The organism is Vibrio gazogenes (assembly GCF_002196515.1).
Taxonomy (GTDB): Bacteria; Pseudomonadota; Gammaproteobacteria; order Enterobacterales; family Vibrionaceae; genus Vibrio; species Vibrio gazogenes_A.
In genome coordinates this window covers 173,014-288,356 of record NZ_CP018836.1, presented here as the reverse complement: position 1 = coordinate 288,356, position 115,343 = coordinate 173,014, and the positions used below count along the sequence as shown (strand labels likewise).

The window sequence follows — 115,343 nt, the reverse complement described above, 5'->3', positions numbered from 1 at the left end:
GCATTAGTATAGAGTTTTATCTGTATGCTTTGCTTTTTCTATCGATAGCTATCTTTCAATCAAATAGAGTCATATCTTGGTTTTGTATTTCATCAATAGCATTTTTCCTTATTATTTTTGGTTCTGATATATTGACACCTCAAGTATTAATGGGGGGGGCTTGTTTTTTCGGAGGTGCTTTCACTTATACTATATATAAAAAAATATCTCACTTAAATTTTTCTTTTAGCGCAGGAAGTGTTATTGAAATAGCCTTAATTATATCTGTCATATTGATTGTTCAATCTACGATAGAACATCAACAAATATTAGCGCCATTTATATTCTTTTTGACAGTTTTATTTTTTACCTTTGAATCGGGTTGTTGTTCAAAGATTCTTAAAACAAAACCCTTTCAATATATGGGCAAACTATCATATTCAATCTATATGACACATGCTGCAATACTGACCATTTTTTCGTCATCACTCATTTTAATTCAAAAAATAAGTGGTTATAAATTGGTATCAGTAATCAATGGTGATAGGTATTTAGATATCGGAGGAGGTGTATTGAATAATGTCATAATTCTATTTTTTATTGTTATAACTATATATATTTCAAGCTTAACTCATAAATATATAGAGCTTAAAGGACAAAAATTGAACAAGAATAAGGCTCATATAAGTTTAGAAGAAAACAGAACATAGAGTATGATTTCGTTCAAAGCTAACATGCTAGGAGAGACGGGTTCTACCCAGATTTTACGGACACATCTAAAAGTGCCTGTCCTTGTAAGTCTTATAACTAGATGAGTCTCAATGAATATAAAATTAAATTCATATAATATTGATATTCCAATGACTGACTTAAAAGGACCATCATGAGAAAAATCATACAGGTTGCTATATTCCTACTACTTAGCTTAGGCATACTGTCAAATACATACGCTGCACAAGTCGAAGTACATGACCCAGTGATGGCACGCGAAAACGGCATCTACTATGTATTCAGTACCGGCCCGGGTATCACCATGTACTCATCCAAAGATAAAATTCACTGGCAGTATGCTGATCGCGTTTTCAGCAGCGAGCCCACATGGGCAAGATCAGTCGCCCCGGAATTTAATGGTCATCTCTGGGCACCCGAGATCTACAAGAAAAATGGCAAATTCTATCTGTATTATTCGGTCTCAGCATTCGGTAAAAACACCTCCGCTATTGGTGTCACTGTCAACACCACACTCAATCCAGATTCACCAGATTATCACTGGCAAGATCAGGGTATCGTGATCCAATCGGTTCCGGATCGCGATAATTGGAATGCTATCGACCCGGCTATCGTCGAAGATGACAATGGCAATCCTTGGATGAGTTTCGGTTCATTCTGGAGTGGCCTGAAACTGGTCAAGCTGAATTCAGATATGAAAACTCTCGCGCAGCCGCAAGAATGGTTTGATATCGCAGCCCGTCCGGAAGTCACCGAGAACCCGGTTGAAGCCCCCTTTATTTTTAAAAAAGAGGGTTACTACTATTTATTTGTTTCATTTGATTTTTGTTGTCGCGGTGTGAACAGTACCTACAAGGTGATGGTCGGACGAAGCCAGAATGTCCAAGGCCCCTATTACGATAAGCATGGAATTTCAATGCGAAATGGTGGCGGCTCACTGGTCATCAAAGGCAATCAGGACTGGGCTGCGCTTGGTCACAACTCTATCTATACATTTAATCATCAAGATTACATGGTACTTCATGCTTATGAGACCGCAGATGATGGCGTACAAAAGCTGCGCATTCTGAAAGTTAACTGGGAGAACGGCTGGCCAGTCGTCAACCCTGACGAGCTCAATACCAATACAACAGAACTGATCAATTAATACAGCGTAGCCAAAACAAAATGGGGACAGACATTTTCGTCTGTCCCCATTTTATTGATGTCTCTAGGAACCCCGGCAATCTTTAATGGTTATTGCACATGAACAATAAACTGATTGAGGGACTCGTCATTCGGCGTGCCATGATAAATCGCAACAGACACTTTTGTCGGTACTGTTTTGGCATTGACCCGAACCATTAAAAAGTTATTTTCGCCCGTCAAACCAAATAATTTTTCACAACGTCCGTCATTATGCAGGTATAACGGGCCAGATTCAGCAATCAAATGATTAGATACACTCGGCGCCGGCTTTCTGGACACAGCACTGGAAGTCACATGAGTTAAGTTGGCTTCCGGGTACTGACCCAATCGAATTTTGTATGCACTACAGCTATGTACATCACCACTCAAGACGGTCACCGGCACTTGGGTTGCTGAAGAATACTCTCCCAGCAAATCAAGTAACCGATCTCGCTCTTTCACATTGCTTTTATGTCCCCACTCATCTCTGACATCATCACCACCACCAAATAAATCAACCACAAAAGACATATTTTCTAACGCATCATCGTTCCAATGAACAACAGGGACCGGAGAAATGACAAAAACAGCTTTGAGTGCCTGTGTTGTCGGCTCTTGTAACCATTGGCGGAAACGCTCCATCTGCGCCTGCCCAAGTAAACGCTCGCCCTCTGCATTTTCAATATCATGGTGACCTCGCATATCAAGGACATAGAAACCAACCTCCCCCTTGATAAACGAATAATCCCACTGACACTGCGTGAGATCTTGTTCGACCTGATCCGCATGATGGGTCGTCGGATTGTGACTATGCTGGTACTCCTGGTACACTTCGGCCGCAGCCTGAAAAGCAAGTCTGGCTATGGTTGCATTGATTTCATCTTCATCGTCCTGAAACAGGTGATTGAGTTTCTTAATCCGCTGCTCTTTCGTCAGTGACCCCCAACCATCCATGATTTCGTGATCATCCCAGATCATATATTGCGGATATTGTCGAAAAATCGCCAGCATTGCCGGTACATGCCAGTACGTCCGATAATAAGAGCGATAAAGCTTTTTCAGATATGTCACGACGCCTCGTTCATCAAGCGTCTGATGGTGCAGATATTCCTGATATAACGCATTTTTATATGTTTTAAGCCATTCCCATAAATCAGTAATATAGGGCTTGCCTTGTGGGTCACGAGGCTGTTTGGATTCACCATGGGTATCGCAATACACTTGATCGCCACCACCGATACAAAAACGCACGTCATTGTGTACCAGATGATCATTCATGATCGGCCATAATCCTTCAGAAAACGATTTGTGTCCAAACGGGTCATGACAGCTATAGAATCCAAAAGCCAAATCTTGTAAGTCATCTGCATCTGTCGTGAACTTATATTGATGATGACTCCCCAATTCAACTTTCCGCTCAATGTTATTTAACAGCTCGCCGTCAGCAATCAAGTAGTAATAATAGGTGGTATCAGCGTTGAGATTATCGAATTCAAACACCGCAGTTAAACCAGTTTCTGGCTGAATATCTGCACTGGAAACGTGGCAACCTTGATGAATCGACTGATTGACGGATGTTTGTGAAAACGGATCAAAATCAAGACGGGTCGAACTCAGAACCAGACGCCACTCACCCGAGCGGTAGACTCTGACCCATATTTTGGCCGATGTTGATGTAACGTGCCCGATCATTGCAGCAGTGGCTAATTTACTCTGACGAGATTCGAAGTTATCCGGGTTAGGTAAGGTTGGCATATGATTTCCTTTTCTGTACTGTCCTTTTCTATACAAGGCTGGTTGCATCCCACTTGTCATATCATCCAACAGGGATATACAGAATATTGTTATGTGATTTTATATTAATAGAAGAATCATCAATTATAGAAGATATGAACACGATTGTGTAATCAGAAAATCTAAAAGATTAGTGCAACTCACCTTATCCACCTCACCCGATAGAATGGCTATCTGGTCGTCAGTTCTGATCAATATATTATGGTGCTAATTGCATAATAAAACTCCGATACAGCAAGACGGGGACAATCTTTTACCCGTTCTAGATAAATTATCTATATATCAAGTCATTATCAGGAATCGCTCCTAAATCACGCACAACAATATAAAACCAAATACATATTAATCTTGATGTATTTATACGATCAATTACTCTTAACTAGCTAATGAGTAAATAATAAATTAAGTCTCAGAAGCCCAACATACTCTCAAGTAACTGATGCCTGAGCACCTCATATATATCCATTAATTTGCATATATTATATAAATCATGGTGATAATATGAATATCACAGCTAAACATTATCAAAAGATACTAAAAATAATTAATCAGATAAATGAACATGATAATGAGCAGGAGATGCGTGCCGATATCGCTGAACCATTGATTGATTTACTGGATGCAGACTACTTTGCATCATTTTGTTGGCAACCCGACAGACAAGACTATGGTAAGGGGGTTTATATGAATATGAGTGATCAAAATATCGAGCGCTACATTCATTACTATCAGTTTAAAGATCCTATCACTTCCCTTCTTGCTAAAAGAAAACAAGCAACTGCTGTCAGCGAAATCCTCCCCCATAATGATCTGACAAAAACCGAATTTTTTAACGATTTCCTCTTAGTCGACGGTCTGTTTCGTGGGATCAATCTCCACCTGTATAATTTTGACGAACACATTGGTGATTTTCGTATCTGGCGTAAAAAAGGAAAAGCAGATTTCGATTCAGCTTCCAGTATGATGCTCAATGTACTGATGCCTCATCTTAAACAGTCACTGTTAAATATGCGCCGTTATCAGACTCCGACAGACACCCCAATGGAAATCATACTCGATAAACAATGCCACCATCTGAAATATCACTACAAACTGACACCACGAGAAATTCAGGTGGCTCGGTTAGTTCTTGTCGGAGAAACAGATGACTATATATCATCCCAGTTAAATATTTCATCTACGACAGTACGTACTCATATTAAGCATATATTCCAGAAAACGGAGGTTTGTAACCGACATAAATTACAGCAACTCATCTATATCTCACCAGATACAAAGTAATTATCATTTTACCCAAAATATCATCAATTATAACGATACCAGTGTATCTCCCCCTCCACTACACTCAACGAGACATCAAAATGATGAAATCAATTGCACTACAACTCAGACTTTAAAGTTGTACAGACGCCATATTTCACTGTTTTGAATCAATAAATATCTCATTAGTAGAGTAGCAATGATCGCTAGGTTACCTTCAGGAAAAGGAGAAGTTACATATGGCAATCACACCAAATCAATGTACTGTTTTTGTCCAAGTCTGGGTTGATGTCAACGGCTTACAGCAGAACTCAACCCGGGGATGTTATGCAGTTTCCAACAGAAGTCAGGATTCCTCTGGGGAAGGGACCGCAGACCTTACCACAAAAGTGATTACCGGCAGTAATGTCTGCTGGTCTGTCGTACCGATTGACCCACAATATAGCGGTGATTTCACCATAGCAGGTGTCGGTGTTGAACATGGCTGGGCACAACCGCCTAAACCAGTTGCTGGCAAGCCCAATATATTCACCGGTCAATTGGAAGAAGGTACCGTCTCGGGCCATGTGAACTCTAACATCGTCTTTAGCTATAACAACGGTTCACAATCCAATACCGTGACATTACCAATCACTATTGTGCCGGTTACGGCTTAAGTCATCTGTCTGAACAACTCAGGAGAATTTTATTATGGCTAGAAAATTAAATCACCCCTTCCTCGTAACAGCAGTTATCCCAGCCCGAGTGATTAATGTGGCTGTCGATACGGTCTACATATACAGCCAGACCTCTGGGACCTATGCAGGAACGGGGGTATACATGATGGATAACAATGTTGTAGGCGGTAGTCGTGGTGAAGGCGGCTTAGAATTGACTTCTATTGTCACAGCCGGATTTGGTATCGCATTCAATGCATTTCCGATTGATCAGGAAGGTGGACAGGGAGACACTGTTGAAATAGAAGGCTTTGAGATTTCCAATGGAACTGACATCTTCGGTACTTGGGGCTTTCCGACCAAACAACCCGACACTTCATCGTACCAATGGATCGGTACCGCGATGATTCAGGGAGAATGTACCTATCAGATTAAATTAGGTATCTCCGTCGGTGGCGCACCGAAAAAATACTACTGGTGGGATCCCTTCCTCGTCTGTAATGCTTAATCGTCCAGCAGGCTCATATCTGGGCCTGCTGTTCTCCGACTAATTTAATAATCGTATAATGAATGGCTTAGGTTGTAATACTCGAACGCCTAAAGCGTCTATTTCCGTAAGACTTTAAGATTTATTGCAAATACAGATCCTGTATTTTAAACCATCCACCTTCACACCCATTAATTGTCACTGTAAGTTTTTGTCCTGATGTTTTTGCTGCCAAAATAACCGATTTAAATGCCCCATCGGCATTAGTCACTCCTGCCCAACCGTTGCTACCGGCACATTGGCCCGAACTCACAGCGTTGGGATATCCGTTATTTAATAACAAGGCAATCGAGCCAGAAGGACTGACATAAACTTTACTCACAGTGCCGGTATCTTGAGAGTAATTGGCGGCATTTATAGACAGACTCAAAAACAGAGAGGCAACCATTAGGATTTTCTTATACATATAACATGTGTCCTTATTATTAAATATAAAGTGTATGGATAATAAAACGATCACCAATGATATCAAAAATATTGCATAATAAGACATTTAAAATATCAAACAAAATGTCTGTCCCCATAAGAATACTTGCCCAAAAATAAGACGATAGTTTCTTCAATTTGCTCAGAATACTGACAACTGTCTCATTCTGCATACAGAATGAATTGACAAGCCAAAACTTCCTTTTAGCATGGGGGTTTTAACCCGATGAGTGCCTTTTATGTCTGATACGACACAATCCCCAGAACCTCAGGTTCAGCTTGACGAACTCTCTCCTGAACTGCGTCAGGTCATTTTATTTGATGATGTTCCTCAGGAAATGTTTACCATGATTGCTTCGATCCATGAAGTCTCGGAAGAAACTGTCAGAGAGGCATGGAATAGCCTGCCAGCGAGTGCGCAAAATATTTTAGATAATTTTGAACAATTTCATGCGCTGATATCGGTCAGTCAGGCTTTTGCCGGTATCGAAACGATGGAAGGAATTGCAGGGATGGATTTACCGGCTTCGATGGATGATCAAGCCAAAGAAGATTATCGGGCACAAATGCTGGATCAAGTGTTATTCAACTGTGTGAAAGATATGGTAAAACAACTGAAGAAAGCGCGTCGAGATCCGATTTTAAAACGTGAATTTATCGAAGTATTCCAATCGAATTAAACCATCGATTAAAGCGACTTCGGTCAAACGGCAGGTCATGGGACAATTTGCCCTGCCGTATTTCGGAGCAGTTTTTATTCACACACAAAAACCTGAGAATCAACTAACGGGAGCCGATTGATTTCGGGCTCAGCAAAATAAAAACCTTGCATAAATCGGACACCAGCACGCTTCAACCAAAGCATTTCTTCTTTCGATTCAATCCCTTCCGCGATGACATCAATGCTCAGCTCATTCATCATATTCAGCGAATGCTTCAAAATACACTGACGAACCGGATCTTGGTGGATATGCCGAATCAGAGACATATCTAACTTGACGATGTCTGTTTGCAGATCAGCAAGTAATCCGAGTCCTGAGTATCCAGAGCCAAAATCATCAATCGCCGTTTTAAAACCCAAATTCTGATATGTTCGGATAATTTCAAGCATCCCGGTAATATCTTCAATCGCCTCAACTTCGGTAAACTCAAAAATGATATTCTCGGTCGGAAATTTAAAGCGCTCTGCAACTTCCAGTGTTGCTTGTAGACATTGTTCAGGATGTAAGATTGCATTCGGTAGAAAATTAATACTCAAGAGCAGATCCAAGCCAAGCCGTGATGCATTTTCGATCGCCCTGACCCGGCACATCTGATCGAATGCGTAACGACTGTCTTTTTTTACTGAAGCAATGACAGTATCGGCATCTTCATCATTCTGACCCCGTACTAGTGCTTCATAACCAACTATTACATTTTCCTGACAATCCACAATCGGTTGAAATGCTGTTAAAAAGTGTCCCATACCTTGTTCTTCACGATGAGATGAACAGCAATGCAGCAGATGCTCTGAGGGCTTTGTTTTCATCAATTATCGCCTGCGTCAAAAAATATTCTCATTCTAACCCTAACCTGCTCTTATCGCTTACACAAGTCTCTTTGTTTATACCAACTCATTAACTATTTGATAATCATGACATATGCATATATTTTATGATCAATCAGTTTGCTTGTTTCATGAGAATGTGATTTGAATGTTGCCTAATCGTCAGTATATTGATGAAGCAATATATCATTAGTGATAAAATTAAAACCCATTCCTAGTCCTCAAATATAAAGGATGATTGATTCGGATGCGAACAGCTAATCTATATTTTTGATATTATTCAAAAAATAACGATTCCAAACCGCCTTCTATCCTGTTATCTTGCCATCTATATCATAATTTTCAAGAGCTTGTGTTGGGATGACATATGCATCCTAGATGCAATAAAATGATATTTATTTCACATTGAATACATAATTTTTTATTTATCAGCATACTTCCATTCATAACCTTCTATAATTATTTATATCAGTGCTCCTATTGAGTAACTGATTTATTTTTTTGATTGTTAATCCATGATTATTAAGGATTTTTCTCATGTTTATGAGCCGACAACTAAAATCTGATTTACAAAAAACACAACAACAATTAAATACATTACAAGGTACGACTGCATCCATTGAGAAACATGTTGCCGTCGTTGAATTCGACATTGATGGCAAACTGATAAATATCAATGACATTTTCCTGAATACCTTAGGCTATGAACGAGAAGAAGTCCTTGGCAAACATCATTCCATGCTCTGTTTCGATGACGATCTTCATAGCCAAGAATATGCGCAGTTCTGGAAAGAGCTGGCAGCCGGTCAGTCCCAACAAGGCACATTCAAACGAAAGAGTAAGAGTGGGCAGAATATCTGGCTCGAGGCAACTTACTTTCCGATCACCATTGACAATAAAGTGGTGCGGATTATGAAAATCGCCAACGATGTCACGGATAAGTATGAGAAAAATCAATCCAGAGAAAGTATTCTCGAGGCTTTAAACCGCTCACTGGCAATTATTGAGTTTGAGCCTGACGGACAGATTATTAGTGCGAATCAAAATTTTATGCAGACGATGGGCTATACCCAAGAACAACTGAAAGGTAAGCATCACCGGATATTCTGTGACGAAGCTTTTACCCGTAATAATCCGAACTTCTGGCAAGAATTGGGGAAAGGCCAGTTTAAATCGGGGAAGTTTCTTCGGATTTCACGTCATGGAGAGCAGATCTGGTTGGAAGCGACATACAATCCGATTATTGATGCGAATGGTAAAGTAACCAAAGTCATCAAGTTTGCATCTGATATTACTCAGCAAGAAAAACGTAATATTGCAATTGCCGAGTCTACCGAGTTAGCTTTCAGTACCGCTGTGGAAACATCCCAAATCGCAAAACAAGGTGCGGATCAACTGGATGAAGCTGTCGCAGTCTCTAAAAAGATCACGAGTCAGGTTCAGGAAACTTCAGAAAAAATTCAATCACTGAATGATAAATCCAAAAGTATCGAAGAAATTGTTGATACCATCCGAGGGATTGCGGAACAAACCAACCTTCTTGCATTGAATGCTGCAATCGAGGCAGCTCGTGCCGGTGAACAGGGGCGAGGATTTGCAGTGGTTGCTGATGAAGTACGTAAACTTGCGTCTCGGACCGCTCAATCCACGGAAGAAATCGCCAAAGTCGTCAGTGAGACTCATCAACTAATGCTTTCGGCAGCTTCTGCGATGTCTGAAGTCAATGAGATTGCCGATGAAGGTATGGATAAAATATCCCAAGTCGCAACCGTGATTGATGAAATCTATCTGGGTGCAGAAAATATTTCTCGCTCGGTCAGTGAGTTAAACGAAAACCTTTAAATCAGCCGAATCTCCCGACTACCGAGTCCACAGTCACCGCGTTCAACGCGGTGACTCTCTTCTGGCTATAACCCATTTATCTGGCATGCACCGTGCACCAATTCAATATTTTCGAATAGGTTAAGCGAATATTCCTACTTCTTTATCTTGGTTTGCATCACTAGAATATTTTCCTGTTTACACAATTCACATGTTTCCAACTAAACAAGGAATTTATTATGTCTCATGTTCTTGCTCTGAAATCTAGTATTCTTGGTGAATATTCTCAATCCAGTAAACTGCTTGATGCATATCTGGAAAAATTCAACGGTGCACAAGTAACGCTCCGTGATCTAGCGGCAAATCCGCTCCCTGTACTCGATTTCTCAGTTGCCACAGCATTGCGTGCCACTGAAGACCTGAGTGATGAACAACAAGCTGTTGTCAATCTTTCGGACCAATTGATTGCTGAAATTAAAGCAGCCGACAAGATTGTGATTGCAGCACCAATGTATAACTTCACCGTCCCGACTCAGTTGAAAAATTGGTTCGATCTGATTGCTCGTGCGGGTGTAACGTTCCAATATACAGAAACCGGTGTGCAAGGTTTGCTTGAGAACAAAAAAGTTGTAGTGATCACCACACGTGGTGGGATTCATCAGGGCAGTTCGACTGACAACGTCACACCATACCTCAAAACAATTCTGGGTTTCCTTGGTCTGACTGATGTTGAGTTTGCATATGCGGAAGCGCTGAATATGGGTGAAGAATCTGCAGAACAAGGGCTTGCCGCTGCAAAAGACCAATTGAAAGCAATCGCGGTTTAATTTTCCCAGCCGTTATTTGTTCCGTAAAAACAGCGCATTTGCGCTGTTTTTTATTCACATCTGAGATGAAAGGAAATTCCCGCTACAAAGGTTCCACCAGCATACTGAACCGTAACCATACAGACACATTACAAAGTAACTTGTCTTTCAATCCCTGATTCTCTGGCAAAATCATCATCATGACTAACCAGAATGAAACCACCACGATAATGTCGCAATGCCTTCGCCAGCATCATTTTAGCGTCGAGATCAAGGTGATTATCTGGCTCATCCAAGAGTAACACCGGTTGTTCAGGTTGATGGCTGACGATAAGCATCGCTAATTTCATTTTTTCGCCACCACTCAGTACTGAACCAAGACGAAATACACTATCACGACGAAAACCAATTCCGGCTAACAATGTTCTGGCATCGCTCTCTTTCATCCCTTCACACTGTTGTATCAAATTATTCAGCATCGACAACTCGGGCTCGATTGCACCAAAATGCTGGTCAAGATAATACAATGGCGTATTCAAATGCAATTCCCCTTGCTGTAGCGTCAACTTTCCTAATAGGGTTTTCAGCAAGGTTGATTTACCGCACCCGTTTTTACCCGTCAGATGAATCTTGTCATTCGCATATATTTGCAGTGTGATTGGCTGACAACAGCCAAAAGGTAATACCCCTTCCAGAATCGAAACCACTTGATGCAATCGGCTTATGTTGTCAGACAAATAGAGTTTTTGGCGTTTCACTTGTTCTTGTCTGCCTCTTAACGCCTGTTCTTTCTCATTTAAAAGTGCTTGGCGAAGTTGCTCATTTTTATGGAGGTTTGATGCACGTGCCGTCGCGATATCCTTCTTGTAATCAAGTAAGATTTTGGGCTGGCCACCGGCTTTACGCAACTGGTCTCCCTTAGCAGCTCTTTGAGCCGCCTTTTCTCGGTTCCGTTGCGCTTGCGCTGCCAACTTTTTCTTCTGCCTATCCACGCTGACAAGTTGTCGCTCGACGGCTTGTTGCTCACTACGCATGTGTTCAATGTAAGCATCGTAGTTCCCCCCAAACACGTGTAGCCCCAATCCTGAAAGTTGCCAAATTTCCTCCATTTCACGTAATAACAATCGATCATGGCTGATCAGTAAAATGGCACCTTTAAAGGTGCGTATTGATTCGATTAACCACTGCTTTGCATGAGCGTCAAGATGGTTGGACGGCTCATCGAGGATCAGTAATTCAACATTACTTTCAAACAACTGCCAAAGCTGCAAACGAGCCAGTTGTCCACCGCTCAGCTGAGTACAGGGAAAATCGGGGTCTGAGGGTAAGCCCAACACTTTGAGTTGCTGAGCGAGTCGTGAGGATAAATCCCATAGTTCCCCAATCACATCGAACCAATGCGCTGAACAGTCCCCGGATTCAACCTGCTTCAACGCATTCAGTACATCGTTTTTACCCAAAAACTGCGCGATGGAAAGCTCACCAGATAACCAATGCGCTGGTTGCTGGCGATATACCGCACATGACTGAGGAATGATGACCGTTCCGCTCGATGGCGGTTGCGCACCACTTAAAATTGCAGCGAGTATCGATTTACCAACACCATTACGACCAACCAACCCAACTCGATTTCGACTCATTGAGCATGATAATTGTTGAAACAGCACCTCACCGTTATCAAAGATTTGGCTAATGTTGTGAGCCTGTAATACTGGCATAATTTGCCTCCTGTGTGACAGGGACAACAGCCGTAGCTAGTTAGTATGAAAGATGAGATCCATGCAAATACACACTGATTCAAGTGTTCAAGTACCCAAATATAATTGCAGAGAAATATCGGAAAGTGAGCTACGCCTACTAACCCTGTAAATCCAAAAAATAAAATAAGAAATGGATGACAGGTTTAGTGATTCATATTGGCGTAATCTCCTTAAGAAGTGATGGACAAAGACTACTGTATTTTCGCTCACCCAGTCAAGACTCACCGATCTGATAAAACAAACCTTCAAATCACTTGGGGTGGGAAATACCCTCTGTTTTTGTTTGGCTCAGCCGCGATGTTGAGCAGGTATCAGTCCCCTGAGCGCAATATTTTGCTAGAAATATCACCGCTATAAAATGTTGATGATGCCATCAGGATAAAATGGCAGACTGCCGTTCAAAATATCATCCTCATCAAACCAGCGGACAATAAACCGCGCACCGTTTGTTTCAATCCCGGGAATTTGTTCCCGTTGATAAAACGAGCTATCTTTGAATTCTGCCTCGTAGACAAATACAATTTCATGTCCCGCTGCGCTACTGGATGTAAATATATTTTCACTGATCCCCAACAGCCTCAAATTATCGATTTCAGCCCCGATTTCTTCGAAGGTTTCTCTGCGGGCTGCATCTGTCGATTTCTCACCGAATTCAATGCCACCCCCGACTGGAATAACATACGTTTCATCTTTCACCGGATCATAGCCTTCGGCAAGTAAAATTCGACGCTGATGTCGGAACAGGCAAACGGCTTTAGCTCGGATATGTCGCATAAGAAAATCTCACTTCAAATCACGGGGAAATGTCTATCAAATCCTATTCAATTCATCCAATACAATCAATATTTGAACCATAAATCTCACAGGTATGAACTTTGCTGGAAACCAGAGCTGATGGGCGAACTAACCGTTTTCGTTCACCGCCTTATTCTTCCGGGACAACTTGTCGCGATACATGCTTTTATCAGCTTCCGATAATATATCATTGATAACCAAATCAACTGATTGACCTTGAAAATGATAATATCCGACACTTAAAGAGATCGGTATTTCATGACCACGCCAGTGCAAAGGGTTGGACACAAAGAACATATGTATCTTGTGGATAATTTGTTCAATATATTCGGGTTTTGTGGTGCGTTGGAGGATAACAACGAATTCATCGCCACCAATTCTAGAAATAAAATCAGATGACCTTAAACACTTGATTAATGACGATGCGGTATATTTCAATACTTCATCACCGGCCTCATGCCCTAATGAATCATTAATCTGTTTGAACCGGTTTAGATCAATATTCAAAACCGTCAATTCAATCATGGATCCGCTTTTTAATTTTATTCTTTCAAATTCATTGAACAAATAACGCCGATTAGGAAGCCTCGTCAGTTCATCATGTAACGAAAGCTCATGAACACGAAAATAATTGTTAATCAAAAATAAAATCAGAAAATAGCCGACAGAAAATGTCATCCCCCCTAACGTATAGAAAAGATTTTTAAACGTTCTCACGCTTTCAATTTCATGAAAATTTTTATATTTAGCAAACAAAATCCAAGTCATATTAGGCAGAGATATCGGATAGCTGATATCAAAATCTTTGAGAACCGCTTCATCACCTTCAATGAGCTTGCTGGTTGTGCCATTATCGTTATTGGCAACTAAGGCAACGTCAACATCCTTCAACTGATGCAAATTAGACAACGCAATCAGCTTGTCATAATTAATCACAACACTGAGGCCCCCCCAATAATGAGTGTTATACGGTACATCCGTAAAAATCGGATAACGGGCAATTAGCGCTGTCCCTCCCTGAACCAACTCCAAGGGCCCTGCAATAAAGACCTTTTGAGTCTCTCTGGCAGCCTGAACCGTCTTATACTGTTTAGGGACGGTACGAAAATCTAGCCCGACAGCTCTTTCATTCCCTTTTAAGGGATAAACATGGGAGATGATGTCATTGGGGGCGAGTCCAATGTTTCTCACCAAATCGGCTTTCGCTAAAAATTGCTCGGACACGAACTTCCAATTTTTCATGGCAAATTGAGGATTCAAAGCAACCACGGAAGCAAAACTGTCAGCAAGATAAGTATCACGAAATATGCTAGCTTCAATGCTATATCGGACTAACGCTAGCTCATGTTGTATGATCTCTTTAACCTCCCGGCTCTGTTTGTCAACAAAGCGCTCCGTTATCAAATTGATGGTCATCAAAGAGAATAAAACATAGCCTATCGTCAACAGACACAAGATCCATGGGTTGAATTTATACGTTTTGATAATCTCATCCTCCCATAGCAAGGCCAAATATTGACTGAAAACTACCTTTATAATCATATACTAGATATACAAGATCTGTTGACGTTTTAGTCGAATTCACCTTGGTCGTTCCAAATCAGGTATGACTCTCCTAGGGGCTGAAAAAAGGAAAAGGCACCGAAAGGTGCCTTGAAAATGTTTATGGCTGGATGCTAAACCGACAAATACAAGCTATGTCTTGATCTTAAATTTTCCGACCTGAGCAATCAGCTTCTCTGACATATCATTTAAGTGCTGCGCTTGTATAGCGTCTTCTTCAGACTCCTCACTTAGACTGTCAGAAATCACCTTGATGGACTCAGTATTGACGTTAATCTCTTTACTAACGACCGCTTGTTCTTCTGCTGCGGTGGCAATCTGTGCCGCCATATTATTGATAGCCTCTGTAGATTCTTTGATTTCTTTGAAGCTCTCAGCAGCGTTGCTGGTATCATCAACACTTTGGATAGCCAAGTTGTGACACTGATTCATCACATCAACAGCCTCAGAAGTCGTCCCTTGCAGCTTACTGATCATTTGGCTTATTTCTTCTGTTGACTTGCGCGTTCTTTCTGAGAGTGTGCGCACTTCATCAGCAACGACGGCAAAACCGCGACCTTGATCCCCAGCACGCGCGGCCTCTATGGCTGCGTTTAACGCTAGCAGGTTCGTCTGTTCAGCAATATCGTTAATCGACGAGACTATCGTCGTGATCTGTTCCCCTTGCTGACTAAGATCTGCAATGACGCCACTTGCACTCTTAACCTCTTCAGAAAGCTTATGAATGGATTCCTCACTTTTCTGTGAAAGCTGATTGCCTCTATTGCTGACTTCGACTGTATTTGTAGCGCTTTGAGCAGTCTCTTCGGCAATGTTAGCAATCTCACCTGTCGTGGTCGCCATTTCCGTCATAGCCGTTGCAACCATTGTGATTTCATTCTGTTGATTTGCGATATTCGCCTGTCTTTCACTTGAAGAACGCGCACTGATTTCTGACTGACTGAGTACTTCGTGTGATATCTGCTTCACTGTGGAGATAATGCTGTGCAGCTTTTCGACAAACTGATTAAAGCTTCTTGCCAGATCACCGACTTCGTCGTTGCTCTTCGCATCAATTCGTACCGTCAGGTCACCTTCACCCTTAGCAATATCGTTCAGTGCTGCAGATACCGAAAATAGGTTTGAAAGCATATAACGCAAAGCACCACCCAAGATCACGATTGACAGAACAAACATAATAACCGCGGTTATAATTTGGTATGTCAATTGCTTTTTCATCGGTTTAAAGAGCACGCCCTTTTGACTCATGAGCACCAAATACCAATTAGTTCCCTTCACGCTAGATACAGTCAATAGGTTCTGAACACCGTTTACTTTAATATCTAGCAAGTCAGTTTGGTCGGCATGGCGAATCAATTCATTTGCAGTGATATCGCGTGTCAGGTCAGTCAAGGGTTTATTCCCCAACTCTGGGTTTGGGTGTGCGATGATGGTTCCGGTTGAGGAAAGCAAAAAGGCTTTACCGTCGCCGGGAACCTTAATTGAGAGGATGTCATCCTTAATTTTCTCAAGAGGCAGAGTCACCATCACGACCCCCGTGACTTTGCCATCAATCACAACTTTCTTTGAAATGGTTGTGATAAGCACCCCACTTGATGCACCGACGTAAGGTTCACTGAGGTACACATCTGAACTATTGATAGCATCTTTATACCAAGGCCGAACTCTAGGGTCGTAACCAGCTTTAGTGTTCAACCCCTTTGCACGGTAGGTATCACCCGCAACGGTGCCATATAGCACTGAGCCGAAATCACCTGCCATATCAATTGTCTTAATCTCGCTGGTAATTTTCTCTGTGGTATCCGTTCGATTTAAAGCATCTGCAAATGCAGAGACCAGACTCCTCTTCTCATTAATCCATCCACTTATCGTTCGAGAACTACTTTCGCCATAAAGTGTATTCGAAGATGTGATGCTATTAAGTATTTGCGTCTGAATCGAATAGGCAGAAATGCTTGCCTGAACAAACGCAAGAACAGCAACGATTAAGCCGCTGATAATTAGTAGTTTCTTGGTAAGAGTCACGGGTTAACTCCTTACTAACCGGTTTGACACTCAAGTAAGTTTATACCACCACTGAGAATCCTGTATTCGCAACATTTCAGTTTAATGATCCCGATCCAATTAAGGTGATATATAACTATTAGAAAAGGAAGTTCTCTATCACAAAACAACGTCCTCATTTTCAACAGCATTTCAACTCGATACAGTCAGTTTTTCGAGCAAATTCACACTATTTCTGGAGCCTATCGGTCTCGATGAACCCGAAAAATGGCTTCTCTGTTGGGTGAAACCATTTAAATACGAATAAGTGGATATAAAAGACCGAAAACCAAAAAGCGCTCCAATCGGAGCGCTTTTTTTATTTGAATGGGTTATTCCCAATCAAGAATCACTTTCCCGGAAGCCCCGCTGCGCATGACGTCGAAGCCTTTTTGGAAATCATCAATTTTGTAATGATGGGTGATAATTGGCGTCAGATCGAGGCCGGATTGGATCAGGCTTGCCATCTTGTACCAAGTTTCGAACATTTCCCGACCGTAAATCCCTTTGATAACCAAACCTTTAAAAATGACCTGATTCCAGTCGATTGCCATATCCGATGGTGGGATCCCCAACAGAGCAATTCGTCCACCGTGATTCATGGCTTCTAACATCGTGTGAAATGCAGCCGGAACACCGGACATTTCTAAACCAACATCAAATCCTTCGGTCATTCCCAGTTCTGCCATGACATCATTGAGCCGCTCTTCTGCAATATTGACAGCACGAGTGACACCCATTTTCTCAGCCAATTGCAGGCGATACGGATTAACATCCGTGATCACCACATGGCGAGCACCAACATGTTTTGCAACGGCGGCAGCCATAATGCCAATTGGTCCGGCACCAGTGATCAACACATCCTCCCCAACCATATCGAACGACAGCGCCGTATGTACCGCATTGCCGAACGGATCAAAAATCGCAGCCAGATCATCGGAAATGCCATCTGGTATTTTGAACGCATTGTAAGCCGGAATAACCAGATACTCGGCAAATGCTCCCGTCCGGTTCACACCAACACCAATGGTATTGCGACATAAATGTGTTCTGCCACCACGACAATTGCGGCAGTGACCACAGGTAATATGACCTTCTCCGGAAACCCGATCACCAATAGAGAAACCGCGGACCTCCTGACCAATGCCCACCACTTCACCCACATATTCATGGCCGACCACCATCGGCACAGGAATCGTTTTTTGCGACCACTCATCCCAGTTATAAATGTGGACATCAGTACCACAAATCGCCGTTTTCTTAATTTTGATCAGCAGGTCATTATGCCCCATAACTGGCATATCGACCGAGGTCATCCAAATACCCTGCTCAGGTTTTAGCTTTGATAATGCTTTAATTTTCATATGACTATCTCTGTCACAATTATCGACTGTCGTGACTGTCTCTACGACCATTGTTCCGTTCATGCAAATAGAAAATCGTTCAAATGTTAGACTTGACTGAACAATTAACCAGCGATAATACCCATCTCACGACCAACCTGAATGAATACATCAATTGCTCTGTCCAGCTGCTCGGTTGAATGTGCCGCTGACATCTGAGTACGGATCCGCGCTTGTCCCTTCGGGACGACAGGATAAGAGAATCCAACCACATAGATGCCCTGAGCTAAAGCCCGCTCAGCAAACTCAGCCGCCATTTTGGCATCTCCCAACATAATCGGGATAATCGCATGGTCGGCTCCCGCCAGCGTAAAACCGGCATCACTCATACGCTGACGAAAATGTGCGGCGTTCTCCCACAGGTGTGTTCTCAATTCGCTGCTTTCTGCCAGTAAATCCAACACCCGAATCGATGCAGCAACAATGGCAGGGGCAACGGAGTTAGAAAACAGATAAGGCCGGGAACGTTGGCGCAACCAATCGATAACTTCCTTCTTACCAGCCGTGTAACCACCGGAAGCACCACCCATCGCTTTACCTAATGTACCGGTAATCAGATCCACTCGATCAATCACCTGATGATATTCATGAGTCCCGCGTCCGTTGTCACCCATGAAACCAACTGCATGAGAGTCATCAACCATCACCAATGCATCATACTGGTCTGCCAAATCACAGATAGCGGGAAGATTAGCCACCACTCCATCCATAGAGAAAACGCCATCCGTGACAATCATTTTATGCCGTGCACCGGCTTGATCAGCCGCAATCAGTTGCTGTTCCAGCTCTGCCATATTGTTATTGCTATAACGAAAGCGCATGGCTTTACACAATCGGACACCATCAATAATCGATGCATGATTAAGCGCATCGGAGATGATGGCATCTTCTTTGTCTAATAATGTTTCAAACAGCCCGGCATTGGCATCAAAACATGAGGTATACAAAATAGTATCTTCTTTGCCGAGGAAGGCTGATAGCTTCCGTTCTAGGGTTTTATGGATATCTTGCGTACCGCAGATAAATCGAACCGAAGCCATCCCGAATCCATGACTATCCATGCCTTCTTTTGCAGCTTGAATCAGTTCCGGATGGTCGGCCAACCCCAAATAATTATTGGCACAAAAATTCAGCACTTCATCACCGGTATTGATATGCACAGCGGCTTGCTGTGCAGAGGTGATGATGCGCTCCGACTTATACAGGCCTTCTTCTTTGGTTGATTCGATCTGATGTTGAATATGTTCGTAGAATGCAGAAGACATAATGATTCCCTTGCTATTTTTTAATTCACTGCCGTTGATGATACTGCAATATTTACAGTGTAAAGAGACGTTATTGATTAAGTGTAAACGATGTCATGGAAAGCGATTATCCCTCATGTGGGAAAATCATTATTGAATTTAATTCACAAATAGAGCGCATTCCAAACTGTTTGGTCTGTCCAAACTTTTATGCCATTCAATGGCCTATTTTTGTAATCAATATCACATAATGGGATGAGTGACACAGTTTCACTGTGATCTCATTGATCTTGATTTCATTCAGAATCTATCATTGGAACCGGTTTCAAAATTACAATTTTATCAACATTCTGGAGGAATGAGATGAACCCGAAATTTCCGGAAAATTTCCTGTGGGGAGGCGCTGTCGCCGCTCACCAGCTTGAAGGTGGCTGGGACAAAGACGGCAAAGGGATGAGTATTATCGATGTTGTGACGGCTGGTGCCTATGGCAAACAGCGCAAGATCACCGATGGCATTCAACCTGATGAATTTTACCCAAACCATGAAGCAGTCGATTTTCATGGGCGTTACAAAGAAGACATTAAACTCTTTGCTGAGATGGGGTTCAAATGCTTCAGAACCAGTATTGCCTGGACGCGTATTTTCCCGACCGGAGAAGAAACAACCCCATGTGAAGCAGGATTACAGTTCTACGATGATATGTTCGATGAACTATTGAAATACAATATTGAACCGGTCATCACCCTCAGCCATTTCGAAATGCCCTACCATCTTGCCCAAAAATATGATGGTTGGATGAGCCGGGAAGTCATTGATCTATTTGTAAAATATGCAATGACAGTCATTGAGCGTTATCAGCATAAAGTCAAATACTGGATGACATTCAATGAAATCAACAATCAGAAGAATGTTGCGCTTGATATCTTTGGCTGGACATGCTCAGGCGTCAAATTCACGCAAAAAGAAAAGCCTGAAGAAGCCATGTATCAGGCAGCTCATCACCAGTTTGTTGCCAGTGCCAAAGTCGTTGCCCAAGCCCATGCCCTTAATCCAGAACTGAAAATCGGTTGTATGGTAGCGATGGTGCCATTCTATCCATATTCCTCTCATCCGGACGATGTGATGCTGGCACAAGTCGCCATGCGGGATCGCTTTATCTTCGCGGATGTGATGGCCAAAGGCCACTACCCGACTTATGCCCGGAAAGAATGGGAAGAGAAAGGCTATACCATTGAAATTGCTGAAGGTGATGAAGCGATTCTAAAAGCCGGAGCCGTCGACTACATTGGGTTTAGTTATTACATGTCCAATACAGTCAATTCCCAAGCGACAGAGAGTAATCAGGAAGAATTGGTTGACGGGAGCCGTAAACATTCGGTTCGTAACCCGTTCTTGAAAGCCAGTGACTGGGGATGGCAGATTGATCCTGTTGGTCTGCGCTATAGTCTGACAGCCCTCTATGAACGTTACGAAAAACCGCTGTTCATTGTTGAGAATGGTCTGGGTGCCGTCGATAAAGTCGAAGCAAACGGTGAAATTCACGATGATTATCGGATCGACTATCTGCGCGCCCATATTCAGGAAATGGCGAAAGCTATCCATATTGATGGTGTCGAACTGATGGGTTATACCCCTTGGGGATGTATCGATCTGGTCTCCTTCACTACCGGAGAAATGAAAAAACGCTATGGCTTTATCTATGTTGATAAGCATGATGACAATACCGGTACGCTGCAACGCTCGCGGAAGCAGTCATTTCATTGGTATAAGAATGTGATTGCCTCTAACGGTTCAGAGCTCTAATCAGACAAGCAATGTCCTGTTATTGACTGTTCAATGCCCATCGTATCTTTGAGCACAAAGACATCCGACATACTTGAGCAATCAACCGACAACAGAACGGTACGTATAAAAAAGGGAAGCGCAAGCGCTTCCCTTTTTTCATTCAGTCTGACTGATTTATGCTTCAGTACTACGTCGAGCGTGACCACGTTCACCACGATGAGCACCGCGATGATCTCCACCACGATTACGATCAAAGCGACGTTCGCCCTCACGACGGCCTTCGCCACGGAAACCACGGCCTTCACCACGGCTGTCACGGTTTGGACGACCACCTTCACGACGACCGCGAGATTCACGGAAATCATCAAAGTCACACACAACCGCACCGACATCTTTCTGACGAATCCGAAGTTTGCGCAACTTACGAGTCACATCAGAAGACATGCTTTTCGGCAATTGAACGAATGTATGTCCTTGTGCCAGTTTAATGGCACCAATTGAGTTTTTACCAAGACCCAGTTCGTTTGCCAGTGCACCAACGATATCTTTAACCTGCACACCTTGTTCACGACCGACTTGTAATTGGTAAGTATCCCAATCCTGATTGCCCTGACCATAACTCCGACGACCATCATTACCACCGTCACGACGCTCACGACGACGTGATTTCTCACGCTCGATCTCAGCAATCATTGGATCTTCACCGACGTAGAATAATGGACGTTTGCCTTGTTGACGCTTCAGTAACATCGCTGCCAGTGTCGTGGTATCGATGTCTAAAGAATCTCTGAGGCTTTCAATCAGCTCGGAAAATTTTTCCAATGCTTTATGTTCTTTTTCAGTTTCAAGTTCTTGGCTCAGTTGAACCAAGCGTGCCTGAGCAACTTTGTCACGATGCGGCAACTGAATTTCTTCCATCGAAGAACGCGTCACTCGTTCAATCGTACGCAACATGCGGATTTGGTTAGTACGAACCAACAGGATCGCTTTTCCTTTTCGTCCGGCACGGCCAGTACGACCAATACGGTGAATATAAGATTCTACGTCAAATGGAATATCGTAGTTGAATACATGCGTAATTCGAGGCACATCCAGTCCACGAGCAACAACATCCGTTGCAACCAAAATGTCAGTCACACCTTTTTTGATGTGCTCAACTGTTCTTTCACGTAAAGACTGCGGGATATCGCCATGCAGTGCTGTGGCTTTAAATCCACGGGAAGAAAGCCAGTCAGCCAGACGCTCGGTGTCTTGACGGGTACGTACGAAGACAATTGATGCATCCGTTTCTTCCGTCTCAAGTATCCGAACCATGGCTTCGTCTTTTTCGACACCTTTCACAACCCAGAATTGCTGCTCTACTTTTGCAACAGTCTGGTTTGAACCTGCCACATCAACGCGGGCCGGATCACGCAGATAACGGTCCACAATGTTTTTGACCATTGGCGGCATTGTCGCTGAGAACAAAACACGCTGAGCACTTTCAGGCGATTGTTCCATAATCCAGGTCACATCATCGACAAAACCCATTTTCAGCATTTCATCAGCTTCATCGAGAATAAAGGTATGACATTCATCTAAATGGAGACGATCACGGGTGATTAAATCTTTAACCCGTCCTGGTGTACCCACAACGATATGAGCACCCGATTTTAGTGCACGCATCTGATCAACGATCGATGCACCACCATAAATTTCTAATACTTTCAGGCCCGCAATTTGTTGACCTAACGTTTTGATTTCTGCAGCAACCTGAATTGCCAGCTCACGCGTCGGCGCCATAACAATGGCCTGAGGCTTACGCTGATCCATAATCAGTTTATTGAGCAGAGGTAGAGAGAATGCTGCAGTTTTTCCGGTACCGGTTTGTGCTTTACCTAAAGCATCACGGCCTTCCAACAAAAATGGAATGGCAGCAGCCTGAATGGGTGTAGGAGAAACGAAGCCCATATTGTCCAGAGCGGCGAGGATTTCGTTTTTGAGCGCTAATTCTTTGAATTGAATCACATTTTCTTGCATGGGGTTCCCACTAATTTAGATGAATAACAAGGCCCCATGCGCTTTACCATTTCTAATCCAGTCAAGGATAGATTCCTTTCCGTACGGTATTAACTAAAGACCGCTTTAAAGCGACGAGGGACATAACAAAGGAGGCGGATTATTCCTTAAATGCATAAAAAAATCTAGAAAAAATTGAAATTCATCACATATTTTTCTCAATGTGAACAAAAACCTCCTTTTAATTCCGTCACATAACATATTGTTATTATTTTTTAAACCCCACCGCTACAGATTCGATGTTGCACAATAACAATAAAAATATGATAGCAATGAAAATCGAGCGTAGCGACATAACATCACCACCATCACATTATCAGATGACGGCTGAGTCCCTGCAAGATACAAGAATGTCGACTGATACGCATTCTACCCAAAGTCACTACCAGCACACGACATCAGTAGGTATGCTCATGAGGGAGTCATATACTTTCCCCCAATTACCGAGTACCATGTGGGGGTATTATAATATTTACGGATATTTCGCAGATATTCGACGCCATGTACTGGAGAATACTTCGCGAAATTGAGGAGAGCGCCCTCTCCTGAGCCAAAAGATGAAAGGTTAAAATAATATCTGATGTTTCAAGACAATCCATTACTTGCCCAGTTAAAACAACAGATTCAGGAGAATCTGCCGAAAAAAGAAGGGACCATTAAAGCAACTGATAAAGGTTTCGGCTTTTTGGAAATCGACAGTAAGAACAGTGTCTTTATCCCACCTCCCTACATGAAAAAATCAATGCATGGCGATAAAGTTATTGCAATCATCCGCACCGAAAACGAACGTGATGTTGCCGAACCACAAGAGTTACTCGAACCTGCTCTCTCTCGCTTTATCGGTCGTGTCAAACTGCACAAAGGCAAACTCAATGTTGCACCGGATCACCCACAACTGAAGAAACAGCCGCTGAAAGCGAAAGTCAGAAAAGGATTGGATCCAAACACGATTGCAGAAAACGACTGGGTCGTCGCACAACTCACGCGTCATCCACTCAAAGGTGACAATGGTTTTTTCGTTGAAATTACCCATAAAATTACCGATGCCGACGACAAAATTGCCCCTTGGTGGGTCACGCTGGCAGCAAACGATTTACCGAATCAAGAGCCGGAAGGGATTGAAAACTGGGAACAGAAAGATGACCCGGCACTTACCCGGGTTGATTTAACCGATATTCCATTTGTGACGATTGATGGTGCATCGACTCAAGATATGGACGATGCGTTGTACGCCAAACGCACGGAGTCTGGTGATTTTGAGTTAACCATCGCCATTGCAGATCCAACCGCTTACATCACGCCTGATGATCAGATGGACAAGGTTGCCCGTGAACGTGGCTTCACGATTTACCTGCCTGGACGCAATATTCCCATGCTCCCGAGAGAGCTTGCTGACAACTTATGTTCACTGCGGGAAGGTGAAATCCGCCCAGCCCTGTGCTGTACAGTCACTGTCGCTCAGGATGGCACTCTGCAAGACGATATCCGCTTTTTCTCAGCACACATTCAATCTCACGCTCGCTTGGTTTACGATCATGTTTCAGACTGGCTGGAACTTGGTGAGTCGAGTGATTGGACGCCTTCCGATGACATTGCTCAGGTCGTCCGAGATCTATATGCCTTTTCTCAGGCGCGTAGCTCATGGCGGGAGACGCACGCGGTGGTCTTCCCCGACAGACCGGATTATCGCTTTGAACTGAGTGAAGATAATGACGTAATTGCCATTCATGCCGATATGCGCCGCAGTGCCAATCGTCTGGTTGAAGAGGCGATGGTAACGGCAAACGTCTGTGCCGGTAAAGTGCTTCAGCAGCAATTCGGAACGGGTGTATTTAACGTCCACGACGGGTTTAAAACTGAACGGATTGCGGATGTGATTACGCTGATTACCGAGCACGGCATGAGTGATCATACCGATGAAACGGTCAAAACCCTCACAGGGTTTTCCGCACTACGTCGTTGGCTTGCTACCCAAGACACCAGCTATTTGGATAACCGTATTCGGAAATTCCAAAGCTATAGTGAAATCAGTAATCAACCGGCACCACATTTTGCCATGGGGCTGGATGTCTATGCGACATGGACATCCCCGATTCGTAAATATGGCGATATGATCAATCACCGCTTACTGAAGTCTTATATTATGGGCAAACCACCAGTGCAATTACCGGATGAACTGGTTGGTGAAGAGCTGGCAATTCATAGGAAGCATCATAAGATTGCAGAAAGAAGTGTCAGTGACTGGCTTTATGCCCGGACTTTGGCTGAAGAGCCACAGAAGCAAACTCGCTACCATGCTGAAATCTTTGATATTAATCGTGCCGGGATGCGGATCAGATTACTTGAAAATGGTGCCACTGCATTTGTCCCTGCCCCACTGATCATGGCGAACAAAGAACGTATCGAGTGTCATGCAGATCAAGGTTATATCTACATTGATAAAGCATTGGTGTATAAACTGGGTGATACACTTGAAGTCACACTCAATGAAGTGAATCAAGAAAACCGGAACATCATTGCCAAACCAACTGCCGTTTTTGCTGAACCACCTCAAAGTGACGTATCAGAAACAGCTTGATGCTATATCCAAACTTACGGCTACGGTTGAAGTAGCCGTGAGTGACGTCTAATCGTCGACATGATTTAACATCTGTTTGCATAAAAAAAGGTATTCGTACGAATACCTTTTTATTTGCGTCAATCCGAAATATGATGATGTGTTATCTTAGTAACCGATCATCTGAATCAGTTTCAATAGAACCACAGATATACAGACAATCAAGACCAGAACAAGGATTTTGGGTCTTTTTCAACTTCACGAATTAATGCGGTTAAATCTTCACTCCGCCCCAAGAAAGGGTACGGTAGCCAGGTGTTTCTATCATCCGGCACATAGAGTGCCCACACTCGCGCTTGCTGGTCCCACTGAATCTTTGCCACTGGCGTAGAATAATCGTAATGGCTGGAATCAAGCTTATAATGGTGTTTGAGAAATTTGACACCATCCACAATCGGCTCAAAGCATGATTTACCAATGCCAACCGGCAATCCCTGATTGCGATTTTGGCATAATAGCTCAGCTCGGTGTTCGATCTGACGTTGTAATAGGTTAACGACCGTCATCTATATCTCAATAAACCTCTGAATCAACTAAGATAAGCAACCATGACACATTTTCGGTTCTGATTGCATTGATCTCACGATGTACTGAGTATAAACCATTCCCCTCTTCAGGACGATATACAAAACTGAATTCTGCCTTGGTCATCTCAAGGAAAAATTCATCAAGCATGACTTGCCTAGGGGCTGTTGACCAATATTTTCACCACCGCGGTTTTCAGGTGACTGTCTATACCCAAGTTGGCGCAATAGGTCGAAATGTCATACTTCCCTCCGACTCACTGACCATCAGTCACAAAAATGTCATCAAAATCTCATAATATCGAGGCTTTATTAGATAACGTGGAGTGGATTATGTTGCGGGTTGTTATCGGCCTATTTCTCAGTGTATGGGTCATGTCATCGCAGGTTGTTGCCAAAGAAATCAATGTATCTGGGTCAACCTCAGTCGCGCGAATTATGGATGTTCTTGCTGAAGACTATAATAAATCGCATCCAGAAAGCTTTGTTGCTGTTCAAGGCGTGGGCTCAACTGCGGGAATTACCCTGCTGAAAAAAGGTGTTGCCGATATAGCAATGAGTTCCCGCTACCTGACTGAAGGCGAACTGGAAGAAAATTTAGAAATACGACTCATCGCATATGACGGTTTGGCAATTGTCGTGAATCTCGCCAATCCGATCAAGAATCTGACCCGGGACCAACTCTACAAAATTTATAAAGGTCAGATTACCAACTGGAAGACGCTGGGAGGAAATGATCAAAGAATTGCGGTCGTGACACGGGAAGCGTCATCCGGTTCCAGATTTAGTTTTGAGAGTCTGTTGGGATTAACTCGGGTGGTCAACAATCGTTTGGTCTCCGATATCAATCCAAGTAATCTTGTCGTCAACAGTAACAGCATGGTCAAAACATTAGTCAATCATAATCCACGAGCCATTGGCTTCATTTCGACCGGCTCTGTTGATCAGTCAATTAAGGCCGTTCCATTTGAAGGCGTAGTGGCTTCGACGAAAACCATCTCTGATGGGTCGTATCAGCTTTCAAGACCATTTCTAGTCGTTGATTATTCTGATAAAGCCAATCAGGAAACCCAAGATTTTATCAAATACCTTCAATCGGATCGGGCCCGGGAATTGATTCACAGCTATGGATACATTCCATCCATTCAATAAACGATTGATGATGAAGGTTAAATCTACATATCAATGATGTAAAAAGGACTGGCAGAGCCAGTCCTTTTCTTATTCCCGAGGACCATACCATGATTAAGCGATGGGAGTTTCCTGCGGTGGTAAATCCTGCTGACGCAGTTTCTCGTTTTTCAAAGTCCGATGGAGTAATTGACTGTATAGTGGCTCGCCACCAAGTAACTGAGCAAAAACAACCGCGCCCAATACAGTAATAATAAGCGGTAGAATCAAATAATAGTTATTGGTCATCTCAATCACCAATAGAATACCGGTAATCGGGGCCCGAACCGTTGCAGCAAATAATGCGCCCATCCCTGCAATCGCAAACATTCCCGGATCGAATGCCAGCTCAGGCAGAAAGTTATGGGAGATCAGACCAAATGCATAACCAAACAATGTCCCTAAAGCCAACATCGGGGCGAAAATACCACCGGGTGCACCAGAGCCAAAACAGAGCATCGTGGTTAAGATGCGTCCCAAGAATAGCAGTATTAACAGACTCGCAGTGTAACCACCATTGGTAATCACAGGAATAAGCGAGATACCACCACCGGTAAGATCAGGCAAATATAGCAACAGGATGCCAAAACATCCGCCAAGAAACGAACCAATCAGTAAATAACGCTTGCGATCATTGCGGTGGATCTTGACAAAAACATCCTGGAAAAATGTCACCAGACGATTGAAGAATACCCCGAAAATCCCAAATAGAATGCCCAGCAACAAAAAGAGCCACAATGCTTCAATTTCTGGTGCCTGATACTGAGGCATGGTAATCACGGCCGCCTGACCATTAATCATCCGAAATACAATATTGGCAAAAACCGAAGAAATGATCACCGCTTTAATCGAAATCAGCGTGTAACGAAACTGGGGACGCATTTCTTCAACCACGAACATAATACCAGCCAATGGTGCGTTAAATGCCGCAGATAACCCACCGGCAGCGCCTGCGGCCAATAACGAATGTCGGGCATCATCATTTTTAACCCGGAACAGACCTGAGATCATCCGCCCGATAGCGCCGCCCATTTGAACCGTCGGACCTTCACGCCCTAGCACCATGCCAGAGCCCAGCGCACCGAGCCCACCAAAGAATTTCACCGGCAGTACCCGCCACCAGCGAACTTGCCGCATTCCGTCCATCGCCCCTTCAATTTCAGGAATCCCGGAACCTGCCGCTTCCGGTGCAAAACGGTGAACCAGAAAGTAACCGATAAAAGCTAAACTCGCACTAATTAAAAATGCCGCCAGCCAAAGTGGCAATAGATTACCAATTTCACTGATGAGCCAGCTCGTCCGTGTTTCTGAAACAAAGTGAATGCCTAACTCAAAATAGGTTCCGGCCAAGCCAGATAAGATCCCGACAAGAATAGAAAGCAGCAGAACAGAGACCGGTGTCTTATCTTTTGAGAGAAACTGATTGATGGCGTCTTTAGGAACTTTGGCTAACAGGGAAGGTTTGAATCTCTCTTTAGATCTCATTGAGTTAAGGCCTCACAAATGAAAGTATCAGTATCAACGAGCGTGAATTATACGCATCCTTATCATCTTCTATAGTTGCAATAATGCAATGTTGTATTTCATATTTACACTCAAGTCACTTTCCAAATGCCACTTCATGGGCAAATTGAAAAAATGCCAGACTCTGATGATAACCACAGTTGCAGGTGAAAAACAAATTTGTGAACCACATAAAAAAACGGTACAACAAACGATCATCATACTTGAAATACCAGTATATCGGGCCATAATCAAAGTGTAAGGCAATTGAAATAATCTTAACCGGAGGAACGATTCAGTCTTACATACAATTTGGATCAAGGAATAGAACTCCTAAGACCATTCCCGCCATTAGCTGGTTCATATACAACCAGATCGCAAGCTCACGATATGAGTCGCGGGAAATAAGGCGCGCTTTGCTAAGTGCGCCTTTTACATTTTATCCCCTCGTAGAATCTTTGTATACTGGCCCCCCGAACGTTCTTCAATTTGGAGTTGAAGTCATGACTCAACGAATTCCCGCCAATGTCATTACCGGATTTCTGGGAACAGGCAAAACCACGGCAATTCTGAATCTACTTAAAAATAAACCAGCCGACCAAAACTGGGCGGTGTTAGTCAATGAATTTGGTGAAATCGGCATTGATGGCACGCTATTGTCTCAACAAAATGCTTTGGTAAAAGAAGTTCCCGGTGGTTGTATGTGTTGTACTGCCGGTGTGCCGATGTCTGTTGGAATTACAGCATTGCTGCGACAAAAACCGGATCGGCTGCTGATTGAACCCACAGGACTGGGACATCCCCGGGAAATTGTATCAACGCTGACCTCAGCACAATATCACCCCTATCTGGATTTAAAAGCAACGATTGCGCTGGTCGATCCGCGAAACCTCAGTAATCGCAAATATACCACTCACCAAAACTTTAACGACCAACTGGCCAGTGCAGATGTCGTCATCGGGAACAAAATCGATCAATGTCATACCAGTGATATTGACACGTTCAACAACTGGCTCACCAACCAACAACCCGCCAAAATTTTTCACAAATTAACCCGGTTCGGTGATATTCCATTGGAAGTGTTAGATCTCCCGCGACGGGAAGATCCACAACAGGTATCCCCCCAATCCCATCATGAGCACCAGCATGGCCACGCTGAGCCAGTCTTTCAGTTAGCCCCTGGTGAATCGTATCTGAGAAAAGAAAATCAGGGTGATGGTTATTACAGCTGCGGCTGGGTGTTCGGCGCCGAAATCCATTTTCCTTTTGATGCGTTGTTCTCATTATTCAGTGAGCTGACAGCAGAGCGGATCAAAGCGGTGATCAATACTGACCGTGGCTGCTATGCATTCAACGTCAATCATCACGTTGTTTCCGTGCATGAGATATCACTGGATGGATTCGAGTCAAAAATAGAAGTAATTGATTCCCAATTAATGCCTTGGGATGAACTGGAACAGATTCTGCTTAAACTCGGGCAGATGACTAAGAAATAACCAGCCTCATGGCGTGAGTGTCGTTCGTTGGTCGGATAGCAATGCGGACAAAACAATAATGACAGCGTGATGCTGTCATTATGTTGAATAAGTTGATGATGGATTAACGTTTGTTCCGTAAATAACGTTTACGCCGTTCCTCTTTATGCTTCGCTTTCTCGGCGGCTTTTCGGGTCGCTTCCAGTTCAGCGTCAATCAGTTCCTGATGGATCATTTCCGGCCGTTCCAGTGTGATTGCCCCGATTGTGCCAGCTCGTAGCTCATGCAACAGAATCTCTGACGCTTTGTGCAAATCAATCCGGCCACCAGCCCTTAAAGCACCGCGTTTACGGCCAATGGCTTCCATCCATTCGATATCCGATTGGGGATCGTCATCAATCTGATAACGCGCTTTCAATAAATCCGGATAAGCCTGAGCCAGATATTCAACCGTGTAAAACGCCACTTCATCATATTCCATCGCGGTATCTTTCACCGCGCCGGTTGCAGCAAGGCGAAAACCAGAATGGGGGTTCTCAACCTTGGGCCAGAGAATTCCCGGTGTATCGGATAACACAATCCCATTTTGCAGATTGATCCGTTGCTGACGGCGTGTAACGGCTGGCTGATTGCCGGTCTGCGCAATCGTCCGTCCGGCCAAGGCATTAATAATCGTTGATTTACCAACATTGGGGATACCCATAATCATCGTACGAATATTCTTGCCGATTTCTTCCCGATGAGGTGCCAGTTTACGACACAGTTCCATGATCTGATTGACCTCCTGAGTATTCTGAGTCGTAATCGCCAACGCTTTTACGCCTTGCTCTTGCTCAAGATGCTCAATCCAGCATGCCGTTGTGGCAGGATCGGCCAAATCGCGTTTATTCAACACTTTCACACAAGGCTTGTCACCACGCAGTTCGGTAATCATGGGATTTTCGCTACTAAATGGAATACGGGCATCCAGCACTTCAATAATGACATCAATCTGGGGAATGACTTCTTCGATTTCCTTGCGTGCTTTATGCATGTGTCCCGGAAACCATTGGATTGTATTATTAACCATTTGAAACGAACCTTTCACCGATATCCGTTTGTTCTGTTTTCCCTGAATCAATACAGTTTTATTGCTTTCAGGACATAGAAACGGACGGGTTTGATAAAATGCTGGCATTCTAACATGCTCTGTGCGAAATGGGAGATTGTTCTTTGACCCAGCCATTAGGTCGACCATCGGACAGGCCATTGCAGTCAACGGTTCTTAAGTCACTGTGATTGAGTATAACGCAGATAAAAAAGTGCCGCCTAAAGGAAGGGACGGCACAAGAGGTATAGCTATCGTTGAGATAGACTATTTTTTTGCAGATTGGAGATTTTCTGCCACATTTACAGATGAATCATGCGCTGCTGGCGAAACAGGCAAAACCTGACGAACATACTCTCCCGGAGCATCATCAAGGACCGGATAGTTATCACTGCCGATGGCAAATGGTTCAATTTTGTCCTTCGCACAGAAACCACACAGCCATTCATTCCAATGAGTCCACCATGAGCCTGCCTGACGTTGCGCATTTGCCAACCATTCATCAGCACTTTCTTCCTGCGCATCATTCAGCCAGAAACCATATTTCTTTTTATCAGGATGATTGATAATACCGGCAATGTGACCCGATTCACCCAACACAAACGTTTTATTACCACCGGTTTTCATCGCACCGTCATAGGTTCCTTGCCATAGCGCAATATGATCCTCTTTGGTTGAGATGAAATAGCTCGGAATCTTAATCTTATCCAGATCAATCCAAACACCACCGACTTTCACGCCTTTATTCTGAATCAGTTTGTTCTCCAGATAGAGCTCTCTGAGCAAGAAATTATGGCTCGCAGCTGTCACATTAGTGCTGTCACTATTCCAGTACAACAGGTCAAAATCGACCGGATTAGACCCTTTCAGATAGTTATCGACATAGTAGTTCCAATAGAGATTATTCTCCCGCAGTAAGCTGAATGTCACACTGAGTGAACGACCATCCATATAACCACGAGATAAGTTTTGCATCTCAATCGCACTAATCACCGGATCATTGATATAAGCACCGACTTCACCCGGCTGTGAGAAATCCAGTATCGTCGTAAAGAAAGATGCTGATTTAATCCGTTTTTTCATCCGTTTTGCAGCATAATAAGCGATTGCAGTTGCCAGTAAAGTTCCGCCAATACAATAACCTGCCGCATTAATCTGTTCCTGTCCGGTAATATCTTCGACGACAGAAACGGCTTTCACAACCCCATCAATAACATAACTTTCATATCCCAGCTCAGCCTGTTCTTTGCCCGGATTTCGCCAAGACATCATAAAGACACTATGGCCTTGTTCCAGCAGCCAACGTACCATTGAGTTACTTTCACGGAGGTCGAGAATGTAGTATTTGTTAACAAACGGCGGCACAATCAGCAACGGAGTGCTGTAAACTTGTTCAGTCAGCGGTGTGTACTGAATCAGTTCAAACAACTCGTTTCTGAAGACGACTTTACCCGGTGTTGTTGCAACATTCTGACCGACTCGGAAGGCATTGTTATTGGTCATCCGAATTTTCAAAATATCAGCGCTGGAGGCAACATCCTCTTTTAGTGCTTCCATACCATCAATCAAGTTCTTTCCGTTAGACTCCAGTGTCAACTTCAGTAATTCTGGGTTTGTTGCGATAAAGTTGCTAGGCGACATTGCATTAATCGTCTGGCGTGAGAAGAAACGTAAACGCTCTTTCACTTTGTCATCCAGACCTTCAATGGCATCAATGGTGTCAAGATATGTTTTGCCAAATAATAAATAGGATTGCATGATAAAGTTAGACATGGCGTCATCTTTCCATGACTCATCCGCAAAGCGCTTATCACCATGCTCCGCTTCAACCAGCAAATCTTTATTGCCAGCAAGGACAACATTTTGCCAAATTTCTAACTGTTTTTGCCACCACGCCATCTGAAGATCGAGCAGCGCAGCTGGTTGGTGGGCAGCCCTTTCAAAAAGTTTTGCAGAATCCTCAAAGCTCACTTCCTGCATCGCTTTATTCAAGGGCGAACGAAAGACTTCCTGCTGCGTTTCAAAATCAGTCCACCATTTATGATTGGTTTCCTGAATTTTCATCAGGTAGTCCGAGAAGAAGTGTTGAATCATAACCTACTCCCTAGTTCAGAAAAAAGGCCGCCCGCAAAGACGGCCAAAAGACACACGGAGTTACGCAGGAGTGACTGTTGAAATGTTTTCTGAAGTTAATTTCTCAACATCATCTTTAAACTCTTTGGCAATCGCCTGAAGTTTATTGCTGTCATCAACCATTTGTTGCGACAGTTTAGAAAGCGCACCCATTTGCTGAGTGTTGAATGCAGTTAAAGAAGCAACATCTTTCACATCACTCGCTGCTTTCATCTGAGCAAGACCAATATCACTGTAAGTTTTCATTGAGTTCAACTGAAGCTGAGTCAGTACTTCAACGTTTTTAGTCAGTAATTTATTGAATTTAAAATAAGGTTCTAATGTTTTTTCTGTTTGATCAGTAAATGATTTAAAGAAGTCCGTATACATATGTTTCATCTCCAATTGTGGGTCAAATCTTCATTGTTATTTAGCCAACGGCTTTCACTATGACAGCGGTTCCCATTCCTCCGCCGATACATAATGATGCCACCCCATACTGGTCACCTCTCCGCTTCAATTCGTGGATGAGAGTCACCAATATACGGTTTCCAGATGCACCAAGTGGATGACCGAGTGCGATCGCTCCACCGTTTACATTCGCTTTTTGAAGAATTGCTTCTTCAGAAACTGCATGTTCTCTTGATAAACCTTTGACAACGCCCAGTGCCTGAGCCGCAAACGCTTCATTCAATTCCAGCAGATCCATTTCATCTAATGTTTTTCCTGCCCGTTTCAGCGCTTTCGTGACCGCAGGTACCGGACCGAGTCCCATCACTTTCGGGTCAACACCCGCTTGTGCATAGCTGACAATCTCAACCAGTGGTGTTAAACCAAATTTTTTGACGGCGCTTTCAGAAGCGACGATCACGGCACTGGCACCATCATTTAAACCGGATGCATTCCCGGCGGTCACCGTACCCTCTTTCATAAAAGCGGGCCGCAGACGTGCTAAACGCTCGATTGACGAGTCTGCTTTAGGGTGCTCATCGGTATCGAACATGACGCTATCCCGCTTAATTTTCACTTCAATAGGTACGATCTCATCAACAAACTTTCCAGCCTTGATGGCGGCAACGGCTTTTTGTTGACTACTCAGTGCAAACTGATCTTGTGCTTCCCGGGAAATATCATATTCTCCGGCAATATTTTCTGCGGTACAGCCCATGTGATATTGATTAAATATGTCAGTCAATCCGTCACGAATTAACAAATCAACCAAGGTCATATCACCCATTTTATGACCGTCACGGATACTGCCCGGCAAGGCATAAGGAATTTGAGACATCACCTCCACACCCGCAGCAACGACGACTTGGGCATCACCACTGAGAATATGACTGACACCGTCCATCACCGATTTCATCCCACTCCCACAAACCATATTAATGTTATAGGCGGGGGTGGTTTCAGGAATACCAGCGAATAAGGATGCCTGACGACCGATGCTCATGCCCTGCCCGGCACCAATGACATTCCCGACAATCACTTCATCAACAGCGTCGGGCGAGAGTGAGGCGGCACTGAGTGCACCTTGAATGACGGCAGCGCCCAGATGTCCGGCATCCACATTTTTCAGGCTGCCGCCAAACGAGCCGACAGGCGTGCGCTTTGCCGCAACAATAAATATTTTTTCCATGATTTGGCTCCCGATTAGCTCATGTATAATCCGCCGTTGACAGACAATGTGGCACCTGTGATATAGGCAGCCCCATCACTCACTAAAAAGCTAACTGTCTGGGCGATTTCTTCGGGTTTGGCAAGACGTTTCATCGGTACTTGTCCGACGATAGATTCGAGGACTTCTGGCTTCATTTCTTCCACCATCGGCGTAGCTGTATATCCGGGTGCGATGACATTGACGGTCACACCAGAGCGAGCACCTTCAGCGGCTAAAGCTTTGCTAAAACCAATCATGCCGGCTTTCGCAGCAGAATAGTTTGTTTGACCAAACTGGCCTTTCAGGCCATTGACTGACGAAATATTAATCACGCGACCATAGCCTTTATCGCACATCGCACCAAATAAAGGTTGAGTCACATTAAACACACTGTTTAAATTTGTATCGATGACGTCCTTCCAATGTTGCTCGGTCATTTTTTTAAACACACCATCTCGAGTAATACCAGCATTGTTAATCACGACATCGACACTCCCTTCTTCCTTAAGGAGTAATGCCAAACGTTCTGCACATTGGGCTGTATCGGTTACATCTAACTCAAGCAAACGGACCTGATCTTCCGTAAATCCTTTTTCATTAAACCAATCGATCGCACATTGATATGCCCCAGTATAATATGTTGCAATAACACGGAATCCTTCCGCGACGAGCTGACTAGAAATAGCAGAACCAATACCGCCCTTTGAGCCGGTAATCAAAGCGATTCTTTTCATTCAAGACTCCATCCTAAAATAATCAATTCAGTATTTTTTTCTAATGAAAGGTGTCAATGAGGAATGGACACCAACCGACGAATGTTAAAATAATGTAACAACTTCAAAGCCTTTGAAATCAAATAAAATTATTTTCTTCACTATTTAACCTAATATAAGGCTCCAAGTTTTCAAATAAATATGAGAATAAATTTACTAACACTGATGGGCATCACAAAAAACAACGATATTATTTTATATAATTAACAATAAAATATAACTCATTGTTTTTAAATAATAATTTAAATGGTTTTTTTGAGGATTATCGGGGGATATACAGCGTAATCAATGGGTTAAACATGATAAAAAATAAACAGACGATGAAATTAAATTATCACCAATAGCAATTAATTTGTGACTTGTTATTCTATGTTTAATTAATCATATCGATATAAATAAAATACAATTCAACCTTTATTTAATATTTAATTTACTAATAAAATATTTCACCACTATCAGCATCAAAATAAATTTTATCGATAGATTTCAAACCACCACAATAAATAAAATAAACATGGCGTTCTTGGTAACGAACAGAACGAACCCAACCTTTTAGCTCGTCAAAATCTTCCGGCGAACACATTTTTTCATCAATTAATTGTCCAGTGATTTGTATAAATTTTTCTTTATAAATCGGTAAATCGTCTGATTTGTTAATATAACTCATCAGAATTTCTTCTTTTTCTTCTTTAGAAATGACTGGCACCTGCTCACTCAACTGATCCATCGCCACCCATTCTGCGATTTCCGGACCACCTTGCTGATAGACAAAATATCTGGAAATCCTGCCCCAGCCTTGCTTTTGCTCCAACACAGTAACGGGATCCCCTTTATACAGATATCGAACAGGGAATGACTCTGGATCGGGGGCATTTCTGATCGCTAATTTATGCTCATTCACGTAAAAATGTGTATTGACTTTTACTTCAGCCGTTTCATCCGTTTGCTCTGTCGAAGTATTCACCAAGACTGGTTTTTTCTTCTTTGCCGGCTTTTGCGCGGCTGCATCTTGTTCCGGCTTCATATAAAACAGATAGTACCCTGCACCAGCACCACCGATGCCCAGCAATAAGATCAAAATCATCAATACTTTTTTCATATAATCAGAGCCTCTTTGTATCTACATTGTTATCGGCAACGGCGTGATTCACTTAACATGAACCTGCATCAAATCATCTGCATCGATTGTAGCGTATAAAAACAGGTGTCAAAACCACATACCTTTACGTTGTGAGTTGCACCTAAATTGCTCATTCAGAACAATTCTATGCACCAACATGTATCATCAGAAAGCCTTGATGTGTCTGAATCACTGTGCATAGAAGCACTTACTTGTTGGCTTAAAACTTGTACGGCTCACTACAATTGAAGTGAATTGCACATATATAGGGAGATAATAAAGATGCAAGAAACACTTACAGTTGTGCTTGCTGGTGGAATCGGCTCACGTCTTTCCCCATTAACGGATCACCGGGCAAAACCGGCTGTTCCTTTTGGGGGGAAATACCGCATTATTGATTTTACCCTCACCAACTGCCTACATTCCGGCTTGAGACGGATTTTGGTATTAACCCAGTATAAATCTCACTCTCTGCAGAAACACCTCCGGGATGGATGGTCAATTTTCAACCCAGAGTTGGGGGAATATATTACCGCGGTTCCACCTCAAATGAGAAAAGGCGGTAAATGGTATGAAGGGACTGCTGACGCCATTTTTCATAACCTTTGGCTGCTTTCGAGAAGCGATGCAAAGTATGTCATTGTTCTATCCGGTGACCATATTTACAAGATGGACTATGCTGCGATGTTAGAAGAGCATATTGCCAATCAGGCAAAACTCACCATTGCCTGTATGGATGTCCCGCGAAATGAGGCGAGTGGCTTCGGAGTTGTCTGTACCGATGATTGCTCAAGAATTACAGGGTTCATTGAAAAACCACTCGATCCACCGGCAATGCTCACACAACCAGAACGTAGTCTCGTGTCGATGGGTGTCTATATTTTCAATATGGATGTTTTGCAAGAAGCATTAGTTGATGATTCTGAACGAGAGCATTCGAGTCATGACTTTGGAAAAGATGTCATTCCCGAGCTGATTCAGACCAATGCGGTATTCGCTTATAACTTCTATGGTGACAAAGGACGAGTTGCCAAAGACTGCTACTGGCGAGACGTCGGGACGATTGACTCCTATTACGAAGCCAACATGGATCTGCTGGAGCCACTCCCGCCGATGAATATTTACCAGAAAGATTGGGCCATCCGTACTTATGAGCCTCAATTGCCACCCGCACGGACCGTTTCATCAGCAACCGGAAATGAAGGTATCTTTATTAATTCCATGATCGCGAGCGGCGTCGTCAACTCAGGCGGGTCAGTCCAGCACTCGATTATTTCTTCCAATGTGCGGATCAATGATAGTACCACCATTGTCGATAGCATTCTTTTCGATGATGTCGAAGTCGGCGAAGGATGCCAGTTGGTCAGTTGCATCATTGATAAGCATGTTCATATTCCCCCTTACACGCAGATCGGGGTTGATTCCGTCCAGGACAAAAAACGCTTCCATGTGTCAGAAAAGGGCATTGTTGTCGTGCCGGAAAGCTATCACTTCACCAACTAAGCCCGCCTCCCTCCCAAACATAAAAAAACCGTATTTCTTACCGAAATACGGTTAAATGTACGCTCTTAAAAGGAATATCTCAGGGGTGACCTTGAAGAGGGTACGGAGCAATCTTTATAAGTATGGGGCATCTTGACTCAGGGAAAAACAGTAAAAACGCGGCGTGTTCTGTTCCCCTTTTGCAATATACTGGTTTCATTCAGTTTTCTTAAAAGAGCATAAATCAAACCTCAATTATCAATAAAAATAATTGATTTATATAGAATATTTCGTATATAAAATGATTTAACTTGACCAATTCAAGACAGACCTTCGACGAGAGTCATCCATGAGCATGGAGCAAAATTAATGCAAACGATTCAACGCAAATTATCGGAAAAGAAACATATTGCCCTTGTGGCGCACGATCACCGCAAAGCTGACCTACTCGCATGGACCAAGCAAAACCAAGCACAACTCGCCAATCATACACTTTACGCGACGGGTACAACGGGGCACCTTTTACATCAAGAAACAGGCCTTGACATCATTCAAATGATTAGTGGCCCAATGGGCGGAGATCAGCAAATTGGCGCTTTAATTTCTGAGTGTAAGATCGATGTTTTAGTGTTTTTCTGGGATCCACTCAACGCGGTACCGCATGATCCAGATGTAAAAGCACTTCTGCGAATTGCCAGTGTCTGGAATATTCCAATGGCTCTCAATCGTGCCACAGCCGATTTCATCTTTTCATCCGCATTGGTAGCACAGAGTACCGATATCGAAATCCCTGACTATCAGTCCTATATTGATGCCAGAAAAATACTATAAACGGCTGAATAATCATTTAGAAACCGCGTATGGCCCCTCAAGAAGCTCTTTGACGAAGGTGGAACCGCCTGCATTGTAGGCAACCCAGACTTTTTCTCTTGCCCGGGTCATCGCAACATAAAACAACCGACGTTCTTCTGCATGCGGAAAGGTCTCATTTGATAATGTTAATACATCATCTAAATGCAAGGTTTTCGCTTTGGTTGGAAACTGCCCTTCATCCACATTCACAATGATCACAAAATCGGCTTCTTTCCCCTTACTGGCATGACAGGTCATGAACTGAATATCAAGCTGTTGGTATTGCTTTTGCCATGCTGCCAGTAATTCCGGTTTGTGATAGTGATTTCGGCCAAGGATTAATAGTGACTTGACTTCATTTTTGGCTGTACTCTTGCGATTCAGTTGTTCAATAACCTTTTCAATCCGAGCTTGGGGCAACAGTGCCACCGCATTGCTCTTTTGTACTTTCAGGCTATTGAGTGACTTCGGTATCTGCTGAGGATTAGCCTGCACGAAAGTATTTGCCACCTCAGCCAACCGGTTATTAAACCGATAAGTGGTATCGAGATGCGTCACTGTCGATGCGGGAAACCGTTGCTTGAAACCCGTTGTTAAATCAACATCGGAACCGGCAAACTGGTAAATTGATTGCCAGTCATCACCGACGGCAAAGAGATTCCCGTTTGATTGATGTTGTTTACAAAGCGCCTCCAGTAACGCAAGACGCGGCGGTGAAATATCCTGATATTCATCGACCATAATAAACGCCCAACGGGATTGATACTTTTTCTTTCTGACATATGCAGTTGCTCGACTGATCATCAGATTAAAATCGAGTTGTCCCTGAGTCTTAAGCATTTCATTCCATGCCTGATAACATGGCCAGCATAATGCAAGCTCACTGTTCAGACGCGGATAATCTTCCCGCTCGACGATTTTTTGCTGAATCTCTTTTTTACTCGCCCCCAACAGCGACAGTTGTTCGACTTGCTGAGTCAACCAAGAGATCAACTTAGGATTTTCAACATGGCTTCCCAGCTCTTCATCCCCTTTGATATAAGCAATCGGCCATTGATTTAAGTGTTTTTGCCACCGTTTAAAGTTTGTTGGTGTCATCCAATGCTTTTTGAGCCAATCGGTCATCCAGGCTTCTTTGAGCTTCGCTTCGCCCACGATCGGGGAGAGTTGTACGTCTTGCCCTTCCACCTCATGAATAATCCGTAATCCAAGCTGATGAAATGTATTCACTGTGACATGCTGCGCTGCCGGCCCTACCCGATCTTTCAATCGCTGTTCCATCTCCAATGCGGCATCTTTACCGAATGAAAGCAATAGAATTTGATCGGCTTTTGCCAGCCCACTTTCAATCAGATAAGCAACCCGGGCAGAAAGCACGCTGGTTTTTCCCGAGCCGGCACCAGCGAGCACCAGATTGTAATCATCATTCAAAAGTACCGCGGACTGCTGCGATGGATTTAAGGGAGAGGATTCCAGTGTGTTAAATAACGTATCCCAGCGCTCACGCTCTGTCTCAATCCATGTTTCGTTACGCTGTGACAACATCACTGAAGGTTGATGGTACCATGCAACAATCTCTGAAATTAGCCCCGGAACCCGTTGTTCAATGTCATCGAGAGACATGCCCAATGTTGTCAAATCTCGGCTCACCTGACGATGCCATTCTCTGATCTTAGAATGAGCGAGAAAAGCAGGCTCATTCTGGCGCTGACTCAAAGCCTGCTGCCAAGCTGGTAAGTAAGTAGCCAACTGAGCGCACTGTGATTGGTGCCATTGACGATAGGCAGCCACAGCTTGGTCAGCAAACTTTCGGCACTGGGGCCAAGGTAATCCACGAATGAGCCAACTATAACGTTGGCCATCATGCTCATGGGCAAAAAACTCAAGTTCTCCCCACACAATGCCGCGCCGGACACGGACTGAACCATCCCAAACTGCGAATGGAATTCTTTCTTCTGCAACACGGGAACGGACGATGAGTTTCTCGTCATCAATTGCGACGGCGTAAAACTCATCATTCATAAAATATTTCGCAGTATTACTGGCTTTCAGCTGCATCAGTTATGCTCATTGACTTAAATTTCAACGTATAAATTGGGTTACACGCGTAAGAATATCTGAAGTATGCCTTTAGTACAGTCTAAATCCTGCCCAAAGATCACGAGGGTCTATTTATATATAAAATGGTCAATTATCTCAACGATTCTGAGGCATCATACCAACATCATGGTTTGACTGACATTCACAGGCACAACAAATATCACAACCAGGCTGTTTGATGCGTCAACGGTTTGTCATTTCCCAATTGAGGAGCACGCCATAATTTTCATACTTCTTGCTGAAAAGACAGATAAAAGTTCAATACGTTACAGTGCAGTTCTGATATCATCCACAGTAGTGGCACAACATGAATGAAATGGTTGAAATTCTGTGAAATTCCTCAGTCGGGCCCGTGGTTATTGGGCGAATAGAACATTCCCTTATTCTGTCTTAATTTTAATTGCACTATTAGGCGTGGTGGTGCCGACTTGGCATTATCAACTGTCTACTTGGATCACACCGCTGATTCTGGGCATTATCGCCGCAGCGCTGACAGAACAAGATGACAGCATTATCGGCAGACTCAAAACCATCGGTTTGGCACTCATCTGTTTTGCAATTGCGACATTTTCGATTGAGATTCTGTTTTACCACCCTATTTTATTTGCGATCGGTTTATCTATTTCTACATTTGGTTTCATCATGCTCGGCGCGATCAGCTCTCGTTATGCCAGCATTGCATTCGGCTCATTGTTGATAGCCGTCTATACCATGATTGGCGAACACCAGAGCCCCGGATTCTGGTTTCAACCGACTTTACTGCTTGCAGGCGCACTATGGTATTTCCTGATCTCTATTGTATGGCTGCTCCTGTTTCCGAATCGCCCGGTACAACAAAATCTCTCTGCCGTATTTCTCAATCTGGCTGATTACTTTGCACTGAAAAGTGAACGATTCCATCCTGTCTCACAGATACAGCTTCAACCCTATCGGATCCGTGAAGCCAATTTCAACGCACAGATTGTGACAGCATTGAATCAGTGCAAAGCGACCTTACTTTCTTATAGCAAGAAAGGGCAGATTCATACCACCAGCCATCATTTTTTGAACACATATTTTCTCGCACAGGATATTCATGAACGAATCAGTTCAACCCACTATCGATATCAGGAACTCGCGGAACATTTTGGTCGCAGTGATATTCTTTTCCGTTTCCGGCATCTGTTAGAAACACAAGCCCAAGCGTGTCGGGAAGTCGCAACAAGCATCAAAGAAAATAGGGAATATCAACACCCGAACGCATCCGCAATGGCACTGGATGAACTGCATATCTCGATGCAGTATTTACACACACATTCCCGTCCTGAGTGGAAATCGTTATTCGCCCAGCTCCATTATCTTTTCAACAACCTGTCAACTATCGAAAAGCTGCTCAGTAATATTGGTCATCCTGAAAGTCAGCAGTTTGATGAAAACCAACTTTCTGATACCAATCCTTATGGTTTGAGAAGTATGTGGCAGCGTGTCTGGAATAACATGAACCGCGATTCACTGCTGTTTCGTCATGCCATTCGCATGTCGGTAACATTCACCACCGGATATGCCATTTTACAAACGCTCGATCTGGAACTGGGATACTGGATTCTCCTCACAACACTGTTTGTCTGCCAGCCCAACTTCTCTTCGACCCGACAAAGGATTACACTCCGCGTTATCGGCACCATTTCCGGGTTATTTATCGGTGTCTTACTGCTCACGTTGTTTCCCTCACAGGCAAGCCAGGTCACCATGATCGTTATTTCCGGCGTGATGTTTTTTGCATTCCGCAACAATAATTACGGCTACGCCACCGGATTTATCACGGTCTTAGTACTGTTTTGTTTTAATCAGATGGGTGCGGGCTATGCGGTGGTACTGCCGCGTTTACTCGATACCCTCATTGGATGTGGCCTAGCCGTGCTTGCGGTCTCTTTCATTCTGCCGGACTGGCACGCCAAAAGGCTGCACCGAGTCATGGCTGAAGCCATTCGGAGTAATAAAAATTATCTTGATCAGATGATGGTTCAATACCGTATCGGTAAGAAAGATAGTTTGGGCTACCGTGTTGCGAGAAGAGAAGCGCACGATCAAGATGCCGCGCTCACCACAGCGATCAATAATATGCTGTCTGAACCGGGTAAATACAGAAAAGCCGAAGAAGACAGTTTCCGCTTTTTAACCTTAAATCATGCACTGCTCAGTTATATTTCAACCATCGGTGCACACCGAACACAATTGGGCGATGAATCGTTTCTCCATTTGGTTCTTAACGGGCACCGTGTCATTCATCAGCACTTACAACAACTCCACGAGCAGTTGGAAAATCACCAAAACAGCGCTGATATCAGTCAGATTGAAGATGCAGGATTAGAAAAACAGCTGGCAGAGTGGCATGAAGAAGATAAAGGCTCGGTCCGTCTCGTGTTACAACAACTGCATCTAATTCACCGGATTCTTCCTGAATTACACTCACTGACAAATAAATTGGTCGGGAGCGTCGGGCAGGAATCACGCAAAGATACCTCGCCTGACTCATAATCCAAATGCTAAATAAGCCCTAACTATTATTGGCTGGGAAATGTATTTAAATGCATACATACCAGCCAAGACTGATGTTTCATTGCAAAAACAAACGACGCCACGCTGCATTCTTGCTTTTGTCTGACATTACACGGACAAAATCATCCATCGAAGAACTTAGACTCTAAAACTAGGCCGTACAGGAAACAAACAAAATCACAACGTCGTGGCCTTAATCATTAGTGATGGAGAAATGGAGTATAACAATGCAAGCACAACTCAGTCATAGTCACCATGATTTTCCCGTATCCGAACCTAGGCTGTCCAGTTGCCAGTTTGAATCATTAAAAGCGCAGCTCAGGCAGTTAACGCCAGCACAATTGCGCAGCCTTCAGAATGAAATCGATGCTAACTTATCGCCGGAAAGCTCGCAGATTCTGACTCACGAAGAGTTGGATGTGCTCTCCAGCCTTTTCTAAGGGGCTGCCTGTTATGCATCAATTTACTTGCACTTATAGCGATCAAGAAAAAAATGTACCTGAGTCATATTTTGGCTATAATATGAACACGACCAAGGGAGTTTTTATGTCTATATCTGCACTTCAGTCCGGTTATCAAATGATCGATCATGCGACTCAAATGACCAATGAGGCAAGTCGTGATCTGAACCGTGCGGCACGTCATCGCTCCGATGAACAGATGCAGCAAGAACCCCGTGCGGTCGATCCATCACTCGCAACTCCCCAGCAAAATACGACTCGCCCACCAAAAGAAACAGCCGACAAGGATCCGGATCAAACTCAGGTTGACGCCTTAATGAAACTCAATCAGGCAACACAATATAACCGAGTGGGTGCCAATGTGATTCAGCGTGAACAAGACATGATCGGCTCTTTACTCGATATTCAGGTCTGATTATTATTCAACCAACTATATTGTGACGCTGAATCGTCCTAGATAAGAGTCATCTCCAAAAATAACGCTCACATGACATACCCGCTTATTCTGCGAGTTCCGGCCACAGTAATGCCAGATCAAGATGTGCTTCAATTGCATCTGCAACCCGGTTGAGCGCATCTTCTTTCCGTTGAACGTGATTCAGTGTCTGAATCTCTCCGCTGCCAGCCCATTGACATAAACATTGCATCACTTCTGTCTGATCAAAAATACCGTGCAGATAAGTCCCAAACACCTGATTCGCACCATCAACCAAGCCATCTTCCCGGCCATCTTGTAACTGAATCACGGTCCGGTCATCATTGCCGTCGCGCCGCTGTGAGTGTCCGGCGTGAATCTCATATCCTTGTACCCGGGCATGATTCCCGGTAAGACTGAGTGAACCTTGCACATTCGTCAGGTGTTTTTGCGCCACCAGTTCAGTATCGATATCCAATAACCCAAGCCCCTGACTGACGCCGGGCTCCCCTTCAATCCCCAATGGGTCACTTACCGTTTGACCAAGCATTTGATATCCGCCACAAATACCAATGACTTTACCGCCATAACGCAGATGCTGCATGATATCTTTATCCCACCCTTGCGCTCTCAGAAATGCCAGATCAGCACGGGTTGATTTACTGCCGGGAAGGATGATCAGATCCGCATGACGGAGTCTTTCTCCTTTCCTGACATAATGAAACGAAATTTCCGGATGATGGCGTAACGCATCAAAATCAGTATGGTTACTGATTCGGGAGAATACCGGTACCACCACTTTTAACTTCTCATCCCCTTCACGGACTTCGGTGGCAACAATCGCATCTTCTGCCTCAATATCCAGTCCATGTAAATAAGGCAGAACACCAATCACTGGCTTCTGGGTTTTCTGCTCTAACCAGTCTAGTCCTGACTGAAGTAAACCAATATCACCACGAAACCGATTGATGACAAAACCAACAACTCGCGCTTGCTCAGACTCAGAAAGCAATGCCAGTGTGCCGTACAAATGCGCAAACACACCGCCACGATCAATGTCTGCGACAATAATTACCGGTACGTCAGCCGCTTCAGCAAACCCCATATTGGCGATATCATTTTCTCGCAAATTAATTTCGGCAGGGCTACCAGCCCCTTCAATCATGATACTGTCGTATGTTTCACTGAGATGTTGAAACGAATCCATCACCACATGCAAGGCTGTCTTCTTATAATCATGGTAACAATCCGCTTCCATATTGGTGACGGCTTTACCTTGCAGAATAATCTGTGCTCCCGTATCGGAATTCGGTTTGAGCAATACCGGATTCATATGAACGGAGGGTTCAACCCCTGCCGCGAAAGCCTGAACCGCCTGAGCTCGACCGATTTCTCCCCCATCAGATGTCACAGCACTATTCAATGCCATATTCTGGGGCTTAAAAGGCGAGACTCGAATCCTCCGACGATGAAGCACCCGACACAGCCCGGCGACGAGAACGCTTTTCCCTGCATCAGAGGTGGTTCCCTGAACCATCAGCGCATTTAACGAAGATTTCATAATCGAGTCGCTCCATCAGAAATAAGCAACTGTCACTACCAGAATTTTGGAATTCACTCAAAGAATCATAACCAACTGATAGGTAACACTTGAATATCTGTCCTAATCGTTTAAATTAAAAATCAATATATTATACTTCTCTATATACAAAGGGAATGAAACCAATAGGACGTTTTATGCTAAGACAGGCTTTCAATCTAACCATTACAGGCCTTGCTTTTATCTTTGCGCCGCTGGCAGCCCACGCTGCAAATTTCAATTACAACTATCTTGAAGTCCGAGTTGGTGGTGGGCCTGAGTCTATTGGTTCTGAATTCAGTATGAGTATCGTAGACAACTTTCACGTGCTCGCCCATGCTGATACCCAAATGGATAACGATTGGGATCTTGCCGCTGGGATTGGCTTTAACGGGCCAGTGACACAATTTGCTGATGTGTTCGGTGCCGTCATGTTACATCAAATCAAATACCCGGAAGATGAAGGTGGAAAGTCCGATACGCTGGGAGAAATTAATATCGGTGGCCGATTATGGCTTGGTGATAAAGTCGAAGTCTATGGCAAACTGGGTAAGCTTGATGAACATTCTGTCGTCAGCTTCGGTGCACGCTTCCACTCTACCGATCAACTCTCTCTGAATATGGGTTTTGACAACAACGGGCTTTGGGGCCCACGAACTGTCCTTGGGGTTCGCTACGAATATTAATGAAATCACCGCTGGCCGGTTTCTTACTCGGAAACCGGTCAAAGCATTTCATCCACGGCCTCACAATACACCGTAAATAACATCTTCATTAATGTGATTGAAGCTCTCTCGACGTCAGTGGCGTCCAATGATTATCTCTGAAATGAACCAACGCCTTATATAAGTTCTCTTCCCGAATGGGTTTAACCAGAATGTATTCGGCTCCTGCATGTAAGAAATCATTTTTCGTTTTTTCAGTATCATCTGCAGTACACGCATAAATGGGTGTATCGAGTCTGAGTTGATGTTTCACAAAATCAGTGACTTCAACCCCATCCATCCCCGGCAACTGGTTATCCATCAAAATTAAATCAAAGCCCATTTTTTTAATTGTTTCAACAGCAGCCGTTCCATCTTCAACCCATGTCACCCGTAAGCCAAAACGATCACAGAATGCCTTCGCGATATAGGCATTGGTCTTGTTATCTTCAACCAATAGTACATGAGGAGATTGCTCAAATAACTGATCGGACGGTGCCTGAGCAACCGTTTCCTTCACTTTTCTAGCATGGTATTGCTCAACCTCAATCGGGATCGTGAACTCGAAGCAGCTTCCTTTGCCGACCTGAGATGAAACCGACACAAAGCCCCCCATGAGTTCCACCAGATTTTTCACAATCGATAGCCCTAAACCACTCCCGCCAAATTCGCGGTTCGATGTCGTACCACCTTGAATGAAGGGTTCAAAGATCAACGACAGGTCGTCATGTCCAATGCCAATACCAGTATCAGAGATAGAGGCATGAAACCTTGCCCCTTCTTCTGAATGGTTTAAATTAATCAGGACACAGATCTCACCTTCACGGGTAAATTTAATCGCGTTATTCAGTAGGTTAAAGATAATCTGATTCAGGCGGATTTGATCAATCACCACGATGGTGTCTTCCTGAATATTGGTCATAACATCGAGTTCAAGTCCCTTTTCCTGACATAACGGCAGATAGATCCGCTCGATAACCCGAACCGTCTCAATCAAGTGGAAATGAACCGGATTGAGCTTGAACTTATTTTGCTCAATCTTGGAGAAATCAAGAATATCGTTCAAAACCGCAAGCAGATGTTCACTACATAAACTGAGTACACCAACCTGTTCACGCTGCCTATCATCCGTCACACTCTCTTTTAAGAGCTGTGAAACGCCCAAAATACCATTTAAAGGCGTTCTGACTTCATGGCTCATCCGAGCCAGGAAATCGGCTCTGGCGCCAGCCGCTCTCTCGGCTTCACTGCGTGCTAAATGGCTTTGCTTCTCAGCTTCAGCGATGGTCGTAACGTCCTGCCCTTGAGTCAGGACTGATTCAACATGGCCCTCAGCCACTATTGGCGAAATCGTCCAACGGAATATTTGACCTTCAAATTCAGTCGCAACTTCGTTCAGCGTCTCACCACTGGACGCCTTTTTGATGCTCGGGATTAATCGCTCTTTCAGCTCGTAGAACGTAGCGACCTGATTTTCTTTTGAAAACTGTTTCACCGCGGCGGGGTTCATCCGTAGTAAACGCCCATCAGCCCCCCATAAAATGGTTGGTGCAATAGAGAAATTGAACAAATTCTCAAATTGCTTTTCTTGTTCAGATAAACGCTTGAAGGTATGTTCAAGTGCTCGCCCGAATAGGTCGAACTCCTCGATCTTTGAACCATGAAAAATATGCTCAGCGCCACGATCGACGATCGAGCGACTAAACTGCACCAGTTTTTCAATCTCAGCACGAATACGCTTATGTAGCCATCGCCACAAAATGAACGAAAACAATGCCGTCGCCACGAGAATGAACACAACGCCGTAATAAAAGTTACGCTTCAATTTGACCACATTCTGATTATCCTGAACGGCATACATCATCAACTGTGTCGGATTTTCATCAACATTCAGTTCGGTTGTGTTGACCGTATAAGACTCTAAGTGATCAGAATGTTGGGGGTTAGCAAGCACATCCTGCTCCGAATATGACTCTTCTCCGTTGAGAGTCGTCGAAAGCACATTGGACCCTATCGCTAAGATCAAATTCTGCGAATTACTGCGGGAACGAATCTGTTCGATAAGATTGTAATTATTATTAATCACAAACATCACGTATAAGTAACCGATCAGTTCACCAGAGTTACTCACTAACGGTGTTCTTCTTGCCAAAGCATAAACGGTTTCCAGCAAAGACGGTATTTTCACCAACATCCATTCACTGTTCACAGCAATCCGGTGTGAAACAGATTCCAGTTCATTCGGCACAATGCCATAGAATTGAGCATTCCCATCGTCCCACAGCATATGATTCAACCCAGCAATAAATCGGACGTCCGGGGTATTATCCGGATCAAGCTGATCAACCGCACGAAAATATTGATCGATATATTGCGATTTCCCAGAACTTACCGCATGTAATAAATCAGCATTTTTCGCACTGCCATCTTGATGGATTTTAAGTAAGGAAAGCCGAAAGTTGACCATGCCCTGTACTAATCCTGAGGTCTGATTTGCTGTTCGCTGCACTTCCTGAGCGATCAACTGACTACTGATCTGATAGTTCTGAAACAGGACACTAAAGGTCAGAATGACAATAATAATTGTAATCGCCCGAGTAAAGTAGGTCGCTATCTTCTGTTTCTGATGAATAGGGCTCGGTCTGACACTCATAAAGCATGATCTCTTTCTTTATCTATCATTTCCGATCGGATCAGTGTCGATCAGAATACCGGAATGCACGTTGTTTCAACGCTTCAACTCGCTCGGGTTTATCCGCACTGGAAACCACCTCAAAGTCCCCAGAGTAAACCGTTGGTACTTTTTTCCCTTCAAGATCCCATTTGATGGCTTCAGCCATTGCAACACCCGTATCATCGTTCATTCGCATCACGGTGACATCTAAATCATGATGCTCTATCGCCGCTAATTCGGCAGATCCTCCCCCCCAACCATTGATGAGTACGTCCTCTCTGCCGAGCTCTTTTAAGGCTTTAACGGCACCGAGAGCCACATCCGTTGAACAGGCATACACCAATTTAATCTCTGGATGCTCTTTCAGATTCTCAAGCGTGATTTTATAGGCACTTTCCTGATTCGCCTGAGTATAAAACGATGATACGAGCGGGTATCCAGTCATCGCTTGGATAAAGGTATCTCCTCGGGCTTCACTCACATAACCTTGTGAAAAATACAGCACGGAATAAGGCGAATGGGGGTTCAATGTTTTCTTAAAATAATCCACCAACATACCGGTTCCAATTTCATGGTCAAAGCCGATATACATCCAGGGTTGTTGGTGAGCCCAGTCTTTCACTGGTGTCGTCACATTCTGTAAAATGAGTTTGGTTTCCCGCCCTCTTAACACATGTTCAATAAATTTTCTGTGTCTGGTGGTATCGAGCGTAAAAATCAAATAGTCGGACTTATTCTTTAACGCTTCCATCAAAGACAGACTTTGCTGACGAATATCCATATTCGGCCGCGTAAACACTTGATGAATTTCATACTTGATATCCAATTCATTCAAGCGTGACTCAAAGGCCAGAATGTTACGGCTCCAATAATCTGAGACTTGCTGACCGGGATAAATCACAGATATTTTTACTGGGCGTGTCTGAGTTGCCTGTAACGGCTTCGGCTCAAGCCGAACCGCATTTGCCAAAGAGAGCGTCAGTTGCTTTTGTTCAGGGTTTAAATCAAGAAATTCGTTGTAATGCCAATAGCCACTTAACGCATACGCTGCTGAATGATACACAAGGAAGCAGGTGGTTAAAATAACGCCAAAAAATCTCATTATTGTCTTCTCATTAATTGAATGTGTTCAACAGAAACAAAAGAAAGAGCGCTCATGTGATGCGCCCTGTGATGAATCAAAAAGTAAAGGCGAGATTTGCCGAGCCGCCCAACTGATGTTCTCCGGCATAACGGCCGGCAATATCAAGGCTCACCACATCTCCGGGGCTGATACCCAAACCGAAGGTAATGGCATCATCCACTGTATTTTCTGTGTCAATTTCATATCCGGCCCTTAGCTGGCCCCAGCCCCAGGCATTCCCTTCAATACCAAACCGGACAAACTGAGTGTCATCATTTTTACCGGTAAAACGTTCTTGCTTGGTCATATCAACATCAATCGCTGCACTCAAGAACTCTCCGGCATAGCCAGCCGATACCGTCACTTGCGTGTCCAATTGATAATGATTCTGACCATCAAAAGTCTCAATTGAATGATTAAACAAGTCTTTTACACTAACACCAACCCGATAGGCATCTTTGAGCCAAACAGCACCGATATCCAGGTTCAATGCATTTTTGTTGACTTCGCTTTTATCGTAATCATCCCAATCAAAGTTTTTCACTGATGCGATCTGTTTATATGTTCTCATCCACTGATATTTAGGCGTAATGCCGAAAGAAAATTGCTGCTGTAAAAATTCATACTTCTTTGCAAAAGCCACACCGAATTCGGTATATCCAAAAGCCAGTAAATCAACACTGGATGCTTCATAACGACTCTGGACAGCTGCGGCCGAGTCACCTGTGTTTGCCGCAATCTTCGGCTCGGCAAACAATTCAACATATCCTCGGGCATAAACATTCATAGCAAGCGTTTGATGAGGAATTGCCATAGCAACACCGAGACCACCTGATGCATTTAATGGAGCATTGTCAGAAAGATCATCCAAATAACGATTCATTTGGGTAATCGTTGCAGAATCAACACTACCACCACTCGCTTCATACCGATCGATGTCATCTTGCAAATCATCGACAATTGAAATGGTATCATCTTCGTCTCGGACATTCAGGTTTACGGAAGGGAGCAATAATCCGAAATCATCATGATCACGATACACCGCTGTTAAAGCTGGGTTATAAAAAGGGGCTGACAGAAAATCCGCGGTCGTCACACCAGTATTTCCCATCCCATTTCCTCTCGCATCGGCAACCCATGATGCTGCCTCAACCGGAGCCACAAAAGAACATACCACTGCCATCAATCGATAATTCTTCATAAATACCCACCTTATCTCATAAGTGATCGATCTAAGATTAGTACAAAACGAACGTTCTACAGATAGTTATGCATCTTTATGATCAAAAATTTGCGACGGTAATAAATTTTTGAGCACTATTTTTTCTTTACGGGTTTTGGAAAAACGTTTGACCTTCGCTTCCATGCGCAACGCGTCACGATGAGTACCGACAGGATGGCTCCAGACCAGCGTCAGAGGTGATTTGCCCCGCAATGCCTTTGCTCCCTGACCACACTGATGCTGCTGAAAACGTCGCGCAATATCGGTGGTTATACCGCAGTACAGGGCATTTTGGGGCGTTCTAATCAAATAGATCCACCACTCAGAGGTGTGTTCGTCAGTCATCAAATCTTATTCACGAGAAGAAAGGAGCTCTTCAATTTGTGTGCGTAGCCACTGAACTTCCTGCTTTAATCCCTCAACTTCTTGTTCGAGGGCATCAAATCGTTCTGATTGTCCCGGGGCTTCCGTTGCCGATTCTGCTGCAATATCTTCACTGGCATCATAGGCTGTAAATGTCTGACGATAGCGAATTTCTCTTTTGCCCGGCTCCCGCGCTAACCGAGCCACTAGTTCTCTTTCAATCAGCGTTTCCAGAACATGTTCCGTTGTCTTCATGTCCGGCAGAACACAGAGACGGTTGGTTCGGGTTCGTAATTCTCCGGGAGTTTGCGGGCCACGTAACAACAAGCAGCAAATGATACCCAGTTCTTGCTCTGTCAATTGCAAATCACCGAACTCCGTATTGCAAAAGCGATGTTGGTATTTGCTGGTCCGGCTGTTAAAGCCGCTTTCATCACTGACCAACCGACGAGAAATTAAACCTTCTACGGTTTCAAGCACTTGAGATTCTGATAAATTCATCACAGGCTCTCGGTTGCTTTTCTGATTGCAGGCGGTAACCAAACTATTGAGGCTCAGTGGATAGTAATCCGGTGTGGTAATCGATTTTTCAATTAAACTGCCGATAATTCGCGCTTCATGCGTACTAAGCTCATACTTCATCATGATTTCCTTCATGCTCTATTCAATTGAATTCGGTATATACCCAAATGACCTCAAGATGCCGTTTCAGCGAGAATCACTGGGCTCAGAGGCAAGACAGAGATTTGAGTCATAGCCATTCTCTAACACAATCTCTGAGTTCAGTGATCTCGCCCTTCGGGAGTGCTTCTTGAGGTTACTGGGTGTAACACAATATTTAACATCATTTAATGTTCGACAACAAAACTACATTTAACAATATGGCCATGCTCATCCAGCATGAAAATGTGCGAACGATATAATTCGATGTCCGTGAAACTACACGATTTTCTTGCTTTGATATAGCCAGTTCTGAGTTTATCCTGACATGGGTTTTCGAACGGTTCCTCAATAATGGGAACAATAATCTCTGATGATAATGACATGACTTCTGATGAGTGATAATAGGAGTGTCATTATCATATAGTGACTGACTCAGAAAATAAATCATGTTCAAACGAGGAATCACATTTCCAGTCGCCTCACATGCGAATCGCTAGAAAATTCAGCAGACAAAGCTACTTTTGATTGATCTCAGGGCTGTTCCCAAGGCGATGGATATGATTTAATTCTGATAGACCATTTAATAAGACAATAGGAAAGGAACCGATGAGCAGCGTATTTGAAATTGTCTCGCTAGCACGCCGTAAAAACAAACTAAAACGGGAGTTGATCGATAACGAGAAAAAAGTTCGGGATAACCGTAAACGTGTTGACCTGCTTGAGAACCTGCTAGATTACATCAAACCTGAAATGACACACGATGAGTTCATTGCCATCGTGAAAAACATGAAAGCAGACTATGAAGATCGAGTTGATGATCACATCATCAAGAGTGCGGAAATCTCCAAAGAGCGCCGGGAAATGAGCCGTCGCATTAAAGAGTTGACCGAACAAGATAAGCTCCAGACGCAGGGTAAGAAATAATCCCCGCTGCATTGCCATGGATTCAGATAAACCCACATTCATGTGGGTTTTTTTACGCTGCCATATTGTTCTCCATAACATGAGTTCTCAACGAGATGAACTCTCGGCGATATAATCGTTCGCAACAACATCATTGTCCTCAGCAACATAGCAACACTCGCTTGTCATCTAAAAACGTCTTTCTTCCGTCATAATTCCCTAATATTTTTATGTTTTTATTGATCTGATTTCAGGCTAGACTCAATGGAAGCCCTCATACCAATAAAAGGAAAATATCATGATCGAACAAGGTCAGAAGCTCCCTGAAGCAACGTTAAGTCAACTGACAGCAGATGGCATGGTCAATCATCAGGTTCAAGAACTGTTCGCCGGTAAGAAAGCAGTTCTATTTGCCGTTCCCGGTGCATTCACACCGACCTGCTCAGAAGCGCATCTGCCCGGCTATGTTGTGCTGGCCGACCAGTTAAAAGCGAAAGGCATTGATATTATCGCGTGTGTTTCCGTCAATGATGCATTTGTGATGAAAGCATGGGGCGAAGCTCAGAATGCTTCAGAAATTATGATGCTGGCTGACGGCGATGCCAGTTTCACCAAAGCGCTCGGTCTGGAAATGGATACCGAGCAATTCGGTGGCGTTCGTTCGCAACGCTATGCCATGATCATTGAAGATGGTGTGGTCAAGCAGCTCAATGTTGAACCCCCGAAATCATTTGAAGTCAGCAACGCTGAAACGATTCTTGCCAGTCTATAAATCGCATGAGCAACGATCAAAAAACGGAAACCTCGGTTTCCGTTTTTTGAACCATCGTTTTTGATGCATTGAGCGCGACAGTCTCTCGGTAAACCACGCCTTTCACGCTATTAAATTCGGTAATATCGGGCTGCCTTTTAAACGATGATATTCGGATAAGGCCACCTTGTCTGCCAACGTGTCAACATGCGCTTCAGACAATTCACACCAAAAGACTTCCTCGGCCTCGAAAGACGAGATGCCGCCATCCCAAAAACTAACGACATAATAGTGCAACAGTTGTATCTCTGTGGTCGGATGATAAAGCGAGCAGAGATAATGATAGTTTTTCGGGATGACACCGAGTTCTTCCTGAATTTCACGCAGCAGCGCTTCTTTTTGTGACTCACCCGATTCAATATGACCACCGGGAATCGCGACAATATCAGGATCACACGTTTTATCTTTCGAACGCTTTTCCAGCAGGACTTGAGTATCATCAACCAATAAAAAAGACACACATTCATGTACTTTCATCATCTTATCCTTCCTCCGGGCCATACTCACACCAGTATCACATTATGATAGACCGATTCCTATCGTCCAGCATACACCGATGTCAACCAACAGTGCTAACACCGATACCAGATACATCAGTCGAATCGTGCGCTGGATATCATCTCGCTCAATCATACGGTGATGATCACCAATCCAAGGCTTTTCGACCCGCTGGCCGAAATAATCATTGGCACCGCCAAGCCGTATCCCCAAAGCGCCGGCAACAGCCGCTTCTGACCATGCGCAATTCGGGCTTTTATGTTGATAGCGATCCCGCCAGCCAATGGTCAATGCACCTCGCGCATCGTAACGCAATAACAAAGCCGCCACAGAAAAGAGTAACCAGCTTATACGCGCAGGTAACCAGTTCGCCAGATCGTCCATTTTGGCAGAAACATAGCCCAACGCCCGGTATTTTTCGTGCTGGTACCCCACCATTGAATCCAAGGTATTGATCGCTTTATACGCCATTGCCAACGGCACACCACCGAGAAACAGATAGAGCATCGGTGCAATGACACCATCTACGGTATTTTCTGCAACCGTTTCGACCACAGCACGAGAAATCTGAGCATCGTCGAGGCGACGGGTATCCCGCCCCACAATGTAAGACAATTGCCGACGGCTCTCTTCAATATCACCTTGCCCCTGCGCCCGATAAACCAGATTGGCACAGTCAGCCAAACACCGACCAGCCAATGTGGTATAAGCCAACCACACGCACGCCACCACACCGACCCAGGGATGAATCGCTGCGGCAGCTTGCAACACCAGCCAAGTCAGCCCCCAGCTCAATGCCACAATCACAATCCACAATATGGCGCCGCCCACATACAGCACACGCTCATGCCGACTCAAACGACGAATCATTTGTTCTGTGTGGGCAATCGCAGTCCCGATCAACCGGATCGGATGCGGCCAGTGAGGCGGATCACCGAGAATGAAGTCAAGAATAAAGGCACAGCAATAAATCAACAGACTCATTGGCGAACACTTCCCCGTCGGAACCAATGCAACAATAAATCAGGATTCTGACCAAAATGAACATGGAGATAACTCGCAAGTGTATTCTTGACTTGATACCCGCCTTGCCAACGCTGTAAAACCTGACCATCCCGTTCCTTGGTACAGGTGAACACTGGGACAAGATCTGTCGTAAACTCGGAGTAATGAAACTCATGTCCCCAAATCACCTCATCTTGTGAGGCAATCAGCACATCTTGGTTCGCAGTCACCTGACAATAACCGAATCGCTTCAGCGAAGTTGTCATCGTGCTATACCCCTGAAAAATACCACTCATGGGATACTGCTGCCCGGCTTGATCGATTAAACTTTCCCCCAAATACATCAGCCCGCCACACTCGGCATAGATCGCCACGCCTTGCTCATGAGCACGCTTCAATGCTGCCAGCATAGGCTGGTTGGCTGACAATTGTTCGGCATACAATTCTGGGAATCCCCCGCCAATATAAATCAGATCGGCATCAGGCAAAGTCTCATCCTGCAAAGGGCTGAACCGAACAATCCGAACCCCGCTTGCAGCCAAGAGATCAAGGTTATCCTGATAATAGAAATTAAAAGCATCATCATAAGCCATTGCTAACGTCAGACCGTTTCCTTGTCCTTTTAGGGCTTGCGCCAGCGTATCATCAGGTACGGGTACCGGTGGCAGTGCTGAGAGCTGAAGCAGTAAATCCAGATCGAGGTGCTGCTCAATCTGATCAGCCAGTTGATCCCAAGCATCATCATAATTCGCTTGTTCATGTGCGGTGACCAACCCGAGATGACGAGAAGGTAATTCAATCGCGTTAAGATGCGGTAAACGCCCGATCACCGGAATGTCGGTATAACGTTCAATGGCGGTTTTCAATAAATCGAAGTGACCGTCTGAATTGACTTGATTGAGAATAACACCAGCGATATTTAAGCTCGGGTCAAACTGCTGAAATCCCAGTACCGTTGCAGCGGCCGACGTTGATACCGCTTTTCCGTCAATCACCAGAATAACCGGACAAGCCAGTTGTTTTGCCATCCCGGCACTGCTGCAATAGTGAGGATCAATGCCGTAACCATCGTATAACCCCATCACCCCTTCAATGACCGCGACATCAACCTGAGCCACCCGTTGGTAAAACGTATTCAATAATGCCGCCTGCGGTAACATGAATTCGTCCAGATTTCTGGATGAAGTACCAGCAACCCGCGAATGCCATGCAGTATCAATATAGTCGGGACCGACTTTGAATGGCTGAACCGACAATCCCCTGCGTCGAAATGCGCGTAGTAACCCTAAGGTGAGGGTCGTTTTACCACTGCCACTGCTCGTGCCACCAATTAAGAATGCATTCATGTCGGTTTAGCTCTCATGTCGGTTTGAATATGATTTTTAATCAAAAACAGCACCATAGCAGAAGTCGTTAAACCTGATCACCACAAAGTTATCGATCTGCACCACTTTATCTACACAAAATGTCAGCCCAAAAGTGCTATCCCATCCGTAAGGGATAAAGCGATGAGCTGACTCAAACGTCAGGAATATTGTCAGATAATATCAATCGCTTCATCAAATTTTCATATTGATGGCCGACAATGCAAAGATCAGACGACAGGACATCCGCCACCGGCTTGAAACCACTCAAACGATATCAGTACGAACATTATGCCGTACTCTGTAAACTCGCCTACCCTCGAATATTCAGGCATACCCGGTATGGTTTTGACCCTAACGGGCAACGAGTTATCCGTGATCGATACGGTAAAACCATGATCAGAGTGCTATGGAGCGCCAAAAAAGACGAAGTTGTGGTCGTGTTTAAAGGATCTCATTCTGTAAGTGACTGGGTGCTGAATCTCGCGTTATGGATGAAAGACTGTCGGCCACTCGGGCTGCCTTATCATATTCATGCCGGTTTGTACTATCTGTTACAACAGGAAAGCCAGCCGGTTCGCAATGAAGATAGACTCGGTGTAAGTGTACTGGAAAGGCTGGAAACGATTTTGTTACCGTTGATTGAACAAGGGAAACGCGTCGTACTGACCGGACATTCATCCGGTGGCGCCATGGCATGCGTTGTCGCGGACTATCTGGAACGCAGAGTACCGAAAAGTATCAAGCGGGTGGTTACCTTTGGTCAACCCGCTGTCGGCAACTGGCGCTTCTACAGGCAGTATACGTTGAAACATAAAACCTATCGTATCTGTTGCGACATCGATATTGTGACCTTTTTACCACCATTGCCGTTTGTCTATTGGCACGTCGGTAAACTGCTCTGGCTGTATAACGGGCGTATTTATGAAAATACCCCGACTTTGATCCGACTTAGTCGTTCGCTGCTCAGTTGGGTGATTCGTCCGTTTTCTTATCATTTGATGAGTAAATACATTCGCAATAAGGATTTCTTTGACGAACGCTAGGGGCTGTTGACCTTTCGTGGTTGAATTTTGTTCAATCCGAACGGGTATTGATCGCGGCGCGGGGCATGCCGCTTAGCTATCCTAAGCAAATGACCCGTAACAAAGAGCAAGACACGTTCAGATGAACCCTCTGGGCAGCATTTGTCGCTCATTTATCCAGCGTTAGGTCATAGTTCATGTAGATCGCTACACTTCACATGACCTGCCTTGACTAAATGCACGACAAATTGCTGCAAAAACCATTACGAAAGGTCAACAGCCCCTAGGGATGACGGGTCGATAAGTCAGTGTGCCGGAGACATAAAAAAAGACGCTCAAAGCGTCTTTTTTTATCACAATATGGAGGCGCGTCCCGGAGTCGAACCGAGGTCCACGGATTTGCAATCCGCTGCATAGCCACTCTGCCAACGCGCCAAATTATTTTATTCTCAAAACATTGAAGATGGTGCCCCGGGCCGGACTTGAACCGGCACAGCGCGAACGCCGAGGGATTTTAAATCCCTTGTGTCTACCAATTCCACCACCAGGGCAACGCTAAAAAAGCGATGGTAACACCACCTCTCATCGGTATGAACCGTGAGAACGAGGCATACTTTAACGGATTGATTGTCGAGGTCAACAAAAATTTCTCTATTATCAATCGAATGGCTAATAAACATGCGCCTTGGTATAGACAACATACAATCCGGATAAAAACCAGCCACGTTCTGTCCCTATTTCACGGTCTTTTCATGTCCTCAGTTCCGCACTGGTGATAGAGCCATTCCATTTTCAAGTGTTCAGGCACTTTCTCTTCATATTTTTATGTCATGTCACATGATTTTTGAATCTATTGGATTTTTCACAAACTGATTCCCCTTCTATATTCAACGGATTATCATGACCAATATCCGCATTACCACAGATGAACTAAACATGTTTAAACTGATAAGACTTTGAATGTGATATGTTTTAATCTCGACGGTTTATGCGCTTTAAAGCACGATACAAAATACGCGAGTGATATTTTGTATCGTAAACGTTCAGCCACTCGGCTTGCCAACAAAAGCAAAAAGAAAAGGGGAAATTCAGATGAGTGAAAACCAATACGTACCACCTAAAGTGTGGAAGAATGAACCAAGTTCGGGGAATCAATGGGCGAATATTAACCGTCCGGAAGCCGGGGCAAGGTTTGAGCAAGATCTGCCTGTTGGTGAGCACCCATTCCAACTTTATTCATTAGGCACACCGAACGGCCAAAAAGTCACCATCCTGTTTGAAGAGCTCTTAGCCTTGGGCATTCAAGAAGCTGAATATGACGCTCACCTCATTAACATCGGGGATTCCGAGCAGTTTTCATCGGGATTCGTTGCCGTCAATCCAAACTCAAAAATTCCTGCTTTGGTTGATCACTCAGGGGATGAAGCGGTTAACGTGTTTGAGTCAGCGTCTATATTGGTCCACCTTGCTGAAAAGTTTGGCAAGTTCTTACCAGCAAATGGCCCGGCAAGAACTCAGACATTCAATTGGTTGTTTTGGGCACAAGGATCTGCACCGTTTTTAGGCGGAGGGTTTGGACATTTCTATGCGTATGCCGATGAAAAACAAGAGTACCCGATTAACCGTTTCGCGATGGAAGTGAAACGTCAGCTCGATGTATTAGATAAGCAACTGGCAAAAAACACTTATGTGTCTGGTGAGGAATATACCATTGCGGATATGGCGATTTGGCCTTGGTATGGCAATCTGGTGTTAGGTCAGGCATACAACGCTGGTGAATTTTTACAAGTTCATACATACGAAAATGTGGTCCGTTGGGCCAAACAGATCGAAGCGCGTGAAGCCGTCCAGCGCGGTCGTATTGTAAACCGTACAATGGGTGAAACATGGGAACAACTGGCTGAAAGGCATAGCGCAGCAGATATCGATAACGCTTTAAAATTAAAGCCATAGAACCATTCAATCAAGCGCACTGGTGACGGTGCGCTTGTATTCCTGATAAATTTATCTGCTCATTTGAATGAGTCAGGGCTCCGATATCTTTCATTTCAATCATTCTCTCCCGCTATCAATGGCTCGATAAATATATTGCTTTTCTCTAATGAGGTATTAGAATCCGCGTCGTTTTGATGCTGTCAAACAATCAATCGCGACAGCTTATTCCTCATCTATTTGTAAAGGTAAGTATTCATGTCAATGAAATTAGCCAACCCAGCCCCTCTTGGCTTAATGGGTTTTGGTATGACCACCGTATTGCTCAATATTCACAATGCCGGGTTCTTCCCTCTCGATTCAATGATTCTGGCTATGGGAATATTCTATGGCGGACTCAGTCAAGTCATTGTAGGCATCATGTGTTTTAACCGTGGCGACACCTTCGGTACCACGGCGTTCACTTCTTACGGTTTATTCTGGCTCACCTTAGTTGGTTTGATTGTGATGCCCAAAATGGGGCTGCCTGCCAGTCCTGCTCACTTTATGGGGTGTTACCTTGCATTGTGGGGAATTTTCACCGGCTTTATGTTTATTGGTTCTTTGTGTTATCCGATAGCCAAACAAGTCGTGTTCGGCTCTCTGACAGTTCTGTTTGCATTATTGGCAGTTCATGATTTCACCGGTAATGAAACGATTGGTGTGATTGCCGGTTTTGAAGGTATTTTCTGTGGTGCAAGTGCGATCTACTTCGCGATGGCACAAGTGCTCAACCATGAATATGGTCGTGTAATTTTACCCGTGGGTGATAAACGTAAGGTCAAAGTTCAAGCCGCTGTGGCTTAGTATTACGTCCGCGTTCCCACGCCCCCCATAAAACGATGGTGAGAGATATCATCATCACAATCAGCCTGTTGAAACAGGCTGATTTTATTTGTATCACTGATTCATATTTATTATTCGGCAAGCCGGACTCTAATAAATCCCAAAGTTTTTGCCATCAGGCTAAAAAATAATTCAACATCTCTGAATAAACCATCATTCAACTGACCATTGAACGTCATTAATATCTGATGATAACCCACGCCAAGCACATCTTTTTGAACCATCATACAGACTATGATACTCTCGAAAAGCGTAATTTTATCAATGTAACTGTCTTTACTCGACCTGTCTGTAAAGCAAGAAATTACACTTTATATACATAGGGTAAATAATAAAAAACAATTTTGTTAGGTGATCAGGAGCTTTAATGTCAAACTTATATTTAAAACGGGTTTTATGCCTTATTCCGGCATCATGCTTAATCGCTTTCCCGGGATATGCTGCAGAAAATAGCGGCTTTTCACTCGGTCTCGGGGCTGCATATTCGACGTCAACTTATAAAGATTATGATGAGGATGTCTTTCCACTCCCCATCGTCAATTACGATAATAATGTTTTCTTTGTTCATGGACTCTCAGCAGGGGCCTACTTGTATCAAGATGAATACAACGTGTTACAAGCGTCCGTATCATATTATGCTCAGGAGTTCGATCCGGATGACGCCAACAACAGCCAAATGAAATTGTTGGACAAACGAGACAGCACGGCAATGGGTGCCATTTCTTATACATATCGTTCCCCGCTTGGTAATATCACATCCTCGCTTGCTATCGACGTGCTCGATGAAACCGATGGCGGCATGATTGCTTCGGCACAATATAACTATCCAATCCCTTTTACTCAGCAATTAACTATCATTCCTGAAGCAGGTATTAAATATACCAACAGTGATTTGAATCAACATTATTATGGTGTTAGCTCAAGCGAATCGGCACGTAGCGGATTAACCAATTATGATCCTGGTAGTGCGCTTACACCTTATTTCGGCGTCGCATTTAGATATAATGTTTCTGATACCTTAGGTGCATTTATCGCTAGTCGTTATCAAGTCTTACCCGACGAAATTCAAGATAGTCCAATGGTTGATTCCAGTCACACGATTCAAACGACTGCCGGCATTTCTTATCGTTTTTAATTGCATAGAAAAAAACAGAGAGTCAATAGACTCTCTGTTTTTTATCACTCGTTGTTTTTCAATAAAATCATCTGACGGATGAACGACTTTTTATCAAACGACCGATAATACCGGGGTAATAACGCCAGTTGTAATCGAATATTTCCATTAATTGTGGGTTCCCATAACGAGAAAGACTAATCGCATGAAAACGGTTATGCTTTGCCTTTAATGTGCTGATCGCATCATTTAATTCCTGAGAAGGTTTCGGGGCCATAAAATCAGAAATCACCACCAAATCAGCATTTTTATACTGATCACTGTGCATGGTCTTAATCGCATCCGATAATGCCAGCTCCAGATCGGTACCACCTTTAAAGGTATAACTCAGAAAGTCACACACTTCTCTCAATCCATCTTGCTTAGTCAATTGATAGGTAATAATTTGTGTTGAGAAAATCACAACATAGCAGTCCCGGTTATCCGCCAGAGCAATCTGCATCAAAGCATAAGCGACCGCCTTGGCACACTGCTCCGGAAACCCGTTCATTGAACCTGACGCATCGATACAAACCACAAACGGCCCTTTTTCAATATCGACTTGTGCATTGGCTGGTTTTGTCGTTGTCACTTTCGATAATGTTCGTGACTTTCCCTGCATACGATAGTTCAACAACCGTTTATCAATCAAATGCTTATAAAAAATCACTTCCAACTCGGGATGTGCTAGAAACAACATCTCATTGGGAAGAATCTTATTCAGATCATCACTCTGATGGACACCAACAATATCGTCAGTAGCGAGATCCGATTGTTCTTCAACCAACTGCAACGTTTCGACACTTGCCTGCTGTAGGTCAGGATCATCCACCTCGCTGGCCATACGGCCAAGATTTTCTGCGATTTGTTGAATTTCCTTATGTTTTTTAAGAAATTCAGCATGTTTTTTCATCACAGTCAAATCAACTTTGCCCAGCTTGGCACCAGCCATATTCCACAGTCGGCGGATACTTTTTATATCGTCGGTATCCGTGACTTGATCCATAGAGCGCAGTGTTTCAATCCGTTTATATAAGTCGTCCAATACCTTATCTTTATTCGCTTCCAGCTCCATCACCTGAGCCTGTTTGAGCGCATTGGATAAACTGTTATACCATTGATCGCAAAAGTAACGAGGAAACATTGGATTACTAAAGTTTTTCTTTTGCTCACATAACTGACGGGCAGTGGTATAAAATGCGGAATGCCATTCGAGTTGTTGTAGCACCTCAGGAATTTTCTGAAAAAACGTCTTTTCATCCCAATGAATGACTTCCTGATATAACGCTAATTCCTGTTGAAATCGCTCCGTTTCACAAACATTGGTCATTCTTTTCTTCACCTGACCACGCCACTTGAGCAGGTGATTTTGTACTGAAGTATTGACACCTCGGTTCTCAACTGCGATCAACAGTTGAATGTTGTCCATCAGTTCATTCACCGCTGTATCAATTAACCCTGAATCGGCGATCATCATTGCGAGATTTAGTCCGTCAACACCTAACATCACAATCTCCTAAGTGAAATACTGACCGAAATGATTCATCTGCTGTGCGGCTTCTTCGCACGCAGTGATTGATTGCGCCAACTGTTGTTGTAGTTGCTGTAATGAACTTTCCATTGCGACAGGCAGTTCAGGATCGATAAAATGATGTGGCAACGCGTCATGAAACTGCCGGGACGCCTGACGTAACTGCGAAGCGGCTTGCGCCAATTGCTGATGAACCTGTTCAATCCGTGTTTGCCATACCTGAAATAGTTGATGTTGGTTTTGATGCTGTGTCATCACAACAGAAACCAGGACTGAGCGATTGGCAATATCCTTGATGATTAACAAGTCTTCTGAGTCAACGCCAAACTGAAAAGAACAAAGAGTGGTATTTTGATTCACATAACCGAATAGCTCACCTCCTCCTTCACGGATAACCTTGTCAAACTCAGTTTTAGGTACATAGACCCAATGACAATATTTATCAGTATTCTCTGCATCGGTGACTGTCGTATGACTTTGGAGCAACACGATTTTAAGGAGGTCTTTGCGATTACCGGATTGATAGGTCTTCGCATGTGTCAGGTCATAGCCATAGACCTGTTTCTTAATCAGCCCTGCAGTTTTCTCAACCGCCAATGGCATTGTATATTTTTCCTCTAGCTCTCGTTGAATATCGGCCAACGCTTCCTGACCGATCTCAATTTGGTGCTCAACATCCTGCTGATCAAACGCATATTTCAACGCAAATTCACGAATCACGTCCTTCACAATGGCAAGCGAATCGGGACTGTTCCACAAACAATCCTGTAACAGGAACAGATCCAGTGGATTAATACTGTCACGGCCGTTAAAGAAAGCACTGGCTTTGAGCAGTTTAACGGCTTTTTTCCAACGTCGGTCAGACACATACATCTCATCAGGTGTCGTCAATGACCTGTTTTCCGCTGCTGTATCAAGCATTGACTTGAGTTGGTAGAGTTTTTCAAAAACATCGTTACTCAGCGTCAATTGATCTAATGCCTGCTGCCACTCGTGATACTCCTGATCGGTAATCGCCAACCCTTCCGGAATATGGGCTTCTTGCGAAGTGCCCACTGTCAGCATCGACTTAAAGTTTTGTTTATTCTGGATACGGTTGACAAAGATCCGCACCAGAATTCGGTCAAATAACGCTTCCAGACCACTGTCTTTATCTGGTAACTCATTCGATGCAGACACCAACAGGCGCATGGGTACGCGCTCAACTTCACTACCGTTGTTGAAGGTTTTTTCATTCACGACCGTCAACAATGTATTCAAGATAGCAGGACCGGCTTTCCAGATTTCATCTAAGAAAACGACTTGAGCTGTGGGTAGATAACCTTTGGTTAACCGAAGGTAACGTCCATTATCCTTTAACTCTTGAATACTCAAGGGGCCGAATACTTCTTCAGGCGTTGAAAAACGCGTCATGAGGTATTCAAAATAGGAACTATTTTCGAAGGCTTGAATCAGGCGTTTGGCAATCAAACTCTTTGCAATACCGGGAGGCCCTAACAGAAACACGCTCTCACCAGCAAGGGCAGAAAGCAGACAAATTTTAATCACGTGTTCCCGTTCATAAACACCATCAGCCAGTGCACTGGCTAATTTGTTAATTCTTTCTGACAACAACGCCTTCTGCGAATGACTTGCAGGAATTGAACTTACCATGAATATGACTCACTAGATTCACAAGATACTGAACTCTTGTTGTAATAATTTTATACAACTTCAGTTTATTATAATTTTATCATTTTGTTAATTGAATGTTGCACAGGATTTAATTTGTGCTCCTGTTTTTATATCAGATCCATAATTCGTGCGATTAGTTGAAACCTATGTTTCCAAATATGAGTTTTATACCATTATCAATACTGAGATTTATTCAATCTAAAAACCTTTATTTTTGAGTGTCATAGCGGTATCGTTTCTCCAAGAATACCCTATCACAATTCCGAGCGATAACAGGCCGGATAAGTTAAAGGACTGTATGCGTAAAACGATACATCAGTGGAAACAGATTTCTTTGGTTGAAGAAGAAGTCATGCTACCAACCCACCGTTCGATCCTTCATACGACAATCATTCATCCGGGAGCAGCGGTGATCCTGCCTGTCAATCAACAGGGAGAGATTGTCATGTTGCGACAATTTCGCCCATCAATCCGAAAATGGCTCCTCGAGTTACCCGCTGGTACCCGTGAAGCACCAGAAACACCATTGGCATGTGCCCAACGAGAACTGGCCGAAGAAACCGGCTATCTTGCCAGCGAGTGGGTCGCTTTGGGGCAGTTAACCCCACTGGCCGGCTTCTGCGATGAGATTCAGCATCTGTTTGTGGCCAAAGGTCTTTCTGTAACACAAGATTATCAACGTGACGATGATGAAGTCATTGAGATCTTCTGCCTGTCTGTTCAAGCGCTGGAAAAAAAGATTATCGACGGTGAAATTACGGACACCAAAACCATCGCGTGTCTGAGTAAAGCCAAGCTTTGTGGGTATATATGATAGTAACTTATCAGTTGTCCCGTTGATAAATCGGGATACCATCAAAACAGCGTGCTCAAAAGTTGTATACAATTGGGAAACACCCAACACTGGAACCTCTCAACACCAAACATCGAAATGACCATAAAAAGACAAGGGCGTCGAAGCGCTCATGATGCCGAATTGACGCGTCAGCACATTTTACGGACAGCAACTGAGCTGTTCTGTGAGTTTGGCTATGCGCAAGTCTCACTACGAACCATCAGCGAAAAAGTCGGCATTTCACACAGCCTGATTCGCCATCATTTTGGCAGTAAAGAACAAATTTGGTATTGCATTAACGACAACATGCATCAATTTATTACCCACTATTGTCAAACTATACTGATGCATTTATCTAAAGACATGCCAGTCAACGAACTCCTTTATCAGTTTATTGTTCGGATGCTGGCTTTCACACTCGTAAACAAACAACCGATCCAGTTGATGGCAGATGTGGTGCGCCAGAAAGGCAGCAGATTTGATTATTTCATTGATCAATCTGGTGAAGTGGAGAAACTGATTTCCCATCTGGCTGAAGACTACAACCAACGCTTTCCGGAACGCGCGATTAAAATTTGGGAAATCAAATGGCACATGATCATGTTTGCTCACGGTGCTGCTTCTTTAGGCCCCTTCCTCAATGAAACGTGGTCACAGGAATGCGAGACCGAAAACGAATGTCTGCTGAAACATTGGCAGATGTGCGATGAAATCATGGCGAGAAAATTAATGATCCCCGCATCATCCCGTTTAGAACCGCAACAACTTGACGAGCTAGTGATTCAAATGGATGAGCCATTTTCTACAGCGCAAGTCAGGTCGATTTAAAACCGTCAGTCACCCATTCGATGCCATGGTTTGCAAACAAAACACGTTTGCAAACATAAGGTCATTTTCAATATGAGTGACCGACGTTCCAATCCATCATCCTACATATCCGGATAACCGTCCGGATTGTTTGACTGCCACCGCCAGCTATCCTGAACCATATCATCTAATGAACGGGTCGCACGCCATCCTAATTCTTGCGTTGCTTTGGCCGGATCAGCCCAATACTCGGCAATATCTCCCGGACGACGTTCAACCAATTGATACGGAATAGTTTGACCACACGCTTTTTCAAACGCATGAACCATATCCAACACACTGTAGCCAATCCCGGTTCCGAGGTTGTACACGTGCAATCCGCCTTTAGTACCTACTTTTTGCAAAGCTGCGATATGTCCATCAGCGAGATCCATAACATGAATATAGTCCCGAACCCCGGTGCCGTCTTTGGTCGGATAATCATCACCAAAAATAGAGAGACTCTCACGGCGTCCGACAGCAATTTGTGCCACAAACGGCATCAGGTTATTTGGGATCCCTTGCGGATCTTCACCAATCTCACCCGACGGATGCGACCCCACCGGATTAAAATAACGAAGCAGCGTGATACTCCAGTCCGGATTCGCAAGTTGGAAGTCAGTGAGACATTCTTCAACGATCAGTTTACTTCTGCCGTATGGATTCGTTGCCTGAGTCGGAAAATCTTCGAGAATAGGCACTGAAGCCGGATCACCGTAAACCGTTGCGGATGAACTGAAAATCAATGTCTTAACATCCGCAATTCGCATCGCATCGACCAACACCAAAGTACCAGTCACATTATTTTCATAATATTCCAGCGGTTTTTGAACCGATTCACCAACTGCTTTTAAACCCGCAAAATGAATCACAGCATCAATTTGATGCTCATTCAGCACTTCAATCAATAAACTACGGTCACGGACGTCACCTCGGATAAATACAGGTCGGTGACCAGAAATCTTTTCAATACGTTCCAATACGGCTGATTTGCTATTGTAGAGATTGTCTAAAATCACAGGCGTCATGCCTGCTTCAATCATCTGAATACAAGTATGGCTGCCAATATAGCCCATACCGCCGGTAATCAATACATTCATTGCCTAGCCTCTCCCATGTAACACTTACACTGATGTGTTACCACACCAATGTAATCATAGAGTCATTCTAGCTTGAAATTTCTGCGACATCTGTCCGGATTATAAGAATCACGCTACGGATTCAGGCAGACGTAACGACGGGATAAGATTAACAGCCAATCACTTTTGCCAGTTCAATGGGATAGCCTCGATCCTGAGCCAAATCAATCGCAAATTGTTCAACACTGTCGGCTGTGAGTGAAAGACTAATAGGATGCATTTGCTCGATCGACACGGATGTTGAGTCATGGCCTAATTGCCAGTGCGATATCAACTTCCTTGCTGCTTCTAAAGCCGATGAACCTTTGACAATTTCGATCCGGGCATAATTGTGGCCACTAAATGACACATCAGCAGCACGCAGCGTCTCATCTTCACCCGGGATCTGTTGAGCACCAAACAATGGTTTGCCATCCGGATAAGCGCGACAATAGTCGGGCATAAACTTGCCGATATGCGCAATTGCGTGACGCGTTCTGGCTTCCACCACGGCATCCGGCCAACCATGGGTTAATTTCATCTGCAACACATCGGGCAGAACCGGTTGTGATGAATGGATCGAACTTCGGGTTAACCCATCGTCAAACAAGGTGATAGCTTTAGTCATACCATGCAACTGAAACACACCGTCAGCATATGGTGTCAGTTGAGCCATACCCTGGGGAGTGCCTCGCTGCCCATGAAATATCACTTCGGGCCAGAGACTATGCTCATCCGGCCATTTGGCTATATATGCAGCTTTAAATTCAGCCATCCGATACTGAGGATTCTTGGTCAGATCATCCAGCTTGCCCGTCTCATATCCACAGGCATTCACCAAATAATCCACAACCAGCGTATGGGATTGTGAATCTTGATCATGGTAAGTCAAATGCCACTGTCCATCATGCATGCGCGCATCGACCAACGTGCTGTTGGTTAGCAACTGACAATGGGGCATCTGTTGGAGAGTTAACGTCGCGGTTGCAGCAAGGCGGAAAACACTCCACCCATATTCTTGAACCGCAATAACGGGATACTGAATCAGTGCCAAATCCACATGCTTTGCAAAAGGAATCAGCCAGTCATCCATACTGGCAGGCTCACTAGGCTGAGAAAGCAACTTGAGTCGTTCTAAATCAGCCCGTTCATAAAGTCGATAGTATTCGTCCGGGTCCCCCAGAACTTCATTGCGGGCATCCTGTCGAACCATCGCTTGATAAGCCTGTTTTACGGCTTCTAACCGGGGCAATAATGCTTGTGGATGTTCCGGATCAGTGGTTGGCGTTGCGATCACAGTCGGACGCTTGTTGACGGTATGTCGATATAGCCGAATCGTCTCAACCGACTGTCGTAATAATTCCAGACATTGTTGTTGAGAGATCTCTCGATATAGGTTCCCCCCGGCATGAAGATGGCAGATTGGCGGACCATTAACCAAGCTCGGGCCTCGTTCCATCAGAACGACATCTAAACCCTGTTCACCTAAATGAACCGCAGCCGTCGCTCCCGCAACGCCACCACCAATAATCGCAATCCGAGGTTTTTGGCGATTCGATGAATTATTCTGCATCGTTACTCTATCTTGTCTGACGTGCCCACATTGTATATGTACAAAAACTTAATTTAAATCACATTTTTGCTAGGGTTTTCCTTGAATCATCGATTCATCTGCAAGATTAATTTTTTCAAAAAAAATACTTGACGAGAACTCTATCTATCTCGAATTCAGGGTTCTTAACACCTCAAAACCGACGGTAACATATTGAATGTACACATGTGATATCGCAAATCATCAGCCATGCTTGTCCACTTATCCCAAACTTTATCCACTGTTTTTGTGGATAACTGCTCCGACAACTATACATTGACCACTTCAAGTCAGGAAAGCAAGGGAATCGCGCTCGATTCATCACTCTCCACCAATTTTACCTTGGCTTACTTCTCCATAACTGAGACACTTGTGTCGCAACTTACATTAGGCAAAAAAATATGAAACTTTTAGTCCGCAATTTAGCGCGTACAATGACTGAGCACGACATTCGTGTTCTTTTCTCTGCTCACGGCACGGTCACTGAGTGTAATTTGGTTTTAGACCAAGAAACGGGATTATCCAAAGGCTTCGCGTTTGTCGAAATGCCCGATGACACTGAAGCAAAAGCAGCCATCCAAACCCTCAACCTTTCAAGCGTCGCGAAAAGTACTATCCGAGTAAAACTTGCGCAAAACTGACATCCCTCAGAGCCAGTCATGTCATACGACTGGCTCTTGTGATCGCGGCGCGGGGCTGCCGCGTAGCTATCCTAAGCAAATGACCCGTAACAAAGAGCAAGACACGTTCAGATGAACCCTCTGGGCATCGCAGTTCATGGACATCACGAACGTTTACAAGTGGCCTGATAATTCCCTTGCGATGTGCTTAAGTAGTATTGGTTGTTGCGGAACACATAACCAACACCGATGACTCGATATTGGTCCTGCCCGGTAGGGAATATCACATACTCGGCAGCATCCTGTCCGAAATATGGCTGTTGATATTGCACATATATATTGGTCTTCACACCGTAAGGTTGATGCTCTCTCTCGAGAGTGACTTTCCCCTCATGGATATCATTTGAATATTCAGTCACTTTTGCAGCAAGCGTTGAACTATCCCAGACAATCGTTTTGATGCCAAATTCACTCTCTTCTAATGTGCAGGTTGTGGATTGTGCAACCACGATCGGGCTCAATAAAATCAACACACAAGTTAAAATCGATATTTTCATCACCTTTCCCTGGAATATAAAGCGAACGCTACCGAGTACTGAAAAATACCGCCTCCGCGGCACAGTCTCATCTCACTGGATGGAGTGCACTACCTGATTGAATGGACCAGATGCTCAAAGCCGTTTTCAACTAAACTCGTTTCCATAATTGCAATCACCTTTCGACTCGTCTCAGCCGATATCAGGTCGGACTGATACTGCTGCTGAAGAATCAGCGAAGCGATGTGTTCAATCTCGTATTCAAACCCGCCACCTCTCGCAGGGGACATAATCTTATGATTGTTGCCTTGATAGAACAGCTCAATATGTTGCGGGTTCCACCATTTGTCATGAATGATAATTTTGACATCCGGCCCTTGAATGATCGCTTCACGTTTTAGATCTCGTGTAATCGAGGCGCCAACACGACCATTGATGTCACCATCAAAAATGAATTCAACATATTCGTCTACTTCCGATTGAGTATTATCTTGACGATATTGCACCGTTGGTTTGGATACCGTGCTGTTCGTGAGTTGGCATAAATCGACATAGAGCCATAGTGCATAGACACCAACATCTAACGTAGCTCCGCCACATAAATCAGGATTGAATAGTTGCGACTGGCTGTCGAACTCATGCCAATTGCCAAAGGCCGCCTCCACCGTGTCGATTTTTATGCTGTGTTCCCGGATAAACTGCCGCAATGATTGATAAGCAGGGAAAACGACTGACTTCATGGCTTCAACTAACAGTAAGCCTTGTTCTTGTGCAAGTGAGGCCATTTCATCCCAGTCATTGACATTGGTAAATGCTGGTTTTTCAACCAAGACATGTTTCCCGTGTTTTAGAAACAGCTCAACCACACTTTTGTGAAGAGGATGAATGGTCGCAACATAGACCACATCAACATTTGGGTCTTGTGCGAGCGCCTGATATGAACCATAACTTCTGTGACACTGATATTCATCAGCAAACATCGCTGCTCGCTGCTGGTCTTTTGCTGCGACGGCATATAACTCACTATTTGGAACATGCTGTGTCAGGTCTTTGACAAAACGATGGGCGATTCGACCTAGCCCAGCAACTCCCCAACGAACTTTCTTCTCAATCATCATATATTCTCGATTCAATTAGCCGGCATCCAGTTGAGACCGAACCACAGATAAACGCTCTTCAGCTTTGCGCTTGCGCCGATCCTGATGGCTCAAATATGCCAACGGTAAAATAATAAACAAAGCCCCAAACACGAGGAACATATCGACTGGCTCGTTAAAGATAATCCAGCCCAGTATTGCTGCAAATAACAGCCCTGAATACTCGGCACTACTCACTTGGCTGGATGCGACATAACGATAACCTTGTAAGCACGCCAAACTATAAAAAATCGAGCACACCGCAGAGCCGCCAGCGTAAAGTAAGCCATCAAAATTCCAGGGTTCACCTTCCCAAAGCGCCAGACAAGCCGTTAGTGGCAAAGCAGACACATGGGTAATCAACAACCCGAAGAATAGATTCTGATTTTTCGGCAACTTACGGATCAACAAACTATTGGTCGCCAGCACGACGGAAAATGATACCGCACTGATCATGCCCCAACTGACTTCTGAAGGACGCAAAATGATCAGCACCCCGACAAAGCCAGACACCGCAGCAATCACAATACCGGCGGTAATTTTCTCTTTATAGAAAATCCCCGCAAACAACACGATCAAAATTGGAGCAATATAAAACACCGCATTCGCCGTAGCCAGAGGGAGCTGCGTCAAAGAGAAAACCAATAAGAGACTCGCCAACACCCAAAGGTTGCCTCTTAATACATGCAGTTTAAGGCCAATATCCCCTTTAAAACTAATATGCTTATAGGCCAGTGGCAGTACAACAATACAACTCATCAACAGCCGCATGAAAGTGAACTGATACACAGCGACACTACTGCCTGCCATCTTAATAAACACATCACAAAGAATCGCGAAAAAGTTACCGATCACGAGGATCAAAATCGCACTACCAACCGTTTTTCCAGACACTATTTCTCCTCGCACTGATCAGAACAATTGGGATGTGTACCAGCTTGGACTTGATTTATTTTTAACCAAAACGCTTCTTGGCACCGGTTGGTAAAAGTTTTTCGACTCGGTGCGATGGTCAAATGATCAGGCTGCGCAAGAACCTCATAAGTAATCCAACATTCAGAGCAGATTTCATCGTTAACTTGTTCAATCTGATCAATTTCGGTTTGCTTTCTTAGGGTGACGCCATTCTCGAATTTCACTACGAATTCACTGTTTTCTATACAATGACCATCATCTTCAACACAGCGATTGCATTGTGTTCTTTCCACGACTGATAAACCGGCAATATTCTCTTTCATCGCTAAAACATAAGTAAACAAATGATTCATCATATCGTTAGCCTATTTCCCCCAGTGAGACATCAGGCTGAGCAGTGCTAGCACTCATCAAGTTAATGCGCTAGTAAGTCAGCCTGAAATCATACCAAAAATCCAATCATTATCGTATTTAGGACGGGTCACTGACAATAAAAAAGCTACCCGGAAGTAGCTTTTTCTCTCGCTGTCGCTTCAATCAATCTGATGACTGCTGTGCATCAGTGTCAAAAGCGATAATGTATCCTGAAATCAATGTCTCGGAAAAACAGCGCCTTTTCTACCAAGATGCATGTTCATCCAAGAAACTCGTCACCCAGAAGAAAGGCGCGTTCCAGTTGACGGTCACTTCATTCATTGTCCAGGCACCAATATCATCAATCCAGCAAGTTTGTCCGGTACAATTTCCCTTCAGCGTGGCAGCAACCGGATCACTGAAGTCAATAGAATTCGGTCCGCCAGAGATAACACCCGGTGGGACAATAGGCAGATCCGGATTTTCAGAATGTGCCCAGAACCGATGATGAGGATTCAACAGCGGGTAAGAGCCATACCCTGAAACATAAGAATGATCCATCGGGTTACGTCCTAAAATATAATCCATTGAATCGGACATCGCCTGTAAATACTTTTGTGTTTTCGTCCAGTCAAAAGCAAGCCCGAGGAAGATACTGCGATTCATGAGACTCGAGTTTGAACCCCATGGATATTGATCGCTCTGATAAGGAATCAGATATCCTTGCTTTTTCACACTCGCTTCATAAACATCCGCGGCTTTGAGGAGATTTGAGCGGGCCTCATTAATGGTGCTTTGATCGAGACGATTCGGTACGAGTGCTAATGAAACCGTTCCGGCACTGCCCATATTAGACCACGTCAGATCATCGCTTTTCGTCGGTGACGTTAAATAATAAGGAGATTGTTCAAGTGCAGTTTTGTATTCATCTTTACCCGTCGTAACAAACAATTCTGCTGCAGCCCAGTAGAATTCATCCGCCACATGGGTATCGCCATAAGGACCGGAACCGTCAAAGTTATCGTAGGCATACACATTTTTGTGCGTATTAGCCGCCTGCCATGCTTTTTCAGCGGCTGCTAAACATTTGTCTGCATACGTTGCGTTCAGAGGACGCCAAATACGGGCACATTGTGCCGCTGTCGCCGCCAGATTGAGTGTCGCGGCTGTACTTGGATAGCTCAGAAAACGTGGTTGGGTATCGTCATGAGGCGGAAGCGGGACGCCAGTCCATTTGGCATCGGCAATTTTATGGAAAACCATACCGCCGGCATCAATTTCTGTCAGTTTTAAATCAGACAGATGACCGGATTGATCGCCAACAGGCACCGATACTTTTTTATGTGCCGGTACTTGCATTGCCAGCATAAAGTCCATCATCCATTTGGCTTCATCAAGTAAATCATTGTACTGATTAGACTGCTCTGGGATTTGAACCATACCGTCAGCAAATGCACTGGTCGAATTGGTTTTATGAAGGCTTTCACGTTCGTAATAATTCATCAGAGTCCAGACCGAAATCCCGCCATTCACCACATATTTCCCGTGGTCGCCGGCATCGTACCATCCTCCTGTGACATCCAGAGAAAAATTACATCCCGGCCAATCATTCCCTTTCGCATCGGTTTGATCAAAGCAAGTCACGATTTCCTGTGGATGACCTGCCGGACGGGCTAAATCAGCGCGCTGAACGTAGGCATTTTCAATCGCAGTGCCACTACGTTGTTGGTAGAAGAAAGACAAAGCATCATATTTCATTGTCTTGTAAATATCATGACTGATATCAAACGGATGACTTTTCTGACCGTCGACCTCAAGGATGATATCTTCTTGTGGTGTTTGTACCTGACTGAAGTCAGCAATCTGAACCTGTTCTCCTGAGCCACTGTTAAGACCAAAGGGAATGGTTTGACCTTCTGCAATCGTCGTTCCCTGAGCGTCTAACAATTGCCACGGCAATGGTGTCTGAGTATCGGTCTGAATGGTAGCCCGTTTTTTGGCATTCAACAGATAACCCACCTGATTGACACGGACGGCTGAACGCATATCTTCTTCTTCGTATTTCGGACCATACAAGGAGATATCACTCAGGCACACGGTATTCGCCGGTTGTGCCCCAACCTGAAAAGCCAGCTGTGCTTTTTTATCTCTGGCAGACGGTTTCACCTGAAATTCAAATGACTGAACTGTGTTAGTTAAAGGCAGCGTCTGATTGAGATAATTGGTGTAAGGTTCACCATCGTGCTGAATGACCGCTTTTAAATCAGCGGCATTCTTAGCCATCGCACTAAATCGGAGGGTATAAATTTCATCTTTTAGTAATTTTAGATTCGACTGACCTAAAACGACATCCCATGGATTCTCTCCGCCGTTGGTGAATGTAATGCATCCCATCTGATCCTGAACATTGAAAGTACCGCCAGATGCCCACCAGCCGGTATCTCCTTGAAAGTTACCATTGATCAGAATATCGATATCGACTTCTGAATCTTGTTGATTTTGTATATTCTTCAGATCTTGTGAAATTTGCGCTGCATAGCTGCCATTCACACCAATCAGGCTGCATACAATCGCAGCGAATACTGTTGATTGAATCTTTTTCATCTAAGCCTCTTATTTATGTATCCATACCACTGTACAAATAAATTCGTCAGCTCTTTGACTGTCGTTAATATTTGAAACAATGTTAAATCATAGACAATGAATACGCGTTGCTCAGTCCATTGAAGAGGCAAATTTAATGTTTATGAACAGGGTTCAATATATTCAGGTATTAGTTATCTCTAATAACAATAAGAAGCCGGTACTGAAGGTTGAGAATTTTATATAGTGATGTTTACCCATGGTTCAATGACCGGATATATTGCCACATACATTGCAAAAAATATCGATAATGAAAACCTTGTATATAGTCTTTACAGGGGAAAACTCCGGGCGATTTTGTGAGCATTGACTGGTCATCCAACTAAAAGCCAAATATTTTATTTGATGCTAATTGAGTGCCCTTTCCACGATTGCACGACAATGAATCTCCGTGGTTGAAAACAGAGGAATCCCCTGATGTTCAGACGTCGTAAGTAATAAAGGAATTTCAGTACAACCTAAAATGACGCCTTGCACATGCTGCGCAACTAATTCTTCAATGACAGATAAAAAACCATGCTTTGTTGCCACATTAAATTCATTGCAAACCAACTCAGATATAATTTTGTCATGAATATACTGTCGAGACGCGAACTCAGGCACGACAACATCAATATAAAGACTTTGCAGCACCGATTTATAGAATTCTGTTTCCATCGTCTTTTGTACGCCAATCAACCCAACACGCTCTAAACCCATTTTTTGGACAGCTCGAGCGGTAGCCTCTCGAATATCGACCAATTCAACGTCATATTTCGCTTTTATTGCAGGCATAAAACGGTGCAAACCGTTGGCACATAACGCAACAACCTCAGCCCCTCCAGACACCAACACACCCACAGCGTCGGTAATCATTTCCTCACACAATGTTTCGGTTGGATCGTTGCTTTGATTTTCGAGGAATAGCCCCTCATTAAGACTTTCAATCAGGACGTGAGCACTTTGATGACCGCCGAGATATTGGTTGGTCAATACATTGATAAGCTTGTAATACTCAAGTGTCGAGACCCAACCCAGGCCACCCACTAATCCAATTTTTTTCAATGTTCATCCTCTTTCATTGACGAGATTCATATCGTCTTGTTAACCCGCTGTTTCAAAGTGGATAAAGAACATGACAAGATCAATATCACTGGCTTTTGACACACGGTAATCTTCCCCAACAATGTTCGAAACCGCAGACTTCCAGAAACATAATGCCCCGGAATTTTCCAGAAGAATGCGAATCTGCCACTTTCCCGGAAAAGACTTTACGACTTGCGCTAAAGCTTTTTTACCAACACCTTGACCTTTAAACTTACGCAGTACAAAAAATTGAGCCACATCATACATCGATAAATCACTCGGATAACGACGGATCAATACAAAACCGGCTAATTCGGTGCCCACATAAATAAAGTAAGGGATATGATCCTTTTGCTGCCAATATAGATCAAACCGTGACGGATCATAACTAAACTTCCCCTCATGATCAGGATTCCATTTCATATACTCTGACATATCGTATACGTAATAGAAAAACAGATTCTCAAGGATTTTTCGTTCTTCCCTTTTTATTTGAATCAGTCGAACTGCCATTTTCCCCCGCCGGTTAACACTGAACACAAATGAATAAACAACCGTATTAGTTGCTTATATTCGAACTCTGGAAGAGTATATATGCATCGTGAACGCCTTGTATGAACATTTGAGCACCGATGATGGTGAGAATAAGGCCCATTAATCTTGTTGTTATGCTAACGCCCGCCTCACCGATTTTCTCAATTAATTTGGCGCCATACAAAAAGCACACGAAAGTAATGAGACACAGTGAAGCAAATGAAATAATCGTGATCACAATATGCAGCATTTCTCCGGATGCGGAATAGTTCATGGCCGTCGCGATGGTGCCGGGGCCAGCCAGAATTGGCAGTGCCAACGGCGAAATGGCAATATCTTTATCGTCGTCATCGGGTGTAGACGTTGAATGGGAGTGAAGCTTGGAAGCGCTACCATGTAGCATATTATAACCGACGATAAAGACTAGAATACCACCCGAAAGTCGTAATGCTGGCAAGGTAATACCAAAAACCTCGAAGATACCTTTACCCAGCAGACAGAAAGCCGTGATGATAAGAAAAGCAGTGAGTAGCGCTTTAATGGTGGTGTTTTTTCGTTGTTGCTGATTCTGGTTCGCTGTCATTCCAATGAATACTGCTGTATTCGCAATAGGATTCATCATGGCAAAAAAGCCCATAAAGACCGTAATCGCCATAGTTGTTATATCGTGCATCATGAGGGGAGCTAGCTTTATCTGATTGATAAGAAGTAGTTAGTTATCATGTTTCATGGTGACTTGTCTATAGATGCATTTGTGTATGGGAGAAATATCGGTAACCCCCCCTTACATTTGAGCATCTGGCAAACCCAACATTTCGGTTGGGGATCTCATGGACATTATCATGAACGCGCTTATCCCCCCTGTCTTGCTCCCTGAAATACAATCCTGAAAAATTCAGAATCACACAGGTTCCCCGGCCAGTACCGGAGAACCTGAAAAACACCAACTACGGCACATTCAACCCACTGATCAGAGAATGACGAGCATGGGTTAGTTGATGAATTAAACGCCCGACGACAAACATCACCATCAACAGCGCGAATACGGGCTGAATTGCCCATAACAGCAGATGAACACGTGGCGTGAGCTCAAAAGCATAATGGATGATTGCTGCCACCATCGCATCTGCCCCTAAACCTGACACACAACCCGCCACAACCGCAATCAGACCGAATTCGGCCAGCACCGTCCACATCAGCCGCCGTCGGCTCATCCCCAAAGTACGGTAGAGTTTCATCTCTTCCTGCCGCTGCATCAGGCTCAATCGAAGTAATGTATAAATCAGCAGTAAACCGGCAATCACCCCAACCACAGCCAGAATTGAAATGGCATTGATAATTTGCGAGAGCAACCCTTGAATCTTCTGGGTCATCTCACGCAAGTCAAGTAGGCTCACCGTTGGGTAAGTATGGGCCAACTGTGAGAGCTGATGAGAAGCATCGGCACCGAGACGAAAACTCACCATCCAAGTTGCCGACAGCGAAGCCAGACGATCCGGTGTAAATATAAAGTAAAAATTAGGCTTCATTTCCCGCCATTCCACTTGCCGAATCGAGTTGATTTGAGCGGTGACGGATTGACTGTTGATCATAAAGGTTAATTGATCACCGACTTTCACCCCCAGCTCACGCGCGACACTTTCTTCCACCGAAACCCCATTACTTGGCTGCCAGCGCCCCGCCACGACCTGATTATAAGTCGGTAACTGTTCAGCCCAAGTGAAGTTCACTTCCCGACGCAGTACATTACTGGCTTCCCGGCCGCCCGCAAACTGAATCGCATCGGTGCCATTAATCAACGCCAGACGACCACGAATGATTGGAAAAATAGGCGAATGGACAATATCGAGTTGCTGTAGCTGGTGCAGATAATCATCTTTTTCGTGTGTCGCAATATTCAGCGCAAACACATCGGGGGCATTTTCAGGAAACACACTCGACCAATCCGAGAGTAAATCCGTTCTGACTAACCATAAAGCAGCAAACAACATCAGTGACAAAGACAATGCCCCCAACTGAATCCCCGAGGCCAATGGTGTGCGATTAACCCGTTTCAGTGCCAGTTTAAATGCCGCGTTTAACGGTAATACCTGAACCGCCCGAAACAGCAGCAACCCAATTCCGGCAAGCAGCATAGAGGAGAGCACGATCCCTCCCAAGACCAGCCAGACCATAAACTGGTTGCCCCAGTACCACGCAGCACCTGCACAGGGAAAAATCCATAACCCCCACAGGTAAACCGATTTGTGTTTCCCTTGGGGATGACTTTGCAGGCTGGCAAGCGCATGAGTATCAATCAACCGATAAAGTGGAATCCCAAGCCCCGGAATCGCAACCAGCAAACTACTGAGCAGAGCCATGACAAATGGCGTCATGCCCAGATCTGGCAATGGGGATGGCAGTAACCCAACTAACGGTAGCCTTAATAATCGTTCCAAGCCGTATCCCAGCGGTAATCCCAACAACAGAGCGATACTCATGAGCATCAATACCTGAACGGTCAACCACCGCCACACCCAGCGTTTCGATGCGCCGAGGCTTTTCAGCATCGCCACTGTCTGGCGACGAGAAGCCACATAATGCTGACAGGTCAGCAACAACGTCATCGTCGCCATCAACACCACAATAATCACAACCAGCGATAAATATTGCTCTGATTTATTGAAAATATCCTGCGTTCTGGAACGCTCGCCGACATCGCGCCATTCATCACTGGGCGTCAAAGTCACTTGTTGCTTTAACTGCTGGATGATGTCATCCGGTGCGTTGAGAAACAGTTGGTATTCAACGCGACTCCCGACTTGTAATGCCCCCGTCTCCGGAATCTGAGACTGATGGATAAAGACGGTCGGCATCTGGCGGAATGGATTAAAACTAAATCCCGGCTCGGCGGTGATCGTGCCAGAAACCACATGTTCCATATCACCGAGACTGATCCGGTCTCCGATGTGGATCCCGAGATCGGACAACAACTGCGGGTCCAGCCAAACTTCGTCTGACGTAACATGAGATTGAACAGCGTGACCGTCAGATAATTGCAGCCTCCCTCGCAGCGGAAACGAATCGTCCACCGCTTTGACAAAGACCAGCTTCATCCCCTCGCCGCCAAAAAGCATGGTGGAAAACTGAGTCATCTGCGAGGTTGTCCCGCCCAATGTCCGGGCTTGGGTTATCAATGCGTCAGGAATCGGATTGGCGCTGACAAAAACCGTATCCGCCATTAGGGCATCTTTCCCTTGTTTGACAATCACTTGATCCATACGCTGAGCAATGGCAGAGAGCGCGAACACACTGGCAATAATCAGTACAAATGCCATCACCACCAGCCACAACTGTCCCTGTCGAAGTTCCTGCCAGCACCATCGCACCAGTGAGCGATTGACCAAATACGATGAATTCATGATTCAATCTCCTCGATCCGTCCTTCACTCATTTGCAACCGTCGCTGGCACCGTTGTGCCAGATGGTGGTCATGGGTGACTAATACCAGTGTGGTCCCGAACTCTTCATTAAGCTGAAACAGGCGTTCAATCACCACGGCTGCCGTCTTTTGATCGAGATTTCCAGTCGGTTCATCTGCGAACAGAATTTGAGGTTGGATCATAAACGCCCGCGCAATTGCGACCCGCTGCTGTTCTCCACCGGAAAGTTGAGCCGGTGTATGATGGAGCCGCTTCCCCAGCCCGACAGCGTTTAACAGCGATGTTGCCCGCTCCCTATCTTCAGGCTCTCCCCGAAGTAGACAGGGCAAAGTGACATTATCTAATGCAGACAAACTGGGAATCAGTAAAAAGTTCTGAAAAATGAAGCCGACGGATTCACTGCGTATCGCCGCCCGTTGCTCATCATCAAGCGTACTCAACGGCTGTCCAAACAACACGACGTCACCAGAAGAGGCAATATCCAATCCGGATAACAGTGCCATCAATGTTGATTTACCCGCCCCGGAAGTGCCGACAATTGCCACACTTTCTGTTGGATAAATATCAAAATGAGCCTCTTTAACAATTGTCAAATTCTGCTGATTCGTAGACACTGTTTTACTCAGATATTTTGCAGAAATCACAGGTGTGTTCGTCATGCGATGGTTATCCTTTCTTCTGGTTTTGAGTTGTTCATTACAGGCCCATAGTGCCGCCCGATTACTGATTGTCGGTGATAGTTTAAGTGCCGGTTATCAAATGTCTGCCGATCAGGCCTGGCCGAGTTTACTCCCTCAAGCCTTACAAAAGTACAATCGCTCGGTCACTGTCGTCAACGCCAGTGTCTCTGGTGATACAACTGGTAACAGTTTGGCGCGTTTACCGCAGCTACTACAGCAACATACTCCAGATTATGTACTGATCGAACTGGGAGCCAACGACGGACTCCGCGGCTTCTCCCCACAGATTCCAGCGCAAAACCTGGCCCAAATGATTGATCTCATCACGCAGTCCGGTTCACAGGCCCTTCTGATGCAGATCCGAACCCCACCGAACTATGGGCAGCGTTATAGCAAAGCTTTCGCCGCTATATATCCCAAACTGGCGACGGAAAAGCAGGTTCCGCTACTGCCCTTTTTTCTGGAACAGGTCATTGTTCGCCCGGAATGGATGAAATCCGATGGACTTCATCCCAATGAAAAAGCACAACCTTGGATTGCCGAGTGGATGGCGCAGCAGTTGCACCCCTTAATTGATCAACCTGCAGCCTCAGAGATGCAATCATGATTCATAGTTCAGCTTTTACTGCCCTAGCTCAATAAACATCAGGCCATTTTGCGGTAATGTCGCTGATGTGTTCACTGAAAAAGTCAACACATTTAACTTGTTCATCATCATGATATTGACCATCATCATAGGGTAACCGACATGCACATAACCCCAAAGATCAATGGCGTTGTTGCACATAGCGCACATCCTTACGGTTGCGAGCAATCGATTATACAACAGATTCAGTATGCGAAGACCGCACCGCCGATTCAACATGGCCCGAAACGCGTCCTCATCTTAGGTGCATCTTCCGGACTGGGGCTTGCTGCTCGGATCGCACTGACATTTGGTGGTGCAGAAGCTGACACCATTGGTGTCTCTCTCGATAAACCACCACAAACAAATCAATCCGGTAGTGCCGGATTTTATAACAACTACTACTTTAAACAGTACGCACAACGTGAAGGCCGAACCGCGATTAATATTCAGGGGGATGTCTTTTCCCGCCACACCAAAGAAGCGGTCATCGAAGCCATTGAGACTTACTTCGAAGGCGAAGTTGATCTCATCATCTATAGCGTTGCCTCCAGTAAACGCAGAAAAGCAGAAGGCAGTGATAGCTTCTGGCACTCAGCCATTAAGCCAATTGGTCAGCCAATGGAGAGTGTCTTGCTCGATTTAGGCCAAGACCAATGGCAAGATGTCGTGCTTGAACCCGCTTTAGAAGAAGAGATCGATGCAACACTCAAAGTCATGGGCGGAGAAGACTGGGAAGCATGGATCGATACATTGATTAATGCAGAATCAATTGCGGATGGTTGTCAATCCGTGGCATTTTCATATATCGGCTCACCACTGACGCATCCCATCTATTTAGACGGTACACTGGGTCGGGCGAAAGTCGATTTACATCAAACCAGTCATTCCCTCAATCTGAAGCTCGCCAACTATGGTGGCCACGCTTATGCGGTAGTCTGTCAGGCGTTGCTGACTCGGGCCAGTGTTTTTATTCCCGGCCTGAGCCCTTATCTGATTGCTTTGAATCAAGCCATGCACACTTTAGGCGTGGATGAAAACTGCAACAGTCAGATGCAACGCCTGTTCACCACAAAGCTGTATGGTCCCGAGGTTGTCCCCGTTGATGGTGAGCGACTGATTCGCTTGGATGAGCACGAATTGTCTCCGGAGGTGCAAGCCCTAACACAGCAGTTATTGGCAGAAATCAATGCCGATAATTTTTCTCAGCTCGATGCTTATCAGGCCTTCAAAAAAGCATTTATGCAGTTGAACGGCTTTCACTGGCCAGCCGTAGATGAGCACGCACCGGTTGATCTTCAGCCTTTCCTCAGGTTCGCAACAAAAGAATAACAATGATATCGTGTCCACCATTGATATTTTTATAGCTTCGAGTATGTGCTCGAAGCTTTTTTTTGCTAGATTATAAGGAGAGTGCTGACTTTGATGAAACAGCCGAGCTCAGGAAAATCACAACATGCCAAATAATCACCCGAATCATTTGATCATTCCGGAACACATTCTGGATAACTGGCAAAATATTGTGAATCTCGCTGCTGGGATTCTCTCTTCTTCGGCGGTGATATTGCTGCGTTGTCGTGAAGGTATAAATGAGCGAATATGTCATAATCATCATTCACAGTGCGAGCTTAATCTTGATGAGCTCAGTGACTGTCAACTCCATCAGATTGTTCTCGAATCAGGTCAGCCGCTATGGGTCTCCGATATAGAAGAAGAGCCGACGCTCTCGACGTATTTACCGGATGCGGTTATGTCCTATGCCGGATTACCTCTCTATTTCCCCAATCGAATCCCATTTGGGATGTTGGTGATTATCGATAACCAGATACATCATTTCCATGAGCTCGAATTTCAGTTATTGGAAAGCCTTCAGTCCGCAATCGAATCTCATTTGAACATTTTGACGCAACAATCTGAAATCAACCGACTCAATCACTACATCGAAAACACGCTTTCTCACGATACGGTCGATTATGTCAATCTGACCCAGACGCTGCATCAAGAAATTGATCGTCGCAAAGTTGTCGAACGCCAGTTGCAATATAATCAACGCCATGACCCCAGTACCGGTTTCCTTAACCGTTTCGCACTCGAAGACGAACTAAAAAATCGCTTGGAAAAATGTGCCGCTTGCGAGGAACGATTTGCCGTGATCCATATCGGTTTCAGCAATGCCCGTCATTTACAAACCCGCTTTGGTTATCAAGAGTGGGAAGGCGTTTTGAAACACTATCATACACAACTCAAAGCGCTGGACCTTGAAAATATTGAATGGTTAACTGCGCGCCCTAATTCCACCGATCTGGTGTTGATAGTGCAATCCTGTCATCTGAAACAAGACGTGGATATGCTATGCGAGAAGTTGGTCCTCATAAGCAAAGCTGTTTTTAACATTCATCATCAGTCGATTCACCTACATGCTTACATTGGCATTGCCATTTCTGGTCAAGACAGCACGGTCACCGAGCTGCTCGGACAAGCGTCCGCAGCGATGATTTCGTGCAAAGACTCCGGCCATTTTTATTACTACCACTCAGAAGCGCTTGCCCAATCCCAACTCCGCCTTCATCAGTTGGAAAACTACTTGCTCCATGCGGTGAGAAATGGCGATCTGATGCTTTATTTTCAGCCGAAAGTCTGCCCGGCAACACGGCTTTGGATGGGAGCAGAAGCATTACTACGCTGGCGTCACCCTGTGCTGGGGGAGATCTCCAGTGAAACGCTGATTCACTTGGCAGAAAAAAACGGCCTGATCTTTGAAGTGGGTAACTTTGTGCTCAAAACGGCAATCGAAAAAGCCAGCCAGTGGACGCGCTATATGACCGACTTTAAAATTGCGGTCAATGTTTCAGCGAAACAACTACGGGACATCCGCTTTGTAGAGCAAGTCAAACAGTTTTTACAAGCCTATCAACTGCCGGCTCATCATCTGGAAATCGAGGTTACTGAGAGTGGTTTGATCACTGATGAAAAAGTAGCCAGCGATATCCTTCAGATTCTTCATCAACTCGGCGTGACGCTATCACTGGATGACTTCGGTACCGGATATGCGTCGTTCAGTTATCTGAAAAAGTTTCCCTTCGATTGTATTAAGATCGATAAAAGCTTTGTGCATTCACTGGCAGACAGTGAAGAAGACAAAGAAATCGTACGCTCTATCATCCAAGTCGCTAAGAAACTCAAATTACAGGTCATTATTGAAGGGGTTGAAACAGAAGCACAAGAGCAGTTCATCATCGCGGAAGGTTGTAACTATGGACAAGGCTTTCTATACGGACGGCCAGTCCCTGCTGATGTGTTTGAAAACAGTCTGGACCAACAAATGCAATCGCAATTACGGCAGATCAATTAATACTGTCAGTCAATAACTATGCCAGTCAATAACTCTGCCAGACAAGCGACGTCAACCATCCCTCAAAATGTTCTTGTCAGTTTGGACAGCCGGTTGATTCGTTTCACGGGTTTATGTGTCCATATTTTATTTTTACATATAAGGTGACAGTGTCACCTTATATCACTTTATCCGCTGCCGTCTGACGCAAGATATTCCATGCTTCACACAAGGTGCGGAATCTTTCGGTGTCCCCATTATCGCGATCCGGATGCCAGCGTAACGCCAGCTTACGCCACGTCTTACGGATTTCCGTATCACTGGCATCAACGGGTAATTCAAATAACCGCAACGCTCTGGCTCTATCCATATCGGTCACGTTGTCATCCTGACCAATATATTGGCGATAACGCGTCCAGAATTCATTCAGCAGGCGTTTCACTTCACCTTCACTGGCTTCATAATTACTCCAGTCGGTATAATACATGCGTAGCGGATCAGTCTGATCAATGAAATACGCCACATGACTACTCACCAACCGTAACTCAATATCCATCGCCTCAACTTGAAGCCAACGCTCGGGATACAGTATCTCTTGTAGTTGATAGAGAGCATTCATAATCAAAAAATTGCGTTTGAATATATCCTTTCCCGGTGATGCATCTAACTCAGGGACATAACCCAACTCATTCAGCCGGGCTGAAAGGGTGTGGACTTTCCAGCCGGAACATTCCCGTTTCAGCACTTCCAAAATAGGCCAAATCAGCGGATTTTCCATCTGTGTGTGGAACACCGTTTGTAAGCTCTGATTTCCTGACATTACTGCACTCCTTGAGAGCATTCTCACTGCCGTCTATCGATTAAAGGATATTCAATACAGATTATCCTGTTCTTCCCTATTTTCCTACACTCACATCAGCATCCGGTCTTCTTTCTGTGACGTCATTGCCAGCATCACGCAATAACCATTGCCTTTACACATGGCCTTTGACTCTGGAAACGCTGCCAGTGCTCTCATCACACGCCCAACGAGAAGCGGGGATCGATTGATTTATCCCCGCTCTTCCGGATGCTGTGTCACTGTTTCGACCCAATGAAGATAAGCCTGAAATCCATCCGTCACTGGGATTTGAATAATTTGTGGGACCTCGTAAGAATGAACTTCCCGAATCGCCGACTCAACCGCCTGATAGTGACGACTTTGCGTTTTCATCAACAGTAATATCTCTTGGTCGGTACAAATTTCACCCTCCCAGCGATAATAGCTATTGATCGGTAATGTCTGAATACAAGCAACCAGTTGTGCAGACAACAAACGTGACACGATCAACTGACAACCTTCCTGGCTATTGATCGTAGTCAGCACCATACAGAACGGGGTTTCAGCCATCTGACTATCCTTTGTCCACTTATCACTTCCTGATTATAGCGCAGCAACGGAAAACATGACTGAACATCCCACACGATGAGATATTGAGCCCATAAAATTATGGTGTCTATGAGGCAAACCATCATTACGATGCGTCAGGAAGCTGACAGAAGCCATGAGTAACAATTATCAGGGGAGACGAGAAATGAGCGGTAATGCAGTAGAGAAATTATGAAATAGCAAAATGGAACAATCCGTGAACAATGAGAGACCGCTGAGACAACATATCAACCTTACTGAACGATCAATAAGGTTGATATAAATTACTGGTCAGAATACTGATGGCTTACCACCAAGCTTCAAACATTGCACCGACTGTCAGTGTGTCTAACTGAGTCGATTGCATATTACCTGTCTTAGTATCGAAGCCAACATATTCATTGTCTGCTTTACCGACCGTGGTATAAAAACGCAACATTGGACGAGCGGCCATTGGAGAACCAATCACAATATTTTGAGAAAGTGTAAGTTTCCACGAACTGTTTTTAGCATTAATATCTTTATAATCAACAACGCTATAACCCGCTTCTAACCAAGTAGAATTAATACTATCCCAATTATAGGTAGGTCGCACAATCACGTTATAGTTTGCCCGGTCTTCAACACCTGCCACATCTAAAAACTGGTATGCGGCAAGGTACTCGACAGCAGCTTGCTCAGAAATATTGGTCGCACCGTCAAAACTGGCTAACCAAGCGCGCTGATCTTTAGTCAACTCAAATACACTATCTTTCGCATTATCAGCATAACGGAAAAGGAGGTGATGACCCGACATCGAGATATCAGCCGCTAACTGATACGCCCTGGTACCATAATAAGACTGTTTTTGTGCTTTCTTCGATGTAAAACCGTAGTTAGCATAAAACGCCAGCGACGCATCATCAAACAAGTTGATACCGTGTACTTTTGACGTCACGGCATATTTGCCGTTATCACCGACCAAATCGCCATCGACTTGACCGACAGCACCGAAGTCGAGTTTTACGCCACCCAGATTCAGATTATAAAAGCCAGCACCTTGTCCATCATGCGTCATCCAGAAATAGTCATTCAGACCCGTTTGTGGACGCTGATGGAAATCTCGCCCGGCCCATACCTTTAATTCGGGTTGCGCATCGATAAAGTTGGTCACACTCGCATACGCTTTTTTGACTTTGAGACCACCGGTCCCGCTTTTCGCCCAAGGTTCATCAGAATAGTGGTCAAACAGCACCACAATATCCCATTGATCGCCAAGATCACTGGTGAACCCTTTTGATAAACCAAATTCCCCACCATTACTCTCGTTCCCCAACCGGCCGGTTGCATTACCATTCAACGCACCCGCTGTTGAGACTTTCTTTTCATCCTTATCCTGAAACGCTGCACCATAACGCGCATATCCAGAAAATCTGAATCCGTCATCAGCAAAAGCTGAATGAGATATAATTGGTAAGCCCACTGCAATACATGCAGAAATTAATTTCAATGCTCTCATGTTTATGTCCCTATTATTGGAATTTAAAACAACATAAATTATTTTTTATATATGTTTTTAATATCACCACTGAATAACAATACGAATGAAGTTATTTAAAAAAACCTCCTTAATAAAAATATCTACAAAGCAATACACGGTTTACTTGCGTTATAATCTTTTCTCGGTTTAATCACTGCCACATTGGCGAATGAAAATTCAAGATCCTTCATTTGATCCCATACCCCAGAAAGATAAAGTGCTTTTTTCACTGAGGTCAGATTGGAGGTTGGGATCATTGAAGAAACAAGCATCTGGCACCGATACCATTTATCGTCTGCCGGTAACACACTACTATCCAACGAGAAGAATGTACCCGTAACAGCCGTCTGACCATCCATTCGGGCTTGAATGCTGCCTGAATCCCCATAACTCTTGACTTTCATATCAACGGTCACGACATCCGTTGCATGAGAAGAAAAATCACTTTTCGCATCATCAGAGCCTAAGAAAATCCCATTATTCTCACTGAACGATACAGCAATGACATTATTGACACTCTTAACATTACCTTTGAAATCATTGGATGGATAAGTACTACTCAAATCTTGTGCTTTGGTTATATCACCTGAATAAAATACAGCCGTATCCCCAGCCACCAAATCCGGGGCTTGGTTGACACTATTTTTTGCCGCAACATCACCACAGGTAACGGGATCGACAACTGGTGTTTGATCGGTGGTTAGCCGATAGGAAATATCGGTAATCTCGTAATTAAAGGCTTCTTTCACATCAAGATGGAAGGGATTCTTGACCTGACTCAAATCAACCGCCTTCGCCCCATCAAAAGGTTTCATACACGCCACCGGCACCGCGAGTGTTTGCCAGTTACGGTCATCCGCCAGCTTACCGGATAAAACCAGACTGCTTCTGACCGGCCACTCATTATCAATCGAGACAGTTATTGCAGATGGGGGGGTACTCTTCGGCCGAATCTTAAATTGAATATAACCCGACTTATATTGACTCACATCGATTCCAGATGCCGACTGCATCATTAATATATTGCTGCCTGAACCGGAAATCTGAACGTCAACGGTACCATTGCTTAATGTGGCACTCATCGTTGACGTGCTGGTTTGACTTTCAGTCACCGCCATAAGATTCCAAGCATCTTTTTCAGATTGAATCCAAGGTGATATATCACTACTTGAACCCGTTCCTAATAGGACTAAATCATTACTTTTTTTAGCGACATCGATATGGTCAATATTCTTTTCAAAGTTACACCCGACAAGAATCATCGGTGTAAGCGATAAAATTAGGGATTTTACTGTTATTTGTTTCATAATATTCAAACGCTCTAAATTAAATATAAAGATTATTATATTTGTATTAAATTAATTTATTACTAACGTTGTTTTATATTAAATTGGTTTCTTATTATTTTGTTTCTTTTTCTTCTTATATAGATTTTATTTTGTTTATCATTCTGACTTTTATTTAGGTAATTATTTTCAACATACTTCAGATATAAATAAAGGGGCAATAAAGGTCCGCTGCGCGGGGGATGCGCTGCGGAAACCTGATAATAGATTGATATTTGATCGATTCTTCAATAACGAATCATGAAAACTACGATTGAAATATAACCAAATCAATCATAACGATTTACTCTTACATATCTATATTTTGCGTAAGCTGGACGGCCATCATAACGGCTAGGTGGGAAATTAGGGTTAGCACTAATCCAGTTATTCATGAATAATTGCATATAACTTGTCACTCGTTGATTCACACGTCTGACCGTTACCCAAGAATTGTTATAGCGACTAAAGACTTCCCATGTCACGCCATTCGCATCAATGGTAAAAGCGTATTTTTCCATACTCCAGATAGACATTCCGTACTGGCCTAAATCAATATCCAACGGAAACTGTCGGCCACCAATCCATACATTGGTATGCAATAAGTTCGTCCCACCCATTAACTCAATGTCAACTTCATAATGACTGGATGTTCCTGATTGACCAGTGTAAGTAAAAAAGGAACTGATAGTACCGGGAACCGCTGCGGCTTGCATTTCGACTTCATAGCGACCGCGCCGGTAATAGTTCGTTGTTCTCACTTCTGAACAACTTTTATAGCTTCCTTCATTCTTGGCATGCAATACCAAAACACCGGATTCTTGCCATACGTTTTTGGCTTGCCATGTACAGTCAAACTCACTGCCGCCATTTTTCCAGCCGTCTGATACAGACCAATTCAAACCACTCCAACCGAGAGCGAAACTGGAAGATACAAATAAAATATTTAATAAAACTACCTGAAAAACTAATCGGAATGTTGTCATCATGTTCAACCTCATATCCTTGTTGTGACAGATGTATTCTGATGCTTACACATTAAAATGCATAAACACCGACCTTTTTGCTTCTCGGAACCGTGAATTGACTTTAATGATATTTATAAAAATTTGTCTATAACTAGATTTGAAAACTAGATTTCAAATAACCACAAAAAATAAAAATGAAGGCTTTAGTCACAATTTATTCATCATCCATGAAATGTTTCTTTTCATTAATTCTGACAAGTTGATTAGTATGAAAAACAAAAAAACAATAAGCTTCACAATTTAAAAACTAACACTTGCATTATTATTTTAACTGTCGTTTTATCAATAATATCGAATGTCTCGATTCTAAATACTATCTAACCCAATTTATCAGGGAAGGCAACCATACAGACGTAATTCTATTTATTTATTTAACAATGAATATCTATCTGTATTCTTTAAAAATAAAGAGGTTAAAATGAATCAAAAGCGGTTAACTATCGCGACTATTATTAGTTGCGGTGTTATTGGATTGGGTGGTTGTTCGGTGAAGTCTGCTTCATCCAACCATCATGACAGTGTCCATTCAGAAAACTTACTCACCAATGGTCATTTTTCTCAAGGAACCGATGGATGGTGGGCCGCGGGTGCAACACTGAAATCGAGCGACCAAATGGGGTGTATTACCTTTGATAAAAAAGGGGCCAATCCATGGGATGTCATTTTAGGCCAATCCGGGCTCGCTCTGAAAAAGGGAGAGGTTTATCAAATTCAATTTCAGGCAAAGGCATACCAACCGATCCGGGTGAAAACCCTGGTTCAACATGATGGCGCCCCCTACACCAGCTACTTCCTCAAAGATACAGCTTTGAATCAGGAACTGAAGTCATTCCACTATTCATTCAAATCTTCAGCCAACGATGATAAGGTGCAGCTTCAATTCCAAATGGGAAAAGCAAATCCGACGACTGTTTGTGTCAAAGATATTTCACTCTCCGGCCCCAAATACACCAAAAAAGCCAACCTCTCGAAGGTTCAGGTCAATCAAGTCGGCTACTTCGTTGATGGCCCTAAGCGTGCTGTGATTGCCACACAGAAGACATCACCCCTAACATGGAAACTGTTAGATGCCAACAACCATGAAATTGCTCAAGGAAAAACCACGCCATTTGGCCTGAATAAAGCCTCCGGTGAAAAAGTGCAAATTATCGATTTCAGCAGTGTTCACCAGCCTGTCAGCAGCGCTGTGCTCGAAGTTGATGGTCAACGTAGCCACCCCTTTGCGATTGATAACTCGATTTACCAAAAAATGAAATACGATGCGCTTTCTTTCTTCTATCAACAGCGGAGCGGCATTGATATTTTGCCCGAATATGTACAGCGCAAAAACCTGGCTCGTCCGGCCGGACATCTTCCCGAGGTTGTCACTTGTTTCAATAAAACCGATGCGAAAGGGAATGATTGGCCGGGATGTGATTTCTCTTTAGATGTGACCGGTGGATGGTATGACGCCGGGGATCAAGGGAAGTATGTGGTCAACGGTGGTATCTCCGTCTGGACCCTGATGAACTACTACGAACGCGAAAAACTGGCCCATCCGAAACAAGCCAGTGCGTTTGCTGACGGCAAGGTAAAAATCCCAGAAAATCACAATAAATACAACGATCTGTTAGATGAATCCAGATGGATGATGAGTTTCATGATGGCGATGCAAGCCCCTGAACATGCGAAAGTCTGGGTACCGGTTGGTGACCAATCGAAACAATTGAATCATCTGAAACTGACACAGATTGACGCCAGTGGGATGGTGTTCCACAAGGTTGCTGATGATGCATGGACAGGCATGCCACTGCCGCCTCACAAAGATCCCAAAAAACGTTTCTTAAGCTACCCAACCACTGCTGCAACACTCAATCTGGCAGCGACTGCCGCACAATGTGCACGGGTCTGGAAAGACACCGACCCAGCCTTTGCTAAACGGTGCCTTGTTGCAGCCGAAAAAGCATGGAAAGCCGCGAACTTACACAAAAATGTGTATGCTTACGACAACTTTGTTGGTTCTGGTCCATACGATGACACCCAATTAGGTGATGAATTCTACTGGGCTGCTGCTGAACTCTTTACCACCACAGGTAAAAAAGAGTATCGGGATGCGATTCAATCTTCACCCTATTACCTGACCACCCCTAAAGGGGATGCGAGTGCAACCGGCGATCTCTACTGGCAAGGCGTCAGCACTGCGGGAACAATCACACTGGCATTGGTACCGAATCAGTTACCGAAGGCAGACAAGGCAAAAGCACGGGCGAATATCATTCATACTGCCGATATGTATCTGCGCGCAATTGCCAAAGAAGGTTACCACATTCCTTACAGTGCAACCGAGTATACATGGGGGTCCAACTCGAATTTCATGAACCGGAGTATCTTCTTGGGTATTGCTTATGACTTTACTCATGATCCGAAATACGCTGACGCAGTCATTGATGCCATGGACTACATTCTCGGACGCAATCCGCTTGATCAGTCTTATGTATCCGGTTATGGCAGTCGCCCGTTGATGAATCCGCATCATCGTTTCTGGGCGCACTCAATCGATCAAAATTCACCACGGGTACCACCCGGTGTGCTGTCTGGTGGTCCAAACTCGATCAGCTTCAGTGACCCTGTTGCATCATCGATGAAAGGGAAATGTATCGGACAGACGTGTTGGAAAGATGACATTGGTGCATGGACGCTGAATGAAGTGACCGTCAACTGGAATGCGCCATTTTTCTGGACAGCGAGTTTCCTCGATGATTTCAGAGCACATCAATGATCGGGGCTGACTAGCATAGAAACTTGTTTATAAGGCCGGAAATGATTATATTTCCGGCCTTTTTATTGATAAAAATTATATATCAATTAAAAGAGACTATTGATACATATTATTAATGATAAGTTGTAATAACGGATTGTTTATCACTGATTGTCCATAACAAACTGCAAATAACACACTATTGATAACGAGATTTAGTGGAGTCTCGGGCAATTAAACTAATTGGTGGCAGTCTGACAACTTCAGTTTCACCACTTAACAGCTTTAAAATACATCGTGCACTAATCGCACCCAATTCATCTAAGGGCTGGCGCAACGTTGTCAACGACGGCGTAAAATAAGGCGAAATGGGGAGATCATCAAAGCCGATCACAGAAACATCATCCGGCACTTTCAACCCATACTCGTTGAGCGCCCGAATGACGCCATAGGCGGTTAAGTCATTCGCGGCAAAAACAGCTGAAAAATAAACTTTAGATTCAATCAGCTCGACCATCTTCTCGTATCCGGTTTTGATACTAAAATCACCCTCGACAACAAGTTTATCTTTGAATCCGATACCCGCTTCATCGAGCGCCTTCTTATACCCTTCAAACCGTGTAATCGCATCATCATGATCGGCTAACCCTTTGATATGAGCAATATTGACATGACCTAACTGGATTAAATGCAGTGTTGCTAAATATCCTCCCATGGTATTATCCAAAGAGATCGATTTAATTCTCTCACCTTCAATATTGTATCCGACCGCAACGACCGGAATTTTCTCTGAGCACTTCTGGATCAGCTTTTTATCGACATTACCGGAGATAATGATAACCGCATCGACATTGCTTTTAAGCAGATAATCTAAAGAGTGTGAGATGAGTGTCGCCTGCCAGCTATTGACAGAAATCAGGAGAGAATATCCATGTTCCATCAATACTTTTTCCATATCAATCAGCAGGCTACTGGTATATGGACTATCGGGGTTTTGCACCAACACACCAATGGTCATCGATCGTGTTTTTTCGAGTCGATCAACATGAATATGAGGTTTATATCCTAACGCCCGAATCGCTTCTTCTATTTTGGCGGTTTTGTCATTGGACACATAAGACGTTCGGTTAAAGTACCGGGAAACGGTACTGGGGGATACATTCGCAAGCTTCGCTACTTCGTAAGCGGTAGGTGCCATGTTCTTATTAGTCTTATCCATAATCAACCTATTTAATAATATCAATCTACTCACACTAAACACTTTTAGCATAAGTCATATACCCAAGTCACCTTTAGGCGTGCAGGATTCAGCGTATATTTAATTTGCTTCATTCAGAGGATATTCCGGCCGGAATATCCTTTTCAAGTGACTTGAAGATGTAAATAAGTGAAGAATCAGGGCTGCATTTCATCAGCCCTGATGATGACGACAGGATTAACGATAAATATAAGAAAACACCATCCCCGGTCTAAAATAACGACCTGCGGTATATTTCATACTCTGTCTGATGAGCCACACATAAAGAATTTCAACTTGTTTCTCATCTAACCCTGTGTCGACAAATGCATGCATGAATTCTGTTTTCTCAGCGCGAAGCGTCGGATTAACACGCCCGTCTTCAAGCATCGCATCAACCGATTTTAAACGCTGTAGACACAGGTCTGCTTCTGCCTCATTCAGTGCCAGTAATGTCTGTAAATCACTGGCGGTCACGCGGGCAGAACCATTGAATCCTTCCGGTGCTGCAAACGGAATTTTGGCGGAGTGGTACAACGTATTGTAAACCGTCTTCAATAACGTTTCGGCCTGATCATATTTTCCGGCTAATTTGAGCGCACTCGCGACACTAAACTGAACCCCACCCCAGACATCCTGAGCCTGAAAAGCATCATGCGGGGCACCGTCAGCAAGAGTCATATTGGCAACCCCCAAATGGGGACTATTTTCTAAGTAATTGGTTTGGTAGATAAAATCGAGTGTCCGGTTCACTCGGTCCGGACGAAATAGTCCATCCATCCCCATCAGTTTCAAATAGGTATCTGCGACCAACGCATCACCGAAACTGTTATCAGAATCCATCGCCATGGCGTGATATTCATGACTGAATGCCAGCGGAGCAATCGTTAAAAGCTGCTGTTTCTTGTCCAATCGCTGTTCAAATCGAGACTGTTCACTGTGTTGATCAACATGATTAAGATAGTCATTCAAGAGCCGGGCATCGGCCACACGATCACCCGATAACATCAGCCCTAATTGTTGGAGAGGCTGGTAATCTTGCCCTGTCAGGTGCTTCACTTGAATCGGCGTTGCAGAGAAATGGTAATAACCTTTTTGCTCATCCCACAAAGTCTGTTCTAAGGTTTCAAGAGCGGCATCCGCACGTTGTTGATATTCGCTTGCGAGTTGTTGCTCCCCCATCATTTGAGCTAATTGACTCGCCACCTGAAGCCCGGCAACCCATAAACTCGCACAATAAATGGCAACACCATGTGAAGAAAGATTATCAAAGGTATCATCGGTTCCGTGCACGAACGGCAGTGTGTCACCAGGTTCAATCAAAGAAGATAAATAATTGATACTTTCTTGTACCGCAGGCCAGCATGCTTCAATGATCGCGTGATTGCCAGTCTCCTGATAATGACGATAAACCATCAGAATAAATTTAGGTGCAAGGTCTTTCCATTCTTTAACATTATGCCAGCTATAAGCATCCGGCTGGATATCAAACGGGCTTCCTAAATCATGAATAACGGCACCGTAAACTGCACGAACCCCCAAATATTTATCATCACTCACATCAGCAAAAGGTCGTTCGGCATACTCCCAATAGCGCCGGGGCGTTTCGTCTTCAGACAAAATAGCCTGCGCAAATGCTTCCATGACTTTGCCATCTAAACGTGGCAACAGATACAGAATCGCAAAAGAGCCATAGAAATAGACATCCAGCGAATTAAAAAATGGATAATCCACACATTCTTTGACTAAAAACCGATCATGACAGTCCCACACCGTGGACTCCGCAAGAAACGATAAGGTATTCATCGCCATGGTGGAAAAGCTGACCGCGCTCTCGCGTGCTTTCATCTGTTGGGCAACCGAGTCATAGAGCGCAATCTGTTGTCGGATGATTCGTTCTTCAATCGACTCCAGTTGCGACAGCATTTCGGTCGCCATCAGTGTCGCTCTGTCACGTGTCGGGAAAAAGCGGCTATAGGCCTTTTCGGAATGCCAGTTGTCCAACCAAATCTTACTGTGATCCATCACTTGTAAAAATCTTAAATCCAGTGACTCTCCGGGCTGTAATTCGACTTGAACAACCACTAAGGCTGACAGGGGTTCGCGCCCGGTATAAGTCCCACAGTCAAAATAGCGATTGGTGCGTCCGATATTTAATGCCGCAACTAACACTTCATCTAACTGAGAGTCATACAGGGTTGGTTTCACGGTAATCGTGACCTTACCCGAATTCAGATCGGCGTGATCCGCCACAACACCATATAGAACTTCCCCTTCAATATCAGACTGATAAGGAGAATCACTGGTTAAGCTCACCCCGATAAACTGTCGCTGTTCATCACTTATTTCGGCAGCTTGATGTTGCTGCTGAATGACATTGCGAACCAGTGAACATGATGAATCCTGAACCCCTTGACGACTTTTCTGATAGGTGGAACCAATCAGGTTATCAAGAGGCTGCGCTAACGTGACTAACTTGGTAACCCCGGAACGGTTTTCTAAATGGAAGTGATTCCAGTGCAGCGGCAGAGAACACAGTTTTTCATCCCCTTTCATGATTGGTGACACCACTTTACGGTGCACTTTAACCTCATCAAAGTGGGTATATTCATACTGTGCAATCGGGTATAAGGCTTGATAATGAATATCGTCTGATTTTACGACATCAATGTCAGCGACACGGCGAGATGCCAGAGAGGACACTTCGGCTGACTCGTTGACCAATAACCCATTAAAAAACTCCATCGCGACCCAGAGCTGAGTTTCCAGTGCCTGAGGTGCTTGGTGAATTAAACGCTGAGTTTTCTCGGTAAATTCAATCTGCCAACGTGCAAATCGTTCCTGATTCTCAAGATAGAAATTTAACCCACGCAGCCCCTGTTTAATTCTTGATAAGGTGTTCGATTCATTATCGATTTCGAGCTCAACACCAGCAACAGTGACGGGATAAAATGTCAGGAATCGCTCTAAATCCTCAAGATGATGGATGCGGAGATTATCAACATCAAGATCATCCATGACGGATATATAAAAATCATTAAAATTAATTTGTTCTTGGGAACAGTCAATATAGATACCGGGAATAAAACTGAAATTCGGGGTCTCACCTTTTGGGGTCAGTGTAAATGTCGAACCAATGCCACCGACAGCCATTCCCGTATTTTCTGGCGTGGTCGAGACCGGCTTATACCACGGCTGAAGAAACTCAACGGCTTCGCCCTGACTACAGAGTTCACTCGCAAGCCCATAATAACTTGTATAGGGTATTTTGTTATTCATCATTCATATCCATCGTAATTAAATATGTCACACGATTGAAAAATATTAATTATGTGTTTTGAGATGGAAGGGCACACCGAGGTGCCCTTTATTTATCATTCGTCTAATATCATTGACCTAACGTAATCTCGATGTGATGCACACCATCAGTAAATACCGGTGCTTTGTTGCCTTGAATGACAACACCATCGACACGCATCTCCGTTACACCTTGGTTGACTTGATGCGGGTTGACGACGTGAATTTGATAAATTGCCCCCCGGAATTTTCGTTGCACGGAAAATTCCGGCCAATCACGGGGAATACAAGGATCAACGCGTAAACCATCAATTTCAGGGCGAATCCCCAAAATCCACTGCGTACCGGCGACGTAGGTCCATGATGAAGTCCCGGACAGCCATGCATTACGGCCTAAACCAAATTGCGGATGCTCGTCTCCCAATATATTTTGCGGGTAACAGTAAGGCTCGGACTCAAAAACCTCGACCTGATCATTCTTAGAAGCCGGATTAATTTGTCGATAATACTGGTAAGCGCGATCACCATTGCCGACCTTGGTTTCAGCAATCATCATCCATGGGTTCGCATGCAGGAAAATCCCGCCATTCTCTTTCGCTCCGGGTGGATACGTAGATACCCCACCCAACTCGGGTGAAAAGCCGTTATATCCGGGTGTCGAAAGCTTAATCCCATTGGCTGTATTTAATTTTGTATAGACGGCATCGAGCGCTTGCGTGGCACGTTCAGGCGTTGCAAACCCAGAAATCACCGGCCAGCTTTGTCCATTGGTATAGATCTGTCCTTGGGCATTGGTATGCGATCCGATCGGTGCCCCTTTTTCATCAAAGTAACGGACAAACCACGCCCCGTCCCAGCCATGCTGATTGACGATGTGTTGCATCTGTTGATATTGATCTTGATAGCGCTGTGCGAGCGATGCTTCACCACGCAGTTGACACAGATCGAGCATATCCAATAACGCTTTACCGTACATATTGGCGACCATCAGTGACTCAGCCCCGGTCGGTAAATTCACCGTGTCGTTCCAGTCCGCAAAGCCCAGAAGTGGCAAACCATGTTGACCGGTATGCGTTTGGGTAAACGCAATCGCGCGGCAGAGATGATCCCATACCGTTCCCATTTCAAGCGGCTTGCCCTGCTTATCTTTTTGATAGTAAGGAATGGTTTGATTGAGGAAATCTGCATTGCCGGTTTCTTTGACATATTGAGTGACAGCAAAAACGATCCACAAGTGGTCATCCCCGTAATAATCCGGGCGGTCTTCCTCTTCACGCGAGTCACCGGCATTGGCTTCCATCGTTGAAGGGAAGAATTGATGCATGGCAGAGCCATCGGTATTTTGCACCGAGAGTAAACGTTCGATAAATTCCCGGGCTTCTTCAGGCATGTGCGTCATCACACCCAGAATATCCTGTGATGAATCGCGGAATCCGATCCCACGCGCCCCATAGCCAAGCTGATACAGCGATAAATAGCGAGACCAGTTTTTAGTGGTATGACACTGGCGAGGATTATGCACATTCAGCATCGAGTTCATCGCTGGATCAGGTGTGGTGACTTGAATGGCCGACAAGTAGTCATCCCAGAATTCGCCCAGCTCAGCAAAAGCCTGATCGACGACGTGATGATCTCGATATTTCTCTAACATCGGCTGCGCGATATCGAGACTCTCCATTTGGGTCAACTGGACAACGGTACGCTCGGTTTGCTGTGGCTTCAGCCAGCCTAAACGTAAGTTCAATGCCCCGATATTATCCCCGCGTAAGCACTCGCTATTGGTCAGTTCAGCACCATTTAATGCTTCAGGCGCCGCCCAACTCCCATAACCGCGATTCCCGAGGAATTGCTGGCGATCACCGTCAAATGACGTCGCTGGCCGGTCAGCAGTCAATAAATTCACCGCATCGTCTCGCTTCATGAACGCATACTGTTCCAAAACGGTATGTCCCTGTGCCTGTTGATGCGCTTTCAAGATCATCGTCTGAGGGACCCAGTCAGCATTGACCAGTTGCTTTAATGCATCAAAATGGGTGAATTCAACCACCGGAACGACATCGACATGCAAATCATCACCGGAAATATTGGTGATTTTAATATCTTGCAGTAACACCGGATCTTGTTTCGGAACAAAGAAGGTACTCTCACATCGCACACCATACGCTTCGGCAATAATAGTGGTGTAAGACAGTCCGGTATGATTTTCAAATGTATCCAACGGCTTCAGGGTCGGCGTATAAAAAGGTGAGAAAATCGTAACTTCCCCATTCGGATGGCGAACCTTTAAATATAATGTCGAACCTTTAAAGTCAGCATTTGGCATCTGGGTAATATATTTAGTGATACGATTCAGCGCTGGATCACCCTTACAGAGTAAAATACCGCCGTTACTATCGACTAAACCACCAAAATTTAAGGTTCCTACATAATTACACCATTTGATGGGTGTACAGGGTGTGGTAGCAACATATTCTTTATGTTTATCGTCAAAATATCCGAATTTCATCATGACTATCCCTAGCCCCCTTTATTAGAAAAGGGAGCAATTGATTTCAATATATTGTGATTGAAACGCTACTTTCTATTTAAAATAGCGACACTAACTGGCTAAAGAGTTTTCACTTAATGCATCAAATAAATGAATTGAATCCAGATCCAAATACAGTTCTAATTCATCCGTATTCACTTCAGCCGCTTGTGTTTCCACTGTAAGTGGTTGGCCCGCAATTTCAGTTTTCAACAAAATACTGGCCCCGAGTAATTCTTTATCTTTAATTTTCACGGAGAATGGAAATACACGATCATGGTCAATATGTTGTGCACGTAAATGAATGTCCGTTGGACGAACGCCCAAATGTAATGCCAGGTTTTTCGAAGCGAGGGCTTTAAATCGTTCAGGCAGTGGAATCAGGTTGTCACCCAATTGAATATAAAATGCTTCCCCTTGATTGATGAGTTTTGCATCCAACATGTTCATCGATGGGCTACCGATAAACTGGGCAACGAATTTATTGGCAGGCCGTTGGAAGACATCGGTTGGCGTTCCCACCTGCGCAACATACCCATCTTTCAGGATCACAATCCGGTCCGCGAGAGTCATGGCTTCAATCTGGTCATGGGTGACATAAATTGTCGTTGTTTTCAGCTCACGGTGAAGTTGTTTAATCTCTTCACGCATGACCCCCCGTAATTTCGCATCAAGGTTAGAGAGTGGCTCATCAAATAAGAAGACTTTCGGTGTACGAACCATCGCACGTCCCATCGCGACCCGCTGACGCTGTCCTCCCGATAACTCTTTCGGTTTACGATCCAGTAATGGTTCCAACTCCAGCATTTTTGCGGATTTACGAACTTCTGTATCGATGTCCTTTTTAGCCATCCCTTTGAGTTTCAACGCGAATGCGATATTTTCGTAAACCGTCATGTGGGGATAGAGTGCATAACTCTGGAAAACCATGGCGAGATCGCGGTCTTTCGCATCCACTTTATTGATCAGTTTATCGCCGACATAAATATCACCGGAAGTAATACTTTCAAGCCCGGCCAACATCCGCAATGTCGTCGATTTACCGCAACCTGACGGGCCAAGAAATACAACGAACTCACCATCATTCACTGTGAAGTCAAAATGCTTCACGACATCCACATCACCGAAAGATTTCTTGATGTTTCTGAATTCAACTTTAGCCATTACTTGTTCTCCTCGGCTCGCTCTAACAGCATATTCTTATAAGCAATAGCGCTTTGTTTCAGAGTTCTCTCTTGGGTCTGATAATCAACATAAACCAATCCGAATCGCTGACGATAACCAAATGCCCACTCAAAATTATCCATTAAGCTCCAGGCAAAATAGCCATCGATTCGCACACCGGATTTAATCGCCTGATCGATGGCCTCAAGATGCGTCTGAAAATAACGGACACGTTGTTCATCATTGACTTGACCATCAACACAAGTGTCATTGGTTGCCGCACCATTCTCAGTCACATAAATGGGGGGAATATTGTCATAACGCTCATTCAAACGAACGAGTAAATCCGTCAGGCCTTGAGGATACATTTCCCAGCCGATATAGGTATGCTCACTCTCAGGCTGAGGGACGGTTTTGATCTCACCATTTTCATCATAACGAACCACATTCCGGGTATAGTAATTGATACCAATGTAATCGACGGGTGCAGAAATGATCTCAAGATCCCCTTCCAGAATCATCGGCATGTGCATGGCCTGATGTTCCGTGATTAAAGCCGGATATTCGCCTTTCAGCACCGGATCAATAAACCATTGATAATTTTCAGCATCTGAATAATTTGCAGCACCGATATCTTTATCATCCAAGGGGTAAGCCGGTGATGCACTGAATACCACGCCATGTTTCGCATTTGGGGCATTCTTACGCAGCACTGGCATGGCTAAACCATGTCCTAACATCAGATGATGAGAAGCTAAGAAACCTTCACGTTCTCCGACAACGCCCGGTGCATGAATCCCCCAGCGATAGCCTAAGAATGCGGCTACAAATGGTTCATTGAGTGTGGTATAGACTTCGATTTTATCGCCAAAATGACGGCTGACGACATCCGCATACTCAGCAAACTTATACGCTGTTTCACGGTTAAGCCAGCCCCCTTTATCTTCGAGATATTGTGGCAGATCCCAGTGATACAGCGTGACATATACAGCCATCCCACGGGCATGGCATGCATCGATAATCTGCTCATAAAACGCTAAACCTTGCGGATTGACGACGCCGTCTTCCGGAAGAATTCGAGGCCAGGCAATCGATAAACGATAAGCATCGACGCCTAAATCACTAATCATTTCGATATCTTGTTGCCAAAGATGGTAATGGTCACAGGCTTGATCACCATTATCACCGTTATCCACTTTGCCGGGTTTGTTACAGAATGTATCCCATATCGACGGCGTCCGTCCGCCTTCAGCAACACCCCCTTCAATCTGATAGGACGAGGTTGCTACACCAAAAACAAAATCTTTATGACGTAATTGAGAGTCTTGAGGAAGTTCGTATTTATTCATGCTCATAACCTTTAAAATCTTAACCTTTCACTGCACCGGACGTGAGCCCGCTAATCATCTGTTTAGACGCAAACAAGTAAGTCACGACGAGAGGCAGAATCGAAATTGTTGTCCCCAACATCACCGCACCCCAAGGGGTATTCGGGATCCCCTGCACACTACGGAGCGCCTGAGTGATGACGTAATTTTCAGGTGTTGTCAGTACCACCAAAGGCTGCATAAACATGTTCCAGAAGAAGACAAACTGAACGATTGCTAATGTTGCCAAAGCCGGTTTCATCAACGGCAAGACCACACTCCAATAAGTTCGCAACTGACCGGCACCATCAAGTTTCGCCGCTTCTAACAACTCTTTCGGCACTGATGCCACGATATGTTGACGCATCAGAAAAATCCCGAAGGGGGTGGTCGTAAACGGTAGCCATACCGCAATGTGGTTATCTAACAAACCAAGAAACTTAATAATCATGAAATAAGGAATCAGGCTCAGCACTGGCGGAATCATCATTGAGCCGACGAGCATGCCGAACATGAGCTTCTTCCCTTTAAACTGAAACACACCAAACGCATAGCCGCCCATGCTACAAAAGAGCAGCGATATCGCAGTGCCGAGGAAGGCAACATAAATCGAATTAAACATCGCCTGCCAAAATGGCATGATTTCTTGCAGCTTGGCATAGTTGATCGCCAAGCTATCTCCAATCGCAAAACTAATCCCCGAGCCAAAGATTTCAGTCCGGTCACGGGTGGATAACAGCGCTGACCAAACAAACGGGAAAACCGTCACAATTGCCGAAACAATTAAAATAAATGCTAAGACAATCATGAATAATTTGGTCATTACTGCGATAGTCGTATCACTCGGTTTTAAAGCATTCAGGCCCGAAGGTTTTGTCTCTAATGAGTTCGTCAACATTTTATTGTTCCCCCAGTCCTTTCTTGCCGAAGAAGAAAAATTGAATCAAAGTACATGTCGCAATCAGCGCAAACAGCAGCCATGAAATTGCAGAAGCGGTGCCCATTTCTAACCATTCCCAGCCCACTTTGTAGAGATACATTGAAATCGTTAAACCTGACTGACCGGTACCACCCGTACCACGGGTCAGAACAAATGGTTCTTCAAACAACTGTAAGTTGCCGATAATCGTCATGGTGACGGCAAAGAAGATAAAAGGACGAATCATCGGCAGTGAGATGCTCCAGAAACGACGGATAGCATTGGCACCATCCATTCGGGCCGCTTCTAAAATATCTTTCGGGATCGTCATCAGGCCGGTGGTATATAAAACAATATTGAAACCGGTATATTTCCAGAACACCATAATCGCGATGGATGGTTTCACCATAGTTGCATCATCAAGCCAGCGGATCGGCTGGAATTGATTGACCCACGCAAAAGCCCAGCCAAATAAAGAACTATCAGCCAGTGAAGTCAGCGTCTGATTAATAATGCCTGAATGGGGCGAATACATATTAAAAAAGATCAGAGACGCTGCGACGGTAGAAGTAATGTAAGGCAGAAAATAAGCAGACGTTAACCAATGGCGGAGTCGATCTGCCATTGAGACCAAAATATAAGCGACCGGGATCGCGATCAGATGCTGTGCGACACCAGAAGTAATCGCGAGCCAAAATGTGTTTTCGAGTGAACGCCAAAGCCACGGGTCGGTTAACGCGATTGAATAGTTTTCAAACCCGACAAACTTCATCGCCTCTAAACCTTCAACAGGGTTCCATGCGTGAAATGAAAGATAAACTGAAAAAACTAGCGGAAAGACGCCAAACACCGAAAAAATACATAAGAACGGGAATAAAAAACCATAGGGTGTAAGCGCTTTCAAATATCGACTAAAAAAACGCTCATCCGATGGGCTTCTACTTTCATCTCTTGACGAATGCTTCATAATTACAACCTCTTTACAAGGAAGTCAGATGACTTCCTTGTATACATACAAATACATGAATTAAAGATTACGAGTACGACGTTTAATTAAACGCTCAGCTTCTTTTAAAGCAGTTTTGATGTCTTTATTTTCATCAAGCACTTCCATCAGTGCATTTTCGAAAATAATTGAGCGAGCAATATGATCGCCTTTTGACGGTTGAACCGGTTTGATATGTCGCGCGACATCAGCAAATAACAACCGAGCTTGTTGACCACCCAGAAAATCAATTTTCTCTTTAAACATGTCATCATCGTATGTGGTGACGTTGGCAGGGAAGGCAGCAATCGTTGCAAAGTGCTTCAACTGGATGGCACGGTTGGTCGTCATATACTTAATCAACTCCCACGCTTCATCCTGATGTTTAGATTGTTTAGGAATGGACAAGAACGAACCACCCCAACTACCGTAAATGCCATCCGGTAAATGCGAGACCGCCCATTTGCCTGATGTTTCCGGTGCGATCCAGTTCTGTAAATGGCCAAGTAACCAAGCGCCTGACAATTGGGTCGCAAAAGTCCCTTTACGGAAGCCTTCATACCATTCATTTGACCAAGCCAGAATTCGACCATCTAACCCTTTGTCACGAATTTCTTTGGCCACTTGAAATGCATGTACAAAACGCTCAGAGGTGACGAGCGAATGGCCGTCTTTATCAAAATAAATCCCGTCCCCTTCGGGAACCGTGGTGAAAATAATAGTTTGGGCGACATCAGCCGCAGAAGGAATTAACTGAACACCCATTTTTTTGAGTTTTTCACCCGCAGCAATGTATGAGTCCCAGCTTTTGATCACATCATCAACTTTGAGTCCGGCTTTTTTAAAAATATCGGTACGGTAATACATCACACCCGGACCTAAATCCATCGGCATACCATAGATATCACCATCGCTGCCTTTTCCTTGCGACCAGGCATAAGGTGCGAAACGGTCTTGGTACTGATCGGCACCATATTTTTTAGACAGATCAACCAAACCACCGGAAGCGACGAATGGGCCGATCTTCTCGACATCCACAACAATCACATCACCGGCACCCGAGCCTGTTGCTAGGTTGGTGGTGAGCTTGGTGTGATGGTCACCATGGTTATTCATGAGGGTATCAACATGAATCCCTGTCTTTTTCTCGAAATCAGGCAATATCACTTTCAGGCTGCTATCAAAATCCGGGAAACCATCAAAGCGAATACGCTTATCCGCATCCGCAGAAAAAGAAGGCGCAGACACGATTCCCATCAGAACAACCGAGGTGAGTGTTAAGGCTTTTATTTTCATCATTTATCCTTAAATAACTTATAGGGTATTTATTACGTTCTTGACTGAATCTCTAATGACTAGAGAAGGTACAAGTTTAAGATTCACATCAGATTTATTTTTATTGAGTTTATGAATCGCGAGTTTTACTGCTTCTTTGCTCATTTGCTCAATCGGAAAATCAATGGTTGTTAATCCCGGTGTGAGATAACGGGCAAAAAGAATATTGTCAAAGCCAACTAACGAAATATCATCAGGAACAGACAGTCCGACCGATACCAGCACTTCACGTGCTCCGAATGCCATATGATCATTCGCGGCAAATACAGCCGAAAACGGACATCCGCGATTGAGCAGTTTTTTCATAGAGCTCATCCCTGTTTCTTCGGTAAACCCAGCTTCAGAAACCAACATTTCGTTATATTCCAGCCCGGCATTTTCCAACGCCTTTCTATAACCTTGCAAGCGGCCTCTTGCATCAGATTTATTCAACGGCCCTGTAATGCAAGCTATATGTTTATGTCCCATTTTGATCAAATATTGTGTCGCAAGTAAACCACCAGCTTCATTATCGATATCAATGCAACTGGTCACCATTTCAGGAACGACCCGATTAATCAAAATAATCGGCAACCCGCGTTCTTCTAACATGATTAAATAATCATCATCGAGTTGTTGTGTATGAAGAATAAGCGCATCAACCCGGCGGCCTAAAAGAAATTCAACGGCATCTTTCTGGCTTTGCTCAGTATTTGCCCCTGCGGTAATAACCGCATGATAACCGAGCTGACGTAACTGTCCTTCAATACTTTGTAATATCCCTGAATAAAACGGACCACCCAATTCGGGGACAACAATACCAATACTTTCTGTACGGCTAGAAGCCAATGCTTGAGCAATAGAGTTGGGACGATAACCCAATTCTTTAATGGCTCTTTCAACTTTTAACTGTTTTTCCCGACTGACTCGGGTCGACCCATTGATAACTCTGGAAACGGTTGCTTGTGATACACCTGCACGTTCTGATACATGTTTAATCGTGACCAAATGAACCTCTGCTTGAAATCGCTTACAACTGGAGTATTCAAGATTATTGGCCACTTAAGCGTGACATTAATCACGGTAAACCTGAAATTTATTTAGTGATTAAGAAAAAATTGAAAAGCTTTGCAGTTTTCTAATAAGTCATGAAATCATTTCACATCATTACGGTTGCTATCATTCATGGCATAAAAACCCTTACATATTCAATGTATTTATTTTATTCACATTGAATACTAATTGAATTGCTTATCATAATTTAAACGAGGATGTGAGTTCAGATTGATATTCTGCCATTTGTTCTAATGCCTTACTCTGCTCTGCTAAATTTTCAGACCGAATCATATTTTGATGAGACAATGTCTGGATCTTATTAATATTTTCTTTGACTTGAATTGCAGCAAACTGATGCTGTTTCGTCGATGCTGATATTTTATGACTACGCTCTTCAATTTTATTCAGATTAATATGCACTTCATTTAAAGAGGCATCGACATCCTGAGTTTGCATGATACAGTTTTCCATATCATCGACACATTCTGATATTTGTTTCACCGCTAAGACTGAGCTTTGTTGTAGCTGTTCAATTTTTGATTGTATTTCTTGAGTACTTGCTGTGGTTTTTTCAGCTAACCCTCTCACTTCATCTGCAACCACAGAAAAACCCCGGCCTTGTTCTCCGGCTCTTGCCGCCTCAATCGCTGCATTCAAAGCCAGCAGATTCGTTTGTGAAGAAATATTAGAAATAATGTCCAGAATTGACTCGATACCGGTACAGTAACTTTCCAACTGATATATCGTTTGGGTCGAATCTCTCAAACGCTGAGATAAATGATTCAATAGCTCAACATTTTTCTGCATCAATACCTGCCCTGAATTCGAACCGTTCACAGCAATGGTTGCGATAGATAACGTCTCACTGACCGACTCTGAAATATCGTTCACTGTGTACTCAATTTCTTCCATTGCTGTGGCCGTCAATGCGGTTTGTGAGGTTTGTTCTGCAATAGCCAGACTGAGTTCTTCACTAGTCTGTTGATTATCGAGAGAAGCATGGTTGAGTTGCTTCGCTGTCGAGCGCATTTGATGAATGATATGGGATAAATCATCGATAACCAGATTCACCGCCTTAGACAACATGCCAAATTCATTATTAGTTTGATAATTGACACGTGAACTGAGATCTTTTTCTGCAACCTGACCAAGTACGCGTTGCAGACGTCTGCTTGGTCTGCGAATCATGGTCGCGATCACAATGCCGATCAAGAGTGCAATTACGACTGACGCAACCGATAATACCGCCAGTGTAATCACGGATTCCTTCGCCTGCTCTGTTGACTCAGCATAGCGTTGCTCTGCGATTTGAGTTGCATAGGTTGAAAAATCATCAATATGTTTCAATTGTGCATCAATATCTAATTTGACGTTATCTTGCTGTTCGGTCAGTTGGTCATACAGTTCAACCGTCGCAATATGCTTTGAGACAGCCCCGTCAGCAGAGAAGGCCTGCTGCTCCAGTCGTTTCAGTGGTGCTTCACTTTGACGAAAGAATGTAGGCGAAGCAGACTGGAACGTTGCAATCGCTTTATCTAGGCGCGTTTTCCGTATTTTAAAACGCCGCTCTAATGCACGCGTCTCAATCACATCTTGTAAGGAAAAGGCTTCATTGACTTCACCAACCAGTAAGCCGATTTGGGTGAGCAGTGCTTCAATCGACTGACGAGCATCAGGCTGATTTTCTGCGGCAAGATTTTCTAACAAATTATTATTAATTTGCATAATGAGCGATTGCAGTAATGCCCGTTGTTTGACATTTTTATCTTTCATTTCCAGATATTTTTTATACCCATCTAACGTCATATTAATATCTTGAAAGGTCTTCACCGCTGTTGATTCTATTTTCTCGATAAACGCGCCAATACGATTATCGGGGTCAGGAAGCGCCTTAAACCATGCGAGTTTGGTCTGGAAATCTTGCATCGATTGATGGATGGACTTGCTTAAAGGTTCTAAATCTTCTGGGTATAGCGTTGATAGATATGACATCATGCTACGATCAATATTCAAATAGTTGATCGTCAATTCACCCGAACGTAATATGAATGGTGCTGATTGTTTCAACATAAATTCCATATTGGCAGAAACTTTATGATTACTATTTAATAATGCACCCGCTGAAATTAACATGGTTAGAATAATAGTAAAAAACCCCAGATAAACTCTAGATACAATTAAATTAAGGTTCATATTACAGCTCTTCAATATCACATGAGTAAAAAAAAGGCACTCGCGTGCCTTAAAATTCATTAGAATAAAACAGTCTTGAAAAAAACTCGCCAAGTGAATTTATTTTAAATCACTTGACTATTGAAAATATTAAACAATGAAACATCTGAAAACATCGTTAGAATTCACATTAATCTATAAAATTCAACATAATTCAGACAAGCCATTAGAATTCAAACAGTTATAAAAACTAACTTAATGATATTGCACGAGGAAAGTTGATAATAGTCACAAAAAATTATGCTATTTCTGGGATGGACTATCTAATATTTGCAAAGATTTTCATGTTTTTGAATATATTTCATAAAAATAATTGCACGCTGTCCATACCTTACGGTTGGTCCGCAAACGAGTACAAAAAAAGCCAACCTCATCAAAGGTTGGCCGACAATACTTGAATCAATAAATTCAGGAAGATTAATCTAACAATGCAACTGCCTGTTTGACAATCACCAATTCTTCGTTGGTTGGAATCACCAGCGCAACAGTATTGAACATTTCAGAGCGAGCAATCACACCAGACTGACCAAATCGAGCCGCTTCATTACCGGCTTCATCTTCCACGAATCCGAACACCCGCAAAGCATTCAAAATTTCGCGCCGAACCGGCAGTGCGTTTTCACCAATTCCGCCAGTAAATATAATCGCATCAACACGCTGAAGCGGAATCATATACGAAGCAATATATTTTGCAGCGCGATAGGTAAACACGTCAAAAGCAAGTTTGGCATCTTCATTGCCCTGCTCCATGGCTTCTAACACGCCACGAACATCGGAAGTAAAGCCGGATACACCCAAGAAGCCTGACTTTTTATATAAGGTGTCAAACACTTGGTCTTGTGACCAGCCTTTCTTTAATAAAAACTCAATTACAGCCGGATCGATGTCACCACAGCGCGTCCCCATCATCAATCCAGCCTGCGGGGTGAATCCCATCGACGTATCAACACACTTCCCGTTTTGAATCGCACAGACCGATGCCCCATTCCCCAGATGAACAGAAATAACATTGGTGTGATTGATATCTTTATCCAGCATTTTTGCCGCTTCACGGCTGACATAATAATGGCTGGTGCCATGGAAACCATAACGGCGAATCGCATATTTATCATATAGCTCCGTCGGAATCGCATATCTGTAGGCTTTGGGTGGCATGGTTTGGTGAAACGCAGTATCAAACACAGCAAACTGAGGGAGCGAAGGGAATGCTTTCATCGCGGCACGAATGCCTTTGCCATGGGCGAGATTATGTAGAGGTGCCAATTCAGCTAGTTGCTCAATTTCGTCAACGACTTGTTCATTGATTCGAACCGTCGAAGTGAATTTTTCACCCCCATGAACAATCCGGTGTCCGGCGGCAATGATTTGGTCACTCAATCCAAGTGAATCTATCAGTTTGACAATCCGATCAACCGCATGTTGGTGATGATTATCAGGATAATCGATCATCTCCTCAGTTTTTTCACCCTGATATTTCCAGCTGATAACCGCCTCGGGTAACCCGAAACACTCACCTAATCCACTAACAATAGCTTCACCGTTTTGTGTATCAATCACTGCAAATTTAAGGGATGAACTACCTGAATTAACGACCAACACATACGAGTTCGACATAGGTTTTATCCTGTATTCAAATGAATATAGAAGCAAATGCTTCGCCTAACAATCAACGCTTCCATTATTCAACATTTTTTGAATGTTTCAACTTTATTTTATTTTGTAACCAATCTTAAGCCATTCTTTTATGATCGAGGACAAGAAATAATTTATTTTCGAACTCAAAATATATGACTTTCTCAGGCAACACGTCTATGCCTGTAACTCAACACGACAAGCGTAGGCGGCCGTATCCACTTGGCTGTGCTGTAAAATCTGATATGCAAAATCAAGCGGAACATCGTAAGCGGAACAAGTCTCCACAATGACTAAATCCGACACCAGCACATCGGTTGCTGTCTGAGTTAAAATCCCGGCGGCAACGGGTTGGCCCTGTTCAAAACCAAGATACAATTCACAGGGCGGAGAATAGATGATTTGTGTAAAAAACTCGATAATGGCTTCTTTTTCTGACGAAGCATGGTATTGCGAGGCTTGGAGTTGAGCAAACATGACCGTTAAACGATGGAAATCAACGTGATATACATCCTGAGGCATCAACGCCGTCACCGTCTTTAATTCGATATCTTGGTATACGCATTGCTGAACCGATGCCAGATAAAGATCACGACCCGCTAAACTTTGGGGCGTTGGATATGCAACATCAACTTGAGCCGATAACCACTGGTTTTTTATTTGTGCAATATTCATAAAACCCTATCATTTCAATATCAGGGAGATGCACCATCTTACTCGAATCTGTACCGAAAAGGGGATAAAAGTGGTGTCCATGTTGATCTCGTCGCGCCCCCCTCAACAATGAGCATCATCATTTCACGGTGGTATCCGGACACCATACCCACGCGAATCCCTTTCCCTGCTTACTTTATTTGGGAATCACCGAATATCTTGATATGATGTCATACTCATTTGACGGCTGGAAACCAAGCATGAGACTCAAGAATATATTCATCGCATCACTCCTTTCTCTGGGCCTTACCGCCTGTGATAACAGCGAAGTGGGTGATGTCAGTTTAGGTTTATTTACAACCCAAGATATCAAAATCAATCAACTCATTGATCCTATCGTGACCGGTGTCACTTGTCATATTGCCAGCATTGAAGCTGATCTCAGCTTATCAGACCCATCAGACTCATCGATTGCCTGCCGACAAACGGGAGAAATTACGCCTGCAATGATCGCAAAAATTGATAAGTCCGATTCAGGTGAAGTGATTTTCAAAAAGTCCAAAAGTATTTTCTTTAAGTCAATGAAAATGCGAAGAATCTATGATTCGAAGACACAAACGTTGATCTATGTTTCTTACTCAACCAAAGAGACTTCGGGCAGCTTCAAACACAGTATATCAACGGTCCCACTATGGGGGACAAAAGCCTATCAAATGTCGCCGGAATCAGACCAGTAAGACAAGCCGAAATATGAGGAATAACACTGTGCAAGTGACTTGTAGATAATGAAAATATGTAACAAACTTCACGCTTTTCTTCATCCTGACAGGATAGCTCGATCATTGATTCTTATTGATATCAATGAAACCGGTATGACCCATTTAGATAAATAATATTGATGAGCATATAGACTGGCGTCAAGGAGCCTTCAATTTCATGCAAAAAGACTTGGGGGAAGCGGTGTTGCAAGTTCAGCCGCCCAACAATGAATATAAAACACGCCTCATTCATATTTTCGATGTGTTTAATGAGGGAATATTCCATATGGATGCAGAAGGCTTGCTGACATTCTACAACCCTGATTTTTATGTCCAGTTTGGTATTCAGTCTCCCACGATTCATGCCTCCGCATGGTATGCGCTTGTTCACCCTGACGATCAGGAATTATTGATTAACCGAGTCAACGCGCATATCGATAAGTTTGAACAACGGATACTCAATCAATATCGGGTAAGAAAAACTGACGGAGATTACTTATGGATCGAAGGGAGTGCGGTCTGTTTGACCGAGCGCGGTGAAACTTACATCGTCGGGAGTCACCGAGACATCTCTGATAAAAAAATGATGGAAACCTATCTCAAGGAAGCCGCTTTTTATGATGATAGTTCTGCCCTATTCAATCTCAGAAAACTCCTGTTAGATCTGGATTTACTCGTTCAATCATCAGACAACGTCTTTTCAGTCATTTACATCCGAATTCATGAGTTGCAATCCTACTTGATCGAATACGGTTCCGATCTCCTCAAAAATGTCATCACCAATGTCAAATCAGCAGCTCAAGTCTTTCCTCAAGATCATGCAACACTTTATCGAGTGAGTTTGGATACCTACGCAGTACTATTCAGAGATGCGGTGTCACATACTTCTCTCAAAATGATGTGTACTCAATTCGTGCACCGTTATCAGACTTGCATGACACAACAAAATACCCTCTTTGCCAACGGTATGAGCCTTGGAATTTACCCTGATTGTGACCATCAGCTGGAAAGTGAAGAAATCCTGAGCATTGCTTTTAGAACGTGCGCGTTCGCCAGTGAACAAAGTCAGTCTCAGATCGAATTGTATGAAGGTCATACGCAACAGAAAGTCGATCGCTACTTTTATATTGAAAGCGGTTTAAAATGTGCGCTAAGAAACAAAAGTCTGTCCGTCAAATATCAACCCATCATTGATACCACGACAGGAAAAGTCTCCAGTTTCGAAGCGTTAGTCAGATGGCCCACTAAAGATTACGGTAACATTTATCCGGATGAGTTCATCCCCGTGGCTGAAAATAAAGGGCTCATTGTTGAGTTAGGTTATCAAGTCTTTGAAAAGGCGTGCCAATTCATCAATCACTATAACACCATGAACCAAACTTCCGTTCGGGTAAACGTCAATGTCTCGGTATTACAGTTATTGAACAGTAACTTTCCCGATGAGATGTTACGCATTACCTCAGAAGCCGGACTGACCCCAGGGACAATTATTCTCGAATTAACTGAAACCGTGATTCTCGATGAACATAAATATGCGCTTCAACAAATCA

93 protein-coding genes and 2 tRNA genes (2 of these 95 only partly in view) are annotated in these 115,343 nt (G+C 44.0%); 33 read left to right on the top strand and 62 right to left on the bottom strand.

Annotated features, from left to right (window positions below; translation table 11 throughout):
- Together BSQ33_RS16945 and BSQ33_RS16940 are read left to right on the top strand one after the other, a co-directional pair.
- Positions 1 to 689, top strand: partial view of an acyltransferase family protein gene (locus BSQ33_RS16945; RefSeq protein WP_088134740.1) — the 3' portion only. Its footprint begins 445 nt before the window's first position; 689 of the gene's 1,134 nt are visible here — the last part of the coding sequence; its start codon lies beyond the left edge, outside the window; its stop codon occupies positions 687 to 689.
- Between the two features lie 173 nt (positions 690 to 862).
- Positions 863 to 1,855: an arabinan endo-1,5-alpha-L-arabinosidase gene (locus BSQ33_RS16940; protein ID WP_088134739.1), complete on the top strand. Its 993-nt coding sequence runs from the start codon at positions 863 to 865 to the stop codon at positions 1,853 to 1,855.
- 89 nt (positions 1,856 to 1,944) lie between these two features.
- Here BSQ33_RS16940 and BSQ33_RS16935 read toward each other — a convergent pair whose 3' ends face one another.
- On the bottom strand, positions 1,945 to 3,630 hold the full coding sequence (locus BSQ33_RS16935) for an alkaline phosphatase D family protein (RefSeq protein ID WP_021018743.1): 1,686 nt from the start codon (positions 3,628 to 3,630) through the stop codon (positions 1,945 to 1,947).
- Between the two features lie 540 nt (positions 3,631 to 4,170).
- Between BSQ33_RS16935 and BSQ33_RS16930 the strand changes: the two genes are divergently transcribed.
- The 3 genes from BSQ33_RS16930 (at position 4,171) to BSQ33_RS16920 (ending at position 6,093) form a co-directional block, all read left to right on the top strand.
- Positions 4,171 to 4,950: a helix-turn-helix transcriptional regulator gene (locus tag BSQ33_RS16930; RefSeq protein ID WP_088134737.1), complete on the top strand. Its 780-nt coding sequence runs from the start codon at positions 4,171 to 4,173 to the stop codon at positions 4,948 to 4,950.
- 218 nt (positions 4,951 to 5,168) lie between these two features.
- A complete protein-coding gene (locus tag BSQ33_RS16925; RefSeq protein ID WP_021018741.1) occupies positions 5,169 to 5,585 on the top strand; it encodes a hypothetical protein in 417 nt (138 codons plus the stop codon).
- Positions 5,586 to 5,619: 34 nt separating this feature from the next.
- Entirely contained in the window at positions 5,620 to 6,093 is a 474-nt protein-coding gene (locus BSQ33_RS16920; protein WP_141650655.1) for a hypothetical protein, read from the top strand.
- Between the two features lie 121 nt (positions 6,094 to 6,214).
- Here BSQ33_RS16920 and BSQ33_RS16915 read toward each other — a convergent pair whose 3' ends face one another.
- Positions 6,215 to 6,538 carry a hypothetical protein gene (locus tag BSQ33_RS16915; protein WP_088134736.1) on the bottom strand — a complete coding sequence of 108 codons (324 nt, stop codon included), beginning with the start codon at positions 6,536 to 6,538 and terminating at the stop codon, positions 6,215 to 6,217.
- A gap of 259 nt (positions 6,539 to 6,797) precedes the next feature.
- On the opposite strand from BSQ33_RS16915, the gene BSQ33_RS16910 reads away from it, so the two are divergent.
- Positions 6,798 to 7,238, top strand: coding sequence for a DUF3069 domain-containing protein (locus BSQ33_RS16910; protein WP_021018737.1), 441 nt, complete (start codon positions 6,798 to 6,800; stop codon positions 7,236 to 7,238).
- Between the two features lie 74 nt (positions 7,239 to 7,312).
- Here the strand turns inward: BSQ33_RS16910 and BSQ33_RS16905 are convergent, their stop codons facing one another.
- The gene (locus BSQ33_RS16905) at positions 7,313 to 8,086 is read right to left on the bottom strand and encodes an EAL domain-containing protein (RefSeq protein ID WP_088134735.1); all 774 of its coding nucleotides are present in this window, start codon (positions 8,084 to 8,086) and stop codon (positions 7,313 to 7,315) included.
- Between the two features lie 561 nt (positions 8,087 to 8,647).
- Between BSQ33_RS16905 and BSQ33_RS22130 the strand changes: the two genes are divergently transcribed.
- Both BSQ33_RS22130 and BSQ33_RS16895 read left to right on the top strand, forming a co-directional pair.
- Positions 8,648 to 9,946, top strand: coding sequence for a methyl-accepting chemotaxis protein (locus BSQ33_RS22130; protein WP_269768128.1), 1,299 nt, complete (start codon positions 8,648 to 8,650; stop codon positions 9,944 to 9,946).
- Positions 9,947 to 10,164: 218 nt separating this feature from the next.
- A complete protein-coding gene (locus BSQ33_RS16895; RefSeq protein ID WP_021018734.1) occupies positions 10,165 to 10,752 on the top strand; it encodes an FMN-dependent NADH-azoreductase in 588 nt (195 codons plus the stop codon).
- A gap of 128 nt (positions 10,753 to 10,880) precedes the next feature.
- Here BSQ33_RS16895 and BSQ33_RS16890 read toward each other — a convergent pair whose 3' ends face one another.
- The 6 genes from BSQ33_RS16890 to BSQ33_RS16865 all read right to left on the bottom strand — a co-directional run bounded on the left by BSQ33_RS16890 (position 10,881) and on the right by BSQ33_RS16865 (position 19,560).
- A complete protein-coding gene (locus tag BSQ33_RS16890) occupies positions 10,881 to 12,449 on the bottom strand; it encodes an ATP-binding cassette domain-containing protein (RefSeq protein WP_088134733.1) in 1,569 nt (522 codons plus the stop codon).
- Positions 12,450 to 12,842: 393 nt separating this feature from the next.
- Positions 12,843 to 13,265, bottom strand: coding sequence for an NUDIX hydrolase (locus BSQ33_RS16885; RefSeq protein ID WP_088134732.1), 423 nt, complete (start codon positions 13,263 to 13,265; stop codon positions 12,843 to 12,845).
- Between the two features lie 129 nt (positions 13,266 to 13,394).
- A complete protein-coding gene (locus BSQ33_RS16880) occupies positions 13,395 to 14,732 on the bottom strand; it encodes a diguanylate cyclase domain-containing protein (RefSeq protein ID WP_232472016.1) in 1,338 nt (445 codons plus the stop codon).
- A gap of 249 nt (positions 14,733 to 14,981) precedes the next feature.
- On the bottom strand, positions 14,982 to 16,874 hold the full coding sequence (locus tag BSQ33_RS16875) for a methyl-accepting chemotaxis protein (RefSeq protein WP_088134730.1): 1,893 nt from the start codon (positions 16,872 to 16,874) through the stop codon (positions 14,982 to 14,984).
- A gap of 350 nt (positions 16,875 to 17,224) precedes the next feature.
- Positions 17,225 to 18,256, bottom strand: coding sequence for an L-threonine 3-dehydrogenase (tdh, locus tag BSQ33_RS16870; protein ID WP_088135285.1), 1,032 nt, complete (start codon positions 18,254 to 18,256; stop codon positions 17,225 to 17,227).
- 104 nt (positions 18,257 to 18,360) lie between these two features.
- A complete protein-coding gene (locus BSQ33_RS16865; protein WP_088134729.1) occupies positions 18,361 to 19,560 on the bottom strand; it encodes a glycine C-acetyltransferase in 1,200 nt (399 codons plus the stop codon).
- Positions 19,561 to 19,902: 342 nt separating this feature from the next.
- Between BSQ33_RS16865 and BSQ33_RS16860 the strand changes: the two genes are divergently transcribed.
- Complete coding sequence (locus tag BSQ33_RS16860) at positions 19,903 to 21,345, top strand: 6-phospho-beta-glucosidase (RefSeq protein ID WP_088134728.1); 1,443 nt, start codon at positions 19,903 to 19,905, stop codon at positions 21,343 to 21,345.
- 156 nt (positions 21,346 to 21,501) lie between these two features.
- Here the strand turns inward: BSQ33_RS16860 and BSQ33_RS16855 are convergent, their stop codons facing one another.
- The gene (locus tag BSQ33_RS16855) at positions 21,502 to 23,346 is read right to left on the bottom strand and encodes a DEAD/DEAH box helicase (protein ID WP_088134727.1); all 1,845 of its coding nucleotides are present in this window, start codon (positions 23,344 to 23,346) and stop codon (positions 21,502 to 21,504) included.
- 619 nt (positions 23,347 to 23,965) lie between these two features.
- On the opposite strand from BSQ33_RS16855, the gene rnb reads away from it, so the two are divergent.
- Positions 23,966 to 25,963, top strand: coding sequence for an exoribonuclease II (rnb, locus tag BSQ33_RS16850; RefSeq protein WP_088134726.1), 1,998 nt, complete (start codon positions 23,966 to 23,968; stop codon positions 25,961 to 25,963).
- A gap of 200 nt (positions 25,964 to 26,163) precedes the next feature.
- On the opposite strand, the gene BSQ33_RS16845 is transcribed toward rnb, so the two are convergent.
- Positions 26,164 to 26,508 (bottom strand): DUF3024 domain-containing protein, encoded by a 345-nt coding sequence (locus tag BSQ33_RS16845; protein ID WP_021018724.1) that lies wholly within the window; start codon positions 26,506 to 26,508, stop codon positions 26,164 to 26,166.
- Between the two features lie 351 nt (positions 26,509 to 26,859).
- Between BSQ33_RS16845 and BSQ33_RS16840 the strand changes: the two genes are divergently transcribed.
- Complete coding sequence (locus BSQ33_RS16840; protein WP_027693953.1) at positions 26,860 to 27,678, top strand: phosphate ABC transporter substrate-binding protein; 819 nt, start codon at positions 26,860 to 26,862, stop codon at positions 27,676 to 27,678.
- A 93-nt stretch (positions 27,679 to 27,771) separates the two neighbouring features.
- Here the strand turns inward: BSQ33_RS16840 and clcA are convergent, their stop codons facing one another.
- The gene (gene clcA, locus BSQ33_RS16835; protein WP_021018721.1) at positions 27,772 to 29,181 is read right to left on the bottom strand and encodes a H(+)/Cl(-) exchange transporter ClcA; all 1,410 of its coding nucleotides are present in this window, start codon (positions 29,179 to 29,181) and stop codon (positions 27,772 to 27,774) included.
- 521 nt (positions 29,182 to 29,702) lie between these two features.
- Between clcA and BSQ33_RS16830 the strand changes: the two genes are divergently transcribed.
- On the top strand, positions 29,703 to 30,695 hold the full coding sequence (locus BSQ33_RS16830) for a CobW family GTP-binding protein (protein ID WP_088134725.1): 993 nt from the start codon (positions 29,703 to 29,705) through the stop codon (positions 30,693 to 30,695).
- A 103-nt stretch (positions 30,696 to 30,798) separates the two neighbouring features.
- On the opposite strand, the gene ylqF is transcribed toward BSQ33_RS16830, so the two are convergent.
- The 6 genes from ylqF to BSQ33_RS16800 all read right to left on the bottom strand — a co-directional run bounded on the left by ylqF (position 30,799) and on the right by BSQ33_RS16800 (position 37,405).
- Positions 30,799 to 31,743 carry a ribosome biogenesis GTPase YlqF gene (gene ylqF / locus BSQ33_RS16825; protein WP_027693952.1) on the bottom strand — a complete coding sequence of 315 codons (945 nt, stop codon included), beginning with the start codon at positions 31,741 to 31,743 and terminating at the stop codon, positions 30,799 to 30,801.
- Between the two features lie 285 nt (positions 31,744 to 32,028).
- Positions 32,029 to 33,855: a class I poly(R)-hydroxyalkanoic acid synthase gene (gene phaC, locus BSQ33_RS16820; RefSeq protein ID WP_088134724.1), complete on the bottom strand. Its 1,827-nt coding sequence runs from the start codon at positions 33,853 to 33,855 to the stop codon at positions 32,029 to 32,031.
- A gap of 60 nt (positions 33,856 to 33,915) precedes the next feature.
- Positions 33,916 to 34,263, bottom strand: coding sequence for a phasin family protein (locus BSQ33_RS16815; protein ID WP_021018717.1), 348 nt, complete (start codon positions 34,261 to 34,263; stop codon positions 33,916 to 33,918).
- A 40-nt stretch (positions 34,264 to 34,303) separates the two neighbouring features.
- Positions 34,304 to 35,512, bottom strand: coding sequence for an acetyl-CoA C-acetyltransferase (locus BSQ33_RS16810; RefSeq protein WP_088134723.1), 1,209 nt, complete (start codon positions 35,510 to 35,512; stop codon positions 34,304 to 34,306).
- A 14-nt stretch (positions 35,513 to 35,526) separates the two neighbouring features.
- Positions 35,527 to 36,267 carry an SDR family oxidoreductase gene (locus BSQ33_RS16805; protein ID WP_088134722.1) on the bottom strand — a complete coding sequence of 247 codons (741 nt, stop codon included), beginning with the start codon at positions 36,265 to 36,267 and terminating at the stop codon, positions 35,527 to 35,529.
- A 472-nt stretch (positions 36,268 to 36,739) separates the two neighbouring features.
- Positions 36,740 to 37,405 (bottom strand): SH3 domain-containing protein, encoded by a 666-nt coding sequence (locus BSQ33_RS16800; RefSeq protein WP_021018714.1) that lies wholly within the window; start codon positions 37,403 to 37,405, stop codon positions 36,740 to 36,742.
- Between the two features lie 303 nt (positions 37,406 to 37,708).
- Here BSQ33_RS16800 and glgC point away from each other — a divergent pair, with 303 nt between their 5' ends.
- Together glgC and BSQ33_RS16790 are read left to right on the top strand one after the other, a co-directional pair.
- The gene (gene glgC, locus BSQ33_RS16795) at positions 37,709 to 38,929 is read left to right on the top strand and encodes a glucose-1-phosphate adenylyltransferase (protein ID WP_088134721.1); all 1,221 of its coding nucleotides are present in this window, start codon (positions 37,709 to 37,711) and stop codon (positions 38,927 to 38,929) included.
- A 348-nt stretch (positions 38,930 to 39,277) separates the two neighbouring features.
- Positions 39,278 to 39,739: a methylglyoxal synthase gene (locus BSQ33_RS16790; RefSeq protein ID WP_088134720.1), complete on the top strand. Its 462-nt coding sequence runs from the start codon at positions 39,278 to 39,280 to the stop codon at positions 39,737 to 39,739.
- Positions 39,740 to 39,751: 12 nt separating this feature from the next.
- On the opposite strand, the gene helD is transcribed toward BSQ33_RS16790, so the two are convergent.
- Entirely contained in the window at positions 39,752 to 41,818 is a 2,067-nt protein-coding gene (gene helD / locus BSQ33_RS16785; RefSeq protein WP_088134719.1) for a DNA helicase IV, read from the bottom strand.
- A gap of 372 nt (positions 41,819 to 42,190) precedes the next feature.
- On the opposite strand from helD, the gene yccS reads away from it, so the two are divergent.
- From yccS to BSQ33_RS16770, 3 genes are all read left to right on the top strand, one after another.
- A complete protein-coding gene (yccS, locus tag BSQ33_RS16780) occupies positions 42,191 to 44,377 on the top strand; it encodes a YccS family putative transporter (protein ID WP_021018710.1) in 2,187 nt (728 codons plus the stop codon).
- Positions 44,378 to 44,625: 248 nt separating this feature from the next.
- Positions 44,626 to 44,838: a hypothetical protein gene (locus BSQ33_RS16775; protein WP_021018709.1), complete on the top strand. Its 213-nt coding sequence runs from the start codon at positions 44,626 to 44,628 to the stop codon at positions 44,836 to 44,838.
- A 106-nt stretch (positions 44,839 to 44,944) separates the two neighbouring features.
- A complete protein-coding gene (locus tag BSQ33_RS16770; protein WP_021018708.1) occupies positions 44,945 to 45,274 on the top strand; it encodes a hypothetical protein in 330 nt (109 codons plus the stop codon).
- An 85-nt stretch (positions 45,275 to 45,359) separates the two neighbouring features.
- Here BSQ33_RS16770 and BSQ33_RS16765 read toward each other — a convergent pair whose 3' ends face one another.
- The gene (locus tag BSQ33_RS16765) at positions 45,360 to 46,835 is read right to left on the bottom strand and encodes a cobyric acid synthase (protein ID WP_088134718.1); all 1,476 of its coding nucleotides are present in this window, start codon (positions 46,833 to 46,835) and stop codon (positions 45,360 to 45,362) included.
- A 176-nt stretch (positions 46,836 to 47,011) separates the two neighbouring features.
- Between BSQ33_RS16765 and BSQ33_RS16760 the strand changes: the two genes are divergently transcribed.
- On the top strand, positions 47,012 to 47,539 hold the full coding sequence (locus tag BSQ33_RS16760; protein WP_232472015.1) for a hypothetical protein: 528 nt from the start codon (positions 47,012 to 47,014) through the stop codon (positions 47,537 to 47,539).
- An 88-nt stretch (positions 47,540 to 47,627) separates the two neighbouring features.
- Here BSQ33_RS16760 and BSQ33_RS16755 read toward each other — a convergent pair whose 3' ends face one another.
- The 5 genes from BSQ33_RS16755 to BSQ33_RS16735 form a co-directional block, all read right to left on the bottom strand.
- On the bottom strand, positions 47,628 to 50,210 hold the full coding sequence (locus BSQ33_RS16755) for a LuxQ periplasmic sensor domain-containing protein (protein WP_021018705.1): 2,583 nt from the start codon (positions 50,208 to 50,210) through the stop codon (positions 47,628 to 47,630).
- A gap of 40 nt (positions 50,211 to 50,250) precedes the next feature.
- On the bottom strand, positions 50,251 to 51,333 hold the full coding sequence (locus BSQ33_RS16750; protein ID WP_088134717.1) for an autoinducer 2-binding periplasmic protein LuxP: 1,083 nt from the start codon (positions 51,331 to 51,333) through the stop codon (positions 50,251 to 50,253).
- Between the two features lie 76 nt (positions 51,334 to 51,409).
- The gene (traF, locus tag BSQ33_RS16745; RefSeq protein ID WP_021018703.1) at positions 51,410 to 52,555 is read right to left on the bottom strand and encodes a conjugal transfer protein TraF; all 1,146 of its coding nucleotides are present in this window, start codon (positions 52,553 to 52,555) and stop codon (positions 51,410 to 51,412) included.
- Positions 52,556 to 52,621: 66 nt separating this feature from the next.
- A complete protein-coding gene (locus BSQ33_RS16740) occupies positions 52,622 to 52,921 on the bottom strand; it encodes a GIY-YIG nuclease family protein (RefSeq protein ID WP_021018702.1) in 300 nt (99 codons plus the stop codon).
- Between the two features lie 6 nt (positions 52,922 to 52,927).
- The gene (locus tag BSQ33_RS16735) at positions 52,928 to 53,581 is read right to left on the bottom strand and encodes a YceH family protein (RefSeq protein ID WP_021018701.1); all 654 of its coding nucleotides are present in this window, start codon (positions 53,579 to 53,581) and stop codon (positions 52,928 to 52,930) included.
- Positions 53,582 to 54,208: 627 nt separating this feature from the next.
- On the opposite strand from BSQ33_RS16735, the gene BSQ33_RS16725 reads away from it, so the two are divergent.
- Both BSQ33_RS16725 and BSQ33_RS16720 read left to right on the top strand, forming a co-directional pair.
- Positions 54,209 to 54,526: a DUF496 family protein gene (locus tag BSQ33_RS16725; protein ID WP_021018699.1), complete on the top strand. Its 318-nt coding sequence runs from the start codon at positions 54,209 to 54,211 to the stop codon at positions 54,524 to 54,526.
- Positions 54,527 to 54,803: 277 nt separating this feature from the next.
- On the top strand, positions 54,804 to 55,277 hold the full coding sequence (locus BSQ33_RS16720) for a peroxiredoxin (RefSeq protein ID WP_021018698.1): 474 nt from the start codon (positions 54,804 to 54,806) through the stop codon (positions 55,275 to 55,277).
- Between the two features lie 102 nt (positions 55,278 to 55,379).
- Here BSQ33_RS16720 and BSQ33_RS16715 read toward each other — a convergent pair whose 3' ends face one another.
- From BSQ33_RS16715 to BSQ33_RS16705, 3 genes are read right to left on the bottom strand one after another with little or no spacing between them, the layout of a single operon-like run.
- On the bottom strand, positions 55,380 to 55,793 hold the full coding sequence (locus tag BSQ33_RS16715; RefSeq protein ID WP_088135282.1) for an NUDIX hydrolase: 414 nt from the start codon (positions 55,791 to 55,793) through the stop codon (positions 55,380 to 55,382).
- A gap of 42 nt (positions 55,794 to 55,835) precedes the next feature.
- Positions 55,836 to 56,798 (bottom strand): adenosylcobinamide-phosphate synthase CbiB, encoded by a 963-nt coding sequence (cbiB, locus tag BSQ33_RS16710; protein WP_088134715.1) that lies wholly within the window; start codon positions 56,796 to 56,798, stop codon positions 55,836 to 55,838.
- A complete protein-coding gene (locus BSQ33_RS16705; protein ID WP_088134714.1) occupies positions 56,795 to 58,165 on the bottom strand; it encodes a cobyrinate a,c-diamide synthase in 1,371 nt (456 codons plus the stop codon). Before BSQ33_RS16705 ends, cbiB begins: the two co-directional genes overlap by 4 nt.
- Positions 58,166 to 58,440: 275 nt before the next feature.
- On the opposite strand from BSQ33_RS16705, the gene BSQ33_RS16700 reads away from it, so the two are divergent.
- Entirely contained in the window at positions 58,441 to 59,229 is a 789-nt protein-coding gene (locus BSQ33_RS16700; protein ID WP_088135281.1) for a lipase family protein, read from the top strand.
- Positions 59,230 to 59,569: 340 nt separating this feature from the next.
- On the opposite strand, the gene BSQ33_RS16695 is transcribed toward BSQ33_RS16700, so the two are convergent.
- Together BSQ33_RS16695 and BSQ33_RS16690 are read right to left on the bottom strand one after the other, a co-directional pair.
- Positions 59,570 to 59,643 (bottom strand) — tRNA-Cys (locus BSQ33_RS16695).
- 29 nt (positions 59,644 to 59,672) lie between these two features.
- Positions 59,673 to 59,759 (bottom strand) — tRNA-Leu (locus BSQ33_RS16690).
- Between the two features lie 541 nt (positions 59,760 to 60,300).
- On the opposite strand from BSQ33_RS16690, the gene yghU reads away from it, so the two are divergent.
- Together yghU and BSQ33_RS16680 are read left to right on the top strand one after the other, a co-directional pair.
- Positions 60,301 to 61,161 carry a glutathione-dependent disulfide-bond oxidoreductase gene (gene yghU, locus BSQ33_RS16685; protein WP_021019237.1) on the top strand — a complete coding sequence of 287 codons (861 nt, stop codon included), beginning with the start codon at positions 60,301 to 60,303 and terminating at the stop codon, positions 61,159 to 61,161.
- Between the two features lie 237 nt (positions 61,162 to 61,398).
- Positions 61,399 to 61,986, top strand: a complete 588-nt coding sequence (locus tag BSQ33_RS16680) for an acetate uptake transporter (protein WP_021019236.1) — start codon at positions 61,399 to 61,401, stop codon at positions 61,984 to 61,986.
- A 110-nt stretch (positions 61,987 to 62,096) separates the two neighbouring features.
- Here BSQ33_RS16680 and BSQ33_RS21645 read toward each other — a convergent pair whose 3' ends face one another.
- Positions 62,097 to 62,252 (bottom strand): hypothetical protein, encoded by a 156-nt coding sequence (locus BSQ33_RS21645; RefSeq protein WP_157721423.1) that lies wholly within the window; start codon positions 62,250 to 62,252, stop codon positions 62,097 to 62,099.
- A 140-nt stretch (positions 62,253 to 62,392) separates the two neighbouring features.
- Here BSQ33_RS21645 and BSQ33_RS16675 point away from each other — a divergent pair, with 140 nt between their 5' ends.
- A complete protein-coding gene (locus BSQ33_RS16675) occupies positions 62,393 to 63,160 on the top strand; it encodes a MipA/OmpV family protein (protein ID WP_021019234.1) in 768 nt (255 codons plus the stop codon).
- 67 nt (positions 63,161 to 63,227) lie between these two features.
- Here the strand turns inward: BSQ33_RS16675 and viaA are convergent, their stop codons facing one another.
- Both viaA and BSQ33_RS16665 read right to left on the bottom strand, forming a co-directional pair.
- On the bottom strand, positions 63,228 to 64,685 hold the full coding sequence (gene viaA / locus BSQ33_RS16670) for an ATPase RavA stimulator ViaA (protein WP_021019233.1): 1,458 nt from the start codon (positions 64,683 to 64,685) through the stop codon (positions 63,228 to 63,230).
- Between the two features lie 9 nt (positions 64,686 to 64,694).
- Positions 64,695 to 66,362, bottom strand: coding sequence for an ATPase RavA domain-containing protein (locus BSQ33_RS16665; protein ID WP_021019232.1), 1,668 nt, complete (start codon positions 66,360 to 66,362; stop codon positions 64,695 to 64,697).
- Between the two features lie 319 nt (positions 66,363 to 66,681).
- On the opposite strand from BSQ33_RS16665, the gene BSQ33_RS16660 reads away from it, so the two are divergent.
- A complete protein-coding gene (locus BSQ33_RS16660; protein WP_021019231.1) occupies positions 66,682 to 67,197 on the top strand; it encodes an NUDIX hydrolase in 516 nt (171 codons plus the stop codon).
- 117 nt (positions 67,198 to 67,314) lie between these two features.
- Positions 67,315 to 68,046, top strand: a complete 732-nt coding sequence (locus BSQ33_RS16655) for a TetR/AcrR family transcriptional regulator (protein WP_088134713.1) — start codon at positions 67,315 to 67,317, stop codon at positions 68,044 to 68,046.
- 101 nt (positions 68,047 to 68,147) lie between these two features.
- On the opposite strand, the gene galE is transcribed toward BSQ33_RS16655, so the two are convergent.
- Positions 68,148 to 69,164 carry a UDP-glucose 4-epimerase GalE gene (galE, locus tag BSQ33_RS16650; RefSeq protein WP_021019229.1) on the bottom strand — a complete coding sequence of 339 codons (1,017 nt, stop codon included), beginning with the start codon at positions 69,162 to 69,164 and terminating at the stop codon, positions 68,148 to 68,150.
- Positions 69,165 to 69,312: 148 nt separating this feature from the next.
- Complete coding sequence (locus BSQ33_RS16645) at positions 69,313 to 70,755, bottom strand: FAD-dependent oxidoreductase (protein ID WP_088134712.1); 1,443 nt, start codon at positions 70,753 to 70,755, stop codon at positions 69,313 to 69,315.
- A 419-nt stretch (positions 70,756 to 71,174) separates the two neighbouring features.
- On the opposite strand from BSQ33_RS16645, the gene BSQ33_RS16640 reads away from it, so the two are divergent.
- Positions 71,175 to 71,414: an RNA recognition motif domain-containing protein gene (locus BSQ33_RS16640; RefSeq protein WP_021019227.1), complete on the top strand. Its 240-nt coding sequence runs from the start codon at positions 71,175 to 71,177 to the stop codon at positions 71,412 to 71,414.
- Positions 71,415 to 71,557: 143 nt separating this feature from the next.
- On the opposite strand, the gene BSQ33_RS16635 is transcribed toward BSQ33_RS16640, so the two are convergent.
- The 10 genes from BSQ33_RS16635 to BSQ33_RS16590 form a co-directional block, all read right to left on the bottom strand.
- Complete coding sequence (locus BSQ33_RS16635) at positions 71,558 to 71,950, bottom strand: hypothetical protein (protein ID WP_021019226.1); 393 nt, start codon at positions 71,948 to 71,950, stop codon at positions 71,558 to 71,560.
- An 89-nt stretch (positions 71,951 to 72,039) separates the two neighbouring features.
- Complete coding sequence (locus tag BSQ33_RS16630) at positions 72,040 to 73,044, bottom strand: Gfo/Idh/MocA family protein (protein WP_088135280.1); 1,005 nt, start codon at positions 73,042 to 73,044, stop codon at positions 72,040 to 72,042.
- An 18-nt stretch (positions 73,045 to 73,062) separates the two neighbouring features.
- A complete protein-coding gene (locus tag BSQ33_RS16625; protein WP_021019224.1) occupies positions 73,063 to 73,959 on the bottom strand; it encodes a DMT family transporter in 897 nt (298 codons plus the stop codon).
- The gene (locus tag BSQ33_RS16620) at positions 73,959 to 74,336 is read right to left on the bottom strand and encodes a hypothetical protein (RefSeq protein WP_232472014.1); all 378 of its coding nucleotides are present in this window, start codon (positions 74,334 to 74,336) and stop codon (positions 73,959 to 73,961) included. Before BSQ33_RS16620 ends, BSQ33_RS16625 begins: the two co-directional genes overlap by 1 nt.
- A 262-nt stretch (positions 74,337 to 74,598) precedes the next feature.
- On the bottom strand, positions 74,599 to 76,938 hold the full coding sequence (locus BSQ33_RS16615) for a glycoside hydrolase family 9 protein (RefSeq protein ID WP_021019222.1): 2,340 nt from the start codon (positions 76,936 to 76,938) through the stop codon (positions 74,599 to 74,601).
- A gap of 387 nt (positions 76,939 to 77,325) precedes the next feature.
- Entirely contained in the window at positions 77,326 to 78,021 is a 696-nt protein-coding gene (locus BSQ33_RS16610; RefSeq protein WP_021019221.1) for an aspartate/glutamate racemase family protein, read from the bottom strand.
- A 39-nt stretch (positions 78,022 to 78,060) separates the two neighbouring features.
- A complete protein-coding gene (locus BSQ33_RS16605) occupies positions 78,061 to 78,555 on the bottom strand; it encodes a GNAT family N-acetyltransferase (protein WP_088134711.1) in 495 nt (164 codons plus the stop codon).
- Between the two features lie 46 nt (positions 78,556 to 78,601).
- Positions 78,602 to 79,249 (bottom strand): MarC family protein, encoded by a 648-nt coding sequence (locus BSQ33_RS16600; protein ID WP_088135278.1) that lies wholly within the window; start codon positions 79,247 to 79,249, stop codon positions 78,602 to 78,604.
- A gap of 274 nt (positions 79,250 to 79,523) precedes the next feature.
- Positions 79,524 to 81,977, bottom strand: a complete 2,454-nt coding sequence (locus BSQ33_RS16595; protein WP_088134710.1) for an ABC transporter permease — start codon at positions 81,975 to 81,977, stop codon at positions 79,524 to 79,526.
- The gene (locus tag BSQ33_RS16590; protein WP_088134709.1) at positions 81,974 to 82,657 is read right to left on the bottom strand and encodes an ABC transporter ATP-binding protein; all 684 of its coding nucleotides are present in this window, start codon (positions 82,655 to 82,657) and stop codon (positions 81,974 to 81,976) included. Before BSQ33_RS16590 ends, BSQ33_RS16595 begins: the two co-directional genes overlap by 4 nt.
- Here BSQ33_RS16590 and tesA point away from each other — a divergent pair.
- From tesA to BSQ33_RS16575, 3 genes are all read left to right on the top strand, one after another.
- Positions 82,656 to 83,285 carry a multifunctional acyl-CoA thioesterase I/protease I/lysophospholipase L1 gene (tesA, locus tag BSQ33_RS16585; RefSeq protein WP_039837111.1) on the top strand — a complete coding sequence of 210 codons (630 nt, stop codon included), beginning with the start codon at positions 82,656 to 82,658 and terminating at the stop codon, positions 83,283 to 83,285. The two genes, BSQ33_RS16590 and tesA, sit on opposite strands and share 2 nt — an antisense overlap.
- A 141-nt stretch (positions 83,286 to 83,426) precedes the next feature.
- Positions 83,427 to 84,635, top strand: a complete 1,209-nt coding sequence (locus BSQ33_RS16580) for a trans-2-enoyl-CoA reductase family protein (protein WP_088134708.1) — start codon at positions 83,427 to 83,429, stop codon at positions 84,633 to 84,635.
- 124 nt (positions 84,636 to 84,759) lie between these two features.
- Positions 84,760 to 86,655, top strand: coding sequence for a GGDEF and EAL domain-containing protein (locus BSQ33_RS16575; protein ID WP_088134707.1), 1,896 nt, complete (start codon positions 84,760 to 84,762; stop codon positions 86,653 to 86,655).
- A gap of 157 nt (positions 86,656 to 86,812) precedes the next feature.
- Here the strand turns inward: BSQ33_RS16575 and BSQ33_RS16570 are convergent, their stop codons facing one another.
- The 5 genes from BSQ33_RS16570 to BSQ33_RS16550 form a co-directional block, all read right to left on the bottom strand.
- The gene (locus BSQ33_RS16570; RefSeq protein WP_021019213.1) at positions 86,813 to 87,454 is read right to left on the bottom strand and encodes a DNA-J related domain-containing protein; all 642 of its coding nucleotides are present in this window, start codon (positions 87,452 to 87,454) and stop codon (positions 86,813 to 86,815) included.
- Between the two features lie 231 nt (positions 87,455 to 87,685).
- On the bottom strand, positions 87,686 to 88,024 hold the full coding sequence (cutA, locus tag BSQ33_RS16565) for a divalent-cation tolerance protein CutA (RefSeq protein ID WP_088134706.1): 339 nt from the start codon (positions 88,022 to 88,024) through the stop codon (positions 87,686 to 87,688).
- A 325-nt stretch (positions 88,025 to 88,349) separates the two neighbouring features.
- Positions 88,350 to 89,540, bottom strand: coding sequence for a carbohydrate porin (locus BSQ33_RS16560; protein WP_021019211.1), 1,191 nt, complete (start codon positions 89,538 to 89,540; stop codon positions 88,350 to 88,352).
- Between the two features lie 122 nt (positions 89,541 to 89,662).
- Entirely contained in the window at positions 89,663 to 90,868 is a 1,206-nt protein-coding gene (locus BSQ33_RS16555; RefSeq protein ID WP_088134705.1) for a putative glycoside hydrolase, read from the bottom strand.
- 308 nt (positions 90,869 to 91,176) lie between these two features.
- Positions 91,177 to 91,875 carry a family 16 glycosylhydrolase gene (locus BSQ33_RS16550; RefSeq protein WP_021019209.1) on the bottom strand — a complete coding sequence of 233 codons (699 nt, stop codon included), beginning with the start codon at positions 91,873 to 91,875 and terminating at the stop codon, positions 91,177 to 91,179.
- A 457-nt stretch (positions 91,876 to 92,332) separates the two neighbouring features.
- Between BSQ33_RS16550 and BSQ33_RS16545 the strand changes: the two genes are divergently transcribed.
- Entirely contained in the window at positions 92,333 to 94,672 is a 2,340-nt protein-coding gene (locus tag BSQ33_RS16545; RefSeq protein ID WP_088134704.1) for a glycoside hydrolase family 9 protein, read from the top strand.
- A 178-nt stretch (positions 94,673 to 94,850) separates the two neighbouring features.
- On the opposite strand, the gene BSQ33_RS16540 is transcribed toward BSQ33_RS16545, so the two are convergent.
- From BSQ33_RS16540 to BSQ33_RS16485, 12 genes are all read right to left on the bottom strand, one after another.
- Positions 94,851 to 95,870 (bottom strand): LacI family DNA-binding transcriptional regulator, encoded by a 1,020-nt coding sequence (locus BSQ33_RS16540; protein WP_039837108.1) that lies wholly within the window; start codon positions 95,868 to 95,870, stop codon positions 94,851 to 94,853.
- Positions 95,871 to 96,086: 216 nt separating this feature from the next.
- A complete protein-coding gene (locus tag BSQ33_RS16535; protein WP_232472013.1) occupies positions 96,087 to 99,170 on the bottom strand; it encodes a GH116 family glycosyl hydrolase in 3,084 nt (1,027 codons plus the stop codon).
- 106 nt (positions 99,171 to 99,276) lie between these two features.
- Positions 99,277 to 101,694: a GH36-type glycosyl hydrolase domain-containing protein gene (locus BSQ33_RS16530; protein ID WP_088134702.1), complete on the bottom strand. Its 2,418-nt coding sequence runs from the start codon at positions 101,692 to 101,694 to the stop codon at positions 99,277 to 99,279.
- Between the two features lie 90 nt (positions 101,695 to 101,784).
- Positions 101,785 to 102,876, bottom strand: a complete 1,092-nt coding sequence (locus BSQ33_RS16525; RefSeq protein WP_021019204.1) for an ABC transporter ATP-binding protein — start codon at positions 102,874 to 102,876, stop codon at positions 101,785 to 101,787.
- Positions 102,876 to 104,225, bottom strand: coding sequence for a GH1 family beta-glucosidase (locus tag BSQ33_RS16520; protein WP_088134701.1), 1,350 nt, complete (start codon positions 104,223 to 104,225; stop codon positions 102,876 to 102,878). The genes BSQ33_RS16525 and BSQ33_RS16520 overlap by 1 nt, the downstream gene beginning before the upstream one ends.
- A gap of 19 nt (positions 104,226 to 104,244) precedes the next feature.
- A complete protein-coding gene (locus BSQ33_RS16515; RefSeq protein ID WP_021019202.1) occupies positions 104,245 to 105,141 on the bottom strand; it encodes a carbohydrate ABC transporter permease in 897 nt (298 codons plus the stop codon).
- 1 nt (position 105,142) lies between these two features.
- Positions 105,143 to 106,129: a carbohydrate ABC transporter permease gene (locus tag BSQ33_RS16510; protein ID WP_021019201.1), complete on the bottom strand. Its 987-nt coding sequence runs from the start codon at positions 106,127 to 106,129 to the stop codon at positions 105,143 to 105,145.
- A 60-nt stretch (positions 106,130 to 106,189) separates the two neighbouring features.
- Complete coding sequence (locus BSQ33_RS16505) at positions 106,190 to 107,443, bottom strand: ABC transporter substrate-binding protein (protein WP_021019200.1); 1,254 nt, start codon at positions 107,441 to 107,443, stop codon at positions 106,190 to 106,192.
- A gap of 18 nt (positions 107,444 to 107,461) precedes the next feature.
- Positions 107,462 to 108,469 carry a LacI family DNA-binding transcriptional regulator gene (locus tag BSQ33_RS16500; protein ID WP_088134700.1) on the bottom strand — a complete coding sequence of 336 codons (1,008 nt, stop codon included), beginning with the start codon at positions 108,467 to 108,469 and terminating at the stop codon, positions 107,462 to 107,464.
- A gap of 246 nt (positions 108,470 to 108,715) precedes the next feature.
- Positions 108,716 to 110,710, bottom strand: a complete 1,995-nt coding sequence (locus BSQ33_RS16495) for a methyl-accepting chemotaxis protein (protein ID WP_198298216.1) — start codon at positions 110,708 to 110,710, stop codon at positions 108,716 to 108,718.
- A gap of 456 nt (positions 110,711 to 111,166) precedes the next feature.
- Positions 111,167 to 112,363 (bottom strand): acetate/propionate family kinase, encoded by a 1,197-nt coding sequence (locus tag BSQ33_RS16490; RefSeq protein ID WP_021019197.1) that lies wholly within the window; start codon positions 112,361 to 112,363, stop codon positions 111,167 to 111,169.
- A gap of 195 nt (positions 112,364 to 112,558) precedes the next feature.
- Entirely contained in the window at positions 112,559 to 113,056 is a 498-nt protein-coding gene (locus BSQ33_RS16485) for a flavodoxin (RefSeq protein ID WP_088134698.1), read from the bottom strand.
- A gap of 239 nt (positions 113,057 to 113,295) precedes the next feature.
- On the opposite strand from BSQ33_RS16485, the gene BSQ33_RS16480 reads away from it, so the two are divergent.
- Together BSQ33_RS16480 and BSQ33_RS16475 are read left to right on the top strand one after the other, a co-directional pair.
- Positions 113,296 to 113,772, top strand: a complete 477-nt coding sequence (locus BSQ33_RS16480; protein ID WP_021019195.1) for a CreA family protein — start codon at positions 113,296 to 113,298, stop codon at positions 113,770 to 113,772.
- A gap of 199 nt (positions 113,773 to 113,971) precedes the next feature.
- Positions 113,972 to 115,343: the 5' portion of an EAL domain-containing protein gene (locus BSQ33_RS16475; protein ID WP_021019194.1), read on the top strand. 374 nt of this gene lie beyond the right edge of the window; 1,372 of the gene's 1,746 nt are visible here — the first part of the coding sequence; its start codon is at positions 113,972 to 113,974; the stop codon falls past the right edge of the window.

Excerpts from the sequence above, each read along its gene's own strand:
- tdh (WP_088135285.1), bottom strand. The coding sequence starts at position 18,256 with ATGAAAATTAAAGCATTATCAAAGCTAAAACCTGAGCAGGGTATTTGG.
- BSQ33_RS16800 (WP_021018714.1), bottom strand. The coding sequence starts at position 37,405 with ATGAAAAAAGTATTGATGATTTTGATCTTATTGCTGGGCATCGGTGGT.
- rnb (WP_088134726.1), top strand. The coding sequence starts at position 23,966 with ATGTTTCAAGACAATCCATTACTTGCCCAGTTAAAACAACAGATTCAG.
- BSQ33_RS16510 (WP_021019201.1), bottom strand. The coding sequence starts at position 106,129 with ATGAAGCATTCGTCAAGAGATGAAAGTAGAAGCCCATCGGATGAGCGT.
- BSQ33_RS16755 (WP_021018705.1), bottom strand. The coding sequence starts at position 50,210 with ATGAGTGTCAGACCGAGCCCTATTCATCAGAAACAGAAGATAGCGACC.
- BSQ33_RS16715 (WP_088135282.1), bottom strand. The coding sequence starts at position 55,793 with ATGAAAGTACATGAATGTGTGTCTTTTTTATTGGTTGATGATACTCAA.
- BSQ33_RS16910 (WP_021018737.1), top strand. The coding sequence starts at position 6,798 with ATGTCTGATACGACACAATCCCCAGAACCTCAGGTTCAGCTTGACGAA.
- BSQ33_RS16660 (WP_021019231.1), top strand. The coding sequence starts at position 66,682 with ATGCGTAAAACGATACATCAGTGGAAACAGATTTCTTTGGTTGAAGAA.
- glgC (WP_088134721.1), top strand. The coding sequence starts at position 37,709 with ATGCAAGAAACACTTACAGTTGTGCTTGCTGGTGGAATCGGCTCACGT.
- BSQ33_RS16580 (WP_088134708.1), top strand. The coding sequence starts at position 83,427 with ATGCACATAACCCCAAAGATCAATGGCGTTGTTGCACATAGCGCACAT.
- BSQ33_RS16750 (WP_088134717.1), bottom strand. The coding sequence starts at position 51,333 with ATGAGATTTTTTGGCGTTATTTTAACCACCTGCTTCCTTGTGTATCAT.
- ylqF (WP_027693952.1), bottom strand. The coding sequence starts at position 31,743 with ATGGTTAATAATACAATCCAATGGTTTCCGGGACACATGCATAAAGCA.
- BSQ33_RS16560 (WP_021019211.1), bottom strand. The coding sequence starts at position 89,540 with ATGAGAGCATTGAAATTAATTTCTGCATGTATTGCAGTGGGCTTACCA.
- BSQ33_RS16770 (WP_021018708.1), top strand. The coding sequence starts at position 44,945 with ATGTCTATATCTGCACTTCAGTCCGGTTATCAAATGATCGATCATGCG.
- BSQ33_RS16830 (WP_088134725.1), top strand. The coding sequence starts at position 29,703 with ATGACTCAACGAATTCCCGCCAATGTCATTACCGGATTTCTGGGAACA.
- cbiB (WP_088134715.1), bottom strand. The coding sequence starts at position 56,798 with ATGAGTCTGTTGATTTATTGCTGTGCCTTTATTCTTGACTTCATTCTC.
- viaA (WP_021019233.1), bottom strand. The coding sequence starts at position 64,685 with ATGTTAGGTGTTGACGGACTAAATCTCGCAATGATGATCGCCGATTCA.
- helD (WP_088134719.1), bottom strand. The coding sequence starts at position 41,818 with ATGCAGCTGAAAGCCAGTAATACTGCGAAATATTTTATGAATGATGAG.
- BSQ33_RS16860 (WP_088134728.1), top strand. The coding sequence starts at position 19,903 with ATGAACCCGAAATTTCCGGAAAATTTCCTGTGGGGAGGCGCTGTCGCC.
- BSQ33_RS16480 (WP_021019195.1), top strand. The coding sequence starts at position 113,296 with ATGAGACTCAAGAATATATTCATCGCATCACTCCTTTCTCTGGGCCTT.
- BSQ33_RS16675 (WP_021019234.1), top strand. The coding sequence starts at position 62,393 with ATGTCAAACTTATATTTAAAACGGGTTTTATGCCTTATTCCGGCATCA.
- BSQ33_RS16920 (WP_141650655.1), top strand. The coding sequence starts at position 5,620 with ATGGCTAGAAAATTAAATCACCCCTTCCTCGTAACAGCAGTTATCCCA.
- BSQ33_RS16665 (WP_021019232.1), bottom strand. The coding sequence starts at position 66,362 with ATGGTAAGTTCAATTCCTGCAAGTCATTCGCAGAAGGCGTTGTTGTCA.
- BSQ33_RS16555 (WP_088134705.1), bottom strand. The coding sequence starts at position 90,868 with ATGAAACAAATAACAGTAAAATCCCTAATTTTATCGCTTACACCGATG.
- BSQ33_RS16590 (WP_088134709.1), bottom strand. The coding sequence starts at position 82,657 with ATGACGAACACACCTGTGATTTCTGCAAAATATCTGAGTAAAACAGTG.
- BSQ33_RS16575 (WP_088134707.1), top strand. The coding sequence starts at position 84,760 with ATGCCAAATAATCACCCGAATCATTTGATCATTCCGGAACACATTCTG.
- traF (WP_021018703.1), bottom strand. The coding sequence starts at position 52,555 with ATGAAGAATTATCGATTGATGGCAGTGGTATGTTCTTTTGTGGCTCCG.
- BSQ33_RS16760 (WP_232472015.1), top strand. The coding sequence starts at position 47,012 with ATGCTAAGACAGGCTTTCAATCTAACCATTACAGGCCTTGCTTTTATC.
- BSQ33_RS16855 (WP_088134727.1), bottom strand. The coding sequence starts at position 23,346 with ATGCAAGAAAATGTGATTCAATTCAAAGAATTAGCGCTCAAAAACGAA.
- BSQ33_RS16905 (WP_088134735.1), bottom strand. The coding sequence starts at position 8,086 with ATGAAAACAAAGCCCTCAGAGCATCTGCTGCATTGCTGTTCATCTCAT.
- BSQ33_RS16645 (WP_088134712.1), bottom strand. The coding sequence starts at position 70,755 with ATGCAGAATAATTCATCGAATCGCCAAAAACCTCGGATTGCGATTATT.
- BSQ33_RS16865 (WP_088134729.1), bottom strand. The coding sequence starts at position 19,560 with ATGTCTTCTGCATTCTACGAACATATTCAACATCAGATCGAATCAACC.
- BSQ33_RS22130 (WP_269768128.1), top strand. The coding sequence starts at position 8,648 with ATGAGCCGACAACTAAAATCTGATTTACAAAAAACACAACAACAATTA.
- BSQ33_RS16550 (WP_021019209.1), bottom strand. The coding sequence starts at position 91,875 with ATGATGACAACATTCCGATTAGTTTTTCAGGTAGTTTTATTAAATATT.
- BSQ33_RS16520 (WP_088134701.1), bottom strand. The coding sequence starts at position 104,225 with ATGAATAAATACGAACTTCCTCAAGACTCTCAATTACGTCATAAAGAT.
- BSQ33_RS16640 (WP_021019227.1), top strand. The coding sequence starts at position 71,175 with ATGAAACTTTTAGTCCGCAATTTAGCGCGTACAATGACTGAGCACGAC.
- BSQ33_RS16680 (WP_021019236.1), top strand. The coding sequence starts at position 61,399 with ATGTCAATGAAATTAGCCAACCCAGCCCCTCTTGGCTTAATGGGTTTT.
- clcA (WP_021018721.1), bottom strand. The coding sequence starts at position 29,181 with ATGAGATCTAAAGAGAGATTCAAACCTTCCCTGTTAGCCAAAGTTCCT.
- BSQ33_RS16940 (WP_088134739.1), top strand. The coding sequence starts at position 863 with ATGAGAAAAATCATACAGGTTGCTATATTCCTACTACTTAGCTTAGGC.
- phaC (WP_088134724.1), bottom strand. The coding sequence starts at position 33,855 with ATGATTCAACACTTCTTCTCGGACTACCTGATGAAAATTCAGGAAACC.
- BSQ33_RS16545 (WP_088134704.1), top strand. The coding sequence starts at position 92,333 with ATGAATCAAAAGCGGTTAACTATCGCGACTATTATTAGTTGCGGTGTT.
- BSQ33_RS16735 (WP_021018701.1), bottom strand. The coding sequence starts at position 53,581 with ATGAAGTATGAGCTTAGTACGCATGAAGCGCGAATTATCGGCAGTTTA.
- yghU (WP_021019237.1), top strand. The coding sequence starts at position 60,301 with ATGAGTGAAAACCAATACGTACCACCTAAAGTGTGGAAGAATGAACCA.
- BSQ33_RS16615 (WP_021019222.1), bottom strand. The coding sequence starts at position 76,938 with ATGAAAAAGATTCAATCAACAGTATTCGCTGCGATTGTATGCAGCCTG.
- BSQ33_RS16600 (WP_088135278.1), bottom strand. The coding sequence starts at position 79,249 with ATGCACGATATAACAACTATGGCGATTACGGTCTTTATGGGCTTTTTT.
- tesA (WP_039837111.1), top strand. The coding sequence starts at position 82,656 with ATGCGATGGTTATCCTTTCTTCTGGTTTTGAGTTGTTCATTACAGGCC.
- BSQ33_RS16925 (WP_021018741.1), top strand. The coding sequence starts at position 5,169 with ATGGCAATCACACCAAATCAATGTACTGTTTTTGTCCAAGTCTGGGTT.
- galE (WP_021019229.1), bottom strand. The coding sequence starts at position 69,164 with ATGAATGTATTGATTACCGGCGGTATGGGCTATATTGGCAGCCATACT.
- BSQ33_RS16515 (WP_021019202.1), bottom strand. The coding sequence starts at position 105,141 with ATGTTGACGAACTCATTAGAGACAAAACCTTCGGGCCTGAATGCTTTA.
- BSQ33_RS16765 (WP_088134718.1), bottom strand. The coding sequence starts at position 46,835 with ATGAAATCTTCGTTAAATGCGCTGATGGTTCAGGGAACCACCTCTGAT.
- BSQ33_RS16815 (WP_021018717.1), bottom strand. The coding sequence starts at position 34,263 with ATGTATACGGACTTCTTTAAATCATTTACTGATCAAACAGAAAAAACA.
- BSQ33_RS16845 (WP_021018724.1), bottom strand. The coding sequence starts at position 26,508 with ATGACGGTCGTTAACCTATTACAACGTCAGATCGAACACCGAGCTGAG.
- BSQ33_RS16810 (WP_088134723.1), bottom strand. The coding sequence starts at position 35,512 with ATGGAAAAAATATTTATTGTTGCGGCAAAGCGCACGCCTGTCGGCTCG.
- BSQ33_RS16605 (WP_088134711.1), bottom strand. The coding sequence starts at position 78,555 with ATGGCAGTTCGACTGATTCAAATAAAAAGGGAAGAACGAAAAATCCTT.
- BSQ33_RS16490 (WP_021019197.1), bottom strand. The coding sequence starts at position 112,363 with ATGTCGAACTCGTATGTGTTGGTCGTTAATTCAGGTAGTTCATCCCTT.
- BSQ33_RS16725 (WP_021018699.1), top strand. The coding sequence starts at position 54,209 with ATGAGCAGCGTATTTGAAATTGTCTCGCTAGCACGCCGTAAAAACAAA.
- BSQ33_RS16485 (WP_088134698.1), bottom strand. The coding sequence starts at position 113,056 with ATGAATATTGCACAAATAAAAAACCAGTGGTTATCGGCTCAAGTTGAT.
- BSQ33_RS16840 (WP_027693953.1), top strand. The coding sequence starts at position 26,860 with ATGTTGCGGGTTGTTATCGGCCTATTTCTCAGTGTATGGGTCATGTCA.
- BSQ33_RS16935 (WP_021018743.1), bottom strand. The coding sequence starts at position 3,630 with ATGCCAACCTTACCTAACCCGGATAACTTCGAATCTCGTCAGAGTAAA.
- BSQ33_RS16505 (WP_021019200.1), bottom strand. The coding sequence starts at position 107,443 with ATGAAAATAAAAGCCTTAACACTCACCTCGGTTGTTCTGATGGGAATC.
- BSQ33_RS16655 (WP_088134713.1), top strand. The coding sequence starts at position 67,315 with ATGACCATAAAAAGACAAGGGCGTCGAAGCGCTCATGATGCCGAATTG.
- BSQ33_RS16705 (WP_088134714.1), bottom strand. The coding sequence starts at position 58,165 with ATGAATGCATTCTTAATTGGTGGCACGAGCAGTGGCAGTGGTAAAACG.
- cutA (WP_088134706.1), bottom strand. The coding sequence starts at position 88,024 with ATGGCTGAAACCCCGTTCTGTATGGTGCTGACTACGATCAATAGCCAG.
- BSQ33_RS16885 (WP_088134732.1), bottom strand. The coding sequence starts at position 13,265 with ATGCGACATATCCGAGCTAAAGCCGTTTGCCTGTTCCGACATCAGCGT.
- BSQ33_RS16720 (WP_021018698.1), top strand. The coding sequence starts at position 54,804 with ATGATCGAACAAGGTCAGAAGCTCCCTGAAGCAACGTTAAGTCAACTG.
- BSQ33_RS16525 (WP_021019204.1), bottom strand. The coding sequence starts at position 102,876 with ATGGCTAAAGTTGAATTCAGAAACATCAAGAAATCTTTCGGTGATGTG.
- BSQ33_RS16595 (WP_088134710.1), bottom strand. The coding sequence starts at position 81,977 with ATGAATTCATCGTATTTGGTCAATCGCTCACTGGTGCGATGGTGCTGG.
- BSQ33_RS16890 (WP_088134733.1), bottom strand. The coding sequence starts at position 12,449 with ATGCCAGTATTACAGGCTCACAACATTAGCCAAATCTTTGATAACGGT.
- BSQ33_RS16530 (WP_088134702.1), bottom strand. The coding sequence starts at position 101,694 with ATGATGAAATTCGGATATTTTGACGATAAACATAAAGAATATGTTGCT.
- BSQ33_RS16775 (WP_021018709.1), top strand. The coding sequence starts at position 44,626 with ATGCAAGCACAACTCAGTCATAGTCACCATGATTTTCCCGTATCCGAA.
- BSQ33_RS16895 (WP_021018734.1), top strand. The coding sequence starts at position 10,165 with ATGTCTCATGTTCTTGCTCTGAAATCTAGTATTCTTGGTGAATATTCT.
- BSQ33_RS21645 (WP_157721423.1), bottom strand. The coding sequence starts at position 62,252 with ATGATGGTTCAAAAAGATGTGCTTGGCGTGGGTTATCATCAGATATTA.
- BSQ33_RS16535 (WP_232472013.1), bottom strand. The coding sequence starts at position 99,170 with ATGATGAATAACAAAATACCCTATACAAGTTATTATGGGCTTGCGAGT.
- BSQ33_RS16570 (WP_021019213.1), bottom strand. The coding sequence starts at position 87,454 with ATGTCAGGAAATCAGAGCTTACAAACGGTGTTCCACACACAGATGGAA.
- BSQ33_RS16790 (WP_088134720.1), top strand. The coding sequence starts at position 39,278 with ATGCAAACGATTCAACGCAAATTATCGGAAAAGAAACATATTGCCCTT.
- BSQ33_RS16805 (WP_088134722.1), bottom strand. The coding sequence starts at position 36,267 with ATGAAAAGAATCGCTTTGATTACCGGCTCAAAGGGCGGTATTGGTTCT.
- BSQ33_RS16915 (WP_088134736.1), bottom strand. The coding sequence starts at position 6,538 with ATGTATAAGAAAATCCTAATGGTTGCCTCTCTGTTTTTGAGTCTGTCT.
- BSQ33_RS16630 (WP_088135280.1), bottom strand. The coding sequence starts at position 73,044 with ATGATTGAGAAGAAAGTTCGTTGGGGAGTTGCTGGGCTAGGTCGAATC.
- BSQ33_RS16540 (WP_039837108.1), bottom strand. The coding sequence starts at position 95,870 with ATGGATAAGACTAATAAGAACATGGCACCTACCGCTTACGAAGTAGCG.
- BSQ33_RS16495 (WP_198298216.1), bottom strand. The coding sequence starts at position 110,710 with ATGAACCTTAATTTAATTGTATCTAGAGTTTATCTGGGGTTTTTTACT.
- BSQ33_RS16930 (WP_088134737.1), top strand. The coding sequence starts at position 4,171 with ATGAATATCACAGCTAAACATTATCAAAAGATACTAAAAATAATTAAT.
- BSQ33_RS16740 (WP_021018702.1), bottom strand. The coding sequence starts at position 52,921 with ATGACTGACGAACACACCTCTGAGTGGTGGATCTATTTGATTAGAACG.
- BSQ33_RS16620 (WP_232472014.1), bottom strand. The coding sequence starts at position 74,336 with ATGATGAATCATTTGTTTACTTATGTTTTAGCGATGAAAGAGAATATT.
- BSQ33_RS16635 (WP_021019226.1), bottom strand. The coding sequence starts at position 71,950 with ATGAAAATATCGATTTTAACTTGTGTGTTGATTTTATTGAGCCCGATC.